Source organism: Actinomadura craniellae, assembly GCF_003289645.1.
Lineage (GTDB): Bacteria > Actinomycetota > Actinomycetes > Streptosporangiales > Streptosporangiaceae > Actinomadura_D > Actinomadura_D craniellae.
The window spans coordinates 1-111150 of sequence record NZ_QLYX01000018.1; the positions used below are offsets into that span (position 1 = coordinate 1).

110 protein-coding genes and 2 tRNA genes (1 of these 112 only partly in view) are annotated in these 111150 nt (G+C 72.1%); 52 read left to right on the plus strand and 60 right to left on the minus strand.

The genetic code is table 11. From position 1 onward, the window contains the following. Positions 1-1242 precede the first annotated feature (1242 nt). The 5 genes from DPM19_RS29550 to eccD all read right to left on the minus strand — a co-directional run bounded on the left by DPM19_RS29550 (position 1243) and on the right by eccD (position 5477). Positions 1243-1701 (minus strand): hypothetical protein, encoded by a 459-nt coding sequence (locus tag DPM19_RS29550; RefSeq protein WP_111871352.1) that lies wholly within the window; start codon positions 1699-1701, stop codon positions 1243-1245. Between the two features lie 19 nt (positions 1702-1720). Continuing rightward, positions 1721-2011 (minus strand): WXG100 family type VII secretion target, encoded by a 291-nt coding sequence (locus DPM19_RS29555; protein ID WP_111871353.1) that lies wholly within the window; start codon positions 2009-2011, stop codon positions 1721-1723. Between the two features lie 18 nt (positions 2012-2029). Next, on the minus strand, positions 2030-2317 hold the full coding sequence (locus tag DPM19_RS29560; RefSeq protein ID WP_111871354.1) for a WXG100 family type VII secretion target: 288 nt from the start codon (positions 2315-2317) through the stop codon (positions 2030-2032). A 352-nt stretch (positions 2318-2669) separates the two neighbouring features. Then, positions 2670-4049 (minus strand): type VII secretion protein EccB, encoded by a 1380-nt coding sequence (gene eccB / locus DPM19_RS29565; RefSeq protein WP_111871355.1) that lies wholly within the window; start codon positions 4047-4049, stop codon positions 2670-2672. Between the two features lie 6 nt (positions 4050-4055). Continuing rightward, positions 4056-5477, minus strand: a complete 1422-nt coding sequence (gene eccD / locus DPM19_RS29570) for a type VII secretion integral membrane protein EccD (RefSeq protein ID WP_111871356.1) — start codon at positions 5475-5477, stop codon at positions 4056-4058. Positions 5478-5607: 130 nt separating this feature from the next. On the opposite strand from eccD, the gene eccCa reads away from it, so the two are divergent. Continuing rightward, positions 5608-9576, plus strand: coding sequence for a type VII secretion protein EccCa (eccCa, locus tag DPM19_RS29575; RefSeq protein ID WP_111871357.1), 3969 nt, complete (start codon positions 5608-5610; stop codon positions 9574-9576). 2 nt (positions 9577-9578) lie between these two features. On the opposite strand, the gene DPM19_RS29580 is transcribed toward eccCa, so the two are convergent. The 13 genes from DPM19_RS29580 to DPM19_RS29640 form a co-directional block, all read right to left on the minus strand. After that, positions 9579-10802, minus strand: a complete 1224-nt coding sequence (locus DPM19_RS29580; RefSeq protein ID WP_158566936.1) for a S8 family serine peptidase — start codon at positions 10800-10802, stop codon at positions 9579-9581. 37 nt (positions 10803-10839) lie between these two features. After that, complete coding sequence (locus tag DPM19_RS29585; protein WP_158566937.1) at positions 10840-11673, minus strand: hypothetical protein; 834 nt, start codon at positions 11671-11673, stop codon at positions 10840-10842. A gap of 107 nt (positions 11674-11780) precedes the next feature. Continuing rightward, entirely contained in the window at positions 11781-13007 is a 1227-nt protein-coding gene (locus tag DPM19_RS29590; RefSeq protein ID WP_111871360.1) for a WXG100 family type VII secretion target, read from the minus strand. Positions 13008-13016: 9 nt separating this feature from the next. Continuing rightward, positions 13017-13349: a hypothetical protein gene (locus DPM19_RS29595; protein WP_111871361.1), complete on the minus strand. Its 333-nt coding sequence runs from the start codon at positions 13347-13349 to the stop codon at positions 13017-13019. Next, the gene (locus DPM19_RS34985) at positions 13346-13654 is read right to left on the minus strand and encodes an SAV_915 family protein (RefSeq protein WP_146779042.1); all 309 of its coding nucleotides are present in this window, start codon (positions 13652-13654) and stop codon (positions 13346-13348) included. Before DPM19_RS34985 ends, DPM19_RS29595 begins: the two co-directional genes overlap by 4 nt. A gap of 136 nt (positions 13655-13790) precedes the next feature. After that, positions 13791-14099, minus strand: a complete 309-nt coding sequence (locus DPM19_RS29600) for a DUF1416 domain-containing protein (protein ID WP_111871362.1) — start codon at positions 14097-14099, stop codon at positions 13791-13793. Positions 14100-14132: 33 nt separating this feature from the next. After that, the gene (locus tag DPM19_RS29605; protein ID WP_111871363.1) at positions 14133-14972 is read right to left on the minus strand and encodes a sulfurtransferase; all 840 of its coding nucleotides are present in this window, start codon (positions 14970-14972) and stop codon (positions 14133-14135) included. Next, positions 14969-15406: a DUF4395 domain-containing protein gene (locus DPM19_RS29610; protein ID WP_111871364.1), complete on the minus strand. Its 438-nt coding sequence runs from the start codon at positions 15404-15406 to the stop codon at positions 14969-14971. Before DPM19_RS29610 ends, DPM19_RS29605 begins: the two co-directional genes overlap by 4 nt. Positions 15407-15642: 236 nt before the next feature. Beyond that, entirely contained in the window at positions 15643-16074 is a 432-nt protein-coding gene (locus DPM19_RS29620; RefSeq protein WP_111871367.1) for a TlpA family protein disulfide reductase, read from the minus strand. A 113-nt stretch (positions 16075-16187) separates the two neighbouring features. Next, entirely contained in the window at positions 16188-16895 is a 708-nt protein-coding gene (locus tag DPM19_RS29625) for an anti-sigma factor family protein (RefSeq protein ID WP_111871368.1), read from the minus strand. Beyond that, the gene (locus tag DPM19_RS29630) at positions 16892-17401 is read right to left on the minus strand and encodes a sigma-70 family RNA polymerase sigma factor (RefSeq protein WP_111871370.1); all 510 of its coding nucleotides are present in this window, start codon (positions 17399-17401) and stop codon (positions 16892-16894) included. The genes DPM19_RS29625 and DPM19_RS29630 overlap by 4 nt, the downstream gene beginning before the upstream one ends. A gap of 31 nt (positions 17402-17432) precedes the next feature. Next, positions 17433-18137, minus strand: coding sequence for an LmeA family phospholipid-binding protein (locus DPM19_RS29635; protein ID WP_111871371.1), 705 nt, complete (start codon positions 18135-18137; stop codon positions 17433-17435). Between the two features lie 120 nt (positions 18138-18257). After that, the gene (locus tag DPM19_RS29640) at positions 18258-18512 is read right to left on the minus strand and encodes a MoaD/ThiS family protein (protein ID WP_111871372.1); all 255 of its coding nucleotides are present in this window, start codon (positions 18510-18512) and stop codon (positions 18258-18260) included. 147 nt (positions 18513-18659) lie between these two features. Between DPM19_RS29640 and DPM19_RS29645 the strand changes: the two genes are divergently transcribed. Further along, a complete protein-coding gene (locus DPM19_RS29645) occupies positions 18660-19373 on the plus strand; it encodes a winged helix-turn-helix transcriptional regulator (RefSeq protein ID WP_111871373.1) in 714 nt (237 codons plus the stop codon). A 133-nt stretch (positions 19374-19506) separates the two neighbouring features. On the opposite strand, the gene DPM19_RS29650 is transcribed toward DPM19_RS29645, so the two are convergent. Further along, the gene (locus DPM19_RS29650) at positions 19507-21285 is read right to left on the minus strand and encodes a bifunctional metallophosphatase/5'-nucleotidase (protein WP_233510920.1); all 1779 of its coding nucleotides are present in this window, start codon (positions 21283-21285) and stop codon (positions 19507-19509) included. A gap of 140 nt (positions 21286-21425) precedes the next feature. Here DPM19_RS29650 and mshD point away from each other — a divergent pair, with 140 nt between their 5' ends. The 5 genes from mshD to pstB all read left to right on the plus strand — a co-directional run bounded on the left by mshD (position 21426) and on the right by pstB (position 26338). Next, entirely contained in the window at positions 21426-22277 is an 852-nt protein-coding gene (gene mshD, locus DPM19_RS29655) for a mycothiol synthase (protein ID WP_111871496.1), read from the plus strand. 180 nt (positions 22278-22457) lie between these two features. Beyond that, positions 22458-23561: a phosphate ABC transporter substrate-binding protein PstS gene (gene pstS, locus DPM19_RS29660; protein WP_111871376.1), complete on the plus strand. Its 1104-nt coding sequence runs from the start codon at positions 22458-22460 to the stop codon at positions 23559-23561. A gap of 104 nt (positions 23562-23665) precedes the next feature. After that, entirely contained in the window at positions 23666-24649 is a 984-nt protein-coding gene (gene pstC / locus DPM19_RS29665) for a phosphate ABC transporter permease subunit PstC (protein ID WP_233510922.1), read from the plus strand. Further along, positions 24646-25548 carry a phosphate ABC transporter permease PstA gene (gene pstA / locus DPM19_RS29670; RefSeq protein WP_111871378.1) on the plus strand — a complete coding sequence of 301 codons (903 nt, stop codon included), beginning with the start codon at positions 24646-24648 and terminating at the stop codon, positions 25546-25548. The genes pstC and pstA overlap by 4 nt, the downstream gene beginning before the upstream one ends. A gap of 13 nt (positions 25549-25561) precedes the next feature. Beyond that, a complete protein-coding gene (gene pstB / locus DPM19_RS29675) occupies positions 25562-26338 on the plus strand; it encodes a phosphate ABC transporter ATP-binding protein PstB (RefSeq protein ID WP_111871379.1) in 777 nt (258 codons plus the stop codon). An 85-nt stretch (positions 26339-26423) separates the two neighbouring features. Here pstB and DPM19_RS29680 read toward each other — a convergent pair whose 3' ends face one another. Then, a complete protein-coding gene (locus DPM19_RS29680) occupies positions 26424-27581 on the minus strand; it encodes an inorganic phosphate transporter (protein WP_111871381.1) in 1158 nt (385 codons plus the stop codon). Continuing rightward, positions 27578-28195 carry a DUF47 domain-containing protein gene (locus tag DPM19_RS29685; protein WP_111871382.1) on the minus strand — a complete coding sequence of 206 codons (618 nt, stop codon included), beginning with the start codon at positions 28193-28195 and terminating at the stop codon, positions 27578-27580. Before DPM19_RS29685 ends, DPM19_RS29680 begins: the two co-directional genes overlap by 4 nt. A 294-nt stretch (positions 28196-28489) precedes the next feature. Here DPM19_RS29685 and DPM19_RS29690 point away from each other — a divergent pair, with 294 nt between their 5' ends. Then, the gene (locus DPM19_RS29690; protein ID WP_111871384.1) at positions 28490-28693 is read left to right on the plus strand and encodes a heavy-metal-associated domain-containing protein; all 204 of its coding nucleotides are present in this window, start codon (positions 28490-28492) and stop codon (positions 28691-28693) included. Between the two features lie 76 nt (positions 28694-28769). Here DPM19_RS29690 and DPM19_RS29695 read toward each other — a convergent pair whose 3' ends face one another. The 3 genes from DPM19_RS29695 to DPM19_RS29705 all read right to left on the minus strand — a co-directional run bounded on the left by DPM19_RS29695 (position 28770) and on the right by DPM19_RS29705 (position 34334). Beyond that, on the minus strand, positions 28770-28961 hold the full coding sequence (locus DPM19_RS29695; RefSeq protein WP_325050303.1) for a hypothetical protein: 192 nt from the start codon (positions 28959-28961) through the stop codon (positions 28770-28772). A gap of 144 nt (positions 28962-29105) precedes the next feature. Beyond that, positions 29106-33740 carry an AAA family ATPase gene (locus DPM19_RS29700; RefSeq protein WP_146779043.1) on the minus strand — a complete coding sequence of 1545 codons (4635 nt, stop codon included), beginning with the start codon at positions 33738-33740 and terminating at the stop codon, positions 29106-29108. A 60-nt stretch (positions 33741-33800) separates the two neighbouring features. Beyond that, on the minus strand, positions 33801-34334 hold the full coding sequence (locus tag DPM19_RS29705) for a gamma carbonic anhydrase family protein (protein WP_267900923.1): 534 nt from the start codon (positions 34332-34334) through the stop codon (positions 33801-33803). A 176-nt stretch (positions 34335-34510) separates the two neighbouring features. Between DPM19_RS29705 and DPM19_RS29710 the strand changes: the two genes are divergently transcribed. Together DPM19_RS29710 and def are read left to right on the plus strand one after the other, a co-directional pair. Beyond that, on the plus strand, positions 34511-35503 hold the full coding sequence (locus DPM19_RS29710) for a coiled-coil domain-containing protein (RefSeq protein WP_111871388.1): 993 nt from the start codon (positions 34511-34513) through the stop codon (positions 35501-35503). 89 nt (positions 35504-35592) lie between these two features. Next, positions 35593-36135 carry a peptide deformylase gene (def, locus tag DPM19_RS29715; RefSeq protein ID WP_111871389.1) on the plus strand — a complete coding sequence of 181 codons (543 nt, stop codon included), beginning with the start codon at positions 35593-35595 and terminating at the stop codon, positions 36133-36135. Here def and arfB read toward each other — a convergent pair. From arfB to DPM19_RS29730, 3 genes are all read right to left on the minus strand, one after another. Beyond that, positions 36126-36551 (minus strand): alternative ribosome rescue aminoacyl-tRNA hydrolase ArfB, encoded by a 426-nt coding sequence (gene arfB / locus DPM19_RS29720; RefSeq protein ID WP_111871390.1) that lies wholly within the window; start codon positions 36549-36551, stop codon positions 36126-36128. The genes def and arfB overlap by 10 nt on opposite strands. Before the next feature lie 79 nt (positions 36552-36630). Continuing rightward, on the minus strand, positions 36631-36897 hold the full coding sequence (locus DPM19_RS29725; RefSeq protein ID WP_111871391.1) for a hypothetical protein: 267 nt from the start codon (positions 36895-36897) through the stop codon (positions 36631-36633). A 12-nt stretch (positions 36898-36909) separates the two neighbouring features. Continuing rightward, positions 36910-38448, minus strand: coding sequence for a potassium/proton antiporter (locus DPM19_RS29730; RefSeq protein ID WP_233510924.1), 1539 nt, complete (start codon positions 38446-38448; stop codon positions 36910-36912). A 119-nt stretch (positions 38449-38567) separates the two neighbouring features. Between DPM19_RS29730 and DPM19_RS29735 the strand changes: the two genes are divergently transcribed. Continuing rightward, the gene (locus DPM19_RS29735; RefSeq protein WP_111871392.1) at positions 38568-39395 is read left to right on the plus strand and encodes an oxygenase MpaB family protein; all 828 of its coding nucleotides are present in this window, start codon (positions 38568-38570) and stop codon (positions 39393-39395) included. Positions 39396-39466: 71 nt separating this feature from the next. Here the strand turns inward: DPM19_RS29735 and DPM19_RS29740 are convergent, their stop codons facing one another. Both DPM19_RS29740 and DPM19_RS29745 read right to left on the minus strand, forming a co-directional pair. Then, on the minus strand, positions 39467-40231 hold the full coding sequence (locus tag DPM19_RS29740) for a crotonase/enoyl-CoA hydratase family protein (RefSeq protein ID WP_111871393.1): 765 nt from the start codon (positions 40229-40231) through the stop codon (positions 39467-39469). 7 nt (positions 40232-40238) lie between these two features. Then, entirely contained in the window at positions 40239-41012 is a 774-nt protein-coding gene (locus DPM19_RS29745) for an SDR family oxidoreductase (protein ID WP_111871394.1), read from the minus strand. A 348-nt stretch (positions 41013-41360) separates the two neighbouring features. On the opposite strand from DPM19_RS29745, the gene DPM19_RS29750 reads away from it, so the two are divergent. Together DPM19_RS29750 and DPM19_RS29755 are read left to right on the plus strand one after the other, a co-directional pair. Then, positions 41361-41561, plus strand: a complete 201-nt coding sequence (locus DPM19_RS29750) for a DUF2795 domain-containing protein (protein WP_111871395.1) — start codon at positions 41361-41363, stop codon at positions 41559-41561. A gap of 208 nt (positions 41562-41769) precedes the next feature. Continuing rightward, complete coding sequence (locus tag DPM19_RS29755; protein WP_111871396.1) at positions 41770-42192, plus strand: CBS domain-containing protein; 423 nt, start codon at positions 41770-41772, stop codon at positions 42190-42192. 170 nt (positions 42193-42362) lie between these two features. Here DPM19_RS29755 and DPM19_RS29760 read toward each other — a convergent pair whose 3' ends face one another. The 3 genes from DPM19_RS29760 to DPM19_RS29770 are packed head-to-tail and all read right to left on the minus strand — an operon-like array spanning position 42363 to position 43938. Then, a complete protein-coding gene (locus DPM19_RS29760; protein WP_111871397.1) occupies positions 42363-43121 on the minus strand; it encodes a metallophosphoesterase family protein in 759 nt (252 codons plus the stop codon). Then, on the minus strand, positions 43118-43372 hold the full coding sequence (locus tag DPM19_RS36540) for a BON domain-containing protein (RefSeq protein ID WP_111871398.1): 255 nt from the start codon (positions 43370-43372) through the stop codon (positions 43118-43120). The genes DPM19_RS29760 and DPM19_RS36540 overlap by 4 nt, the downstream gene beginning before the upstream one ends. Next, on the minus strand, positions 43369-43938 hold the full coding sequence (locus DPM19_RS29770) for a nucleotidyltransferase (RefSeq protein WP_111871399.1): 570 nt from the start codon (positions 43936-43938) through the stop codon (positions 43369-43371). Before DPM19_RS29770 ends, DPM19_RS36540 begins: the two co-directional genes overlap by 4 nt. A 93-nt stretch (positions 43939-44031) precedes the next feature. Between DPM19_RS29770 and DPM19_RS29775 the strand changes: the two genes are divergently transcribed. Further along, positions 44032-44736, plus strand: coding sequence for a dienelactone hydrolase family protein (locus tag DPM19_RS29775; RefSeq protein ID WP_111871500.1), 705 nt, complete (start codon positions 44032-44034; stop codon positions 44734-44736). 4 nt (positions 44737-44740) lie between these two features. Here the strand turns inward: DPM19_RS29775 and DPM19_RS29780 are convergent, their stop codons facing one another. Continuing rightward, entirely contained in the window at positions 44741-45037 is a 297-nt protein-coding gene (locus tag DPM19_RS29780; protein ID WP_111871400.1) for a DUF6191 domain-containing protein, read from the minus strand. Between the two features lie 453 nt (positions 45038-45490). Between DPM19_RS29780 and DPM19_RS29785 the strand changes: the two genes are divergently transcribed. Further along, the gene (locus DPM19_RS29785) at positions 45491-46168 is read left to right on the plus strand and encodes a C40 family peptidase (RefSeq protein ID WP_111871401.1); all 678 of its coding nucleotides are present in this window, start codon (positions 45491-45493) and stop codon (positions 46166-46168) included. A gap of 90 nt (positions 46169-46258) precedes the next feature. On the opposite strand, the gene DPM19_RS29790 is transcribed toward DPM19_RS29785, so the two are convergent. Beyond that, complete coding sequence (locus tag DPM19_RS29790) at positions 46259-46468, minus strand: putative glycolipid-binding domain-containing protein (protein ID WP_111871402.1); 210 nt, start codon at positions 46466-46468, stop codon at positions 46259-46261. A gap of 138 nt (positions 46469-46606) precedes the next feature. Between DPM19_RS29790 and DPM19_RS29795 the strand changes: the two genes are divergently transcribed. Next, positions 46607-46679: transfer RNA gene (locus tag DPM19_RS29795), tRNA-Lys, on the plus strand. Between the two features lie 173 nt (positions 46680-46852). Here the strand turns inward: DPM19_RS29795 and DPM19_RS29800 are convergent. The 3 genes from DPM19_RS29800 to DPM19_RS29810 form a co-directional block, all read right to left on the minus strand. Then, positions 46853-47116 (minus strand): hypothetical protein, encoded by a 264-nt coding sequence (locus DPM19_RS29800; RefSeq protein WP_146779044.1) that lies wholly within the window; start codon positions 47114-47116, stop codon positions 46853-46855. Beyond that, a complete protein-coding gene (locus DPM19_RS29805; protein ID WP_111871404.1) occupies positions 47113-47517 on the minus strand; it encodes a hypothetical protein in 405 nt (134 codons plus the stop codon). Before DPM19_RS29805 ends, DPM19_RS29800 begins: the two co-directional genes overlap by 4 nt. A 177-nt stretch (positions 47518-47694) precedes the next feature. After that, complete coding sequence (locus tag DPM19_RS29810) at positions 47695-48894, minus strand: helix-turn-helix domain-containing protein (RefSeq protein WP_111871405.1); 1200 nt, start codon at positions 48892-48894, stop codon at positions 47695-47697. Positions 48895-49066: 172 nt separating this feature from the next. Between DPM19_RS29810 and cyaB the strand changes: the two genes are divergently transcribed. The 3 genes from cyaB (at position 49067) to DPM19_RS29825 (ending at position 51766) form a co-directional block, all read left to right on the plus strand. Beyond that, positions 49067-49621 (plus strand): class IV adenylate cyclase, encoded by a 555-nt coding sequence (cyaB, locus tag DPM19_RS29815; protein WP_111871406.1) that lies wholly within the window; start codon positions 49067-49069, stop codon positions 49619-49621. A gap of 400 nt (positions 49622-50021) precedes the next feature. Beyond that, complete coding sequence (locus DPM19_RS29820) at positions 50022-51137, plus strand: sensor histidine kinase (RefSeq protein ID WP_199485357.1); 1116 nt, start codon at positions 50022-50024, stop codon at positions 51135-51137. Beyond that, positions 51128-51766: a response regulator transcription factor gene (locus DPM19_RS29825; protein ID WP_111871408.1), complete on the plus strand. Its 639-nt coding sequence runs from the start codon at positions 51128-51130 to the stop codon at positions 51764-51766. Before DPM19_RS29820 ends, DPM19_RS29825 begins: the two co-directional genes overlap by 10 nt. Here the strand turns inward: DPM19_RS29825 and DPM19_RS29830 are convergent. Next, positions 51699-53141: a serine hydrolase domain-containing protein gene (locus DPM19_RS29830; RefSeq protein ID WP_111871409.1), complete on the minus strand. Its 1443-nt coding sequence runs from the start codon at positions 53139-53141 to the stop codon at positions 51699-51701. The genes DPM19_RS29825 and DPM19_RS29830 overlap by 68 nt on opposite strands. A gap of 280 nt (positions 53142-53421) precedes the next feature. Here DPM19_RS29830 and DPM19_RS29835 point away from each other — a divergent pair, with 280 nt between their 5' ends. From DPM19_RS29835 to DPM19_RS29845, 3 genes are all read left to right on the plus strand, one after another. After that, a complete protein-coding gene (locus tag DPM19_RS29835) occupies positions 53422-53859 on the plus strand; it encodes a hypothetical protein (protein ID WP_111871410.1) in 438 nt (145 codons plus the stop codon). A gap of 164 nt (positions 53860-54023) precedes the next feature. Next, entirely contained in the window at positions 54024-57050 is a 3027-nt protein-coding gene (locus DPM19_RS29840; RefSeq protein ID WP_111871411.1) for an FAD-binding and (Fe-S)-binding domain-containing protein, read from the plus strand. Then, entirely contained in the window at positions 57047-58135 is a 1089-nt protein-coding gene (locus DPM19_RS29845; protein WP_111871412.1) for an enolase C-terminal domain-like protein, read from the plus strand. Before DPM19_RS29840 ends, DPM19_RS29845 begins: the two co-directional genes overlap by 4 nt. Positions 58136-58170: 35 nt before the next feature. Here the strand turns inward: DPM19_RS29845 and DPM19_RS29850 are convergent, their stop codons facing one another. After that, positions 58171-58713 carry a hypothetical protein gene (locus tag DPM19_RS29850; RefSeq protein WP_111871413.1) on the minus strand — a complete coding sequence of 181 codons (543 nt, stop codon included), beginning with the start codon at positions 58711-58713 and terminating at the stop codon, positions 58171-58173. 74 nt (positions 58714-58787) lie between these two features. Here DPM19_RS29850 and DPM19_RS29855 point away from each other — a divergent pair, with 74 nt between their 5' ends. From DPM19_RS29855 to DPM19_RS36855, 4 genes are all read left to right on the plus strand, one after another. Further along, positions 58788-59162 carry a hypothetical protein gene (locus DPM19_RS29855; protein WP_111871414.1) on the plus strand — a complete coding sequence of 125 codons (375 nt, stop codon included), beginning with the start codon at positions 58788-58790 and terminating at the stop codon, positions 59160-59162. Then, positions 59159-59329 carry a hypothetical protein gene (locus tag DPM19_RS35515; protein WP_158566938.1) on the plus strand — a complete coding sequence of 57 codons (171 nt, stop codon included), beginning with the start codon at positions 59159-59161 and terminating at the stop codon, positions 59327-59329. The genes DPM19_RS29855 and DPM19_RS35515 overlap by 4 nt, the downstream gene beginning before the upstream one ends. Before the next feature lie 188 nt (positions 59330-59517). Next, positions 59518-60180: a response regulator transcription factor gene (locus DPM19_RS29860; RefSeq protein ID WP_111871415.1), complete on the plus strand. Its 663-nt coding sequence runs from the start codon at positions 59518-59520 to the stop codon at positions 60178-60180. Further along, the gene (locus tag DPM19_RS36855; protein ID WP_111871416.1) at positions 60177-61526 is read left to right on the plus strand and encodes a sensor histidine kinase; all 1350 of its coding nucleotides are present in this window, start codon (positions 60177-60179) and stop codon (positions 61524-61526) included. Before DPM19_RS29860 ends, DPM19_RS36855 begins: the two co-directional genes overlap by 4 nt. Before the next feature lie 209 nt (positions 61527-61735). On the opposite strand, the gene DPM19_RS29870 is transcribed toward DPM19_RS36855, so the two are convergent. Next, the gene (locus DPM19_RS29870; protein ID WP_111871417.1) at positions 61736-62887 is read right to left on the minus strand and encodes an acyl-CoA dehydrogenase family protein; all 1152 of its coding nucleotides are present in this window, start codon (positions 62885-62887) and stop codon (positions 61736-61738) included. Positions 62888-63000: 113 nt separating this feature from the next. Here DPM19_RS29870 and DPM19_RS29875 point away from each other — a divergent pair, with 113 nt between their 5' ends. Continuing rightward, positions 63001-63333 (plus strand): PspC domain-containing protein, encoded by a 333-nt coding sequence (locus DPM19_RS29875; RefSeq protein WP_111871418.1) that lies wholly within the window; start codon positions 63001-63003, stop codon positions 63331-63333. On the opposite strand, the gene DPM19_RS29880 is transcribed toward DPM19_RS29875, so the two are convergent. Beyond that, positions 63330-64607 carry an MFS transporter gene (locus tag DPM19_RS29880; RefSeq protein ID WP_111871419.1) on the minus strand — a complete coding sequence of 426 codons (1278 nt, stop codon included), beginning with the start codon at positions 64605-64607 and terminating at the stop codon, positions 63330-63332. The genes DPM19_RS29875 and DPM19_RS29880 overlap by 4 nt on opposite strands. Before the next feature lie 55 nt (positions 64608-64662). Continuing rightward, positions 64663-65004 carry a metallopeptidase family protein gene (locus DPM19_RS29885; protein ID WP_111871501.1) on the minus strand — a complete coding sequence of 114 codons (342 nt, stop codon included), beginning with the start codon at positions 65002-65004 and terminating at the stop codon, positions 64663-64665. Positions 65005-65035: 31 nt separating this feature from the next. Between DPM19_RS29885 and DPM19_RS29890 the strand changes: the two genes are divergently transcribed. The 6 genes from DPM19_RS29890 to DPM19_RS29915 all read left to right on the plus strand — a co-directional run bounded on the left by DPM19_RS29890 (position 65036) and on the right by DPM19_RS29915 (position 72383). After that, the gene (locus DPM19_RS29890; RefSeq protein ID WP_233510926.1) at positions 65036-66577 is read left to right on the plus strand and encodes a metallophosphoesterase family protein; all 1542 of its coding nucleotides are present in this window, start codon (positions 65036-65038) and stop codon (positions 66575-66577) included. 61 nt (positions 66578-66638) lie between these two features. After that, positions 66639-66711 (plus strand) — tRNA-Glu (locus DPM19_RS29895). 180 nt (positions 66712-66891) lie between these two features. Beyond that, entirely contained in the window at positions 66892-67836 is a 945-nt protein-coding gene (locus DPM19_RS29900; protein ID WP_111871420.1) for an ATP-binding cassette domain-containing protein, read from the plus strand. After that, the gene (locus DPM19_RS29905; protein WP_111871421.1) at positions 67833-68627 is read left to right on the plus strand and encodes an ABC transporter permease; all 795 of its coding nucleotides are present in this window, start codon (positions 67833-67835) and stop codon (positions 68625-68627) included. The genes DPM19_RS29900 and DPM19_RS29905 overlap by 4 nt, the downstream gene beginning before the upstream one ends. Positions 68628-68639: 12 nt before the next feature. Beyond that, positions 68640-69422 carry a MerR family transcriptional regulator gene (locus DPM19_RS29910; RefSeq protein WP_111871422.1) on the plus strand — a complete coding sequence of 261 codons (783 nt, stop codon included), beginning with the start codon at positions 68640-68642 and terminating at the stop codon, positions 69420-69422. A gap of 267 nt (positions 69423-69689) precedes the next feature. Beyond that, the gene (locus tag DPM19_RS29915) at positions 69690-72383 is read left to right on the plus strand and encodes a serine/threonine-protein kinase (RefSeq protein WP_111871423.1); all 2694 of its coding nucleotides are present in this window, start codon (positions 69690-69692) and stop codon (positions 72381-72383) included. A gap of 11 nt (positions 72384-72394) precedes the next feature. On the opposite strand, the gene DPM19_RS29920 is transcribed toward DPM19_RS29915, so the two are convergent. From DPM19_RS29920 to DPM19_RS29935, 4 genes are all read right to left on the minus strand, one after another. After that, positions 72395-75763 carry a pyruvate carboxylase gene (locus tag DPM19_RS29920; protein WP_111871424.1) on the minus strand — a complete coding sequence of 1123 codons (3369 nt, stop codon included), beginning with the start codon at positions 75761-75763 and terminating at the stop codon, positions 72395-72397. Positions 75764-75893: 130 nt separating this feature from the next. Continuing rightward, positions 75894-77030, minus strand: a complete 1137-nt coding sequence (locus DPM19_RS29925; RefSeq protein ID WP_111871425.1) for a bifunctional 2-methylcitrate synthase/citrate synthase — start codon at positions 77028-77030, stop codon at positions 75894-75896. Then, the gene (prpB, locus tag DPM19_RS29930) at positions 77030-77932 is read right to left on the minus strand and encodes a methylisocitrate lyase (protein WP_111871426.1); all 903 of its coding nucleotides are present in this window, start codon (positions 77930-77932) and stop codon (positions 77030-77032) included. The genes DPM19_RS29925 and prpB overlap by 1 nt, the downstream gene beginning before the upstream one ends. Next, positions 77932-79425 (minus strand): MmgE/PrpD family protein, encoded by a 1494-nt coding sequence (locus tag DPM19_RS29935; RefSeq protein WP_111871427.1) that lies wholly within the window; start codon positions 79423-79425, stop codon positions 77932-77934. The genes prpB and DPM19_RS29935 overlap by 1 nt, the downstream gene beginning before the upstream one ends. Positions 79426-79578: 153 nt before the next feature. On the opposite strand from DPM19_RS29935, the gene DPM19_RS36560 reads away from it, so the two are divergent. After that, a complete protein-coding gene (locus DPM19_RS36560) occupies positions 79579-80928 on the plus strand; it encodes a short-chain fatty acyl-CoA regulator family protein (protein WP_111871428.1) in 1350 nt (449 codons plus the stop codon). 18 nt (positions 80929-80946) lie between these two features. Here DPM19_RS36560 and DPM19_RS29945 read toward each other — a convergent pair whose 3' ends face one another. Next, complete coding sequence (locus tag DPM19_RS29945; RefSeq protein WP_111871429.1) at positions 80947-81870, minus strand: RNA polymerase sigma-70 factor; 924 nt, start codon at positions 81868-81870, stop codon at positions 80947-80949. Between the two features lie 173 nt (positions 81871-82043). On the opposite strand from DPM19_RS29945, the gene DPM19_RS29950 reads away from it, so the two are divergent. Continuing rightward, positions 82044-82427, plus strand: a complete 384-nt coding sequence (locus DPM19_RS29950; protein WP_111871503.1) for a DoxX family protein — start codon at positions 82044-82046, stop codon at positions 82425-82427. On the opposite strand, the gene DPM19_RS29955 is transcribed toward DPM19_RS29950, so the two are convergent. Next, entirely contained in the window at positions 82417-82980 is a 564-nt protein-coding gene (locus DPM19_RS29955; protein ID WP_158566939.1) for a TetR/AcrR family transcriptional regulator, read from the minus strand. The two genes, DPM19_RS29950 and DPM19_RS29955, sit on opposite strands and share 11 nt — an antisense overlap. Positions 82981-83062: 82 nt before the next feature. On the opposite strand from DPM19_RS29955, the gene DPM19_RS29960 reads away from it, so the two are divergent. After that, a complete protein-coding gene (locus DPM19_RS29960) occupies positions 83063-83809 on the plus strand; it encodes an SDR family NAD(P)-dependent oxidoreductase (RefSeq protein WP_111871431.1) in 747 nt (248 codons plus the stop codon). A 104-nt stretch (positions 83810-83913) separates the two neighbouring features. Here the strand turns inward: DPM19_RS29960 and DPM19_RS29965 are convergent, their stop codons facing one another. After that, a complete protein-coding gene (locus tag DPM19_RS29965; protein WP_111871432.1) occupies positions 83914-84297 on the minus strand; it encodes a TIGR03618 family F420-dependent PPOX class oxidoreductase in 384 nt (127 codons plus the stop codon). 93 nt (positions 84298-84390) lie between these two features. Here DPM19_RS29965 and DPM19_RS29970 point away from each other — a divergent pair, with 93 nt between their 5' ends. Then, positions 84391-84843 (plus strand): winged helix-turn-helix transcriptional regulator, encoded by a 453-nt coding sequence (locus tag DPM19_RS29970; protein ID WP_111871433.1) that lies wholly within the window; start codon positions 84391-84393, stop codon positions 84841-84843. A 51-nt stretch (positions 84844-84894) separates the two neighbouring features. Here DPM19_RS29970 and DPM19_RS29975 read toward each other — a convergent pair whose 3' ends face one another. From DPM19_RS29975 to DPM19_RS29990, 4 genes are all read right to left on the minus strand, one after another. Beyond that, on the minus strand, positions 84895-85275 hold the full coding sequence (locus DPM19_RS29975) for a hypothetical protein (protein ID WP_146779045.1): 381 nt from the start codon (positions 85273-85275) through the stop codon (positions 84895-84897). A gap of 75 nt (positions 85276-85350) precedes the next feature. Then, positions 85351-86409, minus strand: coding sequence for a DUF697 domain-containing protein (locus DPM19_RS29980; RefSeq protein WP_111871435.1), 1059 nt, complete (start codon positions 86407-86409; stop codon positions 85351-85353). A gap of 287 nt (positions 86410-86696) precedes the next feature. Beyond that, positions 86697-87590 carry an NAD(+)/NADH kinase gene (locus DPM19_RS29985; protein WP_111871436.1) on the minus strand — a complete coding sequence of 298 codons (894 nt, stop codon included), beginning with the start codon at positions 87588-87590 and terminating at the stop codon, positions 86697-86699. After that, positions 87587-88594, minus strand: a complete 1008-nt coding sequence (locus DPM19_RS29990; RefSeq protein ID WP_111871437.1) for an SPFH domain-containing protein — start codon at positions 88592-88594, stop codon at positions 87587-87589. The genes DPM19_RS29985 and DPM19_RS29990 overlap by 4 nt, the downstream gene beginning before the upstream one ends. Positions 88595-88699: 105 nt before the next feature. On the opposite strand from DPM19_RS29990, the gene DPM19_RS29995 reads away from it, so the two are divergent. Continuing rightward, positions 88700-89611, plus strand: coding sequence for a phosphorothioated DNA-binding restriction endonuclease (locus tag DPM19_RS29995; protein WP_111871438.1), 912 nt, complete (start codon positions 88700-88702; stop codon positions 89609-89611). Here the strand turns inward: DPM19_RS29995 and DPM19_RS30000 are convergent. Then, a complete protein-coding gene (locus DPM19_RS30000) occupies positions 89589-90161 on the minus strand; it encodes a PadR family transcriptional regulator (RefSeq protein ID WP_111871439.1) in 573 nt (190 codons plus the stop codon). The genes DPM19_RS29995 and DPM19_RS30000 overlap by 23 nt on opposite strands. A gap of 53 nt (positions 90162-90214) precedes the next feature. Between DPM19_RS30000 and DPM19_RS30005 the strand changes: the two genes are divergently transcribed. Further along, complete coding sequence (locus DPM19_RS30005) at positions 90215-90910, plus strand: DUF998 domain-containing protein (RefSeq protein WP_111871440.1); 696 nt, start codon at positions 90215-90217, stop codon at positions 90908-90910. Positions 90911-91047: 137 nt separating this feature from the next. On the opposite strand, the gene DPM19_RS30010 is transcribed toward DPM19_RS30005, so the two are convergent. Beyond that, the gene (locus DPM19_RS30010; protein WP_146779046.1) at positions 91048-91485 is read right to left on the minus strand and encodes a hypothetical protein; all 438 of its coding nucleotides are present in this window, start codon (positions 91483-91485) and stop codon (positions 91048-91050) included. Positions 91486-91883: 398 nt separating this feature from the next. Here DPM19_RS30010 and DPM19_RS30015 point away from each other — a divergent pair, with 398 nt between their 5' ends. Genes DPM19_RS30015 through DPM19_RS30070 form a run of 12 tightly spaced genes read left to right on the plus strand, consistent with a single transcriptional unit; the run spans position 91884 to position 103656 of the window. Further along, positions 91884-92630, plus strand: coding sequence for an SDR family NAD(P)-dependent oxidoreductase (locus DPM19_RS30015; RefSeq protein WP_158566940.1), 747 nt, complete (start codon positions 91884-91886; stop codon positions 92628-92630). Next, entirely contained in the window at positions 92630-93979 is a 1350-nt protein-coding gene (locus DPM19_RS30020) for a class-II fumarase/aspartase family protein (protein WP_199485359.1), read from the plus strand. The genes DPM19_RS30015 and DPM19_RS30020 overlap by 1 nt, the downstream gene beginning before the upstream one ends. Further along, positions 93979-94941: a thiamine pyrophosphate-dependent dehydrogenase E1 component subunit alpha gene (locus tag DPM19_RS30025; RefSeq protein ID WP_111871443.1), complete on the plus strand. Its 963-nt coding sequence runs from the start codon at positions 93979-93981 to the stop codon at positions 94939-94941. Before DPM19_RS30020 ends, DPM19_RS30025 begins: the two co-directional genes overlap by 1 nt. Next, complete coding sequence (locus DPM19_RS30030; protein WP_233510927.1) at positions 94934-95965, plus strand: alpha-ketoacid dehydrogenase subunit beta; 1032 nt, start codon at positions 94934-94936, stop codon at positions 95963-95965. The genes DPM19_RS30025 and DPM19_RS30030 overlap by 8 nt, the downstream gene beginning before the upstream one ends. Positions 95966-96009: 44 nt before the next feature. After that, a complete protein-coding gene (locus tag DPM19_RS30035) occupies positions 96010-96996 on the plus strand; it encodes a sugar ABC transporter substrate-binding protein (RefSeq protein WP_111871444.1) in 987 nt (328 codons plus the stop codon). 35 nt (positions 96997-97031) lie between these two features. Next, entirely contained in the window at positions 97032-98597 is a 1566-nt protein-coding gene (locus DPM19_RS30040; protein WP_111871445.1) for a sugar ABC transporter ATP-binding protein, read from the plus strand. Beyond that, complete coding sequence (locus DPM19_RS30045) at positions 98587-99861, plus strand: ABC transporter permease (RefSeq protein ID WP_111871446.1); 1275 nt, start codon at positions 98587-98589, stop codon at positions 99859-99861. The genes DPM19_RS30040 and DPM19_RS30045 overlap by 11 nt, the downstream gene beginning before the upstream one ends. 4 nt (positions 99862-99865) lie before the next feature. After that, on the plus strand, positions 99866-100345 hold the full coding sequence (locus DPM19_RS30050) for a VOC family protein (RefSeq protein WP_111871447.1): 480 nt from the start codon (positions 99866-99868) through the stop codon (positions 100343-100345). Then, complete coding sequence (locus DPM19_RS30055) at positions 100342-100677, plus strand: L-rhamnose mutarotase (RefSeq protein WP_111871448.1); 336 nt, start codon at positions 100342-100344, stop codon at positions 100675-100677. Before DPM19_RS30050 ends, DPM19_RS30055 begins: the two co-directional genes overlap by 4 nt. Next, positions 100674-101531 (plus strand): amidohydrolase family protein, encoded by an 858-nt coding sequence (locus DPM19_RS30060; protein ID WP_111871449.1) that lies wholly within the window; start codon positions 100674-100676, stop codon positions 101529-101531. Before DPM19_RS30055 ends, DPM19_RS30060 begins: the two co-directional genes overlap by 4 nt. Before the next feature lie 14 nt (positions 101532-101545). Further along, positions 101546-102622, plus strand: coding sequence for a Gfo/Idh/MocA family protein (locus DPM19_RS30065; RefSeq protein ID WP_111871450.1), 1077 nt, complete (start codon positions 101546-101548; stop codon positions 102620-102622). Positions 102623-102660: 38 nt separating this feature from the next. Further along, a complete protein-coding gene (locus tag DPM19_RS30070; protein ID WP_146779047.1) occupies positions 102661-103656 on the plus strand; it encodes a LacI family DNA-binding transcriptional regulator in 996 nt (331 codons plus the stop codon). 68 nt (positions 103657-103724) lie between these two features. Here the strand turns inward: DPM19_RS30070 and DPM19_RS30075 are convergent, their stop codons facing one another. Continuing rightward, on the minus strand, positions 103725-106511 hold the full coding sequence (locus DPM19_RS30075) for a glycosyl hydrolase family 95 catalytic domain-containing protein (RefSeq protein WP_158566941.1): 2787 nt from the start codon (positions 106509-106511) through the stop codon (positions 103725-103727). Positions 106512-106917: 406 nt separating this feature from the next. Here DPM19_RS30075 and DPM19_RS30080 point away from each other — a divergent pair, with 406 nt between their 5' ends. Continuing rightward, positions 106918-109167: an ATP-binding protein gene (locus DPM19_RS30080; protein ID WP_111871453.1), complete on the plus strand. Its 2250-nt coding sequence runs from the start codon at positions 106918-106920 to the stop codon at positions 109165-109167. Positions 109168-109204: 37 nt separating this feature from the next. Here DPM19_RS30080 and DPM19_RS30085 read toward each other — a convergent pair whose 3' ends face one another. The 4 genes from DPM19_RS30085 to DPM19_RS30100 all read right to left on the minus strand — a co-directional run. Further along, positions 109205-109456 carry a hypothetical protein gene (locus DPM19_RS30085; RefSeq protein ID WP_111871454.1) on the minus strand — a complete coding sequence of 84 codons (252 nt, stop codon included), beginning with the start codon at positions 109454-109456 and terminating at the stop codon, positions 109205-109207. Continuing rightward, entirely contained in the window at positions 109453-109770 is a 318-nt protein-coding gene (locus DPM19_RS30090) for a DUF6247 family protein (protein WP_111871455.1), read from the minus strand. Before DPM19_RS30090 ends, DPM19_RS30085 begins: the two co-directional genes overlap by 4 nt. 83 nt (positions 109771-109853) lie before the next feature. After that, entirely contained in the window at positions 109854-110723 is an 870-nt protein-coding gene (locus DPM19_RS30095) for an SDR family NAD(P)-dependent oxidoreductase (protein ID WP_111871456.1), read from the minus strand. Positions 110724-110728: 5 nt separating this feature from the next. Continuing rightward, positions 110729-111150, minus strand: the 3' portion of a protein-coding gene (locus DPM19_RS30100; RefSeq protein WP_111871457.1) for an LLM class F420-dependent oxidoreductase. It continues 490 nt past the right edge of the window; the window shows 422 of its 912 coding nt (coding positions 491-912); the start codon falls outside the window, past its right edge; it ends in the stop codon at positions 110729-110731.

Consider the following 111150-nt stretch of genomic DNA (forward strand, 5'->3'; position numbering starts at 1 on the left):
ATACAGCCGCACGGCTCGTTCACGCAGCTCATCGGGGTACTTACGGGGTGGTGCCACGAAAACTTTCCTTCCAGGTCTGAACGATCAGACCAGGTCTGGAACTCTCCGGCAAAACGGGGGAAGCTCATACTGCCTGGAGTCCCACCGATAGGACGCCCACCCGGAACACCGGAGGAACCACCGACCGGACGGCCACCACCGGCGATCACTCCTCCGGGAGGCAGCGCACCACTGGATCCCGTGCCAAAGAAACCACGCGTACCGCCGTTCGCACCGCCCGCGCCCGGCCCACCTGGACGGATCCCGCCTGGCCCCGAACCTGCACCAGGCGGGATCGGGCTCACCCCGCCGGGGAACGTAGGTCCGAAACCGCTCGGCCCCCCACCTCCCGGCCCCAGGCCTCCTGGAGAACCAGGAGGTCCTCCGGTCGGCATCCCGCCCGACCCACTTGGTCCGGTGGGCGGGGCATCCGCGAGCTCCGACGAACCAGGCGCTTCGTAGGGAAGTGGTGTTATCTCACCGAGCCCTCCCGGGGCCGCTCCCCCACTGCCTGGGGAAAGCGAGTGCCCACCGTTCCCTCCTGGGGAGGTGGAGGCAGCGCCACTACCGAAAGGGGAGCCGCTACCTACAGAACCTCCAGGGGAGATCCCACCGCCGCCTCCGCCAACAGGGCCACCTCCGATCCTTTCTCCACCGTCCTCCGGCAGGTTGAGGATCACGATGTCGGGGAGTTGCGCGTAGGCGGAGGCCAGGTCGGTGTTGGTTTTGGCCAGGTGTTGCTGGGCCAGCTTGTCGTCCGCGTCCTGCTGCGTCAGGGCGGATTTGCTGGGGACCAGGACGCCGAGCGGGTCCGGGCCGCTCCTGGCCGGCAGGTCAGCCTGGGACATCTTGAGTGCGCCGTTGGCCTGGGTCATCCCGGACTGGAACTTCGCGCTCGCCTGGGCCAGCACGCCGGCCGCTTTGCCCAGTAGTCGCATGTCGCCGAGCGCCAACTCCTGCGCGTCGCCCTCCCACACGTCGGTGAGGCGCTTCAGGTGGGCGTTCAGGCCCTGCTCGGCCCGTTCGAAGGCCTGCTGGGCGTGGGCGTACGCCCGGCCGATGGCTTGGAGGGCGCCGGGTTCGGCGCCGCGGATGAACGCGGCGATCGCGTCATAGCCGTACTGCGCCGGGTTCCCACGCCCGAGTTCACCGACCCTGACCGGATGTTCCAGCCGTTCACCACCCATGTATCACATCCCCCGTTCACCACGGCGGCGTGTCGGAGAGCCCGGGGCTCTGGCCGACGCGCCGGTTGATGTCGGTCGAGGCCAGTTCGGCGCGCGCGTAGTTCGCGGCCGCCTGCTCGATCCTGCGGATCGCCGCTTCGTAGACCTGGCAGTAGCGCTGCATGCCCGTCACCAGGTTGCGGTGTGAGCCGTCGACCTTCGTGCCGAGTTGCTTGGCCACGTCCCAGCCGCCGACCCGTCCCCCGGCCGGGGAGCCGCCCTGCAAGGTGCTCAGGGCGGTCTTGAGTTCCTGCAGGTCCTGCCGCATGGCCTTGGCGACCTTGAGCAGTTCGTCACGCCGGTACGCCACCGTCCCTGATCCGCTGCCCGGGGTTCCGGGCGGTGCCGGCCAGGGTGTGGCCGGGCGCGGCCGGGGGTCGAGCAGGTGGGCAATGATCTGTCGCGGGTCCTCGATCGGGTCCTGCGGCGGTGTCATCGCGGCTCCTCGGTTCGGGTCAGGTCCAGAGGTTGGTGTTCACGTTCTCCGCGCGGCGGTGGATGTCGTGGGAGTCGCCGATCGCGCCGCCCATGCCCTGGACGACCGCGGTCATCCGGGCGGCGGCCTGGTTCCAGCGGGCCTGGGCCTGGGTGTAGGCGGCCCGGGCGTCGCCGTCCCACTCGGCCAGGTGGGTGCGGATGTCGCCGTCGAGCTGGTCGAGGGCGGCCTTGAACTGGTTGAGGGCGTTGACGAAGTTGGCCTGGCCGTTCTGCATGCCACCGAAGTTGACGAGCGTGTAGTCACCCATGATCGAATCCTTCCGGGGTCAGACGCCGCCGTTGAGCAGGCCGTGGAGGGGACTGATGGTCTGGTTCTTCTCGCCCTCGGCCGCCTGGTACTTGAGCTGGGTGTCGACCAGCTTCTGGTGGATGATGTTCAGGTCCTGCAGGACCTTGGCGAATTCGCTGTCGAAGAGCTGGAACACCTTGGCGAAGGCGACGGCGGACTCACCCTTCCAGGCCCCCATCAGCTCGGCCTGGTGACCGTGCAGCTGGTTCTTGATCTTGTTGATCTGACCGTGGGCGGCCTGGACCTTGCCGGCCGCCTGCTTCATCTGTTCCTGACTGTGCGCTGACTGGGGAGCCACTTCAGAACCTCCTGAGGACGTCGACCGGCGATCGCATCACGACGTGAGAAAGCACGTAGACCCCGGCCGTTTCCCCGTAGCAGCGGCCCCGCGACGCACCCCGCGATTAATAGAAAACGATTTTAGAAGCGCCCCATCCAACTGTCTACCTGATAGATGCACGCTCAACCGCAATGCAATTGCAGCAGCTCCCCCGACGATCCATCGAAAGCGTCTGACCTGGGAATATTGATGATCTCCGGTTCGGGTCCAGAACCAGAAAGTCAGCACCACCTGCCGAACTGGCCACATCCGGTAACGGCGATCATGAATCTGGACATCACGGGCCAGGACGTACCGGAGTAAGCGCGGCATTGGCCGCCAAGACCGGACCTTCAGGCATCAGCTGCAACAGATTCCCCGGCATCGGCACCGCCGACCTGACCAGATAGCCCAATTTTGTCAAGTCCTCCTCTGTCGGAACCGGATAGCGCACGCCCTGCCCGGTGACCAGATAGATCGCCTGCGGCCGCTGGCCGGGCCCCGGCAGCAGCCCGGCCACCGTCCCTCCACCGGGGAGCACGACCTGGTCCAGGCCACCCCGGCCGACGGGGGCGCGGGGGGCCGGCAGCGACCCGCCCAGAACGAGTACAGCCCGGGTCGAGAGCCGGGCGGCGTCCCGGTATACCGCGCACAGCGGGGTGCCCGGGTCGTACGGCACCATCTCGGGCATCGTCTGCGGCAGGTTCCTGTCGTGGACGGTCGTCGGAGCGGGGTGCGCGCCCGCGACGGCGGCGCTGATGTCGCGGTGCCGGTCGAGCACGCCCCGGCCCCGCGGGTCGGCCAGCAGCAGCCGGGCCTGGGTGGTCGAGATCCCGGCCAGTCCGCCGGGCAGTTGCACGTACCAGCGCTCCTCCCCGCCCGCCACCGCCGCGACTCGGTAGACCTGGCCCACCAGTGCGGCAGCGCCGTCCGGTCCGGGCACCCGCTCGCCCCGGTCGGGGATCTGCGGGGCCTTGAAGTCCGGGCCCTGCGGCAACCCGTTGAGCCACCGGACGTCGACCGGCACTGGCTGGTCGTTGCCCAGCACGCGTACCTCGCCGGGCGAGACGCTCAACCGCTTGCCGTCCCAGACGAGCCAGGCCCGCCCCTCCGCCTGGACCAGCACCGCCCGGTCGCCGGGCAGGACCCGGCCGCCCACGTCCCGGCCGCCCACCAGCGAGACGGTGGGGACGGGCGGCGATCCGGTGGTGTGGAAGCACAGCGACCACGGCCCTCCGGCGAGCTTGCGCGCGTCGGGCAGCGCGTCCGGTGCGCCGGGGATACCGGTCACCGGGCCGCGGTCGTACCGGGCCAGGGACTTGCGGGAGACCGAGCGGTGCTGGACCTGGCCGCCGGGCATCGCCAGCCGGGCGGAGGCGTAGTTGAGGAACGGGATGAGCTTGCGGTCCGCAGCGCTGTAGCCGTATTTGGCGCCCGTCTCCTTCTCGATGATGAGGGTGCCCGGCCGGTCGAGGCCGCGTGCCCCGCCCTTGAACACCAGCCCCCAGATGCCGAAGCCAGCGGCCACCACCACCGCCACCATCGTCCCTGAGATCGTGGCGACGACCACCCGCCGGATCGGTGACTCGGCCACGTCGGGGCGGCCTTGCAACAGCGCGAGCGCCACCCGCTGGGTCATCAGCCGGTGCGCCTGGTGCAGGTCCTTACGAGTTTGCATGGGCCCTCACCCGGACAGGCCACGAAGCCACGAGTACAGACCGAGCAGGCCGAGCGCCAGCGGGATGAGGCTGGTAACAAGCGCCAGGTCCAGGAGGTCTCCCGCCCGGCCCCAGAACGGCGTCGGTCGGCCGGCGGGCAGCCGCAGTGCCATCCCGAGGATCACCCCGGCGGCGACCAGCAGCGGCAGCAGGACGGTCAGCGCCGCCGCGCCGGGGGAACCGCCGGCGGCTCCCTCCAGCGCTGCCACGGCGAGCCCGGCCAGCCCGACCACGAGCATCCACAGCCGCTGTGCGCGCCCGTGGAACACCCGGGCCCGCAGCAGCAGGACCGCGGAGAGCACGACGCTCATGGTGTGCGGCAGCCAGCCGTCGGCCGTGATCAGGAACGCCTGGCCGGCAAGGGCCATCAGCCCGACGCCGGTCACCAGCCCGGTCGCGAAGCGGTCGGCCTCACCGGTGCGACGCAGCACGGTCGGGCCGTCGAACGGCCGGGCGGCACTGCGCAGTTCGTCCGCGTCGGCCGGGACGGGCGGCAGTGGCAGCCGGGCCAGCTTGAACGCCAGGGACGGGATCATCGCGGTCAGCACCACGCCCGTCGCCGCGGTGAACGCCGCCACCCCGACCGGGCTCAGCCCGAAGCCGGCCACGCAACCGGCCCCGGCCACCCCGAACAGCGCCACACCGCCGATGCCCAGGAAGTTCGGCAGCCCCTCGGCGATCGCGAATCCGGCGGCGACCGCCACCAGGCTCACCGCGGCGAACGCGGCGAGCAGGTGTAGGGCACCCAGGGAGGGCAGCGGTACCGGCCGCGCCGGGGCGAGCAGCCCGCCGAGGAACGCGTACGGCAGCGCGCAGTAACCGAGCACGGCGCCGGCGGCCGCGTCGCCGGCCGCCCGCGACAGCAGCGCGCCGACCCCGACGAGCAGGACCGCCATGACCCCGGTGACGATCGCCATGAGCGTCCAGGGCGGGCCGGCCAGCGACGGCACTGCCAGGCCCGCCGAGAGCACCGCGGCGGCCGCCGCCAGGCCGAACCGGCGGGTGGTTTCGGGTCGCCACCGGTCGGGCCGGTCGTTGACACCGGTGGCGATGACGTCGGCCACGTCGTCGAAGGCGAGTTCCGGCAATTGCGAAAGTTGGGGACGCAGATACAGCACCTCGCCGTCGCGCACGCCTAACGTCGCGAGGGACTGGGCCGAGCTGAAAGGCGCTTCGTCCAGGCGCTGGAGCGCCCACCCCGAATGTGTCAGGCCACTATCGGCCAGATCCTGGCCTGACGCCTGAAGCAGTGTCGGCAATAGCTGGGCGAGTGGTATGTCCGCGGGAATCGACAGGTCGATACGGCGTCGTGGAGCCATGATGGTCACCCGGCAGAGGTCGTTCACCCTGGTGTCCTCCCTGATCCGGCGATGCCACTCCCGCTGCATACCCGCCCGTCAAATCCTATTTGCACCCTTATCACCCCGTATCTTGCAATAGCAGGAATCACTAAGATGCCGGATTATTCACTACCAGGGCTGACCGACTACTGCCAGTGCAAGTAAGGGATCCACCGGAGTGAGCACGATCTTCATCAGGCGCCCCGAGCGCCGCCCATCACCCCGAATACCGCAGGGCGAAATCCTGCTCGAACCGCCGCCGGAAATACCCGAAACGATCTCCCAGGGATTCACCCAGGCCCTCGTCTACCTGCCCATGGCGGCGAGCGGCGCGGCGATGGGAATGATGTTCCTCGGCGGCAGCGGCGCCGGGAACCCCGTCATGTACGCCGCGAGCGGGCTGTTCGCGCTGTCGATGGTGGGCATGGCGTTCGGCACGATGGGGCAGGGCGCCGGGGAGCGCAGGCAGCGCCTCAACGGAGCCCGCCGCGACTACTACCGCTACCTCGGCCAGGTCCGGAAGAAGGTCCGCACGGCGGCCCGCCGGCAGCGCGAGGCCCTGGAATGGGCGGGCCCCGCCCCCGAAGCGCTGTGGTCGACGGTGATGACCCACCGGCTGTGGGAACGCAGGACGGGCGACGCCGACTTCGGCCACGTGCGGATCGGCCGAGGCCCGCAGCGGCTCGCCCTCGAACTCGTCCCGCCGGAGACCAAACCGGTCGAGGATCTGGAACCGATGTGCGCCGGGGCGCTGCGCCGGTTCATCCGCGCCCACTCCGTGGTGCCCGACCTGCCCGTCGCCGTCTCGCTGCCCTCGTTCGACCGGATCCTCCCCACCGGGGACGCCGCGGCCTCCCGCGACCTCGTCCGGGCGATGATCGGCCAGCTCACGGCCTTCCACACGCCCGACGACGTGCGGATCGCCGTGTGCGCCGCACCGGGACGGCTGGCGCACTGGGAGTGGGCGAAGTGGCTCCCGCACTGCCTGCACCCGACCGAGCGCGACGCGGCCGGCCCGCGCCGCCTGATCGCGTCCTCGCTGGCGGAACTCGAACGGCTGCTGGGCGACGAGCTGACCGGCCGGCCCCGGTTCGGCGGCCCGCTCGGCGCGGACGACCTCCCCTACCACGTGGTGATCATCGACGGCGGGCTGCTCTCCCCCGACTCCCAGATCGCCGCGGAGGGCATCAAGGGGGTCTGCGTCGTCGACCTGGACGGTTCCGCCGCCCCCACCCGGGACTCGACCACGCTCCGGCTGCACGCCGAACCCGACCGGCTGGACATGCTCCGGCGCGACCACACCGGCAAGGACGTCGCCACCCCGCTCGGCCGGGCCGACCGCTTCTCCCCGGTCCAGGCCGAGGGGCTGGCCCGGCAGCTCGCCCCGCTGCGGGCCGGCGCCGCCGACGAGCCCGAGCAGCAGAACGCGCTGGCCGCCGACCTGACGCTCACCTCGCTGCTGGGCCTGCGCGACGTGACCGCGATCGACCTCGCCGAGACCTGGCGGCCACGGGCGGCCCGCAACCGGCTCCGGGTGCCGATCGGGGTGGACGCCGACGGCCGGCCGGTCGAACTCGACATCAAGGAGTCCGCGCAGGGCGGGATGGGCCCGCACGGGCTGGTCATCGGCGCGACCGGGTCAGGGAAGTCGGAACTGCTCCGCACCCTGGTCCTCGGCCTCGCGACCACCCATTCCACCGAAACGCTCAACTTCGTGCTCGTCGACTTCAAGGGCGGCGCGACCTTCCTCGGGCTGGAGCGGCTCCGGCACGTCTCCGCCGTGATCACGAACCTGGCCGACGAGCTCCCCCTGGTCGACCGGATGCACGACGCGCTGCACGGCGAAATCGTGCGCCGGCAGGAACTGCTCCGGGCGACCGGCAACCACGCCTCGCTGCGCGACTACGAGCGCGCCCGGGAGCAGGGAGCGCCGCTCCCCCCGGTGCCCACCCTCTTCGTCGTGCTGGACGAGTTCTCCGAGCTGTTGTCGGCGAAACCGGAGTTCATCGACCTGTTCGTGATGATCGGCCGGCTGGGCCGCTCGCTCGGGGTGCACCTGCTGCTTGCCTCCCAGCGGCTGGAGGAGGGCCGGCTCCGCGGCCTGGACACCCACCTCTCGTACCGGATCGGCCTGCGCACCTTTTCCGCCATGGAGTCGCGCGTCGTGCTCGGCGTACCGGACGCCTACGAGCTGCCGGCCCAGCCGGGCAACGGCTACCTGAAGTTCGACGTGACCGGCATGACCCGGTTCAAGGCCGCGTACGTCTCCGGGCCGGCCGAGGACGAGCAGCCCGCCGAGCGGGCCACCGGGTCCGCCGCCCCGCGGCACGTGGTGCCCTACACGGCCGGGCACGTCCCGATCCCCGCCGTCGCGCGGCCGGTCGATCCGCACCCGGAACGACCGCGCGCCGAGTCCGAGGAGACCCTCTTCGACCTCGTCGTCGGGCAGCTCGCCGGCCAGGGCCCGAAGGCGCACCGCATCTGGCTGCCGCCGCTGGAGGAGTCGCCGGCGCTCGACCGGCTGCTGCCACCACTGGCGACCGTCCCGGGCCGGGGCCGCACCACGGCCGGCGGAGAGGCCCACGGCCGGCTCGCCGCCGTGGTCGGCGTCATCGACCGGCCGTTCGACCAGCGGCGCGACCCCTTCTGGGTGGATCTGTCGGCCGGCGCTGGCAACGTGGGGGTGGTCGGCGCGCCGCGCAGCGGCAAGTCAACGATGCTCCGCACGCTGATCGCCTCGCTGGCGTTCCTGCACACGCCCCAGGAGGTGCAGTTCTACTGCCTGGACTTCGGTGGCGGGGCGCTGCGCGGCCTGTCCGGGCTGCCGCACGTGGGCGGGGTGGCGACCCGGTTGGACGCCGACCGGGTCCGCCGCACGGTCGCGGAGGTCTCGGCCGTGCTCGAGGAGCGAGAGCGCGAGTTCGGCGAGCGCGGGATCGACTCCATCGCCGCCTACCGCCGGATGCGGGCGGCCGGCGAGATCCGCGGCGACGGTTTCGGGGACGTCTTCCTGATGGTGGACAACTGGCTGACCGTCCGCCAGGAGTACGAGCACCTGGAGCCGGTGATCACCGATCTGGCCGCCCGGGGGCTGGGGTTCGGCGTGCACGTGATCATCTCCACCGGCAAGTGGTCGGAGTTCCGGATGGGCATCCGGGATCTGCTCGGTACCCGGCTCGAACTGCGGCTGGGCGACCCGTACGAGTCGGAGATCGACCGGCGGCTCGCCGACAACGTGCCCGCGGGCCGGCCCGGCCGCGGCCTCACCCGGGAGGGGCTGCACTTCCTCACCGCGCTGCCCCGGGTGGACGGCCGCGGCACCACCGACGACCTCACCGACGGTGTCGCCGCCCTGGTCGAGGCGATCGGCGGCGCGTGGCCGGGGCCGGCCGCCCCGCCGGTGCGGCTGCTGCCGGGCCTGCTACCCGCGACCGCGCTGCCGCCGGTCACCGAGACCGGCTCCCGGCTGCCCATCGGCATCGACGAGACGAACCTGGCGCCGGTGTCGCTGGACATGACCGCCGACCCGCACTTCGTGGTCTTCGGCGACACCGAGAGCGGCAAGTCCAACCTGCTGCGCCTCATCGCGGAGGGGATCATCGCCCGGCACACCCCGCAGCAGGCCCGGCTCATCTTCGTCGACTACCGGCGGACGCTGCTCGACACGGCCGACACCGACCACCGCATCGGCTACGCGGCCTCCGCCGGAGCGGCCGACAAGCTGATGAACGACGTGCTGGGCGCCCTGCAGGTGCGCCTCCCGCCGGCGGACCTCACCGCGGACCAGTTGCGGTCCCGCTCGTGGTGGCAGGGCGCGGACCTGTACCTCATCGTGGACGACTACGACCTGGTGGCCACCTCCGGAAACCCGCTGCTGCCGATCGTCGACCTGCTGCCGCAGGCCCGCGACATCGGGCTGCACCTGGTGCTGGCCCGGGCCATGGGCGGGGCCGGCCGGGCGCTGTTCGACCCGGCGATCCAGCGGCTCAAGGACATGGCCGCGCCCGCGCTGATCATGTCCGGCAACCGGGAGGAGGGGGCGCTGTTCGGCGACATCCGTCCCACCCGGCTGCCCCCCGGCCGCGGCACCCTCGTGGATCGGCGCTCGGGGGCGCGGCTCGTCCAGACCGCCTGGCTGGGTGAGTGAGTTCAGGCTCCGATCGTGCCCACCGGGCGCGCCTGCGGCTCATCGTCGCCCTCCTCCGAGACGGCCGTGTTCGCGGTGACGGGTGCCGCCCGGCTCGGTCGCCAGCCCCGGCGGCGGCCCATGGGGACGAAGATCCCGCCGAGCGCGGCGATCCCGGCCAGCAGGAGGGCGGTGCCCGTGACCGCGAGCGCGATGCCGCGGGTGCGGTGGTCGGCCGGGGCCGGTGCGGCGAGTTCCACCCGTCCGCCCGGTGGTCCGGCGGGGCCCTCCCCAGAAATCACGGCGGTGACCGCCGCCACCGGGTTGATCATGCCCCGGCCGCTGCCCTGCCCGACGTTGCCGTCCGCCGTCACCCGGATCCGGTGCAGGATCTGCCGGTGGTCCAGTTCCGGGTGGTAGGAGCGGACCAGCGCCGCCGTCCCGGAGACGTAGGCGGCGGCGAAGCTCGTCCCCTCGGCCCCGGGGTGGTACCCGCCGGTCCATGCCGTCGGCACCGCGGCGCCGGGCGCCCCGACATCGGCCCGCGTCACCGTGTCGGAGGTGCCGGCGACCGCCCCCGCCGGGCCCAGCGAGGCGACCGAGAGGACGCCCGGGTAACTCGCCGGGTAGGCGGGACCCGCGGACCGCCCGTCGCCGTCGAGGTTCCCGGCCGCCGTGACGATCAGGGCGTCCCTGGCCTGCGCGTACTGGACGGCCTGGGCGAGTTCCGGGCTGTTGCCGGTGGTGATCGAAATGTTGATCACCTTGGCCCGGCGGTCCGCCGCAGTACGGATCGCCTTCGCCAGCCGCGCGCCGCCCGCCCGGTCGCTGTCGGCGTCCTGCTGCTTGATGACGATCAGTCTCGCCTCGGGGGCCACCCCGCTCAGCGGGACGCCCGCGGCGGCGAGGTCACGGCCGCCCGCCAGCGCGGCGACCCCGGTACCGTGCCCGACGCAGTCCCGCTTTCCCGTGCCGGTCAGGTCGACGAACTCCGTGATCCGGCCGGCCAGCATCGGGTGGTCCGGCTGGACGCCGCTGTCGATGACCGCGACGGTGACCCCCTTACCGCGCGTCAACGCCCACGCCCGCTGGAACCCCAGCCGCCGCTGCGCCCACGACTCGCCCTCGACCCGGGGGCTTCCCTTCGGGGGCGTGCAGAGGGGAGCCGCGCCCGCCGTGACAGGCGAAGCGGTCTGCACCAGCACTGCCATGCATCCGATCACCACCGCCGAGCGCGCTACCCGCATTCCGCGGCTCCCGTCGGCTCGGAACCTCCGACGGGCATCATCGGCCATCTCGGGCGTCGAGGAGACCGAGCAGGGCATGCACCGCAGGTTTCTTGGTCTCCTTGTGCAGAAGCTCGGTGAAACGGGCGTCGCCCAGCACGCGGCGCTGGCGGGCGAGCCAGGCCAGATCGCCCTCGACCTCTTCGTGGTCGAGTTCGGCGTGGACCATCAGGGCGCGCATGGTGTGGCCCACCGCCCGCTCCGTCTCCTCGGTCTCGGTCAGAAGAATCCCCAGCGCCCTGTCAGCCCGCGCCCTCCGCCGACGGTCGGCACGCTCTTCGGCCCGGCTCCGGGACTTCTCGTAATGCGCCAATGCGGTGGCGTGCTCTCCTCGCTCATGAGCAATCGCGCCAAGGCCGTACTCGATCACGACCGGATCCGACTGCTCATCATCCTCGGGGAGGAATCTCCACCGGACGCGATCCTCGATCGCGGCATCGCCCTTCTGTACAGCACGGCGAATCGCCTCGCCAACGAGTTCTCGCAACTCCTCGTGGGCCTCCAGCTTCCCGAGGAGAACGCGCACACGGCGCCCCGCACGGTCCACCAGAACCAAGTCCAAACTGGTTCGGATAAGGCCGAACATCGCATCCTTGGGCGCGGCCATCCGTACCGCGACCAACTCGTGAGTGTTCACCCACCTGCGGCGATGCCGCAACCAGTCATCGCCGATGGCGAGACCGCCACCATCCCAAACCGCAAAAAACCCGGCCAATAACGCAAAAGCCCAAATAACCGACCACATGGTCGGATCTCGGACCCATTCAACTCCCAGGCTGAGGAATGTCGAAGCGACAACGCCGATGGGAACGATCATCAAGCTGGCCGGCAAGAAAGTGGACCAATCATATTCGGTCCACGCTAATGCCGGCCCTCGCCCCGGCGGAGGAGTGGGCCCTCCGTCTCCGGTTCCCGACCTGGTCGGTTGCTTCCCCATGTTCAAGGCCTCGGCCAAGCCATGCGCGTCACACCGTCGCGAACTCCCGTATAGGTGTCTTCGACACCATCGACGACGTCGTCCCCCCACTGATCGATAACGAAGCCGGTACCGGCGCCCACCAGGACACCTCCTGCCACGGCCCAGCCCCCAGGGGTTCCCGCACCGATGAGAGCAGCGGTGGCACCGGCACCCGCGAGTGTGCCACCGATCCCAGAGGTGGTGGCGTGAACGGGGTGTTGCCCGCCCTTGACGGCCAAGGTCACGGACACCCCGGTGACCACCCAGCCCGCTATGGGAACCCTTCCAGTCCAATTACCCGCGTAGGTCGGGTCGAGAAGGGCGCGACCCAACGAACTGTCGAGCGCCCGGGAGAGTTGGGTCTTCATCATCCCCAGATGAAGATCATCGGCTGTGTGCTGCGCCTCCGTCGCGCCGGCGATCGCCCCGTACCTGCTGAGGTCGAAGTTCTTGCCGGCAAAATTCGGGTTGTGCTGCAGCAGGCCGGCATGTCGCAAGAATGACTTCGCCGCCCGGTCGGCCTCCTGAGCGGCATGCCTGAAGGCGCTGAGCCGGGGCGAAACTGCACCGGCGAGACCGACGCCAAAGTTGGTGATATGGAAGTACTTGTTGGTGTCCAGCGACTTCCAGAACTTGATGTGGAGCTTCTGGGCCGTGCTCTCCTTCTCTCGGCATGAGACCACGATCTGAGCGGCCTGGAGGTAAGCCTTGGCTTTGGCCAGGTACGCGTCGTAGGCCTGCTCGTAGGCGCTGAACTGACGGTGGTACTCCGCGGAGTAGGGGCCCGCCGGCCGCGGTACCCGGGCGCCGGGGCTCAGCAGGTTCCCCTGGGGTCCGCCCGCCGGTGGGTTGGGCGGGGTGCCCGGCTCGGCGATGGTGGTGGCCGTGGTGGCCAGACCGGCCCTGGCCGCGATCTCGCGGGCCCGGCCCATCTCGGCCTTGCAGCCCGCCAGGTCGTCCGCGTACCTGTTCAGCGCCTTGGCGGCACCCTCCAGATCCGCCAGCAGCGCCTCGGCGCCCGGTCGCGTCCCGGCCAGCACCGTGCGGAATCCGTCGGCCGAACGGCCCGTCCAGTCGTCCTGGGAGTCGACCCGGGCCCGGTGGATGTCGGCCACGGTGCGGTCGGTCTGGGCGGCGACCGTCATCAGCCACCGGGCGGTGGCGCGGAGAGCGGTGGGGTCTCCCTTGACTTCGATGTCCAGTGGCATGGCCCGTCCTCACGGCGCCGGCGCGGGGCCGCACCGGTTCGGGGTGATGACGATCTTGGCGGCGCCTTCCGCGTTCTCGTACACCTGGCGGTTGTGCGCCACCGTGCTCGCGTAGACGTTCAGGCCCTCGACCAGGTCCCCCAGCGAGTTGCAGAACAGGCCGAGACCGGCCGCCACCAGGGCCGAGCAGATGCCGGCGTCCGGAGCGGGCGGCATACCGGCCGCCTTGGCGTCCAGAGCGTCGCTCGCCGCGTCCAGGCGTCTCGCGATCCGGCCGTGCACGCCGGGGGTGAGCATGTAGCCGTCGCCGCCCCCGGGCGGCGGAAAAAGTCCGTCGTTCATGATTGCGCACCCCGCTGTTTCGGAATCGAGTGCCGAACAGGGATTGGATCACCCATATCCCGCACTATTGTGTCCACCCCGCAAACACGCGCCAGTTCCTCAATCCCAGCAGAGCGGTCAACCTGGAGCGAGACCCATGACTGACCCTGACCACATGCGGCCATCAGCCGGTCAAGGGATGAGAAGACGAGCATCGCCTCCCTACCGCCCTCGATCTTTATAAGGGCAATGACCACAGCCTCATCTCCTGGTGAGAAAGCCCCTGTCGGAAGATAGACGACTTCAACCTGGGACATATCGCTCATCGATATCACGCTATACCGCGTGGAAAGCAACGAGCGCTCTTAATTCACGACTGGTTCCGCGTCGCGTGAGCCCAGGAACGGCGAACCCCGCCGCCCGCGGATCAGGTGGGCGGCGGGGTTCGGTGGACCCGTAGGGTCAGATCGCGACCTCGAGGGCGGCGACCTCGCCGGTGACGGCGGTGACCTGGTTGTCGACGCTGACGCCGCCGGCGGCGAGCACGCGCACCGTCCAGTCGCCGTCGGCGGCGAAGAAGCGGAAGACCCCCTCGTCGCCGGTCACGACCTCGGCGGTGAACTCGCCGGTCGAGTCGAGCAGCCGGGCGTAGGCGCTGGACACCGGGGCGCCGTCACGGGTGACCGTGCCCTGGATGACCGCCTCGTTGGCCAGATCGACGGTCGCGGGCAGGCTGGCGGTCTGGGCGGGGGCCGCGCATCCCTGGGACATTGTTCCTCCTTCTCCGCCGCTCGGCGGGGTTGCTTACTTGGGCTCGCCGAGCTCGATCGGGACGCCGACCAGCGAGCCGTACTCGGTCCAGGAACCGTCGTAGTTCTTCACGTTCGCCAGGCCCAGCAGCTCGTGCAGCGCGAACCAGGTGTGCGAGGAGCGCTCGCCGATGCGGCAGTAGGCGATGGTGTCCTTGGCGAGGTCCACGCCGGCCTCGGTGTAGAGGTCGCGCAGCTCGTCGTCGGACTTGAAGGTGCCGTCGTCGTTGGCCGCCTTCGACCAGGGGATGCTGCGCGCGGTCGGCACGTGGCCGGCCCGCTGCGCCTGCTCCTGCGGCAGGTGGGCGGGGGCCAGCAGCTTGCCCGAGAACTCGTCGGGCGAGCGGACGTCGATCAGGTTGTTCTTGCCGATCGCGTCGACGACCTCGTCGCGGAAGGCGCGGATGGCCAGGTCCTGCTCCTGCGCCTTGTAGTCGGTGGCCGGCCGGGTCGGCACGTCGGTGACCAGCTCGCGGGAGTCGAGCTCCCACTTCTTGCGGCCGCCGTCGAGCAGCTTGACGTTCTGGTGCCCGTACAGCTTGAAGTACCAGTACGCGTACGCCGCGAACCAGTTGTTGTTCCCGCCGTAGAGGATCACCAGGTCGTCGTTGGCGATGCCCTTGCCGGAGAGCAGCTGCTCGAAGCCCGTGCGGTCCACGAAGTCGCGGCGGACGGGGTCCTGCAGCTCGTTCTTCCAGTCGATCTTCACGGCGCCGCGGATGTGGCCCTTGTCGTAGGCGCTGACGTCCTCGTCGACCTCGACGAGAACGAGCCCCGGGTCATCGAGGTGGGCCTGCACCCATTCGGCGTCGACCAGAACGTCGGAGCGGCTCATGCGGGGACCTCCCTGTTGGGGTGATTTTTCGGATTGAAGCGTTGGATCAGCAGATACATCTCGCAGCCGAGGCAGAACCCGAACGCCGCGTTCAGGAAGGCCGCGCCCAGCGCAAGGGCGGTGGCACCGATGCCCAGCCAGTGCAGGTCCGCGACATAACCGACCGTGCCCACCAGGCCGAAGACCAACCCAACCCCTTGGGCGAACCGGGGCGGGGCCGCGGCCTCGAGTTCCCGGGGCGGGCCCAGCCGGGGCCGGATCAGCGTCTGGTAGAGCAACCCGTACGGCGCGTATCGCAGCCCCACCAGGGCCCCTATCGCGAACACCACGGTCTGGACGGCCAGCAGCGGCCAACTTCCGGTCACCAGGACGACCACCAGGACAACGGTGGTGATCGCTGCGGCCAGTCGCTGCCCACGCGGATCTACCTGCATCGGAAGGCTCCTGGGGCCAGGGTGCGTGCGGGAGGCTGGGGGAATTCGGGGTGCGGTGCCTCAGACCGTACGACAGAGCGAAGCCGAGACGCGGCAGAAGTCGACCGCGCGACGCTTCGTGAGCAGCTGCTCCGTCCAGTAACGCACGGACCCGATGGTAAGCGGCTCGCCGCCCGATGTCACCCTCGTCTTGCTCCACGAGACGGTGACATCTATCTCCCCGCAGGTCAGAGCCCTCATTCGGGAATCGCCTCGGCGAGCGCGGCGATGACGTCGGCCTTGCGTGGCTGCCCCGCGGCCCGGCGGACGACCCGCCCGGAGGGGTCCAGGACGAGGACCGTGGGGGTGCGGAGGACGTCGAGCCGGCGCACCAGGTCCAGCCGGTGCTCGGCGTCGATCTCGACGTGCACGACGCCGCCGACCATGCCGGCGACCTCGCCGAGCACCCGCCGGGTGGCCCGGCAGGGCGCGCAGAACGCCGTGGAGAACTGCACCAGCGTGGCCCGCTCCCCGAGCTCGGCGCCCAGGTCTCCGGCGGCCAGCGTCTCCCGCACGGCGGCTCCCTTCGTCACCGGGACGTCCCGCAGCCTGCCGTCGCGCCACCGCCGCACCAGGCCGAACACCGTCGCGGCCAGCAGGACCGCTCCGGCGACCACCGCTCCCGTCATGTCCGCTCCCAACACCGCGGCCCCCGCGGAACTTCCCTCCCCCCTCGCTGATCCTTCAGCATCCGGTGCACCCCAACGCCCCGAATCCTGAAGGATCACCTGGTGAGGGCGGGTCAGGCGGGGATCGTGAGCAGCCGCCGACCGTCCACGGTGACGATCTCGAAGGAACTGATCTGGTCGCGGCGGATCATCGTGGAGCCGCGGAACTGGCCGTACTCGTAGGCCACGTGCCAGCTCGCGATGCTCTCCGAGCTGCCGTCGCGGGCGATCACGCGCAGCCGGCAGCTCTCGCCGGGCGGCGCGCCGTTCATGTGCAGGATCACCTCGGTGCCCCACCGCTTCCCGGTCACCTCCAGCCGGGCGGACAGGCCGGACGCCGGGTCGGCGGCGGTCAGCTCCTCGGGCGCGGGTGTGGCGGTGCGCGTCGGCGACGGGGTCGGGCCGCCGGGGCCCGCGATCTCCCGGCCGTCGCCGCCGAGCAGGCCGCCGAAGAGCGCACCGACCAGCAGCAGGATCATCGCCGCGGCGGCGAGCGGAGCCGCCCACCACCAGCGGGTCCGCTGGACCCGCGCGGCGGCCCGCTGCTCCTCGGCCGCCCGGACGAGCAGCGCGTCGAGCAGGTCGCCGGGCGGCTCGTCGAGCTGCGCCTCGTTCACCCGGGCGAGCAGCGCGGGGAGCCCGGCCAGCCCGGCGAGCTCGTCCCGGCAGGCGGGGCACTCGCTCAGGTGCGCGTCCACGATGGATCGTTCGGCGGGTTCGATCGCGCCGAGCACGTACACGCCGAGCGCCGTGCGCGCCTCCGTGCAGGTCCACTCCGTCATGGCGTCAGCCCCCGCTCTTCGAGGGCCAACTTCAGTGCCCGCAACGCGTAGTACGTCCGGGACTTTACGGTTCCAGGTGGAATACCGAGGGCCTGCGCCGCCTCGGCCACCGACCGTCCCCGGTAGAAGGTTTCCACGAGCACGGCCCGGTGCGGCCCGCTCAGATCGGCCAGCGCCTCGGCCACGGTCCACGACTCCAGCGCCCGGTCGATGTCGTCGCCGACCGGCAGCACCGCCAGCGCGTCGTCCCCCGTCTCGGGCGGGCGGGCCTGCCGCGCCCGGTGCGCGTCCACCACCAGGTTGCGGGCCACGGTGAACAGCCACGGCCGGACGGGCCGCCCGGCCAGCGCCTGCGGGTTCCGCCAGGCGCGCAGCAACGTCTCCTGGACGACGTCCTCGGCGTGCTGGCGGTCCCCACCGGTCAGGCGCAGCGCGTAGCCGAGGAGCGCCCCGCCGTGCTCGGCGTACAGGGCGCGCAACAGCCGCTCATCCGAGGTGGGGCCCACGACTGTGAAACGTACCGAATCGCGGGCCGGTTCAGGCGTTCTCGAGATCGTTGAGTTTGACGTTCTCGGCGGTGGCCGAGACGCGCAGCCCGGTCGGGGTCACCTCGACCTTGCTGATCCGCGAGCCGACCGGCAGGTCCCTGATCGGGACGGTCCAGCTCAGCCGCTGCCGCACCAGCGAGAGCGGGACCTGCACGCCGGTGCCGGACGCGCCCACCGACCGGGGGGTGATGGCGATGCCCTGGGCGGTCGCCCGCACCGAGACCACCATGGTCACGTCCGCGCTGACGCCCAGCATCGCGATGTTGCCCTCGACCTGGACGTCCGGCCCCTTGGCGGAGATGCTCCGCACCCCCTGCGGGGCCCGCTTCTTGAGCGCCTCGAACGGGACGACGGCGGAGGCGACGGCCGTCCGGACCGTGATGCCGGAGGTGTCGCCGTTGACCACATCGCCCAGCGGGGCGGAGACGCCGTGCATCTCGGCCCGGACGTCCTTGACCTCGATGCCCTGGTCGGTCCAGTCGCCGATGGCCACGTCGATCTGGTCGTACTCGCCGCCGATCGCCTGGGTGAGGAACGGGAACCCGTGGATGGTCACGTCCGGCTGCGTGGTCAGGTTGTACTGCGTGGCGATCTGGCGGCCGATCTCGGCCTCCGCGCGGTTCACCGCGAGCCGGTCGGCCACCAGGGCACCGCCGACCAGCAAGATCAGGAACACGACCAGAACCTTCCGCAATTTCTCTCCTCGGGTGACAGGTGGATCAGTGGCGCACCCCTCAGGTCCGCCTCACCTTAGCCAGCCTTACTAGGACTGAGACCACCAAAGGCCCCAGAAGGTTCGTCTTGTCACCGGACTTCAGCCTCCCGCGAAGGGCGGCAGGACCTCCACGGTGCCGCCCTCCGGCAGTTCGACCGTCTCGTGCGGCCGGCCCCCCACCGGGGCGCCGTCGACCAGGAAGGAGCTCCTGACCAGCACCCGGTCGAGCTCGTCCCCGCGGGAGCCCCGCACGGCGGCGAGCGCGTCGGCGAGCGTCGCGGCGTCGTAGGGCTCCTCGGTCACGCCCGCGGCGTCCCGTGCGGCGGCCCAGTACCTGATCGTGCCTTTCGCCATGAATGCAGGGTCTCATTCCCGCAACGGACGAAACCCGTTGGACACCCCCCATTGCCCCTTTGGACCGCTCGGATATGCTCGGTGCAGGGATCCGGGCGACGAGGCCACCCGGGTCCTTTACGTCTTTTTATGGGCGGGAGGCGGCCCTTGAGCAGTCTGCTCTTGCTCACCAACGCACTGGAACCCTCCGACGAGGTCCTGCCGGCGTTGGGACTGCTGTTGCACTCGGTGCGCGTCGCTCCGGCGGAGGCATCCGCCTTGATCGACGCACCACCGGCCGATGTGATCATGGTCGACGCCCGGCGCGACCTGGTGCAGGCCAAGAGCCTGTGCCGGTTGCTGCGGACGACCGGCCTGGACTGCCCGCTGCTGGCGATCGTGACCGAAGGCGGCCTGGCCGCGCTGAGCCCCGAGTGGGGGCTGGACGACATGCTGCTGCAGTCGGCCGGTCCCGCCGAGGTGGAGGCGCGGTTGCGGCTGGCCGTCGGGCGCGTGTCGGCGGGCGAGCAGGACGACGTCCCCGGCGAGATCCGCAGCGGCGATCTGAGCATCGACGAGGCGACCTACACGGCCCGGCTGCGCGGCCGGGTGCTCGACCTCACCTTCAAGGAGTTCGAACTGTTGAAGTACCTGGCGCAACACCCCGGCCGGGTCTTCACGCGCGCACAGCTCCTGCAGGAAGTGTGGGGATACGACTACTTCGGCGGTACCCGGACGGTCGACGTGCACGTACGTCGGCTGCGGGCCAAGCTCGGCGCGGAGTACGAGTCGCTGATCGGCACCGTACGCAACGTCGGCTACCGGTTCGTTCCGGACCACCGGCCGGGCGAGACCGAGGAGGCCGTTCCGGTGCGTTCCTAGCGGACGGTGGCAGCGTCGCCACCGCCGATTTTGGAACGTTCTCTTGGAACGACCGGCAGGAACGGGCCGAGGACGCCTCCCGGAGAGATCCAGGAGACGCCCTCGGCTCGGTCCTGCCCTGCGGGCCCGGAGGTCAGCCGGTGACCGTGATCCGGTTCGTCGCCGGCGGCGCGATCGGCGAGTTCGCCCCCAGGTAGTCGACGAACGCGTCGATGTCGAGCGGCCCGCTCCACAGGTTCGTGCCCTGGGTGAAGACCGAGAAGCCGTCACCCCCGCCGACCAGGAAGTTGTTGGCCGCCACCCGGTAGGTGGCCGTGTCACTGATCGCCACACCGTCGATCTTGATGTCCGAGACCCGCGAGCCGATCGGCTGCGCCGGGCTCATGGTGTAGCTCAGCGACGCCGACGGCTGCAGGATGCGGGTCGCCGTGGGCTGCCACTGCTGCTCCAGCAGCGCGTCCAGCTGGGCTCCGGTGAGCGTCACCACCTGCATCAGGTTGTTGAACGGCTGGACGGTGAACGCCTCCCCGTAGGTGACGACGCCGTTCCCCTCCGAACCGCTCTGCGCGTAGGTGAGGTCGGCCCGGACGCCGCCGGGGTTCATCAGCGCGATCTGCGCGCCGCCGCCGGCCTTGGTGGCGGCGAGCTGGGCGTCGGCGATCAGGTTGCCGAGCGGGCTCTCGCCGCTGGGGGCCGCGGCCCGCGACAGGTCGGCGGTGATGTCGCCGATCTTCCGGTTCGCCACCGTGGCGACCCGGTCCTTCCAGGTCTGCACGAACGTGCTGATCGCCGGGTCGGGCGCGATGTCCCGGGTGACGATCTGGTTGTTCGCCTGGACCGTGGAACGGACGATGTCACCCGACCGGCGGTCCACCTTGAAGTCCACCTGGGTGATCACCCGGCCGAACGAGCCGCCCTGGCTGTAGAGGCGGTCACCGCCCTTGGGGTCCTTCACCGTGCACAGGTACGCCTGGTGGGAGTGGCCCGCCAGGACCATGTCGATCTCGGGGTCGACCTTGGTGGCGATCTCGGTGCCCAGGCCCGGGACGGTGTTGCAGGCGTCCGGTGACTGGGTGCCCGCGGGCTGGTCGCCCTCGTGCACCAGCATCACCTGGGCCTCGACGTTCAGCAGCTTCAGCAGGTAGGAGCCGAAGTTGGCGGCCTTGACCTCGTCGGTGAAGGTGAGGTCCTTGATGCCCTCGGCCGTCACGATGTTGGGGGTGGTCTCGGTGACCGCGCCGATGAAGCCGACCCGCACCCCGTTGATCTTGCGGACGGTGATCGGCGGCAGGGCCGGGATGCCGTACCGGGCCAGTTCCTTGGCCAGCTTCTTGCGGGAGATGCCGTTCAGCGCCTCCATGCCCGGCACTGGGGGCAGCTTCTTCGCGTCCTTGAGGAGCACGTTGGCGCCCAGGTAGGTGAAGTCGGCGCCCTTCCACTGGCCGGCGGGCGAGCAGCCGTCCACCGGGTGGCAGCCGCCCTTGATGATGCGCAGCAGTTCGGCGTAGCCCTCGTCGAACTCGTGGTTGCCCACCGCCGAGGCGGTCACGCCCACCTTGTTGAGGAACTCCACGGTCGGCTCGTCGTGGTACGCCGCCGAGACCAGCGGGGTGGCGCCGATCAGGTCGCCCTGCGCGACTTTCAGCGTGTTGCGGTCGGTCATCCGGTTCAGCCAGGCCGCGGCGTAGGCGGCGCCGCCCGCGTCGACGGTCGCGCCGTGCTCGTCGACCATGCGACCCGAGGAGCCGGTGGGGGGCTCCAGGTGGCCGTGGAAGTCGTTGAGCGACAGCAGCCGCACGGGCACGGTGTCGTCCGGCCGGCCCGGCTTGGCCGCGGCGGGACCGGCCACCGCGGTACCGCTGGCGAGCGCCAGCGCGGTCGCCGCGCAGACCGCGGTGATACGTCTTCTCATCATGATCCTTGTCGCCGGAGGTGGCATCTCATCCGCACCCTAGGGAGCAAAGGTGGACAGGGCTTTGTCGGGAGATGACGGCATACAGGCGGTTCGTTCGTCCAGATTCCGTCGTATGCGCCGGGGTTAGGCTGGTGATCATGATCGAGGCACACGCGAACCCCCCGCACGACGAGGTGTCCGCGCTGGTCGAGGCCGCACGGCGGCACGACGGCGTGGCCCCCCTGTCCGAGCAGTCGCTGCTCTTCCTGCGGCACGGCGGCGACGGGCTGGGGCTGACCCTGCGCACCGCCGGCGGCGCGCTCGCCGGGTACGCGCACCTGGGCGGCGGGGCGGGCGAGCTGGTCGTCCATCCGGAACACCGCCGGCAGGGGCACGGTACGGCGCTGCTGCGCGCCCTGCTGGACCGCGAGCCCGGCGTGCAGGTGTGGGCGCACGGCGACCTGCCGGGGGCCACGGCGCTGGCGGAACGGCTCGGGCTGGAACGGAGCCGGGTGCTGCTGCAGCTGCGCCGGCCGGCCGCCGACCCGCTGCCGCCGTTCGAGCTCGCCCCGGGGGTGGCCGTCCGCGCGTTCGAGCCGGGCCGGGACGAGGAGCGCTGGCTGGAGGTCAACCGGCGGGCGTTCGCCGACCACCCCGAGCAGGGCGCCTGGACGCTCGACGACGTGCGCAACCGGGAGGCCGAGCCGTGGTTCGACCCCGCCGGGTTCTTCCTCGCCGAGCGGGACGGCCGGCTGCTCGGGTTCCACTGGACGAAGGTCCACCCCGGCGGTGTCGGGGAGGTGTACGTGGTGGGCGTCGACCCGGCGGCGCAGGGCCTGGGGCTGGGCCGCGCGCTGACCCTGATCGGGCTGCACCATCTCCGCGCGGCCGGGCAGCGGCAGGTAATGCTGTACGTGGATGAATCCAACCGAGCGGCCGTAAACCTGTACGAATCACTGGGTTTTGCCCGCCACGCCGTGGACACGATGTACCGGCACCTGGGCTGTTAACCTTACGGCCATTCCCAGGCGAGGCATTTTTCCCAGCTACGCCCGGCCCAGTTCACCCTGTGTTCACCTAGACCAGGGTGCCTGGTCACCTCCCCTGCTTAGCGTCAACGCGTCGGTGGCCCCAACCCCTTGACTAACACGCGGGGATCCACCGCTCTACGACTAAGAGGAGTATCCCCGGTGAAGAACGGCTCTCGGCTGGCCGCCCTGGGCGGCGTGGTCGTCGCGGCAGCACTGACGCTGTCCGCCTGCGGGTCCGACGACAACACGGCCCCCGGTGCGTCCAACGCCCCCACTGCCAAGATCGACTGCGCCAAGGGCACGGTGAACGCCGCCGGCTCCAGCGCGCAGAAGAACGCGATCGAGGAGTGGACCAAGCTCTACGCGCAGGCCTGTGCGGGCGCCCAGCTCAACTACAACCCGAGTGGCTCGGGCGCCGGCATCCAGGCGTTCACCCAGAACCAGGTCGCCTTCGCCGGCTCGGACTCGGCACTCAAGGACGACGAGGTCGGCCCGGCCAAGCAGCGCTGCGGCGGCAACAACGCGCTGAACCTGCCGATGGTCGTCGGCCCGGTCGCCGTCATCTACAACGTGAAGGGCGCCGACGGCATCCAGCTCTCGCCGAAGACCCTCGCGGGCATCTTCGCGGGCAAGATCAAGAAGTGGAACGCCGCCGAGATCAAGGCGGAGAACTCGGCCGTCACCCTGCCGGACGCCGACATCAAGACCGTCCACCGCGGCGACGAGTCGGGCACCACCGAGAACTTCACCAAGTTCCTCCAGGCGACCGCCGGTGACGTGTGGACCTGGGAGCCCTCCAAGAAGTGGGAGGCCCCCGGCGGCCAGGGCGCCAACAAGTCCGACGGTGTCAGCACCGTGGTGAAGCAGACCGAGAACTCGATCTCCTACGTCGAGCTCTCCTACGCCACCAACAACAAGCTGCAGACCGCCAAGGTCCAGAACGGCGCGGGCGAGTACGTGGCCCTGTCCCCCGACAGCGCCTCCAAGGCCCTGACGGGCGCCCAGATCACGGGTACCGGCAACGACCTGGCCCTGAAGATCGACTACGCCACCAAGAGCCCGGGTGCCTACCCGATCGTCCTGGTGACCTACGAGATCGTCTGCGAGAAGGGCCTCCCGGCCGAGCAGGCGGCCTTCGTCAAGTCCTTCCTGACCTACACCTCCAGCGCTGACGGTCAGAAGGTGCTCACCGACCTCGGGTACGCGCCGATCCCCGGTGACGTGCTCACCAAGGTCCAGGCCTCGGTGAAGGCTCTGTCCTGACCGAACACGAGCCCGCCGACCGCCCCGCCGCCGAAGAGATCGGCGGCGGGGCCGGTCTGGATTCCGGGCCAGTCGTCTCGCCGAGGAAGCAAGGAGGCACCCCTGTGACCAGCGACACCGGCGTCGAGTCCTCCGTCGCCGCCACATCCGCCGGCGCCGCCCAGCGCCGCATGAGCACCGGCCGGGCCGGTGACAAGATCTTCGCCAATGGGGCCCTCGGCTCGGGCGTCCTGCTGCTCGCCATCATGGCGGCCATCGCGGTGTTCCTGATCTGGAAGGCGATCCCCGCACTCCAGGCCAACGAGGCCAACTTCGTCACCGACCAGGAGTGGAACCCCAACGCCGCCCCGCCGACGTTCGGCATCGCGCAGCTGGCGTTCGGCACCGTGATCTCGTCGTTCCTGGCGCTGATCATGGCCACTCCGGTGGCGATCGGGATCGCCCTGTTCATCACCTACTACGCGCCCAAGCGGCTGGCCAGCGGGCTCGGCTACATCGTCGACCTGCTCGCCGCGGTGCCCAGCATCGTCTACGGCCTGTGGGGGCTGACCTTCCTGGTCACGAAGATGGACGACGTCGCCGTCTTCCTCAACGACTACTTCGGCTGGATCCCGCTGTTCGGCGGTGACAGCGTGGGCGGCCGGTCGATCTTCACCGCCTCGGTGGTGCTCGCGATCATGATCCTGCCGATCATCTCCTCGATCAGCCGGGAGGTGTTCGCCCAGGTGCCCACCGCCAACATCGAGGCGGCGCTGGCGCTGGGCGCGACCCGCTGGGAGATGATCAGGATGGCGGTGCTGCCGTTCGGCCGGTCCGGCATGATCAGCGCCTCCATGCTCGGCCTGGGCCGGGCGCTGGGCGAGACCATCGCGGTCGCGATGGTGCTCTCGACCGCCGCGGGGATCAGCATCCACGTCCTCAAGGACGGCGGCAACACCATCGCCGGGAACATCGCCAACAGCTTCGCCGAGGCCAGCGAGACCGGCCGCGGCGCGCTGATCGCCTCGGGTCTCGTGCTCTTCCTGATCACCCTCATCGTCAACATGGGCGCGCGGGCGATCGTCGCCCGTCGCAAGGAGTTCGTGTGAGCGCCAAGACCGCCCCCGGGCCCGCGCCTTCGCTGCTCGGTTCCATCTCCCCCGGCCGCAAGATCAAGGACAAGGTCGTCCAGGGCCTGGTCTACCTGGCCTTCGTGATCGCCATGATCCCGCTGGTGTCGGTGCTGTGGATGGTCATCACCCGGGGCGTCGCCCGGCTGGACATGACCTTCTTCACCAAGTCCATGAACGGGGTCGCCGGCCGGGACGCGGGCGGCGGCGCCTACCACGCGATCATCGGCACGCTGGAGCAGGTCGCGATCAGCACGGTGATCGCGGTGCCGCTCGCCATCCTCACTGCCATCTACCTGGTCGAGTACGGCCGCGACAAGCGGCTGGCCCGGGTGATCAGCTTCTTCGTCGACGTCATGACGGGCATCCCGTCCATCGTCGCGGGCCTGTTCATCCTCGCGCTGTGGCTGCTGACCTTCGGCTTCTCCTTCTCCGGCTTCGCCGGCTCGCTGGCGCTGACGATCCTGATGCTGCCCACGGTGGTGCGGGCCACCGAGGAGATGCTCAAGCTGGTGCCGAACGACCTGCGCGAGGCGTCGTACGCGCTGGGCGTGCCGCGCTGGCGGACGGTCTGCTTCGTCGTCCTGCCCACCGCGTTCACCGGCATCGTCACCGGCGTCATGCTGGCGGTGGCCCGGGTGATGGGTGAGACCGCCCCGCTGCTGCTGACGATCTTCGTCACCAAGGCGATCAACAACAACCCGTTCGAGGGCCCGCAGGGCGCGCTGCCGACGTTCATCTGGGACCAGGCCAGCGACCCCAACACCAACGCCATCGACCGGGCCTGGACCGGGGCGCTGACCCTGATCGCCATCATCATGCTGCTCAACCTGGCCGCCCGGATGATCACCCGCCGGCGCAAGATCGCTTCCCGATAGGAGTATCGAACTCATGGCCAAGCGGATCGAGGTCTCCGGCCTCCACGCCTACTACGGGCAGGTCCATGCCATCGAGGACATCTCGATGACGATCGAGCCGCGCTCGGTCACCGCGTTCATCGGCCCGTCGGGCTGCGGCAAGTCGACCTTCCTGCGCACCCTCAACCGGATGCACGAGGTCATCGACGGCGCCCGGGTCGAGGGCAAGGTGATGCTCGACACCGAGGACCTGTACGGCAGCAGCGTCGACCCGGTGGCGGTCCGCCGCGTCATCGGCATGGTCTTCCAGCGCCCCAACCCGTTCCCCACCATGTCGATCTACGACAACGTGGCGGCCGGGCTCAAGCTCAACGGGGTGCGCGGCAAGGGCAAGCTGGACGAGGTGGTCGAGCGGTCGCTGCGCGGCGCCAACCTCTGGAACGAGGTCAAGGACCGGCTGAGCCGGCCCGGCGCCGGCCTGTCCGGCGGGCAGCAGCAGCGGCTGTGCATCGCCCGGGCGATCGCGGTGGAGCCGCAGGTGCTGTTGATGGACGAGCCGTGCTCCGCGCTCGACCCGATCTCGACGCTGGCCGTCGAGGACCTGGTGGCCGAGCTCAAGAGCCAGTACACGATCGTCATCGTCACCCACAACATGCAGCAGGCCGCCCGGGTGAGCGACCGCACGGCGTTCTTCAACATCGCCGGGACGGGCAAGCCGGGCAAGCTCATCGAGATGGACGAGACCAGCAAGATCTTCACCAACCCGACCGAGAAGGCCACCGAGGACTACATCACCGGCCGCTTCGGCTGATCCCCGGTTGCCGCGAAACAACGATGGCCGTCCGGGACACCCCGGACGGCCATCACATTTCGGTCAGACCACTACTTGGCGAACGTCAGGCGCCGAAGAAGTGCACCACCGCGTACACCACGGCCGCCACCAGACCGGCCATCGGCATGGTGAGCACCCAGGCCAGCACGATGTTTCCGGCCACTCCCCAGCGCACCGCGGACAGCCGCTGGGTCGCCCCCGCACCCATGATCGCCGAAGTGATCGTGTGCGTGGTGGAGATTGGAGCGTGCCATATATAGGCGGCCGAGTAGAGCACGATCGACGCGGTGGACTCGGCCGCGAAGCCCTTGGGCGGGTCGAGTTCGATCACCTTCCGGCCCAGCGTGCGCATGATGCGCCAGCCGCCGGCGTAGGTGCCCGCCGACAGCACCCCGGCACACGACAGGATCACCCACAGCGGCACGGACTGGCCGTCCGAGTGCCCGGTGGTGACCAGCGCGAGCACGATGATGCCCATGGTCTTCTGCGCGTCCTGCAGGCCGTGCCCCAGCGCCATCGACGCCGCCGACAGCGACTGCGCGATCCGGAACCGGCGCCCCACCCGCCGCGGGTTCGACCGGCGGAAGATCCACAGGATCGCGACCATCACCAGGTACGCCAGCAGGAAGCCGACCACCGGCGACACGATCATCGGGATGGCCACCTTGTCGAGCACCGTCGACCAGCTCACCGACGACGCCGAGGCCAGGCCGGCGCCGACCACGCCGCCGATCAGGGCGTGCGAGGACGAGGACGGCAGGCCGAAGTACCAGGTGATCAGGTTCCAGGTGATCGCGCCCAGCACCCCCGCGGCCACCACCGTCAGCCCGTGCAGCCCCGCGGGCGGGGTGATCACCTCGCTGACCGTCTTGGCGACCTGGACGCCCAGCAGCGCGCCCAGCAGGTTCATCAGCGCGGCCATCACCAGCGCCGCCCGCGGAGTCAGCGCCCGGGTGGAGACCGAGGTGGCGATCGCGTTGGCCGCGTCGTGGAAGCCGTTGGTGTAGTCGAACCCCAGGGCGATCAGCACCACCAGGACGAGGACCGCCGTCTCCCAGCCGGTCCGCAACCCGACGAGCGACGCCCCGGTGACCGCCAGGACGCCGATCAGCAGCGCCAGCCAGGCCTTGGCCGGAACCCGCCGGGTGGCCTGCTCGCTCAGTGACGGAGTCCCCTCCCCGCCCGGTTTGGCCAGCACCCTCGCTCCGCCCGGCGTGCTCATGACTCCTTGACCGCGATGGTCTCGATGGTGTTGGCCACGTGCTCGAAGGCGTCGGCCGCCTCTTCCAGCCGGTCGATGACCTCCTTGAGCTTCATCACCGTCAGCGCCTCGTACTCGCCGCTGAACAGGTGCGCCAGCAACCTGCGGTACACCCGGTCGGCCTGGTTCTCCAGCCGGTTGATCTCGATCCAGTACTCGTTGAGCTCGCGCATGGACCGCAGCCGGGGCATGGCCTCGGCGGTCAGCTCGGCGGCGCGTTCGAGCACCTCCACCATCTGGACGACGTCCTTGGGGAACTGCTCGATCTGGTAGAGCACGACGAGATCGGCCGCCTCCTCCATGGCGTCCATCACGTCGTCGATCATCCCGGCGAGTCGGTAGATGTCACCGCGGTCGAACGGGGTGATGAACGTCTCGTTCAGCCGATGCATGATCGCATGGGTGAACTCGTCACCCGCGTGCTCGCAGGCACGCATCTTCTCCGCGATCGCGGGCCGATCGGCGTCATCGCTGATGAGCTCGACGAGCAGCCTGGCACCGATCACCAGGTTGTTCGCGGAGTCCGCGAACATGTCGTAGAAGCTGTCTTCACGAGGCGTGAGACGCAAGCGCACGTCGTACTCCTGAAATGCCGGAACAATCCGCGTTGGATGTTAGGCGCAACCGGTCGGAAAAAGAACCTTCGCCCCCGCGTCGATCAGCCGCAATCATCCTCTCACCTCCATGCTTGCCCCAGCTCAGGGGCAGCACACCGTCATGATTGACGGACGGCCCACCGCCCGGGCGCGGGGCTCCGTATCCTCCGGGCGGGCTGCGTGGCACCGGTTTCGGGCCTCCCCTCGGTGGAGCCATATACCCTTTGGGGGTATATGGTGGGTCGCAACCGCTTACAGAGGGAAAGACGGGAAATGAGTGAAGTTCGTTACAGCGTGCCCGGGATCAGCTGCGGGCACTGCGTCTCCGCCATCGGCGGCGAGGTCCGCCAGGTCCCCGGAGTGACCGACGTCACCGTGGACATCGGCACCAAGCTGGTCACCGTCCAGGGAAACGGGCTCGACGACGCGGCCCTGCGCGCCGCCATCGACGAGGCGGGTTACGAGATCGCCGGCTGACCCCGGCGGCACGCTCGGAGGCACGGGAAGCGGGGCACGTCCGCGGATGGGACCCGCCCCGCCGCCCGGGTGAGCGTCATTCTGGTGGCGTCGACTCGCGACGACCGGTCACGTGATTGACCCCGAGCACCATGTCGATCTCCGCGAGCGTCAACGGCTGGTCGGCCGAGGCCACCGCGCTGAGCATCTCGGAGTAGAGCTCGATCTCATCCAGCGCGACACGATCGTGGACGCGCAGGTCGAGACTCTGCTGGCGCACCGCGTCCACCTCCGATCGTTCCCCACACTTGCCAAGAGGTTACGCGCCGCATACCGCGCGGCACATGACCCAAGAGGGCCATTCGATGGCCACCCCTCGGAGGGGTACTTCCCCAGATTTCGGGTCATAGGCGTGCCCTCCGGACGAAGGGGGTCAGCCGTTGCGGTGTAGTCCGCCGAGGATCTGCTCCATAGTGGATTCGGGCAGGTCACGAACGCTGAGCCGGGCCACGGTGGCAGCGCTGACGTCCGCCCCGGAGAGCCGGGCGGCCTGCCGGGCGACGGTCCCCTCGAAGATCTGGCGCACCGTGCGGGCGTGCGCGAAACCCGGCGAATCGCGCATCCGGCCGAACCTGGCCAGCAACTCCACCCGCAGCTCCTCCTCCAGCAGGTACAGGTCGCGCTCGGCGTACCGCTGGAACAACTGGACGAGCTGCCGGTCGCCCAACCCCGGGAACTCGACGACGGAGCCGAACTCCGCGCAGAAGGCGGGGCTGGCGCCCAGGAAACCGTCCATCTCGGCCGCCGGGCTGGTGCACACCACCATGAAGCCCTCGCGCCGCTCACCCATCAACCGCAGCAGCTCCGCGACCACCTCCGGCGACCGGTCCAGCCGGTACGCCTCCTGGATCAGCAGCACCCCGCCCATGGCCTGATCGACCATGCCGGTGACGCGGTTCTCGGTGTCGAGGGCGTCCCGGCCGGCCAGGTGCACCGGGCGGCAGGCCACCACATGGCCGGAGGTCAGCAGGCCCAGCGCCGCGTAGATCCCGCCCAGCAGCCCGGCCACCGTGGCCTTGCCGGTCCCGGGCGGGCCAAGGAAGATCAGGTGCCGCCCGGAGCCGGACGAGACGCCGTGCCGGACCCGCTCGGCGGCCGACCGCGCGTCCTCGACCAGATCCCCGACGGTCCGCTTGACCTCCTCCAGGCCGAGCAGGCCGTCCAGCTGGCGCAGGTAACCGTCGATGTCGCCGGGCGGGCGCAGCGCGGGCTCGATCGACTCGGCCACGCCGGCGAAGTCCTCGGCCGCCAGCGCCGGCCGGTCGCGGGAGACACCGGACCGGGAGACATGCCGCTGGACCGCCTGTTCGAGGTAGGTCTCCACCAGGCGGGCGTTGACCAGCCCGCCCGGGCCGCGCAGCCGGTCCAGATCGGCCTCGGCGGCCTCCAGCGCACCCGAACCGATCGTGACCCGGCGCTCGTCGGCCAGCACGTGCAGCAGGGTCATCCGCCGGTCCAGCCGGGTCAGGTCGGGCAGCCGGTAGACCCGGAACGACTCCACCAGCCGGGGGTGCTCCTCGGACAGCCGCTTGAACGCGCGGGGCTCGCAGGTCGCGATCATCGCGGTGAGCACCGCACGAGCCCTGCTCCGGCGGGTGTGCTCGGCCACCGCCGCCGGGTCGGCCGCCCCCAGGACCGCCGCGTCCAGCCCCTCGAACAGGGTGACCGGGGCGGGCCGCTCCAGCGCCGCCGACAGCCGCGGGTCGTCGCGCACGTCGTCTGCGGTGACGATGCGGATGGACCCGTCGCCCAGCCCGGTGTCGGCCAGGGTCAGCGCGATCATCCGGGCCAGCCGGCGCTGCCCGGTGTGCGGGCTGCCGACCAGCAGCACGTTCGGGGCGCCGGCCGAGCCGTCCACCCGGGTCGCGTCCGGGCTCGCCGGCGGCTCCACCGCGGCCGCGCCGGCCAGACCGTCGAGCAGGTCGGCCACATCCTCATCGCCGGAGACGAAACCGATACCGAACCGCTCGGTGACCTGCCTGGACACCTGCGCGGGCGGCGGCTCGATCTCGTGCACCGGCCGGGCGGGCGCCGGCGTCTCGTCCAGGAAGCCGAAGTCGCCGACCATCGTCTCGGACATGATGCGAGTGCCCGGCGGAGGCGCCGCACCGGCGCCCTCCTGCCCGTCGTCCTCGCGCAGCACCGCCGTCCGGGGCGGCACCGGCGGGCCCGGCGGAACGGGTCCGCGCACGCCCCCGTCGACCCTGGTGCCTTCGAGATCGTTCTGGCCGGGCCGCCCGGCGCCCTGGCCGGCACCGTAGGCAGGAGACCCGTGTTCCGCGCCCTGCGCCGGAGCGCCCTGGCCGGCACCGTAGGCGGGAGACCCGTGTTCCGCACCCTGCGAGCTCTCCGCCGGAGCACCCTGACCGGAGCCGTAGGGAGGAGACCAGTGCTCCGCGCCCTGTGGGCCCTCCTCCCCTGGAACGCCCTGGCCGCCGCCGTAGGGGGGCTGCCAGGACTCCGCGCCCTGCGGGGCCGCCCCGCGGGCGCCGGGTGGCGCGGCCTGGTCGGCGCCGTGCGGGGGTGACCAGTGCTCGGCGCCGCCGTGGGGGGCCGGCCCGGGGATGCCGGGCTGCGCGTTCCACTGGGCGTCGCCGGGCTGGTTCGGCCCGGGTCTGGCGGGCCCGCCGACCGGCGGGGCCTGGAAGCCCAGGGCGGTGTAGGGGACCGCGTGGTTCTCCTCGGGCTGCTCGTCCTCGGCGTCGGCGGGCTGCACGAACTGCTGGCCACCGCCCGGCGCCGCTTCGCCGCCCGGCGCGGGTGTCTGCGCGCCGGCCTGGCCACCCGGCCACCCGGCGGCGGGTCCGGGCGGCGCCTCCCCACCCGCCGCCCCGGCCCAGGGCTGACCGGCCCCGGCGCCCGGCATCGGCGACTGCGCGGCCTGCCACGCCTGGCCCGCCTCGGCACCCGGGGTCCCGGGCCACGCCTGGCCCGCCTCGGCGCCTGGCGCCCCCTGGGCTCCGGGCGTCTCCGCGCCGGCGGGACTCTGGGCCCCGGGCATCGGGGACTGCGCGGCCTGCCATGCCTCACCCGGTGCCCCCTGGGCTCCGGGCCAGGCTGGACTCGCCTCCCCCGGGGCTCCGGCGCCCGGCATCGGCGACTGGGCACCGGGCCAGGCCGGCCCGCCCTGGGCCGGTGCGCCGCCCGGGGCTCCGGGCCACGGTTGTCCCGCCTCGGCGCCCGGCGTTCCGGGCCACGGCTGGCCGCTTCCGGCGCCTGGTGCGGGGGGCTGCGCGCCGGGCCACGCCTGTCCGGCGCCCGGGGCGCCGGGCCAGCCCGGCTGCTGGGCTGCCGCACCGCCGCCCAGTGCGGGTCCGGCGGCCTGCGGAGCGCGGAAACCCAGCGCGGTGTAGGGGACCGCGTGGTTCTCCTCGCCCTGCTCCTGCTCGGCCGCGTCGCCGGCGGGGCCCTGCACGAACGGCCGGTCGGTGCCGGGCGGGTCGGCGGGCGGCGCACCCTGGGCACTCGCGAAGGGGGCGGGCGGCCCGCCCGCGCCCGGAGCGCCGAACGGGGGCTGCGGGGCGGCCCCCGGAGCGCCCGGCCAGCCGCCGGGGCCCGGTGCGGGGGGCGTCCCGGGCTGCCCCTGGACGGCCTGCGGGGGCGGGGTGACCGTGCTCGCCGCCGCGGCGGCCTTGGCCCGTTCGGCGCCGACGAGTTCGGCGAGGATCGCGGTGGGCACTGGGAAGCCGCGCGGCCGGGCGGGCATGCCGCCGGCCAGCCGGCACCAGGCCAGGTCGGCGGTGTAGGCGGCGGCGAGCAGCTTCTCACCGGCGTCGCCGAGCCTGCCGCGCAGCAGATCGGGCAGCCGGGCGTCCTCGGGCCAGAGCCGGCGCAGCGGGTGGCCGTGCTGGGTGAGCACGGCCTGCACCGTGTAGCGGACCTCGGGGTCGAGCCACGGGATGATCTGCCCCGCCACCTCCTGGCGGACGGTCGCCAGGTCGGCGGCCAGCAGCGACGCCGCGACCAGCCGGGGCTCGATGTAGGCCGGGTCGGCCGGGTCGCCGGCCGCCTTGCCGATCGCCCGGGCCAGGTCGTAGAAGGCGTGCCGGAGGTTGTCGCCCGGCGAGCTCTCGTCGCGGAGCGCGGGGGCCAGGTGCGGGGGGCAGCGGGTCAGCCACTGCTGGACCAGCGCCTGGTCGCCGTAGGCCAGCGCCCCGTAGTCGACGGTGGGGTTGTTCAGGGTGCCGCCGAGGATGGCGAGCAGCCCGTCCGCCCGGGCCTGGAAGCGGGGGTCGTCGCGGAGGATGCCGGCCACCGCCCACATGGTGCGCAGCAGCACCACGGCGGCGTCCACCCGGTTCGCGCGCAGCCGTTCGGCGTACAGCCCGACCAGCGCCTCCAGCGGGGGTGGCGTCAGCCAGCGCGGGCCGTCGATCGGGGGCAGTGGCTTGGCCCGGTAGGGGGACCAGATGCCGAGCATCTGCTCGTCCAGCCGGGAGTCGAACACCGGGGCGGCGCCGCACCAGAGCATGACGCCCCAGGCGACCGCGACGGTGCTCGGGGTGGTGGAGGAGAACAGCGTCCACCAGTGCGGGTAGTCGGTGGCGGGCAGCGCGGCGGCCGACTCGACGGTGGCCTTGATGCGGGCGGTCAGGTCGGGCGCGAAGCCGTGCCCGACGAACGGCAGCGCCATCGGGGGCTTGAAGGAGAAGTCGGGGCCGGCGGGCACCACGTGCGGTGGCAGGGCGGGCAGCTGGCCGGCCTGCTGGGCGGGGCGGGCCGCCTGCCGGGTGGCGGTGGCCCGGGGGGGCGGGCAGAGGTACCACTGCCCGTCGGAGCCGTGCCAGCGGTACCAGCGGGCCCACGCCCCGTACAGCCACCACGTGCCGTCGGGCAGGACGAGTACGCGCCCCGCGATCGCGTGCTGGCGCTGTTGCGGCGGAGCCGCCTGCCACCAGCCTGCCGACACCATCGCCTGTGTGTCGCGCTCCGCCGCCGTGAAGGGATCATCCTGCCCCATGGGCTGGTTGGGCGGCGGTGCGCCGACATAACCCGGTCCCCACACCACAGGGTTCATCGTAAGTGGATCGGCGACCCCAGCACCGCCCGCAATGGCGATGAATTCCGATTAGTCGGGCCGAGTGAGCCAGCGGGCGGCGCGGTGCCACTCGGCTCGCTGGACATAGGCCTCGCTCGTCTTCTCGAAGATCATCCGGTCCTCGTCGGTCAATTCTCGGATGATCTTGCCCGGGACTCCCGCGACCAGAACCCCCGAGGGGATCTGCTTGCCCGGCCCCACCAGGGCGCCCGCGGCGATCAGCGTGCCGGAGCCCACCCGGGCCCCGGTCAGCACGATCGCGCCGATCCCGACCAGCGAGCCCGCCTCGATGTGCGCGCCGTGCACCATGGCCTTGTGGCCGAGGCTGACCCCATCCTCGAGGATCGCCGGCTCGCCCGGATCGGAGTGCAGGCAGCTCAGATCCTGGATGTTGCATTCTTCACCGACCACGATCCGCTCGTCGTCGGCGCGGAGCACCGACCCGTACCAGACGCTCGCGGCCCGGCCCAGCGTCACCTTGCCGACGACCACGGCGCCCGGCGCCACCCACGCCTCGGGGTGGATCGTCGGCTCGTCCGGTCCCAGCGCACCCACATAGCTCATCCGCATATGGTGCCGGGTGTTCCGAAATCGCCACGCGGCCGGGTCCGGAGTTCCCAGTTCGGGGCGGGCGCCGATCCGGCGAAAGAAAACACCGCGAGAACCGGCATTCGGGTTGCGCGGATGGGGCCGACGGGACAAGAGTCATCCTGACGTCACCCTCGACCCCCCTTAGGCACATGAGCAACGAAGCCGAGATCCTGCCGAACCTCCTCCGCGATGAGCAGTTCGAAATCGTCATGCGCGGCTACAACCGCCGCCAGGTCGAAGAGGCCATCGCCCGTAGCCAGAACCAGATCCGCGACCTCGAGGCCCGGCTCAACCGTGCCCTGGACGATGTCGAGCGGACCCGCCGCGAGATGGCCGAGGTCCGTGAGGCCCGCAAGCCCACCGGCGACGACCTGAGCGACCGCCTCCGTCAGATCATCAACCTCGCCGAGGACGAAGCCAAGGACAAGTTGGCCGAAGCCGAGGACAAGGGCACCCAGATCCGCAAGGCGGCCGAGAGCGAGTCCCAGCGGATCATCGACGAGGCCCGCGGCAACGCCGACAAGGACCTCGCCACCGCCCGTAGCAAGGCCGAGCAGATCATGACCTCCGCCAAGAAGGAGTCCGAGAGCGTCCTGTCGGCCGCCAAGCAGGAGGCCGAGCAGACAGTCACCAGCGCCCGCCTGGAGGCCGAGCGGACCCTCACCCAGGCCGAGCGCCGCGCCAGCGTGATCAACGACGGGGCGACGCAGCGGCTCAACCAGCTCACCCGCAACCACACCCAGGCGCTGCAGCGGCTGACCGAGATCAGCCAGACGCTGAACTCGCTGCTCAAGGCCGAGGACGCCGCGGGGCCGCTGGAGAAGATGGTCGAGGACGCGATCAAGCCCTCGCCGCGCAAGCAGCCGGCACCCAAGCCCGCGCCGAAGCCCGCGCCGGCGCCCGCCGCCGTGGCCCCCGCGCCGGCGCCCGCACCGGCTCCGCCGGCCCCGCCCAAGCCCGTCTCCGCTCCGGCCCCCATCCCGGCAACACCGCTGGTCAAGGAGCCCGAGTCCGAGCCGGTCCCGGTCGAGCCGGCTCCGCAGATCCCGGCGCAGGCCCGGGTCAGCCCCGAGCCGCTGGCGGCGCCCCCGGCCCTGGCGCCCGCACCGGCACCCGCGCCCAAGCCGATCGACCCCAGCTAGCGCACCTCGTGGCGCCCCGGTCCGTGCGGGCCGGGGCGCCGCGCTCGTGTTCGACCGCTCCGGCACGTGTTTGGGTAGGTTGCTTTCTCATGAAGGCTCGCGGGACCGTACGGGCGATCCGGAAACTGGGCGACCCGGTGTTGCGCACCGAGTGCGATCCGGTGCGTTCCTTCGACGCCGATCTCGCCCGGCTGGTGGACGACATGTTCGCCTCCATGTACGCCGCGGACGGTGTCGGCCTGGCCGCGAACCAGATCGGGGTGGCGCTCCGGGTCTTCGTCTACGACTGCAAGGACGCCCAGGGCACGCGGCATGTGGGGCATGTGGTCAACCCGGTGCTGGTGGTCGAGGACGGTGGCACCGAGGTCGACGAGGAGGGCTGCCTCTCGCTGCCCGGCCTGCACTTCCCCACGCCCCGCCACGCGCACGCCGCCGTGACGGGCGTCGACATCGAGGGCCGGCCGGTCCAGGTCGAGGGGACCGGCTACTTCGCCCGCTGCCTGCAGCACGAGACCTCCCACCTGAACGGCGGCGTCTACATCGACTTCCTGTCCGGCGACACCCGCCGGGACGCCCTGCGCGCCGTCCGCTCCGCGGACTGGAACACCCCGCCCACGGGCGGTCAGTCGTAGCGGGTCGAGCGGTCGCGTTTGAGTTCGGCGCGGCGGCGTTTGTTCTCCAGGCGGCGCTCGCGCATGGCGCGGCTGGGGCGGGTGGGGCGGCGCGGCTTGGGGACGGGGGCGGCGGCGTCGTGCAGCAGCGCGGCCAGCCGGGCCTGGGCGGCCTGCCGGTTCTGCCACTGGGAGCGCCGCTCGGACGCCCGGACGGTGAGCACCCCGTCGACCAGCCGTCCGGCCAGCCGGTCGAGCATTCTCGGCCGGAGCGATTCGGGGATCGACGGCGAACCGGCGAGGTCGAAGCTGAGCTCGGCCGCGCTGTCGCTGGTGTTGACGTGCTGGCCGCCCGGCCCGGACGACCGGGAGAAACGCCAGCGCAGCTCGGTCACCGGGATGGCGATCGAGCCGCGGACGCGCAGCAAGCCAGACATATGGCCAATTATCCCTGCTTGATCAGGTTCCTGTCGCCGGATTTTCCACCGTCCCGGCCGGTGCTCTCCACCGAGGGTGTCACCCCAGGCCGAGTTCGGCCAGCCGGCGCTCGATCTCGGTGAGCCGGTCCGCGACGGACCGGCTCTGCAGCAGTTCGGCGAGCAGGTCGGCCTCGTCGCTCTCCAGGACGACACGGTGGGCCGGGGTGTCGGGGTCGTCGGCGTCGTAGACCAGCAGCGTGCGCCGGCCCGACTCCTCGGCGACGACCCCGACCTGCTCCCCGTGCCGGGTGCGGCCGTGGTGCACGGTTCCGGTGCCGGGAATGGTGCTGTGGGTGATCTCCATGCTGCCTCCTCGTCAGGGAGCGGTGGCGTACTGCGGCCCCTCCTCCCCCCGTTCCCCGTGCCAGTGCGCCAGCCGCCCGGCCCGGCCGACCGCGCGCAGCCGGCACTCGGCCGCTTCCCGGGTGGCGCTGGTGGTGACGATGAGCAGTTCGTCCCCCTCGCGCAGGTAGGTGGCCGGCTCGGGAACGAGGACGATGCCGTCCCGGATGATCAGGTTGACCGCGGCCGGGGCCGGCAGCCGCAGCTCGAAGATCTCCACCCCGCTCAGCCGGGAGCCGGGCGGCACCTCCAGGGTGAGCAGTTCGGCGCCGAGCACGTCCAGGGGAGCGGACTCGACCCGCACCTCGCGGGTCTGGTCGGACGGGGCGACACCGAGCAGCCGGGCCATGAACGGCAGGCTGGGCCCCTGCACCAGGGTGAAGATCGCCACGAGCACGAAGACGATGTTCAGCAGTTCCCGGCTGCCGGCCACCCCGGCCACCACCGGAAAGGTCGCCAGCACGATCGGCACCGCACCGCGCAGCCCGGCCCAGGAGATGAACGCCTGCTCCCGCCACCGGACGCGGAACGGGGGCAGGCAGGCGACCACCGAGAGGGGCCGGGCGACGAGCAGCAGGACGAGGCCGACGGCCAGGGCGGGCAGTACCGCACGCCCCATCTCGCCGGGATCGACCAGCAGGCCGAGCATGACGAACAGCCCGATGTGGGCCAGCCATCCGGCACCCTCGGCGAAGGACAGGCTCGCGGCGCGGTGCGGCAGCACCGCGTTGCCCAGCACGATCCCGGCCAGGTAGGCGGCGATGAAGCCGCTCCCGCCGGCGGCGCCCGCCGCGGCGAAGGCGATGACCCCCAGCCCGAGGGTGGCCAGCGGGTAGAGCCCGCTGGCGGGCAGCGCCACGTAGCGCAGCGCGGCCACCCCGATCCGGCTGACCGCCAGCCCGACCAGCGCGCCGAGCCCGAGCTGGTAGAGCACGTGCAGGCCGATCCCGGCCGGGGAGGACAGGTCGCCGCCGGCGCTGAACACCAGGACGAGGATCACCGCCGGGGCGTCGTTGCACCCTGACTCGGCCTCCAGCAGCCCGGCGACCCGGCGGGGCAGCGGCAGGGTCCGCAGCACGGCGAAGACGGCCGCGGCGTCGGTGGGCGCGACGATCGCGCCGAGCAGCAGCGCCACCCGCCACTCCATGCCGAGCAGCAGGTGGGCGCCGGCCGCGGTGACGAGCACGCTGACCACCACCCCGAGGGTGGCGAGCAGTGCCGCCGGGGCGGCCACCCGGCGCAGGTCGGACCACCGGGTGCCCAGCCCGCCCTCGACCAGGATCACCGCGAGCGCCGTGACGCCCAGCGTCTGCGCGAGCTGCGCGTCGTCGAAGTCGACCCCGAGGAAGTCCTCGCCGAGCAGGACGCCGAGCGCCAGGAAGAGCAGCAGGCCGGGCAGCCCGATCCGGGCGGCGGTGCGGGCCGCCGCGATGCTGCACAGCAGCACCAGACCGCCGTACAGCAGTACCGCGTACAGCTGGGACAGGTCCATCCCGTCCGCCGGCGCCGCCATCTCCACGTGTCCCCCCGCCCGGCCGTGTCCGCCTCGGAGGGATGTCGCTACCAGTGACGTTACCCATATGTCGGGTATGCACTCTGGTCCCGATGCAAGTACTTACTTACACTGGTCGCATGAGCGAGGGAATATTCAAGGACGGCGATCTGATCCGTGTCGTGGCGAGTGAAGGCATCCTCATCGCCTCCGGCGGTGCCGCGTCGCTGCTCCAGACCGCCCACCCCCAGGTGGGCCAGGGGGTCTACGACCACAGCTACACCGCGGCCGACCCGATGGGCCGGCTGCGGCACACGATGGGCTGGGTCTACACGGTGGTCTGCGGCAGGCGTTCGGAGGCCGAGCAGGTCAGCGCGCTGGTCCGCCGGATGCACGACCAGGTGACCGGCCCCGGGTACTACGCCAACGACCCGCAACTCCAGGTCTGGGTGTCGGCCACGCTCTTCGCGGTCGCCGCGCAGACGTACCAGTACGTCTTCAAGCGCACGTTCACCGAGGCCGAGCTGGAGGAGTACTACCAGCAGAGCAAGATCTTCGCCACGATCCTCGGCTGCCCCGAGGACGAGTTGCCCGCCGACTACCCCGCCTTCCGCGAGTACTACGCCAAGATGGTCAACTCGCTGGAGATCAGCGATGCGTCCAGGGCCGTCGCCGACCAGGTCCTGTACCCGAAACTGCCGTTCTTCCTCACCCCCGGCCTGGCGCTGATCAGGCTGCTCACGGCGGGCCTGATGCCCGCACCGATCCGCGAGCAGTACGGCTGGGCGTGGAGCCGGGGCCGCGCCCGCCGGTTCAGGCTGCTGATGAACGCCATCGCGCTGGTCTACCCGCGGCTGCCCCGCCGGGTCCGCTTCCTGCCGCGCGACGTGTACCTGCGCTCCACCCGCACGATGCTCACGAAGATGACGGACGCAAGGCCTCGCACCGTCATCCGTTCCACCGGTTGACCCGGGGTATCGGCCGGAACGAAAGGACGCCCGGACCATGAGCGGTCCGGGCGTCCTTTCGCGCGGGACGGTTACTCGCCCGACCAGTTGGGCTTGCGCTTCTCGGCGAAGGCCGTGGCGCCCTCGGCGGCGTCCTTGGAGCCGAAGATCGGGTTGACGATCTCGCCCTGCCGGGCGAACGACTCGGCCGCCGGCCAGTCGGCCGACTCGACGATGACCCGCTTGGACGCGGCCAGCGCCAGCGGCGCGTTCTCGGCGATCTTGAGCGCCAGTTCCCGCGCCACGGCCAGCGCCTGGCCGGGTTCGGTCACCCTGTTCACCAGGCCGAGCTCGGCCATCCGCGCCGTGCCGTAGTGATCGCCGGTGAGGACGATCTCCATGGCGATGTGGAACGGGATGCGCTGCGGCAGGCGGAACAGGCCGCCCGCCGCCGCGACGAGACCACGCTTGACCTCGGGAACGCCGAACTTGGCCTCGGACGAGGCGACGATCATGTCGCAGGACAGGGCGATCTCGCAGCCGCCGGCCAGCGCGTAGCCCTCGACCGCGGCGATGATCGGCTTGGTCGGGGGCTTCTCGGCGATGCCGCCGAAGCCGCGACCGCCGGACATCGGGTTCTCGCCGGTCAGGAACCCCTTGAGGTCCATGCCCGCGCAGAACGTCCCGCCCGCCCCGGTGATGACGATCACCGAGACGTCCTTGCGCTCGTCGAACTCGTCGAGCGCCTTGGCGATGCCCTCCGCGACGGCGCCGTTGACGGCGTTCTTGGCCTTCGGCCGGTTGATGGTGATGACGGCGACCGCGCCGTCGACCTCGACGAGGACTTCGTCCGACACTGCTACCTCACTTGGGCTGGAAGCGGATGCCGCCGTCGAAGCGGACGGTCTCGCCGTTCATGTAGTCGTTCTCGATCAGGGCCAGCGCCAGGTGGGCGAACTCCGACGCCTTGCCCATCCGCTTGGGGAAGGGCACCGGCGCGGCCAGCTTGGCCTTGAACGCCTCGGCGGCCTCGCCCTCACCGTAGATGGGGGTGTCGATGATGCCCGGGCAGATGGTGTTGACCCGGACGCCGATCGCGGCGAGGTCGCGGGCGGCCGGCAGGGTCATGCCGACGATGCCGCCCTTGGAGGCGGAGTAGGCGACCTGGCCGGTCTGGCCCTCAAGGGCAGCGACCGAGGCGGTGTTGATGACGACCCCGCGCAGGTTGTCGGCGTCGGCGGGCTCGGTCTTGGAGATCGCGGCGGCGCCGATCCGCATCAGGTTGAACGTGCCGATCAGGTTGACCTGGATGACCTTCTGGAAGGAGGCCAGGTCGTGCGGCGAACCGTCCCGGTTGACGGTGCGGCTCGCCCAGCCGATCCCGGCGCTGTTGACGACGACCCGCAGCGGGGCGCCGCTGTCGACCGCGGCCTGGACGGCGGCCTGCACCTGCGCCTCGTCGGAGACGTCCGTCTTGACGAACACCCCGCCGAGCTCGTCGGCCAGGGCCTTGCCCTTGTCCTCGTTCAGGTCGGCGACGACGACCTTGGCGCCCTTGGCGGCCAGCGCCCGGGCGGTGGCCTCGCCGAGGCCGCTGGCCCCGCCGGAGACGACGGCGGAAACTCCATTCAGATCCATAAGCAGCACCTTACTCCAGAGACCGAATGAGATTCGGAGGGATGTTACTAGGAAGTCACTTTACGGGTCACGTTCCGCGCCCGCACGGGCGGACACCACCGACGGGCGCCCGGGGAGGAACGCGAACGAACCACCAGCACAGTCACAGCCCTACCCCGGCCGGACCGCCGGCATGGCACCCCTTTTCCCACCGGTGAGCACCCCTCGTCGCGCCACCCCGGCCGGCGAGATCCACCCGAGGTGACGTGTTTCATCCGGTCCGCCAGCGGTAGGTCTGATTACGTACCGTTCATGATCGGTGACTGGAAGTAGCGACATGGACGGATAAGACCGAGAGGAGAAAGCCCAATGGCCAAGCAGGCCGAATTCATCGACATCCAGCGTTACCTCGCGGGGATGGACTACCCCGCCACCAAGGACCAGATCATCCGCCACGCCCGGTCCAAGGGCGCCAAGGGCGAAGTCCTGAACGCGCTCCAACGTCTCGCCGAGGGCGAGTACGACAGCCCCGCCAGCGTCAGCAAGGCGGTCGCCCAGCCGAGTCGCTGATCCTTCCCGTCCGGCCGGGGCATGACCCCGGGCCGGACGGAAACGACGCCGGGGTAGGACTCCGGCGAGCGACTTCGCGGAGCCCGGGCTGCGGCGCCAACGCTGCGGCCGGGGCTTCCGCTATTTCGACCCCCCGGGACGAGGCCGCTCGAATGACCCCGGGCCGCGCGGGTAGGGGGCCGTCCCCGAAGGACGAACAGGAGCCCCCATGGCACAGAAAGTGCGCGAAGTGATGACCGGTGCGCCGGTCACCGTCCGGCCCGACGCCGACCTGCGGACCGTCGCCCGGCTGATGCGGGACGAGGGCGTCGGTGACGTCCTGGTCACCACCGACGACGACCGGCTGCGCGGCCTGGTCACCGACCGCGACCTGGTGGTCCGGGCCATGGCCGAGGGCGGCGACCCCGAGCAGACCGCCGTGTCCGAACTGTGCAGCGGCCATCTCGCCGCCGTCGCGCCCGACGACGACCTGAAGAAGGTCGTCCAGCTCATGCGCGAGCACTCGGTCCGGCGGATCCCCGTGGTGGAGGACGAGCGTCCGGTGGGCGTCGTCTCCCTGGGCGACCTGGCGATCGAGCGCGACGAGGGCTCGGCGCTGGCCGACATCAGCGCGGCCAAGACCAACCGCTGAGCCGGGCTCGCCCGGCGGACGCCGCCACGAGCGGAACGGGCCGCCGTACGAGGCGGCGGCCCGTTCCACCACCGTGCGCGGGGCGGGGCCGCGCACGAGGTGCTGCGCGGCCGGGCCGAAACTCCACGAGGCGCCTCCGGCCACTCCGGCCGGAGGCGCCTTCGCTTCGCTCAGAGTGCGGCGGGAACCGCGTCCGGGCGGGTGTCGGCCGCGGACCCGTCGCCCAGGCAGTAGACGGCGTACGCGCGCCGCAGCACCGGCAGCGCCACGTTGCGGACCCGCACCCCGCGCGGGGTCAGGCCCTTCTCGCTGCCCTTGTGCGCGTGGCCGTGCACGGCCAGTTCGGTGCCCGCGGCGTCGATCGCCTCGGCCATCAGGTAGCTGCCGAGGAAGGGGTAGATCTCCAGCGGCTCGCCGGCGAGCGTGTCCTTGGCCGGCGAGTAGTGGGTCAGGGCCACCCGGTGGTCGACGTCCAGCCCGGTCAGCGCCTCGTACAGGCGGTGGGAGAACTCCTTGGTGTGCCGGACGAGCGCCTTCATCTCGGGCTCGCCGAAGTCGCTGGCGCAGCGCCCGGCGAAGCCGCCGCCGAAACCCTTGCCGCCGGCCACCCCCAGCCGCCTGTCCCCGCAGGGGATCACCGTGCCGTCGCCCTCCAGGACGGTCACGCCCGCCTCCCGCAGCACCTCGGTGATCTTGTCCTGCTCGTCGGAGTGGTAGTCGTGGTTGCCCAGCACGGTGATCACCGGGATGCCCACGTCGCGCAGCTCGTCGGCCGCGATCCGGCCCTCCTCGACCGTCCCGTGCCGGGTCAGGTCACCGGCCACCAGCAGGACGTCGGCCCGGTCGGGCAGGTCGGCGAGCCGGGCCCGGTACTCGCCCGCCACGTCCGGGCCGACGTGCAGGTCGCCGACCGCCGCAATCCGGATCATGAAATCGTCTCCTCCCCCTCGGGTTCGCGCACCGGGATGACCGTCACCTCGTTGTGCACCCGGTGGCCCGCCGCGGCGGTCCGGGCGACCTCTTCGACCAGCCGGCGGCGCTCCTCGCTGGCGACGTCGCCGCGCAGGTAGACCCCCTCACCCCGCACGTCGACGCGGATGCCCAGCTCGTGCGTCCGCTCGGCCAGCCGTTCCTGGATGTGCGCCGCCAGGTAGTGCGGCACCTCTACGTTGTCAGTCACGGGAATCCTCCGTCGATCACGTCGAGACGGTGGAGCAGTGTCAAGAACGCGTAGGCGTACGGGGAGTGCCCGGTCTCCTTGGCGACCTTTGCCCAGTCGACCTGCTCGCGCAGCGCGCGGCAGACGTGCAGGAAGTCGCTGAAGTCGCACGCCGTCTCGGTGTAGGCCAGCAGCCGCATGATCACCAGGTCCTCGGCGGGCAGCACCGGCAGCATCACCCCGGCGAGCCCCAGCTCGTCGGCCCGGCCCAGCAGCGCGTCGTCCACCGGACGGCCGGAGGGACGGTAGATCAGGTCGATCATCCGGTCGTCGTCGTGCACTTTGACCAGCCAGTCCTCCGGGCACTCGTGCGGTGTCATGCCCACCTTGGCGAGTGCGGTCAGCGCGGCCTCCGCGTCCTGCTCCCGCAGGACGAAGTCGACATCGTGCGTGGAGATCGCGGCACCGCGCGCGTAGGCGGCGAACCCGCCCGCCAGCGCGAACGGCAACTCCGCCTCCTTCAATACGCCGGCCGCCCGCTTCAGGCTGCGTACCAGCGGGTCGGCGGCCGGGTCCACATGCCCCATGCATCTCCCCTGTCCGTCGAGGTTGCGGAGGGGCGTACCCCCAGAAGCGAGTCACATTCACGGCCTTCCGGGTGAACCGACAAGATGGCGGCCATGAGTGCAAAGACCGAGTCGGTCCAGGTGGCCGACGGGACGTTCGACATGCAGGTGTGGCACCCCGCGTCCGGGAGCGGGCCGGGTCTCCTGCTGATCCAGGAGATCTGGGGGGTGGGCCCGTACATCCGGGCGGTCGCGGAGCGGCTGGCCGGGATGGGGTACGTGGTCGGGGCGCCGGACCTGTTCTGGCGGCTGCAGCCCGGCTGGGAGGGCGCGCACGACGAGGCCGGGCTCCAGGAGTCGATGGCGCTGGCGTCCCGCTTCGACCGGGACCTCGGGACGGCCGACCTGGCCGCGGCGCTGGACAGCCTGGCCGCGCTGCCCGAGGTGACCGGCGGCGCCGGGGCGCTCGGCTTCTGCCTGGGCGGCACGATGGGCTACCTGCTCGCGGCGCGGGCACGGCCGGCGACGCTGGTGTCGTACTACGGGTCGGGGGTGCCCGACATGCTGGACCTGCTGGACTCCATCGAGTGCCCGGTGCAGTTCCAGTTCGGCGGCGACGACCCCTACATCCCGGGTGAGGGGGTGCGGCGGCTGGCCGAGGCCGTCGCCGGCCGGCCCGGGATGGAGTTGCACGTCCAGGAGGACGGCGGGCACGCCTTCCACAACCACGTCGCGCCGATGTTCTACCGGCCGGAGGCCGCCGCCCGTGCCTGGCGGCAGACCGAGGAGTTCCTGGCCCGCACCCTGCCCGTGGCCTGACCGCTCAACGGCGGCGGTGCCGCAGGAGCGCGGTGCCGCCGTCGAGGTCGATCAGGCTGCCGTCGCCCTCCTCGTCGCGCAGCACCAGAGAGGTGCGGCGCTGGTCGATCTCGTGCCGCTTGCCGGCGTAGAAGATCGCGTGGAGCTCGTCGAGGCCCGGGGCGGACATCGCCCGCTCGCCGTCCCTGATCCAGGGCAGCCGTATCCGGCGGTGCGCCCACAGCCCCATCCGGTCCACCGCGGCGAACGCGACCAGGGCGAGGACCAGGCCGGGAATCGTCAGGAACACCAGTACCGCCATGCCGGGACAACGCCGGCAGGGCGGGCCGGGTTCCGCGGCGTTTTCGTGCCGTTCGGGACGGATGTGGCTGGCATCACATTCCGATAACGAAGTGGCGCTTTGGGCTGGGCGTTCGGCACGTCCCGCCCGCGGACGATCATGCTCCGGACCTCGCGGGGATTTGCCCCCGCCGCCGGGCCGTGATTAACGTGCCCAGGGCCGAGCGGCCACCAGCCCGCTCGCGAACAACAGAACACGCCGGCCCCATCCCCTGGCGAACGCCCTGGCCGGCTCGCCTCATCCGCACCACCGAGAAGTGCGGAGCCGGGCGCACCCCGCGCGAGTTCCTCCCGCGGGCCGATCCCCTCCACCGAAACACCGCGGACCGCCGCATGCCGTCCGCCGGATTCCGGTCGCCCGGCAGGCACCACCCCCACACGAGGAGCCATCCTGGACACCCCCCTGAAGTCCCGCATGTTCCCGAAGCCCCGCACGTTCCGTTTCGCCGGCGGCGTCGCGCTGGGCGCGACGGCCGTCGTGGGCTCGGCCACCCTGCTGGGCCCGACCCGCGCGGTGGACGCCCGGGCGCTTGCCGCCGCCCCCACGACGAAGCCGACGGCGCAGACCCCGCAGCCGCCCGCCACCCCGGCGACCCCGACCCCGGAGCCGCCCGCTCCCACGGCGACCCCGCCACAGCGCCCTGCCGCCGTCCCCGAGACGAAGCCGCCGGCGCAACTCCCCCGGCCGCGCCCCGCCGCGCAGCCGCCCGCGCAGACCTCCGGGGCCTCCGGGCAGGGCACCGCCGCCGTCGTCGCGTTCGCCCGGCAGCAGATCGGCGACAGCTACTCGTGGGGCGGGAACGGACCCGACGCCTGGGACTGCTCCGGCCTGGCCACCGCCGCCTGGCGCAAAGCCGGCGTGCAACTCCCCCGCACCACCACCGCCATCTACTCGGCGGTCGGCCGGAAGGTCGCCTACGGCGACCTCCAGCCCGGCGACCTGCTCTTCTTCTACTCCGGCCGCAGCCACGTGGGCGTCTACGCGGGCCAGGGACAGATGATCCACGCCCCCAGCTCGGGCAAGCACGTCCAGCAGGTCGATCTCGGCTCGCACTACAAGCAGGAGTTCAACGGAGCCGTCCGCCCCGGCTAACCCCGCCCCCGCCCCCGCCCCCGCCCATGATCCTTCAGCATCCAGGGCGCCATAACACCGCGAAAGCTGAAGGATCAGGGGCGGCGTTGGTCAGCCGGCTCGGGCCGCACGCCTCGCCCAGGACGGGTCCAGCGTGATGCTGTAATCGACGACCCAGGTCCGGCCCTCCTCCACTGCGGCCGTGCACCCCTTGATGCGGTACCTGCCGTCGTGCTCATGGAAGTAGCCAACCTCGAAGCCCGAGCACGCGCCCTGGTGCAGCCAGGCCACGGCCGCCGGCGGCGGCGCGGTGAAAGGCATGCGCCATGATCGCATGACGACCGGAAAAACGACTGGACCCCGGCATCCCGGGCACCGCATCCTGAGGACCGGCGGCCTGTCCCCTACCGGACGGGATGCACGGGCCGTCCGGAGGGCTCGGTATGCTTCGCCGGGCAAGGGCCGTTAGCTCAATTGGCAGAGCTGTGGACTTTTAATCCATAGGTTCTGGGTTCGAGTCCCAGGCGGCCCACCCCTCTTCACCCGCTTGACCTGCGGCACAGCGTCACAGGACTTCCCGGGCTCCCCTTCCGCCCCCGTTGGGAGCCCGAGGGGAGCACAGGAGTTCCGGAGTCTTCCCCGCCCGCAGGACCAGCGCCACAGTGGTCTCCCGGGCCCGTGGACGACCGACCGCTGAACGCCGTGTCATGTCCATGTCACCCCGCGATCGGTCGCGGTACCGATCGCGACCGGCTCCCCGTACTCGTACGGCTCGTGCCCGGACCCGGTGTGATACGCGCGGCGCACCACGCCACGGGTCCCGGCAGGTTCACCACGCAGAACCTCGGCCAGCCGCTCGCGCGCCTGCTTCTCGTCGCCGGTGATCCCACCCGCACCCCGGCCGCCGCCGAGCAGGGCGTCCCAGGCGAACAAGCGAGGCGGGCCACCCGCGTAGTACGGCGTCGTCACGACCGCACCTCCCGAACCACGAAGGCACCCAGCACCCGCCGCCACAGCGCGGGCCGGTCGTCCGTGCGTGCGTGCCGCCACCGGCGAGCCGGTCGGAGCGCGACGGGCGCCCGGGGCGGGTTGGGGCAGGGCACGGTCGCGGTGGTCCACTGCCCGGACGGACCGACCATCACACCCCGCGGCGGTACCGGGTTACGGGCCGGGAGAACCGCCTCCAGGCGGCGGGCGAGCTCGACCGGGTCAGCCGCCTCGACAAGCTCTCGCCGGGTCACCGCCCACCACCGGCCGGTGAATTCGCCGAACCACGCACACACCCCGGGGAACCGGTGTCGCAGGTCAGCCAATGCGCTTTCGGGGTCGACCTCCGCCGCCGTCCACGGGGCGACCGCCACCGCGGTCACGACCGACCACCGATCTCGGATACCTTGCCCATAGCCAGGACCTCGTTTCCTGGTCAGGCCCCGGCATCATCGGTGTTCGCGCACCGGCCCGGGGCCGCTCCCTGCGTCTGACGACGCACTGTGAGCGGCACCGTACGGTGGGCTCAACCCCTTGCCGTTTCCATGCGGAAACCTTTGTCAGACCAGATTCATCCGCCACGCCAGCCCGCGTAGATCACGGCCGCCCGCACGGTCGAGCAGCCCGCCGACGAGCTCGCGGATCAGCGGGTTATGCCGTACCTGCTCGGGCGACAGTCGCTCGGCCTGCCGTAGTTCTCGGACGGCATCGCCGTCCCGTCCGAGCATCGCCAGGGCGCGTGCCTTCTCGATCCGCAAGGCCGCCCGCCGGTTGCCGGAGGCCAGCGCTCGTGGTTCCACCCGATCGGCGTACTCGAGCGCTTCGGTGGGCTCACCGGCTTCAACGGCGAGGGACGTCCGCCATACCCCGGTGTTGGCCACGCCGAACACCTCGAACGCGGCCGGGTCGTCGCCGAGCGGCTCGGCGACGCGGGCCGCTTCGTCGGCGTGGTCGCGGGCCGCTCCATGGTCCCCCGCGACCTGGCACGCCAGCGCCGCGGACAGCCGCAGCATCCCGTACACCTGGTGCGCGAACGGGTCGTCACCAATGTGCGGTTCCAGCTCATCGGCGGTCCGGGGTGTGGTCATCAACGCCCGGGGCCGGTTGGCCGAACTACGCGCGTGCGCCTGACCGAACGCGGCGGCGGCCTGCCATACCGGCTCGTCGAGTTGTTCGGCGGCCTGCCGGGCGCGTTCTCCCGCGACCCATCCGAGACTGCCGTCCCCCAGATGCCGCAAGGTGCATGTCGCATCCGAGCCGCACGCCACCACCAGCAACCGGAGCGCCTCGCTTCTCGCGGGCTCGATTCCAGCCGCCGCGTGCACCGAGAGTTCCCTGATCACACCGGGAAGAACGGCCATCACCGTGGCATAGTCGGCGTTCCGCAACGCCTGGTCGGCCCGCTCCACCTCCGCGGCGAGCACGGCGACCGGACGGGAGGGCATATCGGGCGGGTCAGCACAGGAAACATCAAGCAGCGCCCGTTGCAGCCCCACCAGGCTGTATCCGCGCCGATCCGGCTGCACCTCGGGTGCCGACACCCCCAGCAATGCGTCGGCGGACACCTCGAGCGCATCGGCCAGAGCCGCGATGTCGGATCTGCGTTCCAATCGCGCCTTGCCGTTCTCGATCTTGGATAGCCAGCCCTTGGACCGCCCGACCAACCCGGCCGCCGCCTCCAGGCTCAACCCGCGGGCCCGGCGGGCCGCCCGGACGTTTTCCCCGATGCGCCGGGGACCGTCATCGTGTGAACGCGACATGGCCTGGCCTCGCTGTAGACGTTCCGAACCCACCGCCCACGGTACGCGCGCGCCGCCGCCGTGAGCAGAGAATACGAAGACACCCGCCGCCGATGGCGGTACTACATGCAGGGTTCCTCCGGCAGTTCAACGACATGTGGCGACGGGGCGCCCCAGGAAGGAAGACCGAGCGGTGATCGAGGCTGAGTTGAAGGCGCGGGTTCACGACCCCGAAGCACTCCGGGCCCGGTTGCGCACCCGAGCCGACGAAGAGGTCAGCGTCTACCGCGACACCTACTACGACCGGCCCGGCCGCCCGTTCACCGCCGCCGGCCGGGAACTTCGGGTACGGGTGGTCGAGGCGGCCGGGATGCGCCGCACCGTGCTGACCTACAAGGAACCCGCGGTCGACGAGGCGTCCGGATCCAAACCCGAGCATGAGACGAAGGTCGCCGACCCGGCCGTCATCGACACCGTGCTGATCGCGCTGGGCGCCGAACACCTCGTCGCGTTCGAGAAGCACTGCGCGAACTACCGGTTCACCGCCTGCGGCCGGGACATGCTCGCCACCCTCGTCGCCGTCCCCGAGATCGACGGTACGTTCATCGAGGTGGAGACCATGGCCGACGAGGACGACCTGACCGCCGCCCTCGATGACGTCCGGGTGGTCCTGGCCGAACTGGGCATCGCCGACGACGATCTCACCACGGAGCAGTACACCGACGCCGTGATGCGCGCCCGGTCCTGATCGACATCGTCACCCCGGGCTCAGCCGGTGTAGTGGCGGACCTCCGCTCACCCACGGCACCACGCCGCGAACACCGTCCGGCCCAGCGCGGTGCCAGCGCGGCGGCGAGTGCGGGCAGGCGGTCAACGGCTCTCCAGCCGCGGTGGCCGCCCGCCATGGAAAACCGCACCGCAAGTGGCATGTCCGCACGTCAGAGGGGAGGTCAATCGCCATGACGACACCGACGCCCCGTTCCTGCCGCCCGCCGATCCGCGGGGCTGCTCGGCCATGACCACCTCGGTCGTCGTCGGAGGAAGCGGCTGGCTGGGGGCGCCATAGCGCGGCGATGCGCCGAGCGGGGTGAGAGCGTCGTCATCACTGACCGGCGGGTGCGGGGCGGGCCCGCGGTTAGACTCCGGTCATGCGCCGGACCGCCGTAGTGCCCGTTCGGCGGGCCGTCGGGGTGCTCGCGGGGGTGCCGACCGGGGTGGCCGGGCTCGGGTGGGTCTGCGTCGCCGGGGCCGTCGGTGGCGGGCGGGCGCGGAAGGTGACGGCCGCGCTGGTCGAGCTGGAACGGATGCGGCTCGCCGCCTGGTACGACCATCCCTGCGGCGGTGGCCGCGGCGGGCGCGTCTACCTCGGCCTGCGGGGTGCGGTCGGCGCGCTGGGCGGTTACCTCGCCGTCGCCGGGCTGTTCGTGGCCGTGCTGTTGCTGCACGGCGGAGTCGTGCAGCTCGTCTCGGGTGACGCGGACCTGGTCCCGCTGGAGTTCCCCGGGGTGCGGCTGACGGGTAGCAGCTGGGCGTACGGCCTCGGCCTCGGGACGGTCGCGCTGGTGCTGGCCGTCGCGTGGAGCGCCGCGCTGATCCGGCTGGAACGCCGGCTGGCCGACCGTTTCGTGGGCCCCGACTCCGACGAGGCCATGCGCCGCCGGATCACCGAGCTGACCGCGTCCCGCTCCGGCATCGTGCGGGCCGTCGACGACGAGCGCCGCCGGATCGAGCGCGACCTGCACGACGGGGTCCAGCAGCGGGGTGTGGCGCTGGCGATGCTGCTGGGCCGGTTGCGGCACGCCGCGGACCCGGCGCTGGTCGACCAGGCGTACGCCGAGTCCCGGCTGCTCCTCGACGAGTTGCGGGACGTGGCGTGGCGGGTCTACCCCACCGAGCTCGACTCGGCGGGGCTGCGCGCCGCGCTGGCGGAGGTCGCGGAGCGCTCCACGGTGCCGGTGACGGTAGACCACGCGCTCTCCGGACGGCTCCCGCCGGAGGTCGAGACCGCCCTCTACTTCGTGGCCCGGGAGGCCATCACCAACGCCGCCAAGCACGCCGGGGCACGCGCGATCGAGGTCGTCCTCCGGGGCGGGGCAGGCGAGGTGACCGTGACGGTCTCCGACGACGGCCGCGGCGGTGCCCGGCCGGACGGGGGCGGGCTGTCCGGGCTGGCCCGGCGGGTGCGGGCGCTGGACGGGACCTTCGCCGTGGACAGCCCGCCCGGCGGCCCGACCAGGGTGACCGCGAGGTTGCCGTGCGTCTGATGCTCGCCGACGACTCCGTCCTGCTCCGCGAGGGCCTGGCCCGGCTGCTCCGGGACGCCGGGCACGAGGTGACGGCGGCGGTGGGCGACGCCGGCGCGCTCCTGTCGGCCGTGGCCGGGCGGCGCCCGGACGTGGCGGTCGTCGACGTGCGCATGCCGCCGTCGCATACCGACGAGGGGCTGCGGGCCGCGCTGGAGATCCGCGACCGGTGGCCGGACGTCGGCGTGCTCGTGCTCTCCCAGTACGTCGAGCGGACCTCCGCCACCAGGCTGCTGGCCGGCCCTCCGGAGGGCCTGGGCTACCTGCTCAAGGACCGGGTGTCGGAGGTGCCCGAGTTCCTGGCCGCGCTGGAGCGGATCGGTTCCGGTGGCACGGTGTTCGACCCGGAGGTGGTCCGGCGGCTGCTCGCCGGCAGCCCGCTGGGCGCGCTGACCCCGCGCGAGCGGGCCGTGCTCGAACACCTGGCCCAGGGCATGGTCAACACCGCGATCGCCGAGCGGCTGCACGTGTCGCAGAGCACGGTGGAAAAGCACGTCAACGCCATCTTCGACAAGCTCGGCCTCACCCGGACGCCGGGTTACAGCCGCCGGGTCCTGGCGATCCTCCGCTACCTCGACGAAGCCGGATGAGCCGTGCGGCCACCACCGCCAGTCCGGCGACGGCCGCCGTCACCAGCCAGATCATGAAGGTCGGGTAGAGGTACCCCACCTGGATCCACCGGATGTCGCGCCCCCGGGCGAGCACCCGGAAGACCGGCACGAGCGCCGCGCACAGCGCGAGCGGCGCCAGGTAGGCGGGCAGCAGCCACAGCCGCCAGGCCGTGCGGCGGGCCGCCCACCGCCGGGAGCGGGCCACCCCGCGCGCCGCCAGCCCGGCGGTCGCCAGGGTCAGCAACGCGAACACGCCGTCGATGACCAGGTGGGGTGCGGAGGGGAGCTCCGGCTCCGTTCCCTCGATCATGGCGACGAGGCCGTCCAGCAGGGCGTCGCTGTCGCCGTAGGCCGTGCCGGTGTTCGCCATGACCGCGATGCCGTACCCGGATTCCGGTATCAGCAGTTGCTCGGCTGTGGCGGTGAAGAGGTCGCCGCCGTGCCCGATGACGGGCGTGCCGCGCTCGGTCCGGCCGATCGACCAGCCGAGGGCGTAGCCCGGGTTCCGCGCGGAGGGGGTGCGCAGCGCGGCGGTGCCCGCCGGGGAGAGGAGGCCGCCGCCGTTCTGCGCGATCAGCCACCGCGCCATGTCGTTCGCGCTGCTGATCACCCCGCCGGACCCGTTGCCGAACCCGGTGGGCTCGGGCAGGGCGACCGCCCGGCCGAGGATGCGCAGGTGGCCGCGCGCGCTGCCCGGCAGGTCCCGTTCGGTGGCGAGGGTCCGGCTGTCGTGCATCCCCAGTGGGGTGAACACGTGCGCGTCGAGGTGGTCCGCGAACGGTTCGCCGCTCACCACCTCGACGAGCCGCGCGGCGACCTGGTAGTTGGTGTTGTGGTAGCTGAACGCGGTCCCTGGGGCCGCTGCGAGCCGCGCCGTCCTGAGGCGCGCCACGGCCTCCCTGAGCGATTCGGGTCGGCGCCCGCTCTTCTCGCGGAAGGCCGAGTCGGCCATGCCCGAGGTGTGGTCGAGCAGTTGGCGCACGGTGATCCTCGCCGCCCGGGGGTCCGCCATCGCGAACTCGGGCAGGTGGTCGCGCACCGTCCCGTCGAGCCGTACCTTCCCCCGCTCCACCAGGCGCAGGACGGCGAGGGAGGTCATGGACTTGCTGAGCGAGGCGATGGCCATGGGGGTGCCCGCCGTCACGGGGTCTCCCGAGCCGGTCCGCCCGTACCCGGCGGCGTGGACGACCTCGTTCCCCCGGACGACCGCCACCGCGGCCCCGGGCAGGCCCGTCCGCTCGCGGTACTCCGCGACGAACGCGTCGATGCGGGCGGGGGTGATCCCGCCGGGCGGGACGCCGCCGGAGGCGGGGAGCAGGGCGAGGGAGATCGCGGTGAGGGCGCTGGCGAGCATGCGCCGAAGCCAACCAGGCCCCCGGGTCCGCGACCATTGCGAGATTCCTCCGCGTCCGTTACGGGAACCCGCCGCACCGCCAGGGGTGACCGCCTGCCGGTGGACGATCACGTCGAACCAGCCGGCCGATGCACCCTCCCGACCGGCGCGGGGCTCCGTACTCCCTGTGGCACCGGCGGACAGGCGAAAACGTCAGAGGGCCCCGGCAGAATGCCCGGCGAACGCGGCGTCGCCTTCGTGGCCGGGCGGCGTCGCGCGGGTCGACCGATCGGAGGAGACGATGCGCAACACCGAGCTCGAAAAGCTCGCCGGGCTCGTCGGCGAGTGGACGACGACGCTGTCGGACGCCTGGTTCCTCGAACCGGCGGGCACCGAGAGATCGGGCACGGCCACCATCGAGTGGCTCGGGGAGTCGTTGCTGGTCGTGCGGACGGTGCTGCACGACGGCGCGGCCCGCTCCGAGACGGGCCTCGTCATCGGGCGCAGCGACCCCAACGACGCCTACGCCGTGCTCTACCAGGACGACCGCGGCGTGTGCCGGCAGTTCGCCATGACCTTCGGCGGCGGGCGCTGGACCATGACCCGTGCGGACCCGGACTTCCACCAGCGTTTCGTCGCCGACGTCGAGGAGAACCGCATCCTCGGCCGCTGGGAGGCGTCCGACGACGAGGGCGCGACCTGGCGCAAGGACTTCGACCTCACCTTCGAGCGGGCCTGAGCCCGAGGTGACACCGGCCCGGTCGCATACCGCTGATCGAGGTGGTGCGGCCGGTCCGTGGCGAGGCCGTCCCCGCAGGTGAGCCGCGCCTATGGAGGAATGCGCGCATCCTTCGGGGGCAGGGGGCGGCGTATGGGACACATCCTGATCACCGGGCCGGCGGCATGAGCGCCGTCGACCTGCCGCGGCCGGTGCTGCGCCGGCCCCAGGCCGCCGTCGATCCGCGGGCGCTGGAGCGGGATCTGCGCGACCGGGTGGACGGGGAGGTCCGCTTCGACGCCGGCAGCCGCGCCCTGTACGCCACCGACGCGTCCAACTACCGGCAGGTACCGATCGGCGTGGTGGTGCCGCGCACCGTGGGCGCGGCGGTGGAGGCCGTCGCGGTGTGCCGGAAGCACGGCGCGCCGCTTCTGTCGCGGGGTGGCGGCACCAGCCTGGCGGGGCAGTGCTGCAACACCGCCGTGGTGATCGACTGGAGCAAGTACTGCCACCGCCTGCTGTCGGTGGACGGCGAACGGCGGTTGTGCGTGGTCGAGCCCGGCATCGTGCTGGACGACCTGAACCGCCGGCTCGCCGGCTACGGCCTGCAGTACGGGCCCCGGCCGGCCACCCACCCCAACTGCACGCTCGGCGGGATGATCGGCAACAACTCGTGCGGCGCCACCGCCCAGGCGTACGGCAAGGTCGTCGACAACGTGCGGCGGCTGGAGGTGCTGACCTACGACGGGCTGCGGATGTGGGTCGGCGAGACCGACCCCGCCGAGGCCGCGCGGCTGGCCGCCGAACCAGGCCGGACGGGTGAGATCTTCCGTGGCCTGCTGGCGCTGCGCGACCGGTACGAGCACCAGATCCGGGAGCGCTACCCCGACATCCCCCGCCGGGTGTCGGGCTACAACCTGGACTCGCTGCTGCCCGAGCACCACTTCGACGTGGCAGGGCTGCTGGTCGGGTCGGAGTCGACGCTGGTCACGGTGCTGCGCGCCGAGCTGGAACTCGTCCCGGTGCCCGCCCACTTGTCGCTGGTGATGCTGGGGTTCCCCGACATCGCCACCGCCGCCGACCACGTGCCCGCCATCGTCGGCCACGACCCGCACGTGCTGGAGGGCATCGACCACCAGCTGGTCTCCTTCGAGCAGGCCGAACACCTCAACCCGGAGGCCCTGAAGCTGCTCCCGGACGGCCGGGCCTTCCTGATGGTGCAGTTCGCGGGCGAGACCGTCCAGGAGGCCCACGACCGGGCGCGGGCGCTGGTGGACGCCGTCCCGGACGCGACGGGCTCGGTCATCTACGACGACACCGACCACGAGCGGCAGCTGTGGCGGATCCGCGAGTCCGGGCTGGGCGCCACCGCGCACGTGCCGCACCACCCCGACACCTGGGAGGGCTGGGAGGACTCGGCGGTGCCGCCCGACCGGGTCGGCGACTACCTGCGCGGCCTCAAGGAACTGATGCACCGGTTCGGGTACGGCGAACCCTCCGTCTACGGGCACTTCGGGCAGGGCTGCGTGCACACCCGCATCCCGTTCGACCTGGAGTCGGCCGAGGGGGTCGCGGCCATGCGCTCCTTCGCCGAGCACGCCGCGGACCTGGTCGTGGCGTACGGCGGTTCGCTGTCGGGCGAGCACGGCGACGGGCAGTCCCGGGCCGAGCTGCTGGGCAAGATGTTCGGCCCCGAGCTGGTGGAGGCGTTCGGGCAGCTGAAGGCCCTGTTCGACCCCGGCGACCGGATGAACCCCGGCAAGATCGTCGCCCCCTACCGGCTGGACCAGAACCTGCGGCTGGGCGCCGGCTACGACCCGTGGCGTCCGGAGACCGCGTTCGCCTACCCCCGCGACTCGGGCCGGTTCGACCAGGCGGCGCTGCGGTGCGTGGGCGTGGGCAAGTGCCGCTCGCTGGAGGGCGGCGTGATGTGCCCCAGCTACCGCGCCACCCGCGAGGAGAAGCACTCCACCCGGGGCCGGGCCCGCCTGCTGTTCGAAATGGTGCGCAACGGTTCGCCGATCGACCGGGGCTGGCGCTCCCGGGAGGTACGCGACGCCCTCGACCTGTGCCTGGCCTGCAAGGGGTGCAAGACCGACTGCCCGGTCAACGTCGACATGGCCACCTACAAGGCCGAGTTCCTGCACCACCACCACGCGGGACGGCCGCGTCCCCGCGCGCACTACTCGATGGGCTGGCTGCCGGTGTGGGCGGCGCTGGCCGGCCGGGCGCCCCGGGCCGCCAACGCGCTCGCCACCCTGCCCGGGCTGAACCGGGTGATCAAGTTCGCGGGCGGCATCGCCGCCGAGCGGGAGCTGCCGCCGTTCGCCGCGGAGCGCTTCGTCGACTGGTGGCGGCGGCGCGGGCCGCAAGGGGAGGGCCGGCGCGGCGAGGTCGTACTGTGGCCGGACACGTTCACCGACTCCTTCCACCCGGCGATCGGGCGGGCCGCCGTCGAGGTACTGGAGGACGCCGGGTTCCGGGTGAAGGTCCCCGACCAGGCGGTGTGCTGCGGCCTCACCTGGATCTCCACCGGCCAGCTCGGCATCGCCCGCCGCGCCCTGGCCCGCACCCTGGACGTCCTCCGCGACGACCTGCGGCGGGGCACCCCGGTCGTCGGCCTGGAACCCAGCTGCACCGCGGTGTTCCGCTCGGACGCCGCCGAGCTGTGGCCGGACGACCCGGACGTCCAGCGGCTCCGCGACCAGACCCGCACCCTGGCCGAACTCCTCACCGAACGGGCCCCCGACTGGCGCCCGCCGCCCGTGGACGCCGCCGCGGTCGTGCAGCGGCACTGCCACCAGTACGCCATCATGGGATTCGACGCCGACCGGACGCTGCTGGCCGCCGCCGGGGTGGAGGCGGACGTCCTGGACTCCGGATGCTGCGGGCTGGCCGGGAACTTCGGCTTCGAACGCGGCCACTACCAGGTCTCCCAGGACGTCGCCGAGCTCGGCCTGTTCCCGGCGCTGCGCACCGCCGACCCCGGGACGCTCGTCCTGGCCGACGGGTTCAGCTGCCGCACCCAGATCGACCAGGCCGGGCTCGGCCCCGCGCCCGTGCACCTGGCCGAGGTACTGGCCGCCGGCCTGCGCGGAGCCGAACCCCGGGCGGTCCGCCCCGCCCCGCCACGCAGCTCCGGCCGCGCCGCGCTGGCCGGCCTCGCCCTGGCCGCCGCGGCACTCGCCGCCCACCGGCTGCGCCGGCGATGACCGCGCTGGAGAACGTCGGCGTGACGGCGTACACGGTGCCCACGGCGCTGCCGGAGTCGGACGGGACCCTGGAGTGGGACGCCACGACCATCGTCGTCGTCCGTACCACGGCCGCCGGGCACACCGGGACCGGGTACACCTACGGCCCGGCCGCGGTGGCCGCCGTCGTCCGCGACGAGCTGGTACCCGCCCTGCGGGACGCCGACGTCACCGACGTCGCCGCCGCCTGGGCGGCGATGGTGCGGGCGCTGCGCAACGCCGGATACCCCGGCATCGGCGCCATGGCCGTCTCCGCCGTGGACATCGCGCTGTGGGACCTCAAGGCCCGGCTGCTGGGCCTGCCGCTGGCGGTGGCGATCGACGCCTGCCACCGGTCCGTGCCGGTCTACGGCAGCGGCGGCTTCACCTCCTACACCGAGGCGCAACTCGCCGGGCAGCTCGCCGGCTGGGTCGAGCAGGGCATCCCGCGCGTCAAGATGAAGGTCGGCCGGGACCCGGCCCGCGACCCCGGCCGGGTCGCGGCGGCCCGCGAGGCCGTCGGCCCCGACGTCGAGCTGTACGTGGACGCCAACGGCGGCTACACCCGCGAGCGGGCGCTCGACCGGGCCCGGTGCTTCGCCGACCTGGGCGTCACCTGGCTGGAGGAACCCGTCAGCTCCGACGACCTCGCCGGCCTGCGCCTGATCCGCGACACCGGCCCGCCCGGGATGGACGTCACGGCGGGCGAGTACGGCTACACGATCCCCTACTTCGCCCGGATGCTGGAGGCCGGCGCGGTCGACTGCCTCCAGGCCGACGTCACCCGGTGCGGCGGCATCACCGCCTTCCTGCGCGTCGCCGCCCTGTGCGACGCGCACGGCGTGGACCTGTCCACGCACGGCGCACCCCAGGTCAGCGCGCACGCCGCGGCGGCGGTCTGGCACCTGCGCCACCTGGAGTACTTCCACGACCACGCCCGCGTCGAGCACCTGCTGTTCGACGGCACCCGCACCCCCGCGGACGGCTCGCTGACCCCCGACCGCACCCGCTCCGGCCTGGGCCTGCACCTCAAGGAGACGGACGCGGCCCCCTACCTGACCGGCTGACCCGAGGCGCCGGCGGGCGCGCGCCACGATCGCCGCTAGCCCTCCAGGCGGTCGATGATCGGGGTGAGCAGGTCGTTCAGTTCCCTGGTCAGGACGCGTACGGCCCGGCGGGCGGTGTCCACGACGCCGTCGCCGGGGCCCGGTGGGGCCGGTGGCAGTTCGTCGATCGGCAACGGTGCCTCAACCAGCAGCAACGTCCGGACGTGCGGGGCTCGGGCCAGATCGTGGTCGGACGGTTCCAGGAACTGGCCGAAGGTCTGCGGCCACTCCCGCCAGCCCCGGTCGTGCCACCATTCCCGGGAGCAGGTGAGCTCGGCGGGCAGCGGGGAGACGAGTTCCGCCCGGGCGGTCAGCGTCCCGTCCCAGGTGTTGCGGTAGCACTCGGCGCTCACCACCCGGCGGTGCCAGCGCACGTAGCCGGGGGTCATGCGGGGCGGGATCGCCATCCACCAGGCCGTGCACGCGAACAACACGGGGGCGATGTCGCCCCAGGAGTCGTCGAACTCCGGCAGCCCACGGCGCACCCACTCCCCGTACGCGTCGTGGTACTCCTCGTCCAGCCAGAAGGACTTCGTCACAGCGTCTCCGTCTCAGAGTTCTGCCAGAAACCTTTCCTACCCTCCTGCCCACGTTCACGACGCGGAGGAGTGACATGCGAGGAAAGGCATGGGCGGGAGCGGCGCTCGGCGTCGCCCTGGTGTTCACGGCCACCCCGGCTTCGGCCGACCCCACCCCCAAGCCCAAGGACCTCGGCAAGCGGGCCAAGCAGATGTGCGCCCGAGCCGACCGGGCCGTGGACCGGGTGGACCGGCTGATCACCCGCTTCGAGGGGGACGCCAAGACGCGCGGCTCGGTGGCCTGGATGAACGACCGCGCCGCCAAGGTCCGGGCCAAGGACCCGGCTCGCGCGGACATCATCGCCGGCCGGGCGAAGATCCGGCAGAGCCGGCTGGCCACGCTCAAGCTGCGCAAGCAGAACCTGCCCAAGGTGCAGAAGTGGTGCACGGACCGCGGGTTCCGGAAATGATCCGGCGCCTCGTCCTGGCGTGCGCGGTCGCCGCGGCCCTCACCGGCTGCGGCGCCGCGCCCGGCGCCGACGCCCCGGCCGGGCCCTCCGAGCACGAGATCGCCCAACTGGAGAAGATCGTCGACGATGCGGAGCGGGCGGCCACGGAGGGCGAGCAGGCTCCGTAGGCCCGCCCGGAGCCGGGCGGCACCGCAATGCGATAAACCACGCAGACTGGGCGGAACCGGACCGGCTTCCGCGACTCGACAGGTCCCGCGGGCCCGGCCGGAACACGGCCCGGAGCCGGGCGGGCTCCCGCGGCGCGGCAGGCCGCCCGCTCCGTAGGCTGGGCGCACCCCGACCCCCTGGAGCGGCCATGCACCGGATTCTCGCCGTCGACGACGACCCGGCGATCCTGCGTGCGCTCCGCCGCGGCCTGACGCTGGAGGGCTTCGAGGTGGACACCGCCGGGTCGGGGCGCGCCGCCCTGGACCTGGCGGCCGGTGCCGACGCGATCGTGCTGGACGTGTCCATGCCCGAGCCGTCCGGCATCGAGGTCTGCCGCGCCCTGCGCGGCGGGGGCGCGGAGGTCCCGATCCTGATGCTGTCGGCCCTGGACGAGGTGGCCGACCGGGTGGCGGGGCTCGCGGCCGGCGCCGACGACTACGTGGTCAAACCGTTCGACCTGCGCGAGCTGGCGCTGCGGCTGCGGGCGCTGCTGCGCCGGGCCGGGCACGGTCCGGCGGGCCTGGTGGAGGCCGGGCCGCTCGTCCTCGACCCCGGCGCCCGGCGCGTCACCGTCGGCGGCCGGGAGGTGGCGCTCACCCGGCGGGAGTTCGAGCTGCTGGAGGTGCTGGCGCGCAACGCGGGGCTGGTCATGTCCCGGTCGGCGCTGCTGGACCGGGTCTGGGGCTACGACTTCGAGGTCACCGGCAACGCCGTGGACACCTTCGTCGGCTACCTGCGCCGCAAGCTGGAGGCGGGCGGGGAGCCGCGGATCATCCACACCGTGCGGGGAGTGGGGTTCGTCCTGCGATGAGGCTGTCCAGCCGGTTCGCCCTGTGCGTGGCCGTCCTCGTCCCGCTGCTGGTGCTGCTGGCCGGGCTGCTCGTGCTGCACCTGGCCTCCCACGACCTGCGGGCCGAGCGCGACCGGCAGCTGACGGTGCGGCTGCGCGCGCTGACCCCGCTCGCCACGCAGTACGCCCAGCGCACCCGGCTGCGGCCCGCCGCCCCCACCGACCAGGCCGAGCAGCGGCTCGCCCAAGCCGCGTTCGACGGCGGGGCCCTGCTCCGGCCGCAGCGCGGCGAGCCGGTGGTGATCGGGCTGGTACCCGCCGCCCTGCCCGCCACCCTGCCCGCCGGGGGTGGCCCCGCCACGTTCGTCCACGACGGCGTCGCCTGGCGGTTCGCCGCCGCCGACCTCGGGACGCGCGGCCGGGCCGGGCGGATCTGGGTGTTCGAACCCGAGGACCGGCTGGCCGAGCGGATCGACCTGCTCCGGCACCGGCTGGCGCTGGCCACCCTGGCCGCCGCCGTGGCGGGCGCGGCGGCGGGCCTGGCGCTGGGCCGGTTCGCCGTCCGGCCGCTGTCGGTGCTGCACCGGCAGGCCCGGGCGCTCACCCGCCACCCGGGCCGGCTGACCACCACCTCGAAGGTCACCGAGATCGACGAGCTGGCCCACCTGATCAACGAGTCGCTGGACCGCCGGGACGCCGCCGTCGCCGCCGCCCGGGCGTTCGCCGCCAGCGCCGCACACGAGCTGCGCACCCCGCTGACCAGCATGAGCGCCAACGTCGACCTGCTCGCCCACCCGGACCTGGCCGCCGCCGACCGGGCCGAAATCGTCGCGGACCTGGCCGCCGAGCACGCCCGGATGCAACGGCTGATCACCATGCTCCGCCAGCTCGCCCGCGGCGAACTGCTGGACCCGGCCGCCTTCACCCACTGCGACCTCGCCGAACTGGTCGACGCCGCCGCCGAGGACGCCCGCCGCCGGCACCCGCACGCGACGATCGACGTCCGCCAGCACGGCGAGGTGTTCGTCCGCGGCTGGCCTGAGGGCCTGCGCCTGGTCGCCGACAACCTCCTCGACAACGCCGCCGTCCACGGCCGGGACGGCACCGGCCGGGCCGTGATCGAGGTGCGGCTGGAACCCGGGCTGCTGGCCGTCTCCGACACCGGCCCCGGCATCCCGCCCGAACACCGCGAGGCGGTCTTCGAACGCTTCCACCGCGGCCCCGGCAGCCCCGGCTCCGGCCTCGGCCTCACCCTGATCCGCCAGCAGGCCGCCCTGCACGGCGGCACCGTCACCGTCGCCGCGACCCCGGCGGGCACCCGCGTCGAACTCCGCCTCCCCCCGGCCCCGGCCGGCCCCCGCCCGTGACCTCCGCAGCGCCCGCGCACCAAAGCCGACGGATCACGTCCAGGAGACGGTCGTCCGTTGATCCTTCAGCGTCCGGTGCGTCGGGGCACCCCGGATCCTGAAGGATCACGGTTGCATGCGCCCTCACCAGGTGATCCTTCAGGATTTCGGGGCATTGGGGCACCTCGGATGCTGAAGGATCAACGGACGGAGGCCGCGGCGGCGGAGGTTCAGCGGTAGGCCGGGATGCCGGTGATGGCCTGGCCCAAAACCAGGGTGTGGATCTCCTGGGTGCCCTCGTAGGTCAGGACCGACTCCAGGTTGTTCATGTGCCGGATCACCGGATACTCCAGGGTGATGCCGTTGGCGCCGAGGACGGTGCGGGCCTGGCGGGCCACGTCCAGGGCGGCCCGGACGTTGGCGAGCTTGCCGAACGAGACCTGCTGCGGGATGACCTCGCCCGCGTCCTTGAGCCGTCCGACGTGCAGTGCGACCAGGCCGGCCTGGCCGAGCGCGACCTCCATCCAGGCCAGTTTCTCCTGGGTGAGCTGGAACCCGCCGATGGGGCGGCCGAACTGCTCGCGGGTCTTCGCGTAGTCCACCGCCGCCTCGTAGCAGGCGCGGCCCGCGCCGACCGCGCCCCACAGGATGCCGTAGCGCGCCTCCGACAGGCAGCCGAGCGGGCCCTTCAGCCCGGTCACCCCGGGCAGCACCGCATCCGCCGGCAACCGCACGTCGTCGAACACCAGCTCGGAGGTGACGGACGCGCGCAGCGAAAGCTTCTGGTGGATGTCGGACGTGGTGAAGCCCGGCGTCCCGGCGGGCACCACGAACCCGCGGATGCCCTCGTCGGTGCGCGCCCACACCACGGCGACGTCCGCCACCGACCCGTTGGTGATCCACATCTTGGCGCCGTTGAGGATCCAGTCGGAGCCGTCCCGCCGGGCGTGGGTGCGCATGTCGCCGGGGTCGGAACCGCGGTCGGGTTCGGTCAGGCCGAAACAGCCCAGCGCCTCGCCGGCCGCCATCCGCGGCAGCCACTCGCTCTTCTGCTCCGCCGAGCCGTACTTGTGGATGCCCGTCATGGCCAGCGAGCCCTGCACGGAGACGAAGCTGCGCAACCCCGAGTCGGCGGCTTCCAGCTCCCGGCAGGCCACGCCGTAGGCGACCGCGCTCAGCCCGGCACAGCCGTACCCCTGCAGGTGCATGCCGAGCAGCCCCAGCTTGCCCAGCTCCGGGCCCAGCTCGCGGGCCGGGAAGTGCCCCCGCTCGAACCAGTCGGCGACGTACGGGGCGACCTTCTCCGCGACGAGCGCGCGGACGCTGTCGCGGACCATCCTCTCCTCGTCGGTCAGCTGGTCGTCCACGCGGAGCACGTCCATCGGGCCCTCCTGCACTCGGGGATGGGGGTCAGGGTACGTCGCGGTCCGGGTCAGGGCGCGGTCAGGGTCCGTCCCTGATGTGGGGATGCCTCGGGAAAGGGCAACATCGAGACATGAACGAGAACAGCAACCTCGAAGGCACGCACAAGGACGGCACCAAGAAGCTCCGCCGCACCACCGAGGGCCGCATGGTCACCGGCGTCTGCTCGGGCATCGGCGACTACACCGGGATCGACCCCAACATCCTCCGCATCGGGCTCGCCGCCGTCACCGTCTTCGGTGGCGCCGGCATCGCGCTCTACGCGCTCGCCTGGCTGCTGATCCCCGCCGAGGGCAGTGACCGGTCGATCGCCCAGGACCTCGTCGACAAGGCCCGGCAGCAGCCCGGCGTCCAGGACGCCATCGACCGCACCGGTGACGCGCTGAAGAAGGCCTCCACCCGCTAGGCCGGAACCCGCTCCTCCACCGGCTCGGTAGTGACCATGGAGGAGATGACGTCGCCGCGGATCTGGGTCCACGACAGGGTGAGCATCGTCGCCACCGACAGCCCCGCCACCCCCGCCAGCGCCACCACGGCCTCGGGACCCAGGACCTCCGCGGCGAACCCGCCGAGCAGGATGCCGAGCCCCTGCCCGGCGAGGATGCCCGACTGCGCCAGGCCGAACGCCTGCCCCCGCCCGGACGGGGGCACCGCGGCCACGAAGGCGGCGTTCGCGGCGAGCTGGTAGGCGCTGCCGACGCCCGACAGCGCCCACAGCGCCACCACCGCCCACAGCGGCGGCTGCAACCCGGAGCCGATCAGCGGGGCGCACGCCAGCATCGCCATCCACCCCATCGACCGGAGCCGGTTGGACGGCCGGACGAACCGGCTGAACACGAACGCGCCGAGCACCATGCCCGTCGGCATCGCCGACATCAGCAGGCCCACGGTGACCGGGCTGTCGTCGAAGGTCGCCGCGTACGGGGCCGCCAGCCCCTCCGGGATCACGTAGAACGAGCACAGCCAGGCGAAGGCGACCAGCGAGCGCAGCGTCGGGTCGCCGAACACCAGCCGGGCGCCGGCCCGGGTGTTGCGCCACAGCGACACGCGCTCGTCGCCGGACCGGTCGGCTCCGCCCCGCCGCCGCACCCCGACCAGCAGGATCACCGCGGACACCCCGAAGGTGGCCGCGTCGATCGCCAGCGCGCGCTCCGTGCCGACCGCCATGACCAGCGCCCCGCCCGCCAGGAAGCCCAGCATCTGGGTGGCCTGGTGGGTGATGTTGTTGATGGCCGAACCCGCCACATATTTGTCGCCGTCGAGTATGTCCGGCAGCAGCGCGGCGCGGGCCGCGGTGAAGGGGGCGCCGAGCAGGACGGTGAGGAACACCAGCACGCACAGCGTCACCAGGTCGTCCGCGCGCAACGCCATCAGGGTGACCAGCCCCGTCCGCAGCAGGTCGCACACCACCATGACGGAGCGCCGCGGGAACAGGTCGGCCAGCCCCGCCAGCAGCGGCCCGCCGACGACCGGAGGGATATAGGTCAGCGCGTATGTTAGGGCCGTGAGCAGCGGCGAATCGGTCATCCGGAAGACCAGGACGGCGAGCGCGACCTGCGCGAGCTGGTCGCCGGCGTACGACAGGGCCGAGGCCAGCCACAGGGCGCGGAACTCGCCCACGGCGAAGACCTCGCGGTAGGTGGCCCGTTCCTCCAGAGGACGCCGATGTCTGCCCGGCACGGATCAGTTCCCCCCAGGATTCACGCTGAGTGTTACAAGCGTGACCTAGTGTGGACTACCAGCCGAGTTCGTGCAGCCGTTCGTCGTCGATACCGAAGTGGTGAGCGATCTCATGGACGACCGTAATGCGCACCTCGTCGACGACCTCGTCGATGGTGTCGCAGATGGCCAGTATTTCCTTACGGTAGATCGAGATGTGATCGGGCAGAACGCCGCCGTACCAGTCCCCCCGCTCGGTGAGGGGTACACCGTGATAGAGGCCGAGCAGGCCGGGTTCGGGCGACTCGTCCTCAACGACGATGACGACGTTGCTCATCTGCCGGGCCAGCTCGGCCGGGATGGTGTCGAGGGCCTCGGACACCAGTTCTTCGAAGGTCTCGCGCGGCAGCTCGATCACACCGTCCATTGTGCTCGATAGGAGGAGCTTCGTGGTCCTGAGCCGCGCCCGGGAACGGGCGATCCGGCTGTCCCAGCGTCGCTGGACCCGGGTGTCCGGCGTCATCGCCGTCGGGCTCGTCGGCGGCACGATCGGCATGCTGCTCGGCGGGCGGGTCGAGACGCCCGTCGGGCCCGCCGACGTGTCGATGTCCGTGCGCCCGTCCTGGAACGGCGGCACCACCCTCGAACTGCCACCGCTCGGCTCGCTGCGCCTCGACAGCCACTGGGGGCCCGTCCGGGTGCAGGCGCAGGTCGCCGAGGTGCACCCCGAACCGGCCCGCAAGCTGATCGAGGACCCCTCCGGCCTGGACCGGCTCAGCGAGACCGTCGGCGGCCAGGTCCGGCACGGGCTGATCCAGCTCGCGCTGCGGTCAATGGCCTTCGCGCTGGTGTTCGGCTTCCTCGCCGGGCTCCTCGTCTTCCGGTCCTGGCGGCGGGCGCTCCAGGCGACCGGCACCGCCGGGGCCGGGATGACCGTCGTCGGGCTGCTCGCCTACTTCACCTTCAACCCCCAGTCCATCTCCGAGCCCCGGTACACCGGGCTGCTCGCCAACGCGCCCCAGGTGGTCGGGGACGCGCAGAGCATCGTGAAACGGTTCGACCAGTACCGGGCGCAGCTCGCCAAGCTCGTCGGGAACGTGTCGCAGCTGTACACCGCCACGTCCACGCTGCCGGTGTACGAGCCCGACCCGACGACCGTGCGGGTGCTGCACATCTCCGACGTCCACCTCAACCCGGTGGCGTGGAGCGTGGTCCGGTCGGTCACCCAGCAGTTCCGCATCAACGTGATCGTCGACAGCGGTGACCTCACCGACCACGGCAGCAAACCCGAGGACAAGTTCATCGACGAGATCGAGACGCTGAAGGTCCCCTACGTCTTCGTCCGCGGCAACCACGACTCCCAGGACACCCAGGAGGCGGTGGACCGGCAGAAGAACGGCATCGTGCTGGACGACGGCAAGGTCGTCCAGGTGGCCGGGCTGAACTTCTACGGGGTCGGCGACCCCCGCTTCACCCCCGACAAGACCACCCGCGACGACAACGTCGGCGCCGTCCAGATGCACGCCGAGGGCGCCCGCCAGGCCGCCGTGCTGCGCGCCACCGGCGTGGTCCCCGACATCGCCGTCATCCACGACCCCGACCAGGGCGCCGCGTTCGCCGGCACCACCCCGCTGGTGCTGTCCGGCCACTCCCACCGGCGGGCCACCCGGATGCTGCCCGCCGGGACGCGACTGTTCATCCAGGGCTCCACCGGGGGCGCCGGGCTGCGCGGGCTGGAGGGCGAGGAGCCGACGCCCATCGAGATGTCCGTCCTCTACTTCAACCGCGACACCCGGCGGCTGCAGGGCTGGGACGACTTCCGGCTGGGCGGGCTCGGGCTCACCTCGGCCCAGATCGAACGGCACCTCGAACCCGACCCCGACCGCACCCTGGGCGGCCCCGTGCCGCCCACCGCGACGCCGTCCGGCACGCCCGCACCGGGGTTCTCGCCTTCGGCCACCCCCACGGCGACACCGCCCCGGCGGGACTGAGACAATCGTTTATGCCAACGGGTCGGTCTTCCCCTATGCTGACGGGGTCGCCGGCCGACCCGCCCCCATCGTCTAGTGGCCTAGGACGTCGCCCTTTCAAGGCGGTAACACGGGTTCGAATCCCGTTGGGGGCACATCACTATGTATACCGACAAGGACTGACTTGTTGGCTTCGTCCGGTTCCTAGAGGCCGGAATCTCGGCGGGCACCTTACGCGGTAGGGCATGGCGCGCGAGCCGGAGCCCTCCCCGTTCGAAGGTCATGGCGTCGCGCGGGTTGACCCTGACGCAGGGTCAACCTCCCAGCATGGTGGCATGACTACGAGAACCAGTGCGATCGAGGTCGTCGGGCTGCGCAAGTCCTACGGCGATCACGAGGTGATCGCCGGAGTGGACCTGACCGTTTCCGAAGGCGCCGTCTACGCCCTGCTCGGGCCCAACGGGGCCGGTAAGACCACCATGGCCCGGATCCTGTCCACGTTGCTGCCCGCGGACGCCGGTGCGGCCCGGGTCGCCGGGTACGACGTGCGCCGCGAGGCCGACCGGGTGCGCGCGTCGATCGGGGTGACCGGACAGTTCTCCGCCGTGGACGATTTGCTGACCGGGCGGGAGAACCTGCGGCTGATGGCCGACCTCGGCCACCTCGACCGGCGCCGCGCGAAGAGCGCGGTCGAGGGACTGCTGGAGCGGTTCGACCTGGTCGACGCCGCCGACCGGCGCGCGGCGACATACTCCGGCGGCATGAAACGGCGGCTGGACCTGGCGATGACCCTGGTGGCCGGGCCGCGGCTGATCTTCCTCGACGAGCCGACCACCGGCCTGGACCCGCGCAGCCGCCGTGGCCTGTGGGGGATCGTGCGGGAGCTGGTGGCCGATGGGGTCACCGTCTTCCTCACCACCCAGTACCTCGAGGAGGCCGACCGGCTCGCCGACCGGATCGGCGTGCTCGACGAGGGCCGGCTGGTCGCCGAGGGCACCGCGGCCGAGCTGAAGCGGCGGGTCCCCGGCGGTCACATCGAGCTCCAGGTCGCCGACGGCGAACGGGTGGCCGAGCTCGCGCACCGGTTGCCCGGCGCGGTCCCGAACGCCGAGGCGCTCACCGTGACCCTGCCGCACGACGGCAGCCTCACCGCGCTGCGGCGGCTGCTGGACGGGATCGACGACGGCGCGGTCACCGGCCTCACCATGCACACCCCGAACCTGGACGACGTGTTCCTGGCCCTCACCGGCCGCCCCACCACCGAGGAGGTGTCCGCATGAGCACCGCGACGTACGCCGTCCGCGACTCGGCGACCATGCTGCGTCGCAACCTGAAGCACATGGTCCGGTACCCGTCCATGACGCTGATGCTGATCGGCCAGCCGCTGCTGTTCCTGCTGCTGTTCGTCTACGTCTTCGGCGGCACCATGGGCGCCGGCCTGCCGGGAGCCCCGCGGGGCGACCGCGGCGACTACCTGACGTTCATCACTCCCGGAATCCTGCTGATGACGGTGGCGAGCGTGTCCATCAGCACCGCGATCTCGGTCGCCACCGACATGGCCACCGGGATCATCGACCGGTTCCGGACCATGGCCATCGCCAAGGCCTCGGTGCTCACCGGCCACGTGCTCGGCGCGATGATGCAGACCGCGCTCGCGCTCGCGGTGGTCTTCGGGGTGGCGCTCCTGCTCGGTCTGGAGACCGCCGCCTCGGCGCCGCGGTACCTCGGCCTGGTCGGTCTGCTCGCGCTGCTCTCCCTGGCGATGACCTGGTTCGCCGTGGCGCTGGGGCTGGCCAGCCCGAACCCGGAGACCGCGAGCAACTGGCCGATGATCTTCGTGCTGCTGCCGTTCGTGGGCAGCGGGTTCGTTCCGGTCGAGTCGATGCCGGCCGGGTTGCGGTGGTTCGCCGAGCACCAGCCGTTCACGCCGATCATGGACGCCGCCCGCGGCCTGCTGGCCGGATCGCCGGATGCCCCGGACGTGGTCTGGGCCGTCGGCTGGTGCGTGGTGATCGGATCGGTCGGCTACCTCTGGTCACGGCGCCTCTACCGGACGCGCGCCGCGAACTAGGAGACTGGGCTGATGCTGACCATCGGCGAGCTGGCGTCGTACGCCGGAGTGACGGTGCGCGCGGTGCGGCACTACCACGCCAAGGGGCTGCTACCGGAGCCGGAGCGGGACCCCTCCGGCTACCGCAGGTACGACGCCGGCGCCGTGATCGAGCTGATCAAGATCCGGACCCTCGCCGAGGCCGGGGTACCGCTGGCGCGGGTACGGGAACTGCTCCGGGCGGACGACGAGGAGTTCACCGCGGCGGTCACGGACATCGACAGGCGGCTGCAGGCGGAGATCCGGCAGCGCCAGCGGCACCGGGAGCGGATCGCCCGACTCGCCGCCGGGGACAGCCTGGCGCTGCCGCCCGAGGTGGTCGAGTTCCTCGACCGGATGCGGACGCTCCGGGTCGACCCGCGGATCATCAAGATCGAGCGCGACGGCTGGGTCCTGCTGGCCGCGCACTCACCCGAGCGGGTCCCGGAGTGGATGGCGTACAAGCGGCGGCAACTCGACGACCCGGAGCTCATCGACTTCTACCGCACCCTGAGCCAGGCGCTCGACTGGACCGCCGACGACCCGCGGCTGACCGGGCTCGCCGACAGGCTGGCCGACTACATCACCCGGCTGGCCGGCGAGGGATACGGGGAGCACGTCGCCGGCGAACCCGACGTCGAGCCGTCCCTCGTCGAACTGCTGGACACGCTGGTGTTCGACACCGTGCCGCTGGCCCGCAGGCTGGTCGAGTTGCTGGAGAAGCGGGGCTGGACCGGCTGGACCAAGCTCGAGCGCGCAGACCCGGCACGGGGGTGAGGCCGCACGCGGCAGGAGGACACCGCGGTGCGGGGCATGGGCCAGTGATCCGTGACACCCCACTCATGAACCCCGGGGACGGCCGTCCCGAGCACTTCCTGGCCAAGCCCACACCCGGTCGAGTGACCTGCCTCATGGTTACCAAAGGAGAGGTTCGCGGACGCCCTTCCTACCCGGTACGGCTTTCCCCGCTTCTGCCTATGACCGACAAATCATCGCTAGGATCGCACCTGGGCGGGTAAATGATCGGGTTCGGGGAGTTCAGTGATGGATCCTCTTTCTCCTGGTGACCCCCGTGAGATCGGTGCTTACCGAATTCAGGGGCTGTTGGGCAGCGGGGGCATGGGCCGGGTGTTTTTCGGACGGTCGCCTGGCGGTCGCCCGGTCGCAGTTAAAGTGGTCCGTCCGGAGTTGGCAGCCGACGCGAGCTTCCGACGCAGATTCGTCCGGGAGGTGGAGGCGGCTCGGCGGGTCGGTGGTTTCCACACGGTACCCGTTGTCGACGCGGATCCGGAGGCCGATCCGCCCTGGGTGGTCACTGCTTTCGTTCCAGGGCCGTCGTTGGCCGAGAAGGTCGGAGAACATGGGCCGCTGCCGCCGGGACTGGTCCGTGAACTGGGTGCGGGCCTCGCAGAAGGACTGGCGGCCATCCATTCATGCGGGCTGGTTCATCGGGACCTCAAGCCCGAGAACGTCCTGATGGGTCCCGACGGCCCTCGGATCATCGACTTCGGGATCGCGCGGGCCCTGGACGTTGCGACGATCAGCGTCAGCGGCGCTTTACTTGGGACGCCGGCTTTCATGGCACCGGGACAGGCGAAGGGCCATGCGCCACTCCAGGCCGACGATATTTTTTCACTCGGCGGCGTTCTGTGTTTTGCGGCCACTGGGCGGCCGCCGTTCGGAGGCGGAGCCCTCGAAGGCATTCTTTATCGGGTCATCCATGAAAATCCCGATATAACAGGGCTCAGCGAACCGATGCGTTCCGTCGTCGTTGCGTGCCTGAGCAAGGAACCCCAAAATCGTCCCGATGCCACCACGCTCGTTCGCATGTTGGGCTTGGCGGGTGCCGCCGGAACGGCTTACTCCGCTCCATCCAGGGGAACAGCCGGTTACGAGTGGGGGATTCATCCCCGCGAACTCGCCGCGCAATGCCACGATGCAGGCGATCTGGCGGGCGCCGAACAGGCCATCCGGCACTGGATCTCGCTGGAGCCGGCTAACCCGGAGCCGCTCGTCAGACTGTGCGAGGTCTATCAGGCGACCGCTCACTGGGAAGCGATGCTGGCCGCTATCAGACAATGGCAGCGACTTGATCCGGACGATTGGCGTCCGGTGGCGTGGACCGGCTTGGCCTTGTCGGAGTTGGAGCGTTGGGAAGCCGCCGTCGGCTGTTATCGGCAGTGGGCCCTGCATACCCCGGACAATCCGCAACCATGGAGGTCGATGTGGATTGCCGCAGCCAACGCGGGCGACCAGGTCGCCGCGCTGGGAGCCACCGAGGGGTGGGTGAAAGCCGCGGCGGACGACGCGGAAGCCTGGCTGTGCTACGCACAGATGCTCCTTGAGTTCGACAGGTTCGACCAGGCGGCCGATGCGGCTGAACGCTCCCTGAACCTGAACCCCGACGAGATCAACGCCCTTTGGGTCCACGCCAGTGCCCTCGCAGGACTTGAACGATGGCGGGACGCCATGGACGCCTACCGGCGTTGCGCCGAGCGGGAACCACATGACGCGAACGCGTGGACGAAGGCGTGGATCACGTCTGTCCAATGCGATGACCGACAGGCCGGAAGGGAGACCCTCGCCGATTGGACCGCCGCGATGCCTGACCATGCTTTCGCGTGGCGTGCCTACACTCGGGAACTCGTCCTGGCCGGTAGCTACGAACAGGCCATCGAAGCCGCCGAGCGTGCAATGGCGCTGACGCCCAGCGAAGAGGAGCGGGCATCGTTCGACGAGAGCACTCTGTTGCATGACTACGGGGTGTCCCTGAGCGTGACCGGGCGCTGGGACCGCCTCGCCGGCTTCATCGACAGCTGGCCGGATTCAGAAGATCTGACCTTGTTGACCATCAAGGCGAAATCACTGTGTGAACTGGGACGCCATTCCGAGGCGGCCGCCACGGCCGCCCGGGTGACCGCCGGAGATGGCTCCGCCGCAAGCGCTTGGGAGACCCTGGCCAGGTCGCTCCACGAACTCGGCGAGCACGAACAAGAGGTCGATGCGGCCGAACGATGGTTCGCCCTGGCCCCCGACAACATCAAGGCCCGCCAGGTGTACGCTTTGGCGCTTCACGAAGCGCAGCTGGGCGATCGGTTGTTGCCGGTCCTGGACGGGTGGCCCGGAGGCGCCCAGGATCCGCAGGTGGTCTCGCTCAAGGCGCAGGCGCTGCACTGGCTTGGCCGCCATGACGAAGCCGTTCCGGTAGCCGCACGCGTGATCGAAATGGTGGAACTCGCCAAAGTGTCCGGCCACGCGAATCCGGATGTCGGCTCCGCCCTCGGCGCGTTCAAAATCGAGGCGTATTCGCTCTACGAGCTGGGGCAGTTCGATGGAGCAGCCGCGGCCGCTCGGCAACTACTGAAACACGACGCCAACAACTCTCTCTACTGGTTCCTGTTCACTCGGGCCCTGATCGGTGCCAAGCAGTACGAGGAAGCTCTTGCAGCGGCGGACCGATGGATCGAGGTCGACCCGAGCGGGAACGCCTGGTCCCGCAAGGTCCAGGCGCTCATGGGGCTGAACCGATGGGAGGAGGCCCGCCGGGGCTCCGAACTCCTACTGTCGTTGCGCCCGGACGACCCCAACGCGCTCAGCCTCATGACGACCGCCTGCGCCGCCTGCAACGACGAAAGGGCGATTCATTACGCGGAGCGTTGGGTCGCCGTCGCCCCGGATTCACCGGACGCACAAGACACGCTGGAGCGACTACGCGCGGACCCTCGCGAAGAGATTTAGCGCGTTTCCCGTCAGTCGATGGTGAGGAGGAGGTCGCCGGCCTCCACCTGGGTGGGGCCGGGAACGGGGATGCGGGAGACGGTGCCGGAGACGGGGGTGGTGATGGTGGCCTCCATCTTCATCGCCTCGATGACGGCGACGACGTCACCGGCGGAGACCCGGTCGCCGACGGAGACCTTGGCGGTGACGGAGCCGAAGAAGGGGGCGGCGATGTGGCCGGGCACGTTCGGGTCGGCGCGCTCGGTCTGGGCGGTTTCGGGGGCGACGGAGCGGTCGCGGACGGTGAGGGTGCGCATCTGGCCGTTGACGGTGCAGATGACCTGGCGGCAGCCGGCCTCGTCGAGTTCGCCGACGGCCTCCAGCGCGGTGAGGACGCGGACGCCGGGTTCGAGGTCGAAGGCGACCTCGTGCCCCGGGCGCAGGCCGTAGAGGAACGCGCCCGTCGGGAGGACCGACAGGTCCCCATAGGAGGCCCGGGACTCGGCGTAGGCCTTGGCGGGGGCGGGGAACAGCAGCCGGTCGAGGGTGTCGCGGACGTCCGGCCCGGCCAGGGCCTTCCCCTCCTCCTCGGAGAGTTCGGCCCGGGCGGGGGTGAAGGAGCGGCCGCGGAGGGCGTTCTCGCGGAACGGCTCGGGCCAGCCGCCGGGCGGGTCGCCGAGTTCCCCGGCCAGGAACCCGACGACGCTGTCGGGCAGGTCGAAGCGGCCGGGGTCGGCGGCGAACTCGGCGGGGTCGGCGGCGGCGGCCACCAGGTGCAGGGCGAGGTCCCCGACGACCTTGCTGGACGGGGTCACCTTGACCAGGCGGCCGAGGATCCGGTCGGCCGCCTCGTACAGCCGCTCGATCTCCTCGAACCGGTCGCCGAGGCCCAGCGCCACCGCCTGCTGGCGCAGGTTCGACAGCTGGCCGCCTGGGATCTCGTGCCGGTAGACGCGGCCGGTCGGGGCCGGCAGGCCCATCTCGAACGGCGCGTACAGGCGGCGCACCGCCTCCCAGTACGGTTCCAGCGCGAGGACGGCGTCCAGGTCCAGCCCGGTCGCCCGCCCGGTGTGGTCGGTGTGCGCGACGATCGCCTGGAGCGGTGGCTGGCTGGTGGTCCCGGCCAGCGGCGACGACGCCCCGTCGACCGCGTCCACCCCGGCGTCGACCGCGGCGAGGTAGGTGGCGAGCTGCCCGCCCGCGGTGTCGTGGGTGTGCAGGTGCACGGGCAGGTCGAAGCGCTCGCGCAGCGCGCCGACCAGGGTGCGGGCGGCGGGGGCGCGCAGCAGCCCCGCCATGTCCTTGATGCACAGCACGTGCACGCCCGCCTCGACGAGTTCCTCGGCCAGCCGCAGGTAGTAGTCGAGGGTGTAGAGGCGCTCCCCGGGCGAGGACAGGTCGCCGGTGTAGCACAGCGTGCCCTCGGCGAGGGCGTGGGTGTGCAGGACGGCGTCGATGGCGGGCCGCATCCGCTCGACGTCGTTGAGCGCGTCGAAGATCCGGAAGATGTCCACGCCGGTCTTGGCGGCCTCGGTGACGAACGCGGTCGCGACGGCGTCGGGGTAGGGCGTGTAGCCGACGGTGTTGCGGCCGCGCAGCAGCATCTGGAGGCAGGTGTTCGGGGCGGCCTCGCGGAGCGCCGCAAGGCGTTCCCAGGGCGACTCGCCGAGGAAGCGCAGCGCGACGTCGTAGGTCGCGCCGCCCCACGCCTCGATCGAGAGCAGCCCGGGCAGGGTGCGCGCGACGTGCGGCGCGGCGCGCAGCAGGTCGGCGGTCCGGACGCGGGTGGCCAGCAGCGACTGGTGGGCGTCGCGGAACGTCGTGTCGGTGACGGCGAGGGCGCGCTGCCCGCGCAGCCGTTCGGCGAACGCCCGCGGCCCGAGCGCGAGCAGTAGGTCGCGCGAGCCCTCGGGGAGCGGCCCCTCGGGTAGCGGCGGCAGCTTCTCGGCCGGGTCCAGCTCGGTCGGCGCGTCCCCGTACGGCTTGTTGACGGTGACGTCGGCGAGGTACCGCACGAGCCGGGTGGCGCGGTCGCCGCTGGAGCGGGCCGTCAGCAGCTCGGGGTGCTCGGCGATGTAGGCGGTCGTGACGCCGCCCGCCCGGAAGCCCGGCTCGTCGAGCAGGGCCAGCAGGAACGGGATGTTGCTGGCGACGCCCCGGATCCGGAACTCGGCGACGGCGCGGGCGGACCGGCGGACGGCGTCCTCGAAGGTCCTGCCCCGGGTCGTGAGCTTGACCAGCAGCGAGTCGAAGTGCGGGGAGACCTCGGCCCCGGCGTAGGCGGTGCCGGTGTCGAGCCGGACGCCCGCGCCGCCCGGCGACCGGTAGGCCGAGATGCGGCCGGTGTCGGGCCGGAAGTCCCGGGCGGGGTCCTCGGTGGTGATCCGGCACTGGACGGCGAAGCCGGAGACGGTGACGTCCTCCTGCCGGATGTCGAGGTCGCCGAGGGTCTCGCCGCCCGCGATCCGCAGCTGCGCCTGGACCAGGTCGATCCCGGTGACCTCCTCGGTCACGGTGTGCTCGACCTGGATGCGCGGGTTCATCTCGATGAAGACGTGCTCGCCGCCCTCGTCCACGAGGAACTCGACCGTCCCGGCGTTGACGTAGCCGACCTCCCGGGCGAACGCCACCGCGTCGTCGCACAGCCGCCGGGCGACCTCCGGGTCGAGCCGGGGCGCGGGCGCGATCTCGACGACCTTCTGGTGCCGCCGCTGCACGGAGCAGTCGCGTTCGCGCAGGTGGACGATGTTCCCGGTGCCGTCGGCGAGGACCTGCACCTCGATGTGCCGCGGCCGGTCCACGGCCTGCTCCAGGAAGACCGTCGGGTCACCGAAGGCGCCCTCGGCCTCGCGCCGGGCCGCCTCGACGGCGCCGACGAGGTCCTCGCGGCGGTCGACCCGGCGCAGCCCGCGCCCGCCGCCGCCGGCCGCGGCCTTGACGAAGAGGGGCAGCCCGACCTCCTCGGCGGCCTCCAGTTCGGCGCCGGGCTCGGGCGTCACCGAGCGCAGCACGGGCAGCCCGGCCCGGCGCGCCGCGGCCACCGCCTCGATCTTGTTCCCGGCGAGCCGGAGGACGCTCGCGGGCGGCCCGACGAAGACGAGCCCGGCCCGCTCGCACGCCTCGGCGAGCTCGGGGCTCTCCGACAGGAACCCGTAGCCGGGGTAGACGGCGTCCGCACCGACCCGCAGCGCGGTCTGGACGATCTCCTCGACGTTCAGGTAGGCGCGCACCGGGTGCCCGGGCTCCCCGATCGGGTACGCCTCGTCGGCCTTCTGCCGGTGCAGCGAGAACCGGTCCTCCTGGGCGTACACGGCCACGCTCGCGATGCCCAGCTCGTAGGCCGCCCGGCAGGCCCGTACGGCGATCTCTCCCCGGTTGGCGACCAGCAACTTTGCGATCATGCGCGCGCTCCTCGTCTTCGGACGCCGAGACGGTCATCAAACCACCGGCCCGGTGCGGGCTCCTCCGGCGGGGCACGGCTGCCGGAGATCCGGCCTGGCCAGGGCTCCTGCCGGGCTCCCGCGGGACGGGTCAGCCGCCGGTCCGGACCAGCCGCCTGCTCGCCTCGGGAACGCGCCGCTCCTCGTGGCCCGCGTAGGCGCTGAGCGGGCGGATCAGGGAGTTGGCGGCCAGCTGCTCGATGATGTGGGCGGTCCAGCCGGTGATCCGGGACATCACGAAGATGGGCGTGAACGTGGGGATGTCGAAGCCCATCAGGTGGTAGGCGGGGCCGGTGGGGTAGTCGAGGTTCGGGTGGATGCCCTTGGCCCTGACCATGGCGCCGCCCAGGGCGTCGTAGAGCTCCATGAGCCGGCCGGCGTCCTTGGCGGCGGCCAGGTCGCGCAGGGCGGCCTCCATGGTCGGCACCCGGGAGTCGCCGTTCTTGTAGACCCGGTGGCCGAATCCCATGATCTTGCGCTTCTCGGCGAACGCCTCGGCCAGCCAGGACCCGGCCCGCGCCGGGTCCTCGATCTCGTGGAGCATGTGCATGACCGCCTCGTTCGCGCCGCCGTGCAGCGGGCCCTTGAGCGCGCCGATCGCGGCGGTCACGGCGCTGTAGAGGTCCGACAGGGTGGAGGTGACGACCCGGGCGGTGAACGTCGAGGCGTTGAAGCTGTGCTCGGCGTACAGGACGAGGGAGATCTCGAAGGCGCGCACGATCTCGGGCGCGGGGACCTCGCCGAACGTCATGTGGAAGAAGTTCTCGGCGAACCCCAGAGCCGGGTCGGGCGGGATCGGGGCGAGCCCGCGGCGGCGGCGCTGGACCAGGGCGACGACGGCCGGGATGCGGGCGAACAGGTCGATGGAGGCGTGCAGGTTCGCGTCGGCGTCGTCCTCGGTCGGGTCCTCGGAGCCGAGGTGGCTGACAGCGGTGCGCAGCGCGTCCATGGGGTGGCAGCTCTCGGGGATCCGCGCCAGGACATCGAGGGTGCTGCGGCTGAGCGGGCGCCGGGAACGCTCGGCCGCCTCGAACTCGCGGAGCTGCCCGGCGTCGGGCAGCTCCCCGTGCCACAGCAGGTAGGCGACCTCCTCGAAGGTGCAGGCGGCGGCGAGCTCCTGGACGGGGTAGCCGCGGTAGGTCAGGGAGTTGGACTCAGGGTTGACCATGGAGATCGCGGTGGTGTCGGCGACGACTCCGGCCAGTCCCTTGCTGATCGTGGCGGTCATCACTGCTCCCGGTAGGCGTGGCTGAAGACGGTGGTGTCGAACTTGGCGTAGTCGGCGTAGCCGAGCAGGTCGTACAGCTCGCCGCGGGTCTGCATCCGCTCGACGAGCGCGGCCTGGGTGCCGTCGGCGGCCAGCACGGACAGCGCCTCGGTGACCGCGCCCATCGCCAGCCGCAGCAGGGTGACGGGGTAGATGACGACGTTGACGCCCACGTCCCGCAGGGTCTCGGTGGTGAGCAGGGTGGACTTCCCGAACTCCGTCATGTTCGCCAGGATCGGGACGTCCACCGCCTTGCGCATCGCCTCGAACTCGGCGGCGTTCGCCAGCGCCTCGGGGAAGATCATGTCCGCGCCGGCGTCGGCGAGCGCCCTGGCCCGGTCGAGGGCCGCGCCCAGCCCTTCCAGGGCCCGCACGTCGGTGCGGGCGCAGATGACGAAGTCCGGGTCGCGGCGGGCGTCGGCGGCGGCGCGGATCCGCCGCAGCGCGTCCGGCAGCGGCACGACGGACTTGCCGTCCAGGTGGCCGCAGCGCTTGGGGTTGACCTGGTCCTCGATGTGGCAGCCCGCGAGGCCGGCGTCCTCCAGGACCTGGATGGTCCGCGCGGTGTTGAGCGGCTCGCCGAACCCGGTGTCGGCGTCGACGAGCGCGGGCAGGTCGGTGACCCGGGCGATCTCCCCCGCCCGGCGGCTCACCTCGGTGAGCGTGGTCAGCCCGATGTCGGGCAGGGCGAGGTCGGCGGACAGGACGGCGCCGGAGACGTAGACGCCCTCGAAGCCGGCGCGGGTGATCGCCAGGGCGCTCAGCGGGTTGAACGCGCCGGGCAGCCGCAGCAGGTCGCCGCTCGCCAGGGCCGCGCGGAAGGCGCCGCGTTTGGCCTGGGCGGTGAGCCGTGAGTGCAGCATCAGAAGATCCCTTCGGTCTTCGGCTCCCCGGGCAGGCCCGCGTCCACGTTCAGCGCGGCGACCTCGGCCGCCGCCAGCTCGGGCAGGCGGGCGGCCAGGTCCAGGAACCGCGCCCGCTCCCGCTCGGGGACGTGCTCGCCGGCCAGGGTCCGGAACTTGTGCGCGTACTGCTCGCGGCCGAAGGGGCGGGCGCCCTCGGGGTGCGCGTCGGCGACACCGCGGGAGCCCTCGACGGCGGTGCCGTCGGACAGCTCGACGACCACCCGGCCGCCGAACCTCTTCTCGGCCGGGTCGGTGGCGTGGTAGGCGGTCGTCCACTCCGGGTCCTCGACCGTGCCGATCTTCCGCCAGAGCTCGACGGTGTCGGGGCGGGCGGCGCGTTCGGGCGCGTAGGAGTCGACGTGGTGCCACCCGCCGTCCTGGAGCGCGACCGCGAAGATGTAGGGGATCGAGTGGTCGAGCGTCTCGCGGCTGGCCGACGGGTCGTACTTCTGCGGGTCGTTCGCGCCCGACCCGATCACGTGGTGGGTGTGGTGGCTGGTGTGGATCGTGATCCGCTCGACCTTCGCGGTGTCGGGGATCCGGGTGCGCAGGTCGCGGGCCAGGTCGATGAGGGCCTGGGCCTGGTACTCGGCCGAGTGCTCCTTGGTGTAGGTGCGCAGGATGCCGCGTGTCTCCTCGCCGGGCTCGGGCAGCGGCACCCGGTACTCGGCCTGCGGCCCGGACAGCAGCCACGCGATGAAGCCGTCCTCGCCCTCGTAGATCGGGGACGGTGCGCCCTGCCCGCGCGCGGCCCGGTCGACGGCCTCGATCGCCGCCTTCCCGGCGAACGCCGGGGCGTAGGCCTTCCACGAGGAGATCTCGCCCTTGCGGGACTGCCGGGTGGCGGTCGTGGTGTGCAGGGCCTGCCCGATCGCCTGGTAGATCACCTCGGCCGGCAGGTCCAGCAGCGCGCCGATGCCCGCCGCGGCCGACACCCCCAGGTGCGCGATGTGGTCGATCTTGTGCTCGTGCAGGCAGATCCCGGTGACGAGCGCGACCTGCGCCTCGTAGGCGACGGCGATCGCGCGGGTCAGCGCGGCGCCCGGGACGCCGAGGTGCTGGGCGACGGCCAGGATCGGCGGGATGTTGTCGCCCGGGTGGGAGTAGTCGGCGGCCAGGTAGGTGTCGTGGTAGTCCAGCTCGCGGACGGCCACGCCGTTCGCCCAGGCCGCCCACTCGGGCAGCACCGCTGCGCCCACGCCGAAGACCGCGGCGCCCCGGCCGGTGGCCCGGCGGCTCAGCGCCTGGTCGCGGGCCGCGACCACCGGGGCCCGGTGCAGCGACGCCACCGCCACCGAAGCGTTGTCGATCACCCGGTTGGCGACCATCTCCGCCACCTCGGCGCCGGGTGCGGGCGCGTTCACCGCGAGTTCCGCCAGTTTCCAGGCGAGCTGGTCCGCTCGCGGCAGCCTGTTCGCGCTCGGACTGGTCCGGACGATGTGCTCGATCATGAAGCCCTTCCGCCTCCCTCGTGGACGTCTCCGAGCCTCACGGACGGGCCGGTCACCTGCCAGACCCGGAATCTGCGAAGTTCTGCCACATTCACCGGATCTTTTGCGAACTTTGCGAAGGCCGCTTTCGCACGCCGTGGATACGCTGGCGGCATGGCGAAGGTCTTCGTGGGGCCGAGACTGCGCACCCTGCGGTCCGACCGGCGGCTCAGCCAGGTCGACCTGGCGGCGCTGCTGGAAATCTCCCCCAGCTACCTCAACCAGATCGAGCACAACCAGCGCCCGCTGACCGTCCCGGTCCTGCTGCGCCTCACCGAACTGTTCGGCGTCGACCCGGAGTTCTTCTCCACCCAGGACGACACCCGCCTCATCGCCGACGTCCGCGAGGCGCTCGCCGGCGAGCGGGTCCCGGCCACCGCCGCCGCCGACCTGGTGTCCGCCAGCCCCGAGGTCGCCCGCGCCGTCGTCGCGCTGCACCGCCGCTACCGGGCCGCCACCGAGCACACCGCCGTCCTGGCCGGCGCCCACCAGAGCGCCCCCGCCCCCTACGAGCAGGTCCGGGACTTCTTCTACGACCGCAACAACCACATCGCCCAGCTCGACCGAGCCGCCGAGGCGCTGGCCGACGGCACCGACCCGGCCGAGCTGACGCTGCGCCGCCTGGCGGCCCACGGCGTCCGGGTCGCCGCCGCGGAGTCCGTCCGGCGGCACTACGACCCCGAGACCAGGGTCCTCTCCCTGTCACCGCGGCTGCTCCCCGCCCAGCGCGCCTTCCAGCTCGCCACCCAGCTCGCCCTGCTGGAGCACGACGCCCTGCTGACCGAGCTCGTCGACACCGCCGGCCTCACCGACCCGCAGTCCCGGGCCCTGACCCGGCTCGGCCTGGCCAACTACTTCGCCGGGGCGCTGATCCTCCCCTACACCGCGTTCCGGACCGCCGCCGAGGACCACCGCTACGACATCGACCGCCTGGCGGACCTCTTCGGCGTCGGCTTCGAGACCGTCTGCCACCGGCTGTCCACCCTGCAGCGCCCCCGCGCCCGCGGCGTCCCGTTCTCCTTCGTCCGCGTCGACCGCGCCGGCAACATCTCCAAGCGCCAGTCCGCCACCGGCTTCCACTTCACCCGCGCCGGCGGCACCTGCCCCCTGTGGAACGTCTACGACGCCTTCACCACCCCCGGCAGGCTGCTCACCCAGATCGCCGAGATGCCCGACGGCCGCCGCTACTTCTGGATCGCCCGCACCGTCCACCACCCGCCCCGGCGGCACGGCGCGATCGGCCGGACCTTCGCCATCGGCCTGGGCTGCGAACTCCGCCACGCGCACCGCCTCGTCTACGCCGACGGCCACGACCTCAAACGGCCCGCCACCACCCCCATCGGCCTCGGCTGCAAGGTCTGCGACCGCCCCGCCTGCCCCCAGCGCGCCTTCCCGCCGACCGGCGACGCCGCCCCCGCCGACGAGCACACCAGCGCCCTGACCCCCTACACCGCCCCGCCCTGAGCCGCGGGCGTTCCGGCCTCAGCGGGTCAGCGCGGTCTCCCGCTCCACGCGGGACAGTTTCTCGGGGTTGTGCACGAAGTAGAGGCCGGTGATCAGGCCGTCCTCGACCCGTGCCGCCACGACGCCGTCGAGTTCCCCGTCGAGCCGCAGGACGAGCCCCGGTCGCCCGTTGACCTGGGCCGGTTCGACCGACGTCCGGGCGCCGACCCGGTTCCAGCCGGCGGCCAGCAGGCGGGCCACCTTGCCGGCCCCCACGACGGGCCGCGGCACGGCCCGCCTGAGCCCGCCGCCGTCGCTCAGCAGGACGACGTCCGGCGCGAGGACGTCCAGCAGGTTCTGCGGGTCGCCGGTCTCGATCGCCCGCTGGAACGCCTGGAGCGCGCCGCGGACCTCGGCCGGGGAGGCCACGTCGCGGGGCCGGCGCGCGGCGACGTGCGCCCGGGCCCGGTGCGCGATCTGGCGGACCGCGGCCGGGTTCTTGCCGACGGCTCCGGCGATCTCGTCGTACCCGAGGTCGAACACCTCGCGCAGCACGAACACCGCCCGCTCGGTCGGGGTGAGCGTCTCCAGAACCAGCAGCATCGCCATCGAGACGCTGTCGGCCAGCTCGACGTCCTCGGCCACGTCGGGTGTGGTCAGCAGCGGTTCGGGCAGCCAGGAGCCGAGGTAGGACTCCCTGCGCCGGCCGAGCGTGCGCAGCCGGCTCAGCGCCTGCCGGGTGGCGATCCGCACCAGGTACGCGCGCCGGTCCCGCACCGTGCCCGGATCGACGCCCGCCCACCGCAACCAGGTCTCCTGGAGGACGTCTTCGGCGTCGACGGCCGAGCCGAGCAGCTCGTAGGCGACGGTGAACAGCAGGTTGCGGTGGGCGACGAACGCCTCGGTGGCGGGGTCCATGGGGCCGCCGGTCTCGCCCGTCGACGGCTCGCTGCGCTCGCTCATGGCCGGCTCCCACCCGTTCGTTCTCGACCGTGCTCCACGCACAGGACGCCGCTCCCCACCCTGCTGTGACACCCGCAGCCGGTGACGCACGTCACATGGCCGCGCTGTCACAGGGATCGGGCGGCCGGCATCTCATGCGGACTGGTCACCCCGTCAGAATGCAGGAGAACCTCGTGCACCTCACCCTGTGGATCGCCGCCGGACTGCTGGCCACGGTCGCCCTGGCCGGCGGCGTCAGCAAAACCTTCGTCCCCAAGGAAAAACTGGCCGCGCACAGCGGCGGCGAGTGGGTCGGGCAGGCCGGCGTCGGCTTCGTCAAGACCCTCGGAATCCTCGAGCTCCTGGCCGCGGCCGGCCTGATCCTGCCCGCCGCGCTCGGCATCGCACCGGTCATGGTGCCGGTGACCGCCCTCTGCTGGGTCCTGCTCATGGTCGGCGCGATGATCACCCATGGCCGCCTCGGCCAGTTCAGGCTCGCCCTGCTGAACTTCGCCTATCTCGCGGTCGCGGCCTTCATCGCGTGGGGCCGCTTCGGCCTCGAACCTTTCACCGGCTGACGAACAAGGACCGGTGGAGCATGGCACGTATCCGGTCGTGGCTCTCCCGCCGTCGTTCGCCCTCGAAGTCGTCCATGGCGCCCTCGGCCATCTGGTAGGCGAGGATGATGTCGCAGACGTAGACGTCCGGGTGGACGATTCCGGCCTTTCGGCCGCTGTCCAGCAGGGGGATGAAAGCGGCGGCGGTCCGCCCCGCGAGTTCGGTGAACCAGTGGACTCCGGCCTGGGAAAGCATGTGCGCGATGCCGCCGTGGCCGAGCTGTAGGTCCAGCACGAAGTCGAAGAGTTCGATCACGGCCGCCGGGTGGCCGGCCAGCTCTGCCGCGCGCCGTTCGATCCGGGCGACGTTGTCCTCGAAGACCGCCGCCGCGAGTTCCTCGCGGGTGGTGAAGTTGCGGTAGAGCGTCGTCCGGCTGACTCCGGCCGCGCGTGCGACCTCTTCCAGCGGAACGTCGAGCCCTTGCTGCGCGAAGGTCCTGCGGGCGGCGTCGAGCAGCCTCTCGCGGTTGCGGGTGGCGTCGCGGCGCGGAGCCCGCCCGGTGTCCATGGGCATGGAGGGAGGATAGCTTGGCAGAAATCCGTACATTGATGTACGTTTTGGAGAACCAGCAGGTCACAGCCGCTTTGGAGAGCTCATGCAGAAACTGTCCGGCAAGACCGCCGTCGTCACGGGCGGGTCTTCGGGTATCGGGCTGGCGATCGCCCGGCGCTTCGCCGCCGAAGGCGCCCACGTCTACGTGACAGGCCGCCGCAAGGCCGAACTGGACGAGGCCGTGGAACTAATCGGCACGGCCACGGGCGTGCAGGCGGACGTGTCGGATCCGCTGGCGCTGGACACCCTGTACGCGCGGATCACCGCGGATGGGCGGCGGGTGGACGTGGTGGTGGCCAACGCCGGCGGCGGCGGGCTGTCCCGGCTGGAGGACGCGACACCGGAGTACGTCGACGGCATCTTCGGCACGAACGTCGCCGGAACGCTGTTCACCGTGCAGAAGGCGCTGCCGCTGTTCAACGATGGCGGTTCGGTCATCTTGATGTCCTCGATCGGCGCCGAGCGCGGCAGCGAATACCTCGGGGTCTACGCGGCCGCCAAGGCGGCGGTCCGTTCCCTGGGGCGCACCTGGGCCAACGAGCTGAAGACCAGGGGCATCCGCGTCAACACCATCTCGCCCGGCGGCGTCGCCACCCCGGCCCTGGCCGCGGCCGCCCCCGACCCCGCCGACGCCGAAGGGTTCTTCACCACGCTCGGCGCCGGCGTCCCGCTGGGCCGCATCGCCCAGCCCGACGACATCGCCTCCGTCGCGCTCTTCCTCGCCACCCCCGAAAGCGGGTACATGACCGGCTCCAACCTCTACGTCGACGGCGGCGCGGCCCAGATCTGACCGCCCCTCTCCCGGTACCGGCGCCGAGGCGCCCGTGATCGCCCTTGTCCCCCGGCCGCCGCCGACATGATCGAATTGCCGCGCACCGCCCGTCCTGCCGCCGCTTACCCGACACCGACCGTCTGGCGTTCGGGTTCGATGACCGCGACGACGCGTTCCTCGTCTCGCGGGTACGGCTGGTCGATGTACTTGGTGGACAGCCGGTCGATGATCGTCCAAGCGGCGTCGCCGGCGAGCCACTCGACAACGCGGCCGCGGATGACGATCGGCTGGAGCGGGTCGTCGGCCGGGGTCAGGGAGAGCGCGATCCGCGGGTCGCGGCGCAGGTTGCGGGCCTTGCGCGAGTGCGGGCCGGTGAGGAACACGACGTGGTCGCCGTGCGTGCCGATCCAGACGGGGACGGTGTGGGGGGCGCCGTCAGGCAGGACGCTGGCGAGGTGGGCGATCGGGGTGCCGTCGAGTACGCGGCGCACGTCGGGGTCGAGCATCGTGGTCAGCTCCCAGCTTGGGTTCCTTGAGGAGACTCTGTGACCGTAGCATGTTGAGTTCCGTTAAGGAACCCCGATTGTTAGGCTGGTTCCATGCAGCGCACGAACTTCAGTGGGATGGCGTGCTCGATCGCGCGCACGCTCGACGTCATCGGGGAGCCCTGGTCACCGCTGGTCCTGCGGGACGTGTGGGTCGGGCTCAACCGGTTCGACCAGATCCAGGCCGACCTCGGCATCTCCCGCAAGGTCCTGACCGAACGGCTGAACCACCTCGTCGACCAGGGCGTCCTCGACCGCCAGCCCTACGACCGGCGACCGCGGTACGAGTACCACCTGACACAGAAAGGCACCGAACTGGTCGACCTGCTCATGGTCATGGCCGGCTGGGGGGACAGGTGGCTCGCGGGCGAGGCCGGCCCGCCGGTGCTCTACCGCCACCACGCGTGCGGCGAGATCAGCGGCGTCGACCTGCGCTGCGCCCACTGCGGCGAGCCGATGCACGCAGGCGACGTCGACCTGCTCCCCGGCCCCGGCGCAGCCGCATGACCGAGAAGCCCGGAGCCTCCCGGGCGACCTCCTCAGCGCGGTTGGCGCGCCTCAGGTGCCAGGGGCCGCCCGGCGCAGGGCCACGGCCTGGCTGACCGCGAACGCCGCGACCTCGACGGCCACCGCGGCGAGGAGCACGGTGAACGCACCGTCCCACGGCCGGACCGCCGCGAACGCGGCGATCAGCGTGGCCGCGACGGCGTTGGCGACGAGCACCCTCGCCAGCCACGGGCGGAGCCGAGGACGCCGGGCGACGCGGTGCAGCGCGAACGCCCAGGCGCCGACACCGGCCGCGACCGCGATGAGCACTGCCGGCGCGACGGCCAACCACTCCGACACCGGGCCCGCGAACAGGGCCAGTGACACCGCCGCCACCGCGCAGTAGATCGAGTCGAGCCGCAACGAGAGCCGCCCGGCATGCCGTGTCCCCATGGCCACGATGCTACGCACGACCCCCGGCCGAGAGGGCCCCGGCGTTTCCCTGGCCGCAAGCGGCCGGTGAAGGGGTCACTGCTCCTGGTACGGGGTGTACATCTGCGCCCAACGGATCTTCCTGCACTCCTCGAAGATCTTCATGAGCGCTTCCCGCGAGCCTTCCTTGTCCACACCGAAGGCCAGCTTTCCCGTACCCCAGATGAGCTGCATGATTCTCATGAACTCTGCAGTCTCGGTGAACTCCTCAGGCAGATTCAGCGCTCCGGCGATGACTTTTATCGATACGTCGCCGGCACCGTCCTTGAGTTCCTTGCGCAACTGCTTGCTGAGCAACTTCTGGTAGATCTCGATCGTGTCCTCGAGAGCCTTCTCGTTGACGTCGAGGTGCAGTCGCAGCAGATAAGTTTCCTCTGTGCCCAAGCTCGTGAGCCGGGCGACGGCCTTCCTGGCCTCGTCTCTTTCGAGAATGATCTCCTTGATGACCTCGGGGTCCGTGACGACGCCTTCGACGGGCGCACCGTCGAAGGCGTCCTCGAACTCGGCGGCCTTCTCGTCCTCAAGGTCGAATCCCGCCTTGTAGATGGCCAGCAGAGCTCCGAGTCCGACCTGCGCAAGGAAGGTCAGCACCATCTGCCCTTCCTTGGACTCAAGGAATTCGTCCAGCTTCTTGAGGTCGTTCCGGGATACGTACTCGCATACCTGGATCCACGCCTTGCCGAGCGCATACGTCGTGGAGGCCGCGGTCGAAGCCGAGATCACCCCGCCCACGGCCGGCCCCACCAGGGGAACGAGCCGGGCGGCACGAGCCGCGATCATCTTCAGTGCGCGCTTCTTCACCGCCTTCGTCGCCGACCGCACGACCACGCGGCTACCGGCCGCCGTACCCGCCGCGATGATCGTGGATAGGGAGAAGGTGGCCTGCCGCTCACACTGCGGGAGGTTGTAATGAGCCGAAATGGCGTTGATCATAACGATCTGTATGGGCGCCACGGCGGCAACGTCGACGAACGAGGCCGGAGTCGCCCCGACGACGCCCCCGAGACCGGCAGCGGCAAGCCAGGACTTACGGACGGTCGCCTCAGCCGCCGCACGGCTGGCACGCAAGTCAAGGTAATCGAATTCCTCAGCCATACCTGGCCGATACCCTGCCGCAACAATCGAACACACCTCAGCGTAAAATTGAACAGAGCGGCAATATGCGGAGCCCCTTAATTGGTTTTACGGCTACACGGCCGGACCCGTGACCATAAAACTGATTCTCCAGGACACAACTCAAATCATCGATGGATTTCTCTCCAGAAGTTGTATCAGCAGAAAGTTGTGCGGCAGAGGCCGGATGTCCGCCTGCGCGGTGGGAGAACGACAGCCGGGCGTCGCCGTGCTCGTCACCCGCTCCGCCTACCCGGCCTGGTGCCGGATCAGCGGACCAGGGACAGGCGGCCGGGGGCGAGGCTGATGCCGATCCGCTGGCCCCAGGACAGGGCGAGGCGGTCGGACTCGATGCCGTCGCCGAAAGCCACCAGGCCGTCGGTCTCGGAGACCAGGTCGAGGGTTTCGCCCTGCTCCAGCCGGCCCTCCGTGCGGGACGTGCCGGTCGCCGGGGACGGCCAGGCCTCGCGCACGAACCAGGCCAGCGACGGCTCGGTGGACGCGGGCAGGCGCAGTTCGCTGTGGCGTTCCAGCCAGACCGACCGGCACCAGCCGGTGGCGCCGGTGCCGGTCGCGACCAGGACACCCGACGACGACTGCCGCTCCGCCGGATCGTCCCCACAGGTGAGCCGGTAGCGCGCGGACTGGTGGGTGGGGTGGCCGACGAACACCTCGTTCAGCGCGGTCAGCTCGTTCCCGTCGTCGGTGACCGCCCGCACCATGGCGCGCTGCTCGGTCCTGCCGGTACCGGCGGCCACGTCCCGCAGCAGGTCGGCGCACGCCTCGACGGGGTGCGGGACCAGCACGCCCGGGTTGCGGTCGGGCTCGGGGTCGAGGCCGATGACCGGCTGGCCGTCCAGGTACTTGGCGGTGTTGGCGACCAGACCGTCCTGCCCGACGACCACCACGATGTCGTCGGGGGCGAACAGGAACCGGTCCAGGTCGGCGCGTTCCACCAGGCCGCGCCGCCAGGACACCGGGATCGCCGCCGCCACCCCGGCCAGCGCCGCGGTGGCCGTGGCGTGCGCGGCGGCCACCGCGGTGATGTCCCGGCCGCGGGAGCGGAGGAAGAACTCCGCCTGGCCGCGGCTGCCGTGCCTGGCCAGCAGGTCCTCGTACTCGGTGCGGCGGTGCACGACCACCGCGCGCGGTGCGAGCGTCATGCTTCGTCCCGGGGCGATCCCAGCCGGGCCAGGGCGGTGGTCAGCAGGTCGGGGGTGAGGTTGAGCTGGCCGATCTCCGGCAGGTGTTCGGCCAGTGCCTGGGCGGCCAGTGCCAGCAGGATCGCCGGGTCCATGTCCCGGTAGACGGCCAGGTGCGCGGTGTTGGCCTCGGCCTCGGCGGCGCCCAGTGCCCGGCGGTTCTCGGCCTGGGTGGTGGCGTTCAGCCGTTCCCGTTCCGCCTTCGCCTCCGCCGCGACCCAGGCGGCGGCCGCGGCCTCCTCGGCGCGGCGGCGCTCGTTCTGCCCGCGCCGCGCAACCAGTTGCTCCTCGCGGAGCGCCAGCTCGATCTGGTTCTGCATCTCGTTCTCGGCGATGGCGCGTTCCCGTTCGACCGCGACGGCGCGCCGCTCGTAGGTCGCCCGGTCGGCCTCCTGCTGGACCTCCTCGCGGGCGGGGGTCTGCAGGGCGCGTTCCACCTCGGACTCGGGCCGGACGGCGACGACCCGCACCCCGACGATCGTGATGCCGGTGTCGGTGAGCCGGGAGTCCCCGGCCAGCCCTGCGGTCACCGCGTCCCGGAGCGCGACCGGTCCAGCGGTGATCGCCTCGCGCAGCGTCATGCCGGCGGCCAGGGTGAGGGCGTGCTGCTGGGCGCTCTCGGTGAGCATGGTCGCGACCTGGTCGAGCGGCGCCGACCGCCAGGCACCGGTGTCCGGGCTGATCGCGAAGTCCAGCCGGCGGGCCGCCAGCGCCGGTTCCTCGATCCGGTAGGTCACCGTGGCCTGCACGCTGATGTCCTGGTAGTCGGCCGTGCGGGCGTGGAAGAGCATCGGCAGCTCCCGGTCGTCCACCGGCACCTCGCTGATCACCGCTGACAGCGGCCGGAACCAGAAGGACACCCCCACGCCCTCGTGGGCCGGCTTCCCGCGCCGCAGGTGCCGCACGTAGGTGGTGGGCGCGCCGCGCAGGTGCCGGAGCAGTGGCCGCCGCTGGATGTCCGCCATGAATCCTCCCTTTTGTCGTCATGAGGACGATAAAGGGGAAGTATAGTCATTCTCAACCTGATAACAACATGATTTTGGCTCGGGCTCCGGGCTAGGCTGCCCGGCATGGACTGGGTCGAGCGGGTCCTGAAGGTCCGTCGGCACTCCCGGAACGGGGAGCGCGCCCCGCACAAGCCGTTGCTCCTGCTCTACGCGCTCGGCCGGTTCCAGGCCGAGGGCGCCCGGCCGATCGGGTTCTCGGCGGCGGAGGAGGATCTGCGGCGCCTGCTGCGCGAGTTCGGGCCGCCCCGGGCCACCAGCCCCGGCTACCCGTTCCATCACCTGACCAACGACGACGGGCTCTGGCTGGTGGAAACCGCCGGCGGGCCGGGTAGCCCAGGACCGGAGGTCGGGCGGCTCCGGGCGGAGCAGGCGAGCGGCCGGCTGCATCCCGACCTCGCGGCGGCGCTCGCCGAGCAGCCGGGGTTGCTCCCGCAGCTCGCCCGGGCGCTCCTGGAGGCCGGCTTCGCGCCGTCGCTGCACGCCGACATCTGCCAGCAGGTGGGCCTGGATCTGGAGGACGCCGAACTCCCCGGCCAGGTCCGCGAGCAGGTCGGGCGCCGCGACCCCGCCTTCCGGATCGAGGTGCTGGAGGCGTACGAGTACTCCTGCGCGTTCTGCGGCTACGAGGGCTGGCTGGACGGGGTCGGTGTGGGCCTGGACGCCGCCCACGTCCGGTGGCGCACCTACGGCGGCCCGGACGAACTCGGCAACGGGCTGTGCCTGTGCGCCCTGCACCACCGCCTCTTCGACCGCGGCGTGCTCGGCCTGAGCCCCGACCGCACGGTCACGGTGTCCCGCAAGTACGTCGGGCGCGCCGGCACCTCGCGCATGCTGGTCCTCGACCTCACCGGGCGGCCGGCGCGCGCGCCGCAGACGGGAACTCCGGGGGTCGAACGGCGGCACATCGAATGGCACAGCAGCCAGGTCTTCCGCCACCCCGCGCGGTCGGCGGTCAGCCGCCGGACGGCCAGGTGATCTCTCCGGTGCGCAGGTCCGCCACGAGGTCCCGGACGTAGGCGAGTTCCGCCGCTATCACCTGCCGCTGGTACTCGGACTCGATCGCGAACAGCCGGGGCAGGAAGCTGCCGACCTGGGCGATCTCCGCGTCGAGTGCCGCCGCCCGGGCTTCGAGCCGGGTGATCCGGGCGGTCAGTGCCGCGGCCGCGTCCGCGGGGGCGAGGTTGGGCAGGAACGCCAGCGCGGCCGGGAACTCGGTGTACTCCGGCGCGGGGGTGGAGAGCATGGTGCGCAGCCACCCGGCCAGCGTCGCCCGGCCGGCCGCGGTGATCCGGTAGCTGGTGCGTTCCGGGCGGTTGTCGGCCCGTTCGGTCGCCGCCACCTCGGCGAGGCCGTCGCGCACGAGTCGCTGGACGGTCTGGTAGACGCTGTTGCGCTGGCTGACGTTCACCACGTCGTCCTTGTGCCGCTCCTTGATCAGTTGCTGCATCCGGTACGCGTGCATGGGCTCCTCGGCGAGCATCGACAGCACGGCGACGGCGAGCACGGAGCGGCGCGGGGCGGGCATCGGCCCAGCTTAGCCATTGACGAGATTTTAGTCATGATATGTATAGTCAAAGTATGACTATCGACTCGGCATCGCGCACCGTGCCCGCCGGCGGATCCGCCTCCGCCGGCCGCCGGCTCGCCCTCGGAGCCGTGGCCGGCCCCGTGCTGTTCACCGCCGGGTGGCTGGTGCTCGGCTTCACCAGCACCGGCTACACCCTCTTCGACCACACGTTCACCGACTACTCGCCGGTCAGCCAGCCGATCAGCGGGCTCGGCATGGGCGCCACCGCCGGATACATGAACACCGCGTTCGTCGCCACCGGGCTCCTCCTGATCGCCGGCGTGGTCGGCGTGTTCCGCGCCACGGGCGACCGGGAACCGTCCGCCCTGCGCCGCACGGCCCTGGTGCTGCTCGCCGCCACCGGCGCCGGTCAGATCGTGTGCGGCGTCTTCGACCTCGAGGCGGTCATGCCGCACATGCTGGGATTCCTCCTGGCCCTCGGCACCCCGGTCGTCGGCTTCCCGGTCGCCGGCCGCTACTTCCGCACCGTCCCGGGCTGGCGGCGGTTCGGCACCTGGCTGATGCTCGGCGGGCCGCTCACCCTGGCCCTGCTCATCGCGTTCTTCGCGACGTTCCAGCCCACCGCCGACGGCGCCGAACACGGTGTCGCCGGGCTCGTCCAGCGCCTCGGCGTGCTGGAGGTCCACGCCTGGTACGTCGCCATGGGCGTCCTGGCCCTGCGGCGGCACCGGAGCCGCCCCCGTTGAGGAGGTCCTGGACGATGAACACGAACGCCGCGTCGTCGCCGGCCTGCGGCGGCACCGGAGCCGCCCCGTTGAGGAGGCGGGCTGCTCCCGTCCGCCCATGAGAGCGCCGCGCACCCCGCCGGGGTGCGCGGCACGGCTCACCCGGCGGGGGCGACCACGCAGTCGTCGTTGGCCACACCGGTGTCGGCGGCGTCCGGCTCCCAGTTCAGGGTGTTCCCGGGGACGTCGAGGAAGGCGTAGATCTCGCCCGTCTCCAGGCAGTCGTCGTGGTCCCGACCCACCCGCGTGCCGCCCAGGTCCGTGACGACGAAGCCGCGCCGGGGGTCCAGGGTGACGCGGACGGTGAACTCGCCGACGCGGCGGCCGCGGAAGGGCGCGTTGACGGGGATGACCCACATGCCGGAGGGCTTCCGCTCGATCAGGGCCCGGTCGCCCTCGTCGCCCTTCTGGTTCCAGCCGTCGATGTAGACGACGGCGTTCGGCCGGATCTGCCGCAGCGCGGTCTGCTCGGAGGCGCAGCCCGCCGCCGTCGCGAGGATCGACACGGCCACCACGGCCGTCTTCGTGTAGCGCAAGGCGTCCATCCTGATACTCGTCCGGAACGGGGGCGGATCGGTGCCCCGCCGGGGCCGACACGCCCCCTGGCAATGGTGCCGATCCGGATCATCCAGGGGAAGGGCCCACGGACCCACAGCAGCGCGATGTTCCGGACCATCCGGACACCGACCCGCCATGGAGTCGCGACCCGGACCGGGCATGGGCCGCGGGCGGGTTCCCCTCTCGCAGCCGCCGGCCGCCGTGCGGCCGGGCTCGCCGACGCGCCGCTCGACGGGCGCGGGCACACCCGGTTCCCTGCGGACGGTTCGTGGCCCACCAGCGATGACAACGGATTCGGCGTTGTTCAGGTCTTGTGTCGAGTCTGTTTCGTCCGTTACGTTGCTGGCTCAGTCAAACGATTGAACGGGAGGTGGCCGTGGAGCTGGCACTCACTGAGCGCCGGATCCTGGTGACGGGGGCCGCCGGGGGCCTGGGGCGCGCGATCGCCGAGTGCCTCACCGGATGCGGCGCCCAGGTGGCGGCGGCCGACCTGCACGAGGACGGGGTGGCCGGGCTCGGCGCGGTGGCGCTGGCAGCCGACCTCACCGACCCCGCGCAGGCCCGCGAGCTGCCGGAACGGGCGGCCGCGGCGCTCGGCGGCCTGGACGGGCTGGTCAACTGCGCGGGCGTCATGCAGACCAAGCCGCTGGCGGAACTCGCGGCCGAGGAGTGGCGGCGGGTGATCGACCTCAACCTGACCTCGGTCTTCCACGTCACCCAGCGGGCCGCCGAGCTGATGGACGGCGGGTCGATCGTCACCCTGGCGTCGGTGGCCGCCCGGTCGGGCCGGCCGAACGCCGCGCACTACGCCGCGTCCAAGGCGGCACTGCTGTCACTCACCAAGTCGGCGGCGCTGGCCTACGGCCCGGCGATCCGCGTCAACGCGGTGTGCCCGGGGGTGTTCATGACGCCGATGTGGGAGGGGATCATCGCCGACCGCGAGCGCGGGTTCGGGCCCGGCGCGGGCCGGCAGTACCTGTCGGAGGTGACCGCGGCCAGCGCCCTGAAGCGGGACGGGCGGCCCGGAGAACTGGCCACGGTGGTGGCGTTCCTGCTCAGCGACCTGGCCTCGTACGTGACCGGCCAGGCGGTCAACGTCGACGGCGGACTGGAGATGGACTGATGGGGCAGGCGTTCCGGCTGCTGTCGGCGCTGTACCACGACGAGCCGATGCTGGAGATCTGGTCACCGCAGGCCACCGTGGCCGACTGGCTGCGGGTGGAGTCGGCGCTGGCGCGGGCGCAGGCGGAGGTGGGCCTGCTGGCGCGGGAGGACGCCGAGGCCATCGCGGCGGCCTGCCGCCCGGAGCTGATCGACCTGGACCGGCTGTGGGAGGGCGCCCGCACGGTCGGGTACCCGATCCTGCCGCTGGTCCGGCAGATCGCCGGGCACCTGCCGCCGGGCCCGGACGGGCGGGTGCACTACGGCGCCACCACCCAGGACATCATGGACACCGCCCTGGCCCTGCAGCTCGTCCGGTCCTGCGACCGGCTGATCGAGCTGGCGCTGGAGTTCGGGGACGGGCTGGCCGCGCTGACCGAGGCCGGCGCCGGGCTGGTGGTGGCCGCGCGGACGCACGCGCAGCAGGCCGTCCCGACGACGTTCGGCGCGAAGATGGCGGTGTTCCTGGGCGAGGTCTCCCGGGAGGTGGCCGAGCTGCGCCGGATACGGCCGGCCGTGGGAGTGGTGTCGCTGTTCGGCGCGGGCGGCACCAACGCGGCCATGGGCGAGAACGCGGCCCGGGTGCGGGCGGAGCTGGCCCGGCGGCTGGACCTGGCCGACACCGAGGTGCCCTGGCACGTGGCGCGCGACCGGGTGGCCCGGTTCGGGCAGGCGTGCTCGCTGCTGGCCGCCACCTGCGTACGGTTCGCGCGGGAGGTGGTGGACCTGTCCCGGACGGAGATCGGGGAGGTCGCCGAGCAGGGCGGACACCACCGCGGCGCGTCCTCCACGATGCCGCAGAAGGCCAACCCGATCTCCTCGGAGTCCGTGATCGGCTACGGGGTCGCGGCATCGGGGATGGCCGGGCTGCTGGCCCGGGCGATGGAGGCCGGGCACGAGCGCAGCGCGGGCGAGTGGCAGATCGAGTGGCTGGCCGTCCCGCAGGTGGCCGAGTACACCGCCGCGGCCGTGCGGCTGGCGGCCGGGACGGCGGGGTCGCTGCGGGTGTTCCCGGAGCGGATGCGCGCCAACCTGCGGCTGGACGGCGGCCTGCTGATGAGCGAGGCGCTGATGATGCGGCTGGCCCCGGCGCTCGGCCGGGAGCGGGCCCACGACCTGGTGTACGCCGCCGCGGTGCGGGCCCGGGCCGAGGGGGCGGACCTGGTCAGCACGTGCACCGCGGAGCTGCCCGCCGAGCTGCGCGCGGAGATCGGCCCGCTGGACCCGTCGGGCTATCTCGGCGAGGCGGCGGCGGTGGCGTCCGCCGCGCTACGGGAGTGGAAGACGGTACGCAACGGAGGAGGGGCTTGATGGAGGTCCAGGAGAGGCTGGCCGACCTGCACGCCATGTGGCGCATCCGCGCGCTGGAGGAGAAGGTGCGGGAGCTGCGGCTGGCCGACGGCGGTAACGGCCCGATCGTGGGGTCGGTGCACCTGTGCATCGGCCAGGAGGCGGGCCCGGTCGGCGCCTGCTCGGAGCTGGGCGCCGACGACGCGCTGTTCGCCACCTACCGGGGGCACGGCTGGGCGCTGGCGCGCGGCGTGCCGGCCGAGGCCATGATCGCCGAGTTCGCCGGGCGCGCCACGGGCGTCAACGGCGGCCGGGGCGGCTCGGCCTACTTCACCGCGCCCGAGCACGGCTTCCATGGCGAGAACTCGATCGTCGGGGCCGGGCTGCCGATCGCGGTGGGCGCCGCGCTGGCCGGGCGGTTCGACGGCAGCGGCCGGATCGCGCTGACGGTCTTCGGGGACGGGGCGCTCAACCAGGGCGCGTCGCACGAGGCGCTCAACATGGCCGCCGCGTTCCGCCTGCCGGTCGTGTTCGTCTGCGAGAACAACTACTGGTCGGAGCTGACCGCCATCGACGAGATGGTCGGTGAGCCGGAGCTGTGGAAGCGCGCGGCCGGCTACGGCATGGCCGGCGAGCGGGTGGACGGCAACGACCCGGCCGCGGTGCGGGCGGCCGTGCGCGCGGCCGCGGAGCGGGCCCGGACGGGTGGCGGCCCCACCCTGCTGGAGCTGATGACGCAGCGGCTGGTCGGCCACTACATCGGGGACGTCGAGCAGTACCGCCGGCCGGGCGAGCTGGACCGGGCCCACGAGGACGAGCCGATCGCCCGGCTGACCCGGGAGCTGGCGGCGGCGGGCGTCCCGGCCGCCGAGATCGAGGACGCGCGGGCCCGCGCCCACACCGAGATGGAACACGCCGCGGCGGCCGCGCTGGCCGCGCCCCTGGCCGACCCCGACACTGCGAAGGACCACGTCTATGCCTGAGCTCACCACCAGGCCCGCCCCGCAACCGCCGGTGGCCGAGACCCGCAAGCTCAAGTACGGCGAGGCCGTCAACGCGGCGCTCGTCCGGCTGCTGGCCGAGCTGCCCGAGACCCTGCTGTACGGCGAGGACGTCGCCAAGCCCGGCGGTGTCTTCGGTGTCACCCGCGGCCTGCGCCGCCGGTTCGGCGACCGGGTGTTCGACACCCCGATCAGCGAGGCCGCGATCCTCGGCAGCGCGGTCGGCGCGGCGCTGATGGGCGCCCGGCCGATCGTCGAGATCATGTGGGCGGACTTCTCCCTGGTCGCGCTGGACCAGCTGGTCAACCAGGCGGCGAACGCGCGGTACGTCTCGCGCGGCACGGCGCCCGCCCCGATCGTGGTGCGCACCCAGCAGGGCACCGCGCCGGGCGCGTGCGCGCAGCACTCCCAGTCGCTGGAGGCGCTGTTCCTGCACGTCCCCGGGCTGCGGCTGGTCATGCCGCGGACCGCGCAGGACGCCTACGACGCGCTGGTCAGTGCGGTGCACTCCCCCGACCCGGTGATCGTCGTGGAGAACCGCACGCTGTACTTCGGTGACAAGGCCGAGGTGGAGCTGGGCGGGGCGGCGCGGCCGATGGGCTGGTCGCAGCTGCGCCGTCCCGGCCGGGACGTCACGGTGGTGAGCTGGGGCAAGGTGACCGGCGAGGTGCTCGCGGCGGCCGAGTCCCTGGCCGCCGGCGGGATCGACGCCGAGGTGATCGAGCTGACCTGGCTCAACCCGGTCGACATGGACGCGGTGCTGGCCAGTGTGGCGCGCACCCGGCGGCTGGCCGTGGTGCACGAGGCGAACGTCACCGGCGGCTTCGGTGCCGAGGTCGTCGCCCGGGTGGCGGAGTCCGGGGTGTCCCTGGACGCCGCGCCGCTGCGCGTCGGCGCCCCCGACGTGCGGATTCCCGCGGCGCCGGCGCTGGTCGGCGGGCTGCTGCCCGGGGCGGCGTCGATCGCCGCGCAGATCGCAGGACGGATTTCCGGAACCGCCCACTGAGCGGGTCCGGCCGATTTGGTCAATCGTTAGAACGGAGGTGCCGCATGGCACGTAAGAAGGTCATCGCGACGGCGCTGGCGGCGGTCACCCTGGCGGCCGGGTGCGGCGAGGCCGGGCAGGGCAGCACGCCCCCCGCCGCGGACAAGAAGAACCTCACGATCGGGGTGTCCACCCTGGGGATGAGCTTCCCCTTCCCCGCCGCGATCAGCAAGGGCATCAAGGCCGAGGCCGCCCGGCTCGGCATCAAGGTGACCGAGGTGGACGCGCAGGGCAAGGCCGAGAAGCAGACCAGCGACGTCCAGGACCTGATCGGCCAGCGCCCCGACGGCGTGCTGCTGCTCCCGGTCGACTCGGGCGTGGCCACCGGCATGGCCGACCAGCTCAAGACCGCCGGCATCCCCACGGTGGCGGTCGCCTCGCAGGTCGGCGACCCCAAGACGCGCAAGCTGGAGGACGTCTACCCGGGCCTGGTCGCACTGGCCACCCAGGACGAGTACGGCGCCGGCCGCAAGGCCGGGGAGATGGCGGTCAAGGCCCTGCCCGGCGGCGGCCCGATCGCGGTCGTGGAGGGCGCCGCCGGGTTCGCCGAGGTCGAACTGCGGTTCCGCGACTTCCTGGCCCCGGCCAAGGCGGCCGGCATCAAGTTCGACGTGGTGACCCGGCAGCCGGGCGACTGGGTGCCGGACAAGGCCCAGTCCGCCTGCCAGAACATGCTGGCCGCCAACCCGGGCATCAAGCTCTTCTACGCGGAGAGCGACGACATGGGCGTGGGCTGCGCCAAGGCCGTCAAGGCGGCGAACTCCAAGGCCCTGGTCATCGGGATCGGCGGCTCCAAGCTCGGCGTCGACGCGGTCAAGGCCGGCGAGCTGTACGGGACCGTCTGCTTCAAGCCCGAGGACCTCGGCAAGCGCGCCGTGCAGGTGCTCCACGAGCAGCTGACCGGCACCAAGAAGTACAACGCCCAGTTCGTCACCTACGACACCCCCGCGATCACCAAGGACAACATCGGCGACTGCCAGCCGCAATGGTGACGCACCCGGCCGTACAACATGCGAAGGAGGAACCGATGAGCGACGACCCCCTCCTGCTCCTCGACGGTGTGACCAAAACGTTCCCGAACGGGACGCAGGCGCTGCGCGGCGTCTCCCTCGCGGTGCGGCCGGGCAGCGTGCACGGGCTGGTGGGCGCCAACGGGGCGGGCAAGTCCACCCTGGTGAAGATCATTTCAGGGGCCCACCAGCCGACCGGCGGCGTCCTGCGCTGGACCGGTCAGGACCGGCGCTGGCGCGATCCCGGCGCGGCGCGCCAGGCCGGGATCGCGACCATCCACCAGCACGTCCCGCTGGTGCCCACGCTGACCGTGATCGAAAACGTCTTCCTGGACCGGCGCGGGGCGTGGCGGATGACCGCGGCGCTGCGGGCGGAGTTCGCCGCGCTCGTCGACCGGCTCGGCTACCGCATCGACCCGGACGCGGTGGTGGCCGACCTGCCCATCGGCTCCCGGCAGATGGTCGCCGTGCTCCAGGCGCTGGCGGCCGGCGCCCAGCTGGTGATCATGGACGAGCCGACCGCCTCGCTGTCGGAGCAGGAGCGGCGGGTGGTGTTCGACGCCGTCCGCCGGCTGTCGGCGCAGGGCACCGCGTTCCTGTACATCTCCCACTTCTTCGACGAGATCTTCGAGCTGACCGACCGGGTGACGGTCGTCCGGGACGGCACCACCGTGCTCGACGAGGCCACCGAAACGGTCACCGAAGGCATGCTCGTCCGCGCCGTCACCGGCCGCGAACTGCTGGCCGTCGAACGCGCGGACACCGCCGGGCCGGACCCCGGCGCGCCGGTGGTGCTGGACGTCGCCGACCTGTCCTCGGCGGTGGGGCTGCGCGACGTCTCCTTCCAGGTCCGCGCCGGCGAGATCCTCGGCATCGCCGGGCTGCTCGGCTCGGGCCGGTCGGAGATCCTGCGCGCCGTCTTCGGCGACGACCCGTCCGCCGCGGGCACCGTCCGGGTGAACGGCGCCGAGGTGGGCCGGTCCGCGCGGGCCGCCGTGGCGGCGGGCGTCGCCTACGTCCCCGAGGACCGTGCCGGCCAGGGGCTGCACGGCGGCCTGCCGATCTGGCAGAACGTCAGCCTGCCCGACCTGGCCCGGCTGTCGCGGGGCCGGCTGGTGCCGCGCACCGCCGACGAGCGGGCGCTGGCCGGGCGGGCGGTCGCCGACCTGGGCATCGTGACGCCCGGCGTGGAGGCGGTGCCCGGCGAGCTGTCGGGCGGCAACGCCCAGAAGGTCGTGTTCGCCAAGTGGATGTACGCCGACACCCACGTGTGGCTGCTCGACGAACCCACCGCCGGCGTGGACGTCGGCGCCAAGGCCGACCTGCTGCGGCTGATCAGGCAGTTCGCCGCCCAGGGCAAGGCCGTCGTCATCGTGTGCGGCGAATTCGAGGAACTGCTGTCGGCCGCCACCCGCGTGCTGGTCGTGCGCGGCGGCCGGATCGTCGCCGAGCGGCAGGCGCCGCGGACCACAGAAGAGGAACTGCTCATGCTGGCCCACGGGCTGTGGACGGAACCGTCCGGGCCCGAGCAGGCACCCGAGCCGTCCGACCCGAACGAGGAAGAGATGTCCCATGAGCGCTGAGGCCACCCCCGGACGGTGGCGGCTCCCGGCCGCGCTGCGGCTCGGCAACGCCGGCGTCGTCTACGCCTTCGCCCTGCTCGTCACGGTCCTGGCCATCGCCAGCCAGGCCCAGGGCCGGGTGTCCTACCTGGGGCCGACGAACGTCGCCAACATCCTTGACCAGAGCACCCTGATCGGCATCCTGGCGATCACCACCACGATCGTCCTCATCAGCGGCAACTTCGACCTGTCGGTCGGCGCCGTCGCCGCCCTCGGCGCCGCGGTGTGCCTGAGCCTGTCCGACTCGATCGGGTTCTGGCCCGCGCTGGCCCTCGCGCTGGCCACCGGGGCCCTCGTCGGGCTGTTCAACGGGGTGGTGGTGCAGTACGTCGGCATCAACGCCTTCATCGTCACACTCGGGACCATGACCGCCGTGCGCGGGATCGTGCTGATCGTCACCGACGGCCGCACGGTCACCGCCCCGGACGGCGCGGCCCGCGAGGGGCTGCGCGCCATCGACGGCGGCGCCTGGGTCACCCCGAACCTGTACCTGCTGGCCGGGCTGGTCCTGCTGGCCGCCGGCATCTGGCGGGCGGCCCGGACCCGGCGGTGGCGGGCGCCGCGGGCGCTGGTGCCGCTGGTGGCCGGGGTCGCACTGGTCGCCGCCTCCCCCGCGCTGATCTTCACGATCCGGATCACCCAGCGCACCCTCTACCTGCTGGTGCTGGCCGCCGTGGCGGCCTGGGTGCTGCGCTACACCACGATCGGGCGGCGGCTGTACGCCAGCGGCGGCAACGCCGAGGCCGCCCGGCTGTCGGGCATCGCGGTCGACCGGTACCGGGTGGTGGCGTTCGTGCTCAACGGGACGGCCGCCGCGTTCATCGGGGTGCTCTACGCCGCCCGGCTCGGCTCGATCAACCCGACCGGGCTGTCGGGGTTCGAGCTCACCGCGCTCGCCGCCGCCATCCTCGGCGGGACCTCGCTGTTCGGCGGGCTGGGCAGCGTCGCCAAGTCGCTGGTCGGCGCGCTGATCCTGGTCACCCTGAAGAACGGGTTCAACATCCTCAACCTGGGCGCGAACTGGCAGGGGCTGGTCGAGGGCGTCGTCCTGATCGTCGCCGCCGGCGTCTACACGGTGTCGCTGCGCCGCCGCCAGACCCGCCGCATCCGCGAGGTCGAGACACCCCCCACCGGGTCCGGTCCGCCGGGCACGCCCGATACCGGGGAGGCCGGGGAGGCCGGAGATCCGCCCGCGAAGGTACCGGCCGCGCAGAAAGGGGACTGAGCCGATGCTCACCGCCATCTGGCACTTCAGCTTCCACGTCGCCGACCTCGACCGTTCGGTGGCCTTCTACCGGGACGTGCTGGGCATGGAGCTGGTGCACGCCCAGGACCAGGACAACGCCTACACCCGGGCGCTGGTCGGCTACCCGGACGCGAGCCTGCGGGTCGCCCAGCTGGCCGTCCCGGGCCGGGACGCCGCCCGGGTGAGCTCGCACGACCTGGAGCTGGTGGAGTACGTCGTCCCGCGCGGCGAGCGCCAGGACCCCGCCCGGCACCACCCCGGCGCCGCGCACCTGGCGTTCGCGGTGGACGACATCGAGGCCGAGCACGCGCGGCTCACCGGCCTCGGCGTCCCGTTCGTGTCGCCGCCCAACCGGATCACCGCCGGGGTCAACGCCGGCGGGGCGGCCTGCTACTTCCTCGACCCCGACGAGATCACGCTGGAACTCGTCCAGCCGCCGGCCCGGGCGGGCGGGGCGCGATGATGCTCGCCCTGCACAGCGTCCTGCGCGCGGGCCGGGAGGAGGACTACGACCGGGAGCACGCGGCCGTCCCCGCCGACCTGCTCGCCGCGCTGCTGCGCGCGGGCGTCCGCGACTGGACGATCTGGCGCAGCGGCCGGCACCTGTTCCACCTGGTGGACGCCGACGACTTCGCCCGCGCCCTGGACACCCTCGCCGGCGACCCGGCCGACCAGGCGTGGCAGGCGCACATGGCCGGCCTCGTCGACCACTTCGAGCCGGGCGGGGACGAGCGGACCGGCGCGCTGCGCAAGGTGTGGAACCTGCGTGAGCAGGAGGAAGGGGACCCGCGATGAGCCCGATCATCGACGCCCACCAGCACTTCTGGAACCTGGACCGGGTCGCCTACCCCTGGCTGACGCCCGACCAGGGCCCGATCCACCGGACGTTCGAGGAGGGCGACCTCCAGGCGGACCTGGACGCGTGCGGGATCGACGGGACGGTGCTCGTCCAGTCCGCCGACTCCTACGCGGACACCGACTACATGCTGGAGGTCGCCGACCGCTGGCCCCGGGTGCGGGCCGTCGTCGGCTGGGTGCCGCTGACCCGCCCGGACGAGGCCGCGCAGGCACTCGACCGCTACCGGCGCGACCCCCGGTACGCCGGCGTCCGGCACCTGATCCACGACGAGCCCGACCCGGACTGGCTGCTGCGCCCCGAACTGCGCGACGGCCTGGACGCGCTGGCCGAGCGCGGGCTGACCTTCGACGTCGTGGCCGTGCTGCCGCGGCACCTGGAGCACGTGCCGGTGCTGGCCGAACGGCACCCCGGGCTGCGGCTGGTGATCGACCACCTGGCCAAACCGCCGATCAGGGAGCGTGGCCGGCAGCCGTGGGCGGACCTGCTGGCCCGCGCCGCCGCCCACCCCAACGTGTACGCCAAGGTGTCCGGGCTCAACACGGCCGCGGACTGGGAGACCTGGTCCGCCGGGGACCTGCGGCCCTACGTCGAGCACGCACTGGAGGTCTTCGGCGCCGGCCGGCTGATGTTCGGCGGGGACTGGCCGATCTCCGTCCTGGCCGGCGGCTACCGCAAGGTGTGGGACGAGACCGTCACGCTGCTGGACGGCCTCGCCCTCGCCCCCGCCGACCGGGCCCGGATCCTCGGCGGCACCGCCGTCGAGGTCTACCGCATCCCCGAGATCCCCTGAACGGAAGCCGTCCCATGCTCGAACTGTTCACCCCGATCGCCGACCAGGCGCGGATCTCGGTGCCGGTGGAGCACCGCCGCCCGATCGCCGTCGTCGGCGCCGGCGCGATCGTCGACGTCGCGCACCTGCCCGCCTACCGCGCGCACGGCCTGACCGTCCGCGGCCTGTACGACCTCGACCGGGACCGGGCGCGGGACGTCGCGGCCCGGCACGGCGTCGAGCGCGTCTACACCTCGCTGGAGGAGCTGCTCGCCGACGAGGAGGTGGCGGTGGTCGACATCGCGGTCGTCCCGACCGCGCAGTCCGCGATCGCCCGCGCGGCCCTGGCGGCGGGCAAGCACCTGCTGTGCCAGAAGCCGCTGGCCCCCGAGCAGGCCGAGGCCCGCGAGATCGTCGCGCTGGCCGAACGGGCCGGCCGGCACGTGGCCGTCAACCAGCAGTTGCGCTGGGACGAGGGGATCGCCGCGGCGCGGGCCATGGTCCGCGCCGGCTGGATCGGCACGCCCACCGCCATGTCGTTCACCGTGGACATCAGCACCGACTGGAGCGACTGGTCGTGGCTGGTCCGGTCGGAACGCCTGGAGATCATGTACCACTCGATCCACTACCTCGACGCGATCCGCTCCATCCTCGGCGACCCGGTGCGGGTGTTCGCCGCCGCGTCCCGCACCCCCGGGCAGGTCGCCGCCGGGGAGACCCGCACCATGAGCACCCTGCTGTTCGAGAACGGCGCCCGCGCGCTGCTGCACGTCAACCACGAGAACCGCACCGGCGACCCCCGCGCGGAGTTCCGCATCGACGGGGACGGGGGCGCGATCCGCGGCACGCTGGGCCTGCTCTACGACTACCCGCACGGCCGTCCCGACACCCTGGAGGTCAACAGCGCCGTGGCGCCCACCGACGGGTGGGCGCCCTATCCGGTGACCGAACGCTGGATCCCCGGGGCGTTCGCCGGGCCCATGGCCGGGTTGCTGCGCTGGATCGCGGAAGGCACGGAATCTCCCACCTGCGGCCGGGACAATCTCGGTACGCTGGCCCTCGTCCAAGCCCTGTACGACTCCATCGAAAGCGGCGAGGCTAGGCCATTGTGACCCGGTCCACCGAAGATGGCGGGCGGCGCATCCGTCGGGTGACGCTCGCCGACGTCGCTCGCCGGGCCGGGGTCGACAAGGCGGTGGTCTCGCGGGTCGTCAACAACGACCCGCTGCTCAACATCCGCCCCGAGACCCGCGCCCGGGTGCTCGCGGCGATCAAGGAGCTCGACTACCGGCCCAACGCGGCGGCCCGCAGCCTGCGCACCACCCGGACGGGCACGGTCGGCCTGTTCATCCCCGACTTCGCCAACCCGGTCTACGCCGAGATCATCACCGGTGCCGAGACCGCCGCGGCCGCCCGCGACTGCGTGCTGATGGTCGGCTCGTCCACCGCCGGCGGCAGCGCGCGCGGCTACCTCGACCTGCTCGGCCCCGGCCGGGTGGACGGGCTGCTGCTGGCCGGGGGCGCGATCACCGACGAGGAGCAGGCCGTGCTGGCCGACCGGGGCCTGCCGTGGCTGTTCGTCAACCGCCGGGGCGGCGGCGGCCGGCACGTCGTCCTCGCCGACGGGCTCGCCGCCCGGATCGCCGTCGAGCACCTGGTGGAGCTCGGGCACCGCCGCATCGCCCATGTCGGCGGCCCGGCCGACGCCGACACCGCGCAGCGCCGCCGGGACGGCTACGCGGCGGCGCTGCGCGCGGGCGGGCTGGCGGAGGACCCGCGGCTGATCGTCCAGGGCGACTACGAGCCGGACGGCGGGGCCCGCGCCGCCCACCGGCTGCTGGACGGCCCCGAGCCGCCGACCGCGGTGTTCGTCGCCAACGTCACCGCGGCGATCGGCGTGCTGAGCGCGCTCCAGGCGCATGGGCTGTCGGTGCCCGACCAGGTGTCGGTCGTCGCGGTGCACGACCTGCCGCTGGCCGCGCATCTGGTGCCGCCGCTGACCACGGTCCGGATGCCGTTGCAGGCGCTCGGCGCCCGCGCCGTCGAACTGCTGCTGTCGGCGCCGGCCGACCAGCCCGTCGAGGAGGTCGTCCGCGACCCGATCGAGCTGGTCGTCCGGCATTCGACGGCGCCCCCGCCGCACTGACCTGGATAGACGGCGGCCGCGGCACCCTTTCCTCGGGTGCCGCGGCCGGTTCGGTTACCGCCTTCCGGTTACTGCCTGGTGACCAGGGTGAAGTAGCTCGAACTGCCCTGCCCGGAGACCCCGGAGTTGGGGCCGAGGGTGACCCGCCCGGCGGGCAGTTCCTTCTTGAGGACGAGGAACAGCGTGTCCGTGGTACGGATCGTCATTCCCGTGTCGGTGAACCCGTCCTGCGCCAGCCAGCCGGGCCACCAGGTGCCCTTGCCGCGCGCGTCGGCCGCGACGTAGACGGTGGCCGGGGCCTTCAGGTCGAAGGTCAGGTAGTCGGCGGGCGCGGTCATCTTGGAGTCGTTGTTGGCACCGCGGATCAGCTCCGCCCCGGCAAGCGCCGCGGGCAGCTCGCTGATCGTGTAGTGCCGGTCGACGTGCGTCGGCGCGCCCTGCGCCGCGCGCACCAGCGGGTGCAGCTTGTCGGGCCGCACCACGTCGACGAGCTCGCCCGGGATCTGCGGCACGCTCGTCCTGACGCCCAGCGTCCGGTTGCCCAGCTGCTTGACGCCCTGCTCGGGCTGCCCGGTGACGCGCTGGAACCCGAACGAGGAGTGCGGGCGGTCGACCCGCTCCAGCAGGTAGGAGTGACCGGCCTTGACCCGCAGGGAGATCACGCCGGCGGCGGTGGGGCCGGCCAGCGGCCTGCCCCGGCCGGTGCGGCCGTCCACCACCCGGACCTGCTGCCCCGGCCACGGGTTCTGGATCTTGAGGTCGTCGTCGCGGGCCGCCTGAACGCCGACCACGCCCGGCGTGCCGCCCGTGACCTCGGTGCTGACCCGGTGACCGCCCAGGACCTGCACCGATCCGGCCACGTCCCAGCCCTGCGGCCAGGCCGGCGCGACCTTGATCACGCCCTCGTAGGACTGCACGAGCGCCTCCTGGAGTGCGGAGGAGACCACCGCGCCCCAGCCGTTGTAGTAGTTGCTCTCCCGCAGCGGGTCGGCGTTCTTGCCGTGCGCGGTGAACCCGTTCGGGAAGACCTGGAAGTCCTTGGTGCCCTGGACCAGCAGGTTCTTCATCTCCTCGCCCTTGCCGAGCCGGGCCGCCAGCAGCGCGTCCTCCGACCACTCCCGGGTCTGGACGTAGACGCGGTTGCGGAAGGTGGCGTCCATCAGCGCGGAGTTCGCGCCGTACAGGCCCCAGGGGAACAGCGGCTCGGTGTCGGGGTTCTGGGTGTTGCGTCCCTGCTCGTCGGTGGCCGACCAGGCGATGACCTGCTCACCGTTACGGGTGACCGTGCGGAAGTCCGGGATCTTCGGCAGGGCCGTGCGCAGCTCCCGGGCGAGCTCCCGGTCGCCGCGCCGGTCCGCCTGCTCGGCGATGATCGGGAAGATCACCCGCATGGCGGCCAGGTCGGTGGCGGGGTCGGAGGTGTCCCACTGCGTCTCCATCGCGTTCACGTGGTGCAGGTGCAGCTTCCCGTCGTCGCCCTCTTCGAGGATCGACAGGTAGAAGCGCGCCACGTCCCGCATGAGGGGGTAGGACTCGTCCAGGATGGAGCGCTTCCCGGTGTACCGGTACTGGAGCCACAGGTTGTGGACGACCTCGGGGCCGGTCGTGACGATCCGGTTCAGCCAGTCGGGCGGCCGGCTGCTGTTGCAGGCCCCCGCCGTGCCGTCGTAGCGCAGGTACTCGGCCACGCACACGCCTTCGGAGCCCGGCCAGTTGGCGCGGGTCCACTCCCGCATTTCCTTGAGCCGGTCGAGGTACAGCCGGAAGTACGGGGCGTTGAACTCCTCGGTGCCCGCACCGAAGTTGGTGTAGACGGGCTGCCGCAGGTTGAAGTGCCACCAGTGGTCGGCGGACCAGTGCACGGCGTCCCGCCACGGCGAGAACATGTTGATCACTCCGCCGTGGCTGCTGGGGACGGTGCCGCGCATCGTGGCGGCGGTCATGTAGAGCTGCTGGGCGCGCAGCGTCTCCATGTACTCGCCGGAGCCGTCCGGTGAGGTGATCCGCAGTGGCGCCGCGTCCGACCAGAACCGGTGCCACCAGGTCCGGTGCGCCCGGTCGATCCCGGTTCCGGTCGAGCCGGCCAGCGCCTTGGCGGTCGCCTTGCCGAGGTCGCCGCCGGTGTGCGCGGGCACGCCGGTGACGATGCGGAACCCGCCGTCCGGCCGGGGCTTGAAGCTCAGCCGCACGGTGCGCGCGTCGACCACCTGGGCGGTGACGTCGCGGCCCTGCGCGGTGACCGCCGCCACCGCGCCCGTGACTCCGCCGGACGCCTGGTCGGTGAAGGTCTCGGCGAGCGCCGCCACGTTCTTGTTCGCGTAGGTGGTGGGGGTGCGCCCGTCCCAGAGCTTCAGCTCGGCGGTCTGCGTGACGTTCGGGTCCGCGCCGGTGACCTCCAGGACGAACTGGTCCTTGTCGGCGCGCACGTAGCTGCGGGCCGACATGCCGCCGCCCTGCTGGACCAGGTCGGCGTCGTGCAGCCGCAGCCGGCCGCGGTAGTCCGGCGCCTGCATCATCGGGAACAGCCCCGGGACGGTCAGCCGGCCGGCCGACTTCAGGTTCGGGAAGGTGTCGGCGCGGTTGAGCTGCGCGCTGAAACCGTCCTCGGCCCAGACCGCCGCGCCGAACGTCCCGTTGCCGACCGGCATGCTCTGGTACGCCTGCCAGGACGGCTTCTCCAGGATCAGGTCCGAGCGCGCGATGACCCCGGCCGTGTCCACCTGCAACGATCCGTTCCGCCAGGCCGTCGTGCCGCCCGAAGGGGTGCGGGCGGCGCTGGCCGGAACGGCGGCGGTCGTCGCGAGAAGCGCGCCCATGACGGACGCCGCGAGCCATGCCCGCTGCCTTCTCCTCATGACTCTCGTCTTTCCAAGAGATCCTCCTCGACTTGGTCAATCGTTTGACCAAATTTTCCCACGGCGCCGAAGACCCAGACAAGAACGCGGCTGTCACCCCGCCCTTCACGAACACTTCGGAAGTGGCCGGCCCCCATCACGTCCGCCCAGGTCAGTCCATGTGGGCAACGGCGAAAACAAAGGGTGAGTGATCTACGTCACACAGCCGGCGCGGGGTTCTCGACGCGACCTCCGAGCCCGCCCCGGCGCCGCTCGGGCGTGCCGGGAGTGCATTAATACACAGAAGAGCCCTCCGCGTAATACCGGACCCGATTTCGCTGGCGCTTCCAGGAAATCGCCGGAACAATGATTTCACCGCTAGGGTTACGGCGACGGGGTTTCGATGTCAGAGGAACGCGAATGGCGTGTGCATATCGGTGGCCAGGTCACCGGCACCGTCGTGGTCGGCGACAATAATGTGATCTTCAATCACGGGCACGGCTCCGAATGCGCGCCCCGCGACGGTTCCCCGCCTGACGTGCGGCGTCTCGACCGTCCGGTCGCGCAGGTGCTGCCGCGCGCGCCGGAGCTGGTCGGCCGCGACGCCGAACTGGCCGCGCTGGCGGCGGGCGTCGATGCCGACACGCCCGTCCTGGTGCATGGCCCGAAAGGGGTGGGGAAAACCGCGCTGCTCAGCCGGTTCGCAGCCGACCGGGCGAAAACGGGCACCGATGTCGTCTTTCTGGCTGCGGCCGGATTAGCCGTTGAGGACATCCTTCAGGAACTGTTCAGCTCCTGTTACGACATCACCGATTACCATCCCGATCTCGACCGGCTGCGCCGGCTCATGATCCCGATCAAAGCCCTCTTCGTCATCGACGATTTCCACGGTTCGGCCGACGAGCTGAAAGTGCTGTCGGACGCGCTCCCCTCCGGCGGCCTCGTCCTCGCCGCCGCCGAGCGCGTTCCGGGCGGCGGCCGGTCGGTGGAACTGTCCGGCCTGGCCGAGGAGGCCGCGCTCGCCCTGCTGGAACGCGCGCTGGAACGCCCGCCGCCCGGCGACGGCTCGGCCCGGGAACTGTGCCGGGCCGCGGGCGGCCTGCCCGGGGCGCTGCTCCAGGCCGCCGCCGCGCTCCAGGCCGGGGACGCCGGCTCGTTCTCCACCGACCCCGCGCTGCTGGCCCGCGCGTCGGTGGCGGGGCTCGACCCAGACGCACGCACCGCGCTGGACGTGCTCTGCGCGCTGGACGGGCTGGCGCCGTCCGCCGAACTGGTCGCCGTCCTGGCCGGCGTCCCCGACGCCGGCGGGGCGCTCGACAGGCTGGCGGGCGCCCACCTGGCCGAGCGCTCCGGGCGGGGGCACGCGGCCGCCCGCGGGGTGCCGGAACTCGTGCCCGAACCCGCCGACCGCGCCGCCGCGCTGCTGCGCTGGGTGTGCGAGACGGCGACGCCCCGCCAGGTGGCCGCCGCGGCGCCCGTGGTGGTCCGCGTCCTGGACACCGCCGTCCGCCGGGGCGATCACGCCGTCGCCCGCGACCTCGCCCGGGCCACCGCGCCCGCGCTGGGACGGGGCCTGCGGCTGGGCTCGTGGCGGCAGGTCCTCGCCCTCGGCCTGCACGCGTCCCAGGAACTGGGCTCCGTGGCGGACGAGAAGTACTTCGCCCACGAGGAGAAGGTCCGCCGGCAGGCGCTGGGCGCGGCGGCCGGGCTGTTCGGCGGCGCGGCCCTGGGCACCGTCGTGGCCCTGGGGCAGGGGGCGGGCACGTCGGCCGGGGCCGGCGGCTGGGCGGCGGCGCACCCCGGGATCATCGCCGCGGTGGCGACCGCGGTGGCCGCCGCCACCGTGATCGCGGGCGCCGCCGCGCTGCGCGGCGGGAACGAGGGCGTGCCGGTCGGCGGGACCGGCCCGCAGGCGCTGCCGAACGCCGCCGTCTCCCCCGCCGGGAGCCCGACGAAGAGCCCGCCGAAGAGCCCCGGAAAGAAGAGCCCCTCCGCCACACCGTCGGAAGGCGGCCGGGAGAACCCGCAACCGGGGCAGCCGTGCACGCCCAAGACGCTTCCGGGCGCCTCCTTCAACGCCCGGGCGGGCTCGTCGGCCGGGCAGGACCACCAGTTCCCCTGGCTGCCGTGCGACGACGAGGGGGCCATGTTCGTCAGGGGCGACTCCGCCTTCAAGGCCCGGCGGACGTCCTGCCCGCCGGCGCAGAGCCTGGGCCCGTGCCGGTTCCGGGTGACGTTCTCGCCCACCCGGGCCGGCGAGTACCGCGCGACCCTGATCGTCCCCGACGACGACGGCGACCACACGGTGCGGATGGAGCTCCGCGGCACCGCCACCGGCGGCGAGACGGGCGGCGGCGGCTCGCAGGAACCGGAGCGCCCGACCACGCCGCCCGCGCTGGCGTCCCCGCCCAACGGGCAGATCTACGACCACTACCCGCGCTTCACGGTCTTCGACTGGTACCCGGTCGCGGGCGCCGCGCGCTACCAGCTCGAACTGGAGCGCCAGTGCGACCCGGAGGACCCGTGGGTCACGAACTTCTACGACACCACCGACCAGACCCGCTACGAGCACGAGTGGATCGACGGCTGCCCGGGGCGGTGGCGGGTCATCCCGCTGGGGGCCGACGGCTTCGAGGGCCCGCCCAGCGGATGGCGCGAGTTCGACTACATCGCCTGAGAGCCCGGGGGACGCCCGGGGTCAGGGCTCCAGGTGGTCAGCCGGCCCAGACCAGGTCGTCCACGGTGACCGTCAGCGCCGTGTCATCGACCGTCAACTCCATGAACCCGGCCTCGCCGAAAGACCCCCACCGCTTCGCGGGGTCCTTCCCGGCGGGTTCGCTGTGCATTACGTCGTAGGGGTCCTCGCAGATGCGCCCCATGGTGCGGGCGAGTTCGGACAGCGCGTCGCCGGGGAACCCGCGGAGCTTGGACAACGCCTTGCCGGTGAACCGGAAGGCGTAGGTCACGTGCGCCCACGACGGGCGAGTTCAGCGGCGATCGCCTCGGGTCCGGAGACGGTGCCCATGGTGCCGTCAGCGATGGCCCACCTGGTGGCTTCCAGCTCTTCGTCGTAGCCGGGGCGGCTGACGACGTGAGCCCGGAGGCTCCAGTCGTTGAGGAATTTCTCGAGCCGCGGGTACTTGGTGACGTCGTCGGCAACGGCGTGGGTGACTTCGCGGTACCTGCGGAGGAACGTCTCGTGCTCGCGCTCGGGAAGGACCGCGAGGATGGCCAGGGGAGTCCTCGGGTTCGGTTCCCCATGAATCGGCTGCGCGCTCATCGTGGTCCCCGTCGTTGGTTTCAATCTGTAGTCATTCTATGGAAGAACGTGTTCGTCTTCCATGGGATCGCACCGATGCCGGGTCAGGGCTCGTCGTCCCGTGTCGCCGCGGGGATGAGGTGGTCCAGCAGGTGGGCCGGGGCGTGGTTGGCCCAGCCGGTGTCCGGCCAGTTGAACCAGCCCGCCGAGGCGGACGCGCCGCCGTCGGGGTGGAGGGTGGTTCCGGTGACGAAGGCCGACAGCTCCGACGCGAGGAAGACCACGCAGTTCGACACGTCGGCGACCCGGCCCACCCGTCCCATGGGGATGGCGATGCGGGCGGCGGCGGGGGTGGCCAGCGGGTCGTTGTCGCGGGCCAGCCTGGTCAGGTTGGGGGTGGGGACGTAGTCGGGGGCGACGTTGTTGACCCGGATGCCGTCGGGGGCCAGTTCGACGGCGAGCGTCCGGGCGAAGTGCTCCACGGCCGCCTTGGCGGCCGCGTAGACGGCGTAGCCGGGGGCCGCCCGGTGGGCCTCGATGGTGGTGAGGTTCACGATGCTGCCGCCGCGGCCGCCCGCCCGCATCCGCGGGATCGCCAGGGAGCAGGCGTGCAGGACGTGCAGCAGGTTCGCGCGCAGCAGCGCGTCCCAGCCCTTCGGAGCGGTGTCGGCGAACGGGGCCTTGAAGGTGCCGCCGACGACGTTGACGAGCGTGTCGAGCCGGCCCCACCGGTCGCCGGCGGCGGTGAACAGCGCCGCCAGCGCGTCGGGGTCACGGGCGTCGCCGTGGTGCACGATCGCCTCGCCGAGGGACCCGCGGAGGGCGTCGGCCGCCTCGGCGTCGATGTCGATCACCGCTAGGCGGACGCCGTTGGCGGCCAGATCGGCGGCGATGGCCGAGCCGAGGCCGCCCGCCCCGCCGGTGATCACGGCGACGGTGCCGTCGAGGCGCCCGCGTTCCTCGAACCAGCCCATGCCCGTTACACCCGTCCCGACAGGTAGGTGGAGCCGAAGGCTTCGATGAACTCCAGCGTGGCCGCGGCCTCGCCGGTGCGGTCCGACACGATCACCCAGGTGACGCCGGCCTTCTCCAGCTCCGCGAGCGCTTCCCGGTGCCGGTCGGGCTCGGTGGTCGGGGACTCCAGCCCGGCGCCCTGGTAGGAGTACAGCACGTCGATCTGGTCGTGGCGGCCGGCCGCGGCCGCGGCCGCGCGCAGTTCGGTGATGGCGTCGGCCAGTTCGGCGACCGTGCCGAGGGCGGGGGTGCGGGCGGTGGCGCTCAGCTGCGCTCCGCCGGTCATCGGCATCCAGCCCTGCGCCCGTTCGGCGACGCGGCGGCGGCTCAGCCTGGAGTTGCCGCCCACCCAGATCGGGATGGGGTCCTGGACGGGACGGGGCCGGG

Excerpts from the sequence above, each read along its gene's own strand:
- DPM19_RS30025 (WP_111871443.1), top strand. The coding sequence starts at position 93,979 with ATGGAGGTCCAGGAGAGGCTGGCCGACCTGCACGCCATGTGGCGCATC.
- DPM19_RS30040 (WP_111871445.1), top strand. The coding sequence starts at position 97,032 with ATGAGCGACGACCCCCTCCTGCTCCTCGACGGTGTGACCAAAACGTTC.
- DPM19_RS29680 (WP_111871381.1), bottom strand. The coding sequence starts at position 27,581 with ATGAGCACGCCGGGCGGAGCGAGGGTGCTGGCCAAACCGGGCGGGGAG.
- DPM19_RS30035 (WP_111871444.1), top strand. The coding sequence starts at position 96,010 with ATGGCACGTAAGAAGGTCATCGCGACGGCGCTGGCGGCGGTCACCCTG.
- DPM19_RS30095 (WP_111871456.1), bottom strand. The coding sequence starts at position 110,723 with ATGGGCTGGTTCGAGGAACGCGGGCGCCTCGACGGCACCGTCGCCGTG.
- DPM19_RS29860 (WP_111871415.1), top strand. The coding sequence starts at position 59,518 with ATGCACCGGATTCTCGCCGTCGACGACGACCCGGCGATCCTGCGTGCG.
- DPM19_RS29775 (WP_111871500.1), top strand. The coding sequence starts at position 44,032 with ATGAGTGCAAAGACCGAGTCGGTCCAGGTGGCCGACGGGACGTTCGAC.
- arfB (WP_111871390.1), bottom strand. The coding sequence starts at position 36,551 with ATGTCTGGCTTGCTGCGCGTCCGCGGCTCGATCGCCATCCCGGTGACC.
- DPM19_RS29600 (WP_111871362.1), bottom strand. The coding sequence starts at position 14,099 with ATGTCCCAGGGATGCGCGGCCCCCGCCCAGACCGCCAGCCTGCCCGCG.
- DPM19_RS30060 (WP_111871449.1), top strand. The coding sequence starts at position 100,674 with ATGAGCCCGATCATCGACGCCCACCAGCACTTCTGGAACCTGGACCGG.
- DPM19_RS29760 (WP_111871397.1), bottom strand. The coding sequence starts at position 43,121 with ATGATCCGGATTGCGGCGGTCGGCGACCTGCACGTCGGCCCGGACGTG.
- DPM19_RS29745 (WP_111871394.1), bottom strand. The coding sequence starts at position 41,012 with ATGGATCTGAATGGAGTTTCCGCCGTCGTCTCCGGCGGGGCCAGCGGC.
- DPM19_RS29735 (WP_111871392.1), top strand. The coding sequence starts at position 38,568 with ATGAGCGAGGGAATATTCAAGGACGGCGATCTGATCCGTGTCGTGGCG.
- DPM19_RS30030 (WP_233510927.1), top strand. The coding sequence starts at position 94,934 with ATGCCTGAGCTCACCACCAGGCCCGCCCCGCAACCGCCGGTGGCCGAG.
- DPM19_RS29780 (WP_111871400.1), bottom strand. The coding sequence starts at position 45,037 with ATGGCGGTACTGGTGTTCCTGACGATTCCCGGCCTGGTCCTCGCCCTG.
- eccD (WP_111871356.1), bottom strand. The coding sequence starts at position 5,477 with ATGCAGCGGGAGTGGCATCGCCGGATCAGGGAGGACACCAGGGTGAAC.
- DPM19_RS29580 (WP_158566936.1), bottom strand. The coding sequence starts at position 10,802 with ATGCGGGTAGCGCGCTCGGCGGTGGTGATCGGATGCATGGCAGTGCTG.
- DPM19_RS29725 (WP_111871391.1), bottom strand. The coding sequence starts at position 36,897 with ATGGAGATCACCCACAGCACCATTCCCGGCACCGGAACCGTGCACCAC.
- DPM19_RS30090 (WP_111871455.1), bottom strand. The coding sequence starts at position 109,770 with ATGAGCGCGCAGCCGATTCATGGGGAACCGAACCCGAGGACTCCCCTG.
- DPM19_RS30065 (WP_111871450.1), top strand. The coding sequence starts at position 101,546 with ATGCTCGAACTGTTCACCCCGATCGCCGACCAGGCGCGGATCTCGGTG.
- DPM19_RS36855 (WP_111871416.1), top strand. The coding sequence starts at position 60,177 with ATGAGGCTGTCCAGCCGGTTCGCCCTGTGCGTGGCCGTCCTCGTCCCG.
- DPM19_RS29560 (WP_111871354.1), bottom strand. The coding sequence starts at position 2,317 with ATGAAGCAGGCGGCCGGCAAGGTCCAGGCCGCCCACGGTCAGATCAAC.
- pstB (WP_111871379.1), top strand. The coding sequence starts at position 25,562 with ATGGCCAAGCGGATCGAGGTCTCCGGCCTCCACGCCTACTACGGGCAG.
- DPM19_RS29980 (WP_111871435.1), bottom strand. The coding sequence starts at position 86,409 with ATGGCTGAGGAATTCGATTACCTTGACTTGCGTGCCAGCCGTGCGGCG.
- DPM19_RS30000 (WP_111871439.1), bottom strand. The coding sequence starts at position 90,161 with ATGCCCGCCCCGCGCCGCTCCGTGCTCGCCGTCGCCGTGCTGTCGATG.
- DPM19_RS29820 (WP_199485357.1), top strand. The coding sequence starts at position 50,022 with ATGCGCCGGACCGCCGTAGTGCCCGTTCGGCGGGCCGTCGGGGTGCTC.
- DPM19_RS29590 (WP_111871360.1), bottom strand. The coding sequence starts at position 13,007 with ATGCCACTGGACATCGAAGTCAAGGGAGACCCCACCGCTCTCCGCGCC.
- DPM19_RS29750 (WP_111871395.1), top strand. The coding sequence starts at position 41,361 with ATGGCCAAGCAGGCCGAATTCATCGACATCCAGCGTTACCTCGCGGGG.
- DPM19_RS29920 (WP_111871424.1), bottom strand. The coding sequence starts at position 75,763 with ATGATCGCAAAGTTGCTGGTCGCCAACCGGGGAGAGATCGCCGTACGG.
- DPM19_RS29785 (WP_111871401.1), top strand. The coding sequence starts at position 45,491 with ATGTTCCCGAAGCCCCGCACGTTCCGTTTCGCCGGCGGCGTCGCGCTG.
- DPM19_RS29755 (WP_111871396.1), top strand. The coding sequence starts at position 41,770 with ATGGCACAGAAAGTGCGCGAAGTGATGACCGGTGCGCCGGTCACCGTC.
- DPM19_RS29990 (WP_111871437.1), bottom strand. The coding sequence starts at position 88,594 with ATGGCGGACATCCAGCGGCGGCCACTGCTCCGGCACCTGCGCGGCGCG.
- DPM19_RS29605 (WP_111871363.1), bottom strand. The coding sequence starts at position 14,972 with ATGAGCCGCTCCGACGTTCTGGTCGACGCCGAATGGGTGCAGGCCCAC.
- DPM19_RS29905 (WP_111871421.1), top strand. The coding sequence starts at position 67,833 with ATGAGCACCGCGACGTACGCCGTCCGCGACTCGGCGACCATGCTGCGT.
- DPM19_RS29925 (WP_111871425.1), bottom strand. The coding sequence starts at position 77,030 with ATGACCGCCACGATCAGCAAGGGACTGGCCGGAGTCGTCGCCGACACC.
- DPM19_RS29730 (WP_233510924.1), bottom strand. The coding sequence starts at position 38,448 with ATGGCGGCGCCGGCGGACGGGATGGACCTGTCCCAGCTGTACGCGGTA.
- DPM19_RS30075 (WP_158566941.1), bottom strand. The coding sequence starts at position 106,511 with ATGAGGAGAAGGCAGCGGGCATGGCTCGCGGCGTCCGTCATGGGCGCG.
- DPM19_RS29790 (WP_111871402.1), bottom strand. The coding sequence starts at position 46,468 with ATGCCTTTCACCGCGCCGCCGCCGGCGGCCGTGGCCTGGCTGCACCAG.
- DPM19_RS30050 (WP_111871447.1), top strand. The coding sequence starts at position 99,866 with ATGCTCACCGCCATCTGGCACTTCAGCTTCCACGTCGCCGACCTCGAC.
- DPM19_RS29810 (WP_111871405.1), bottom strand. The coding sequence starts at position 48,894 with ATGTCGCGTTCACACGATGACGGTCCCCGGCGCATCGGGGAAAACGTC.
- DPM19_RS34985 (WP_146779042.1), bottom strand. The coding sequence starts at position 13,654 with ATGAGCGATATGTCCCAGGTTGAAGTCGTCTATCTTCCGACAGGGGCT.
- DPM19_RS29945 (WP_111871429.1), bottom strand. The coding sequence starts at position 81,870 with ATGAGCGAGCGCAGCGAGCCGTCGACGGGCGAGACCGGCGGCCCCATG.
- DPM19_RS29620 (WP_111871367.1), bottom strand. The coding sequence starts at position 16,074 with ATGACGGGAGCGGTGGTCGCCGGAGCGGTCCTGCTGGCCGCGACGGTG.
- DPM19_RS29710 (WP_111871388.1), top strand. The coding sequence starts at position 34,511 with ATGAGCAACGAAGCCGAGATCCTGCCGAACCTCCTCCGCGATGAGCAG.
- DPM19_RS29965 (WP_111871432.1), bottom strand. The coding sequence starts at position 84,297 with ATGCTCGACCCCGACGTGCGCCGCGTACTCGACGGCACCCCGATCGCC.
- DPM19_RS30020 (WP_199485359.1), top strand. The coding sequence starts at position 92,630 with ATGGGGCAGGCGTTCCGGCTGCTGTCGGCGCTGTACCACGACGAGCCG.
- DPM19_RS29870 (WP_111871417.1), bottom strand. The coding sequence starts at position 62,887 with ATGGACGTGCTCCGCGTGGACGACCAGCTGACCGACGAGGAGAGGATG.
- DPM19_RS29555 (WP_111871353.1), bottom strand. The coding sequence starts at position 2,011 with ATGGGTGACTACACGCTCGTCAACTTCGGTGGCATGCAGAACGGCCAG.
- DPM19_RS29915 (WP_111871423.1), top strand. The coding sequence starts at position 69,690 with ATGGATCCTCTTTCTCCTGGTGACCCCCGTGAGATCGGTGCTTACCGA.
- DPM19_RS29610 (WP_111871364.1), bottom strand. The coding sequence starts at position 15,406 with ATGCAGGTAGATCCGCGTGGGCAGCGACTGGCCGCAGCGATCACCACC.
- DPM19_RS29995 (WP_111871438.1), top strand. The coding sequence starts at position 88,700 with ATGGACTGGGTCGAGCGGGTCCTGAAGGTCCGTCGGCACTCCCGGAAC.
- DPM19_RS29935 (WP_111871427.1), bottom strand. The coding sequence starts at position 79,425 with ATGATCGAGCACATCGTCCGGACCAGTCCGAGCGCGAACAGGCTGCCG.
- DPM19_RS29770 (WP_111871399.1), bottom strand. The coding sequence starts at position 43,938 with ATGGGGCATGTGGACCCGGCCGCCGACCCGCTGGTACGCAGCCTGAAG.
- DPM19_RS30005 (WP_111871440.1), top strand. The coding sequence starts at position 90,215 with ATGACTATCGACTCGGCATCGCGCACCGTGCCCGCCGGCGGATCCGCC.
- DPM19_RS29855 (WP_111871414.1), top strand. The coding sequence starts at position 58,788 with ATGCGAGGAAAGGCATGGGCGGGAGCGGCGCTCGGCGTCGCCCTGGTG.
- DPM19_RS29595 (WP_111871361.1), bottom strand. The coding sequence starts at position 13,349 with ATGAACGACGGACTTTTTCCGCCGCCCGGGGGCGGCGACGGCTACATG.
- DPM19_RS29975 (WP_146779045.1), bottom strand. The coding sequence starts at position 85,275 with ATGGGGACACGGCATGCCGGGCGGCTCTCGTTGCGGCTCGACTCGATC.
- def (WP_111871389.1), top strand. The coding sequence starts at position 35,593 with ATGAAGGCTCGCGGGACCGTACGGGCGATCCGGAAACTGGGCGACCCG.
- DPM19_RS29970 (WP_111871433.1), top strand. The coding sequence starts at position 84,391 with ATGCAGCGCACGAACTTCAGTGGGATGGCGTGCTCGATCGCGCGCACG.
- prpB (WP_111871426.1), bottom strand. The coding sequence starts at position 77,932 with ATGCTGCACTCACGGCTCACCGCCCAGGCCAAACGCGGCGCCTTCCGC.
- DPM19_RS29830 (WP_111871409.1), bottom strand. The coding sequence starts at position 53,141 with ATGCTCGCCAGCGCCCTCACCGCGATCTCCCTCGCCCTGCTCCCCGCC.
- mshD (WP_111871496.1), top strand. The coding sequence starts at position 21,426 with ATGATCGAGGCACACGCGAACCCCCCGCACGACGAGGTGTCCGCGCTG.
- DPM19_RS29705 (WP_267900923.1), bottom strand. The coding sequence starts at position 34,334 with ATGAGCTATGTGGGTGCGCTGGGACCGGACGAGCCGACGATCCACCCC.
- DPM19_RS29960 (WP_111871431.1), top strand. The coding sequence starts at position 83,063 with ATGCAGAAACTGTCCGGCAAGACCGCCGTCGTCACGGGCGGGTCTTCG.
- DPM19_RS29875 (WP_111871418.1), top strand. The coding sequence starts at position 63,001 with ATGAACGAGAACAGCAACCTCGAAGGCACGCACAAGGACGGCACCAAG.
- DPM19_RS29840 (WP_111871411.1), top strand. The coding sequence starts at position 54,024 with ATGAGCGCCGTCGACCTGCCGCGGCCGGTGCTGCGCCGGCCCCAGGCC.
- DPM19_RS29900 (WP_111871420.1), top strand. The coding sequence starts at position 66,892 with ATGACTACGAGAACCAGTGCGATCGAGGTCGTCGGGCTGCGCAAGTCC.
- DPM19_RS29650 (WP_233510920.1), bottom strand. The coding sequence starts at position 21,285 with ATGAGAAGACGTATCACCGCGGTCTGCGCGGCGACCGCGCTGGCGCTC.
- DPM19_RS29985 (WP_111871436.1), bottom strand. The coding sequence starts at position 87,590 with ATGACGCTCGCACCGCGCGCGGTGGTCGTGCACCGCCGCACCGAGTAC.
- DPM19_RS29835 (WP_111871410.1), top strand. The coding sequence starts at position 53,422 with ATGCGCAACACCGAGCTCGAAAAGCTCGCCGGGCTCGTCGGCGAGTGG.
- DPM19_RS29955 (WP_158566939.1), bottom strand. The coding sequence starts at position 82,980 with ATGCCCATGGACACCGGGCGGGCTCCGCGCCGCGACGCCACCCGCAAC.
- DPM19_RS29910 (WP_111871422.1), top strand. The coding sequence starts at position 68,640 with ATGCTGACCATCGGCGAGCTGGCGTCGTACGCCGGAGTGACGGTGCGC.
- DPM19_RS29550 (WP_111871352.1), bottom strand. The coding sequence starts at position 1,701 with ATGACACCGCCGCAGGACCCGATCGAGGACCCGCGACAGATCATTGCC.
- DPM19_RS30045 (WP_111871446.1), top strand. The coding sequence starts at position 98,587 with ATGAGCGCTGAGGCCACCCCCGGACGGTGGCGGCTCCCGGCCGCGCTG.
- DPM19_RS29625 (WP_111871368.1), bottom strand. The coding sequence starts at position 16,895 with ATGACGGAGTGGACCTGCACGGAGGCGCGCACGGCGCTCGGCGTGTAC.
- DPM19_RS29690 (WP_111871384.1), top strand. The coding sequence starts at position 28,490 with ATGAGTGAAGTTCGTTACAGCGTGCCCGGGATCAGCTGCGGGCACTGC.
- DPM19_RS35515 (WP_158566938.1), top strand. The coding sequence starts at position 59,159 with ATGATCCGGCGCCTCGTCCTGGCGTGCGCGGTCGCCGCGGCCCTCACC.
- eccB (WP_111871355.1), bottom strand. The coding sequence starts at position 4,049 with ATGCAAACTCGTAAGGACCTGCACCAGGCGCACCGGCTGATGACCCAG.
- DPM19_RS29640 (WP_111871372.1), bottom strand. The coding sequence starts at position 18,512 with ATGGCGAAAGGCACGATCAGGTACTGGGCCGCCGCACGGGACGCCGCG.
- DPM19_RS36560 (WP_111871428.1), top strand. The coding sequence starts at position 79,579 with ATGGCGAAGGTCTTCGTGGGGCCGAGACTGCGCACCCTGCGGTCCGAC.
- DPM19_RS30055 (WP_111871448.1), top strand. The coding sequence starts at position 100,342 with ATGATGCTCGCCCTGCACAGCGTCCTGCGCGCGGGCCGGGAGGAGGAC.
- DPM19_RS29845 (WP_111871412.1), top strand. The coding sequence starts at position 57,047 with ATGACCGCGCTGGAGAACGTCGGCGTGACGGCGTACACGGTGCCCACG.